Origin of the sequence: Streptomyces sp. NBC_01089 (assembly GCF_045162975.1) — a bacterium.
Classification (GTDB): Bacteria; Actinomycetota; Actinomycetes; order Streptomycetales; family Streptomycetaceae; genus Streptomyces.
Genome location: NZ_CP108660.1, coordinates 4,338,852 through 4,432,500, shown reverse-complemented (window position 1 = coordinate 4,432,500; position 93,649 = coordinate 4,338,852). Strand labels below are relative to the sequence as shown.

78 protein-coding genes, 11 tRNA genes, 1 other RNA gene, 1 pseudogene and 1 riboswitch (1 of these 92 running past the window's edge) are annotated in these 93,649 nt (G+C 70.8%); of the genes and pseudogenes, 52 read left to right on the top strand and 39 right to left on the bottom strand.

The genetic code is table 11. The annotated features are described in order from the left end of the window. Positions 1-644 precede the first annotated feature (644 nt). Positions 645-1,193, bottom strand: coding sequence for a MarR family winged helix-turn-helix transcriptional regulator (locus OG510_RS19720; RefSeq protein WP_406138403.1), 549 nt, complete (start codon positions 1,191-1,193; stop codon positions 645-647). A gap of 118 nt (positions 1,194-1,311) precedes the next feature. On the opposite strand from OG510_RS19720, the gene OG510_RS19715 reads away from it, so the two are divergent. Then, complete coding sequence (locus OG510_RS19715) at positions 1,312-2,580, top strand: MFS transporter (protein WP_406142461.1); 1,269 nt, start codon at positions 1,312-1,314, stop codon at positions 2,578-2,580. Positions 2,581-2,613: 33 nt separating this feature from the next. On the opposite strand, the gene OG510_RS19710 is transcribed toward OG510_RS19715, so the two are convergent. Further along, the gene (locus OG510_RS19710) at positions 2,614-4,293 is read right to left on the bottom strand and encodes a SpoIIE family protein phosphatase (RefSeq protein ID WP_406138402.1); all 1,680 of its coding nucleotides are present in this window, start codon (positions 4,291-4,293) and stop codon (positions 2,614-2,616) included. A gap of 154 nt (positions 4,294-4,447) precedes the next feature. Further along, complete coding sequence (locus tag OG510_RS19705) at positions 4,448-5,836, bottom strand: NAD(P)/FAD-dependent oxidoreductase (RefSeq protein ID WP_406138401.1); 1,389 nt, start codon at positions 5,834-5,836, stop codon at positions 4,448-4,450. Between the two features lie 326 nt (positions 5,837-6,162). Here OG510_RS19705 and OG510_RS19700 point away from each other — a divergent pair, with 326 nt between their 5' ends. Then, positions 6,163-6,951: a TetR/AcrR family transcriptional regulator gene (locus tag OG510_RS19700; protein ID WP_406138399.1), complete on the top strand. Its 789-nt coding sequence runs from the start codon at positions 6,163-6,165 to the stop codon at positions 6,949-6,951. Positions 6,952-7,300: 349 nt separating this feature from the next. Continuing rightward, on the top strand, positions 7,301-9,247 hold the full coding sequence (locus OG510_RS19695) for a sigma-70 family RNA polymerase sigma factor (RefSeq protein WP_406138398.1): 1,947 nt from the start codon (positions 7,301-7,303) through the stop codon (positions 9,245-9,247). A 34-nt stretch (positions 9,248-9,281) separates the two neighbouring features. Here the strand turns inward: OG510_RS19695 and OG510_RS19690 are convergent, their stop codons facing one another. After that, positions 9,282-11,360: an asparagine synthase-related protein gene (locus tag OG510_RS19690; protein ID WP_406138397.1), complete on the bottom strand. Its 2,079-nt coding sequence runs from the start codon at positions 11,358-11,360 to the stop codon at positions 9,282-9,284. 571 nt (positions 11,361-11,931) lie between these two features. Here OG510_RS19690 and OG510_RS19685 point away from each other — a divergent pair. From OG510_RS19685 to OG510_RS19670, 4 genes are all read left to right on the top strand, one after another. Beyond that, positions 11,932-13,353: an MFS transporter gene (locus OG510_RS19685; RefSeq protein ID WP_406138395.1), complete on the top strand. Its 1,422-nt coding sequence runs from the start codon at positions 11,932-11,934 to the stop codon at positions 13,351-13,353. Positions 13,354-13,424: 71 nt separating this feature from the next. Next, the gene (lhgO, locus tag OG510_RS19680) at positions 13,425-14,669 is read left to right on the top strand and encodes an L-2-hydroxyglutarate oxidase (RefSeq protein WP_406138393.1); all 1,245 of its coding nucleotides are present in this window, start codon (positions 13,425-13,427) and stop codon (positions 14,667-14,669) included. 44 nt (positions 14,670-14,713) lie between these two features. Continuing rightward, positions 14,714-15,508: a tRNA (guanosine(46)-N7)-methyltransferase TrmB gene (trmB, locus tag OG510_RS19675; RefSeq protein ID WP_406138392.1), complete on the top strand. Its 795-nt coding sequence runs from the start codon at positions 14,714-14,716 to the stop codon at positions 15,506-15,508. 128 nt (positions 15,509-15,636) lie between these two features. Beyond that, positions 15,637-17,202 (top strand): PrsW family glutamic-type intramembrane protease, encoded by a 1,566-nt coding sequence (locus tag OG510_RS19670; protein ID WP_406138390.1) that lies wholly within the window; start codon positions 15,637-15,639, stop codon positions 17,200-17,202. 75 nt (positions 17,203-17,277) lie between these two features. On the opposite strand, the gene OG510_RS19665 is transcribed toward OG510_RS19670, so the two are convergent. The 10 genes from OG510_RS19665 to OG510_RS19620 form a co-directional block, all read right to left on the bottom strand. Next, complete coding sequence (locus OG510_RS19665) at positions 17,278-18,222, bottom strand: aldo/keto reductase (protein ID WP_406138388.1); 945 nt, start codon at positions 18,220-18,222, stop codon at positions 17,278-17,280. A gap of 213 nt (positions 18,223-18,435) precedes the next feature. Then, positions 18,436-19,497: a M23 family metallopeptidase gene (locus OG510_RS19660; RefSeq protein WP_406138386.1), complete on the bottom strand. Its 1,062-nt coding sequence runs from the start codon at positions 19,495-19,497 to the stop codon at positions 18,436-18,438. An 11-nt stretch (positions 19,498-19,508) separates the two neighbouring features. After that, positions 19,509-19,649: riboswitch (cyclic di-AMP (ydaO/yuaA leader) on the bottom strand. Between the two features lie 225 nt (positions 19,650-19,874). Further along, entirely contained in the window at positions 19,875-21,023 is a 1,149-nt protein-coding gene (locus OG510_RS19655; RefSeq protein ID WP_406138385.1) for a PP2C family protein-serine/threonine phosphatase, read from the bottom strand. A gap of 276 nt (positions 21,024-21,299) precedes the next feature. Next, positions 21,300-21,680 (bottom strand): hypothetical protein, encoded by a 381-nt coding sequence (locus OG510_RS19650; protein ID WP_406138383.1) that lies wholly within the window; start codon positions 21,678-21,680, stop codon positions 21,300-21,302. 106 nt (positions 21,681-21,786) lie between these two features. Beyond that, a tRNA-Met gene (locus OG510_RS19645) sits at positions 21,787-21,860 on the bottom strand. A gap of 191 nt (positions 21,861-22,051) precedes the next feature. Then, positions 22,052-22,124, bottom strand: a tRNA-Lys gene (locus OG510_RS19640). Between the two features lie 181 nt (positions 22,125-22,305). Beyond that, the gene (locus tag OG510_RS19635; protein ID WP_406138382.1) at positions 22,306-22,680 is read right to left on the bottom strand and encodes a VOC family protein; all 375 of its coding nucleotides are present in this window, start codon (positions 22,678-22,680) and stop codon (positions 22,306-22,308) included. A gap of 198 nt (positions 22,681-22,878) precedes the next feature. After that, complete coding sequence (locus OG510_RS19630) at positions 22,879-25,182, bottom strand: DEAD/DEAH box helicase (protein WP_406138381.1); 2,304 nt, start codon at positions 25,180-25,182, stop codon at positions 22,879-22,881. A 184-nt stretch (positions 25,183-25,366) separates the two neighbouring features. Then, positions 25,367-26,005, bottom strand: coding sequence for a hypothetical protein (locus tag OG510_RS19625; RefSeq protein WP_406138380.1), 639 nt, complete (start codon positions 26,003-26,005; stop codon positions 25,367-25,369). Between the two features lie 172 nt (positions 26,006-26,177). Next, entirely contained in the window at positions 26,178-26,528 is a 351-nt protein-coding gene (locus OG510_RS19620; RefSeq protein WP_406138378.1) for a metallopeptidase family protein, read from the bottom strand. Between the two features lie 75 nt (positions 26,529-26,603). On the opposite strand from OG510_RS19620, the gene OG510_RS19615 reads away from it, so the two are divergent. From OG510_RS19615 to OG510_RS19600, 4 genes are all read left to right on the top strand, one after another. After that, a complete protein-coding gene (locus OG510_RS19615) occupies positions 26,604-28,187 on the top strand; it encodes a metallophosphoesterase (protein WP_406138376.1) in 1,584 nt (527 codons plus the stop codon). Positions 28,188-28,301: 114 nt separating this feature from the next. Continuing rightward, positions 28,302-28,374 (top strand) — tRNA-Glu (locus tag OG510_RS19610). 39 nt (positions 28,375-28,413) lie between these two features. Beyond that, positions 28,414-28,488 (top strand) — tRNA-Asp (locus OG510_RS19605). A gap of 20 nt (positions 28,489-28,508) precedes the next feature. Continuing rightward, positions 28,509-28,585: transfer RNA gene (locus tag OG510_RS19600), tRNA-Phe, on the top strand. Between the two features lie 99 nt (positions 28,586-28,684). Here the strand turns inward: OG510_RS19600 and OG510_RS19595 are convergent. Beyond that, a complete protein-coding gene (locus OG510_RS19595) occupies positions 28,685-29,752 on the bottom strand; it encodes an ABC transporter permease (protein ID WP_406138374.1) in 1,068 nt (355 codons plus the stop codon). Between the two features lie 100 nt (positions 29,753-29,852). On the opposite strand from OG510_RS19595, the gene hrpA reads away from it, so the two are divergent. From hrpA to OG510_RS19580, 3 genes are all read left to right on the top strand, one after another. After that, positions 29,853-33,788, top strand: coding sequence for an ATP-dependent RNA helicase HrpA (gene hrpA / locus OG510_RS19590; protein ID WP_406138373.1), 3,936 nt, complete (start codon positions 29,853-29,855; stop codon positions 33,786-33,788). A gap of 109 nt (positions 33,789-33,897) precedes the next feature. Then, positions 33,898-33,972 (top strand) — tRNA-Asp (locus OG510_RS19585). A 203-nt stretch (positions 33,973-34,175) separates the two neighbouring features. Continuing rightward, entirely contained in the window at positions 34,176-34,343 is a 168-nt protein-coding gene (locus tag OG510_RS19580; RefSeq protein WP_203599569.1) for a DUF6274 family protein, read from the top strand. A gap of 471 nt (positions 34,344-34,814) precedes the next feature. On the opposite strand, the gene bldC is transcribed toward OG510_RS19580, so the two are convergent. After that, on the bottom strand, positions 34,815-35,021 hold the full coding sequence (gene bldC / locus OG510_RS19575) for a developmental transcriptional regulator BldC (protein WP_003949541.1): 207 nt from the start codon (positions 35,019-35,021) through the stop codon (positions 34,815-34,817). A 568-nt stretch (positions 35,022-35,589) separates the two neighbouring features. Continuing rightward, positions 35,590-36,450, bottom strand: a complete 861-nt coding sequence (locus OG510_RS19570) for a hypothetical protein (RefSeq protein WP_406138372.1) — start codon at positions 36,448-36,450, stop codon at positions 35,590-35,592. A 155-nt stretch (positions 36,451-36,605) separates the two neighbouring features. Between OG510_RS19570 and OG510_RS19565 the strand changes: the two genes are divergently transcribed. Together OG510_RS19565 and OG510_RS19560 are read left to right on the top strand one after the other, a co-directional pair. Further along, a complete protein-coding gene (locus OG510_RS19565; RefSeq protein ID WP_406138370.1) occupies positions 36,606-37,742 on the top strand; it encodes a Leu/Phe/Val dehydrogenase in 1,137 nt (378 codons plus the stop codon). A 279-nt stretch (positions 37,743-38,021) separates the two neighbouring features. Next, positions 38,022-38,273, top strand: coding sequence for a DUF3073 domain-containing protein (locus OG510_RS19560; RefSeq protein ID WP_164263978.1), 252 nt, complete (start codon positions 38,022-38,024; stop codon positions 38,271-38,273). Positions 38,274-38,498: 225 nt separating this feature from the next. On the opposite strand, the gene purM is transcribed toward OG510_RS19560, so the two are convergent. From purM to OG510_RS19540, 4 genes are all read right to left on the bottom strand, one after another. Continuing rightward, positions 38,499-39,599 carry a phosphoribosylformylglycinamidine cyclo-ligase gene (gene purM, locus OG510_RS19555; RefSeq protein WP_406138369.1) on the bottom strand — a complete coding sequence of 367 codons (1,101 nt, stop codon included), beginning with the start codon at positions 39,597-39,599 and terminating at the stop codon, positions 38,499-38,501. Between the two features lie 32 nt (positions 39,600-39,631). Next, entirely contained in the window at positions 39,632-41,158 is a 1,527-nt protein-coding gene (purF, locus tag OG510_RS19550) for an amidophosphoribosyltransferase (RefSeq protein WP_406138368.1), read from the bottom strand. Between the two features lie 79 nt (positions 41,159-41,237). After that, positions 41,238-42,032 carry an META domain-containing protein gene (locus OG510_RS19545; RefSeq protein WP_406138367.1) on the bottom strand — a complete coding sequence of 265 codons (795 nt, stop codon included), beginning with the start codon at positions 42,030-42,032 and terminating at the stop codon, positions 41,238-41,240. A gap of 134 nt (positions 42,033-42,166) precedes the next feature. Further along, on the bottom strand, positions 42,167-42,958 hold the full coding sequence (locus OG510_RS19540; protein WP_406138366.1) for a sterol carrier family protein: 792 nt from the start codon (positions 42,956-42,958) through the stop codon (positions 42,167-42,169). A 144-nt stretch (positions 42,959-43,102) separates the two neighbouring features. On the opposite strand from OG510_RS19540, the gene OG510_RS19535 reads away from it, so the two are divergent. Next, positions 43,103-43,459, top strand: coding sequence for a DUF805 domain-containing protein (locus OG510_RS19535; protein WP_406138365.1), 357 nt, complete (start codon positions 43,103-43,105; stop codon positions 43,457-43,459). Between the two features lie 158 nt (positions 43,460-43,617). On the opposite strand, the gene purL is transcribed toward OG510_RS19535, so the two are convergent. Genes purL through purS form a run of 3 tightly spaced genes read right to left on the bottom strand, consistent with a single transcriptional unit; the run spans position 43,618 to position 46,825 of the window. Further along, a complete protein-coding gene (gene purL, locus OG510_RS19530; RefSeq protein ID WP_406138363.1) occupies positions 43,618-45,900 on the bottom strand; it encodes a phosphoribosylformylglycinamidine synthase subunit PurL in 2,283 nt (760 codons plus the stop codon). Next, positions 45,897-46,577: a phosphoribosylformylglycinamidine synthase subunit PurQ gene (gene purQ, locus OG510_RS19525; RefSeq protein ID WP_164263992.1), complete on the bottom strand. Its 681-nt coding sequence runs from the start codon at positions 46,575-46,577 to the stop codon at positions 45,897-45,899. Before purQ ends, purL begins: the two co-directional genes overlap by 4 nt. Then, the gene (gene purS, locus OG510_RS19520; protein ID WP_266855405.1) at positions 46,574-46,825 is read right to left on the bottom strand and encodes a phosphoribosylformylglycinamidine synthase subunit PurS; all 252 of its coding nucleotides are present in this window, start codon (positions 46,823-46,825) and stop codon (positions 46,574-46,576) included. The genes purQ and purS overlap by 4 nt, the downstream gene beginning before the upstream one ends. A gap of 374 nt (positions 46,826-47,199) precedes the next feature. Here purS and OG510_RS19515 point away from each other — a divergent pair, with 374 nt between their 5' ends. From OG510_RS19515 to OG510_RS19480, 8 genes are all read left to right on the top strand, one after another. After that, entirely contained in the window at positions 47,200-47,517 is a 318-nt protein-coding gene (locus tag OG510_RS19515; protein WP_164263995.1) for an Lsr2 family protein, read from the top strand. A 240-nt stretch (positions 47,518-47,757) separates the two neighbouring features. Then, a tRNA-Gly gene (locus OG510_RS19510) sits at positions 47,758-47,829 on the top strand. A gap of 86 nt (positions 47,830-47,915) precedes the next feature. Further along, positions 47,916-47,988 (top strand) — tRNA-Gly (locus OG510_RS19505). A gap of 216 nt (positions 47,989-48,204) precedes the next feature. Next, a complete protein-coding gene (locus tag OG510_RS19500; RefSeq protein WP_406138361.1) occupies positions 48,205-49,113 on the top strand; it encodes an ABC transporter ATP-binding protein in 909 nt (302 codons plus the stop codon). A gap of 206 nt (positions 49,114-49,319) precedes the next feature. Further along, the gene (locus OG510_RS19495; protein ID WP_406142460.1) at positions 49,320-50,063 is read left to right on the top strand and encodes an ABC transporter permease; all 744 of its coding nucleotides are present in this window, start codon (positions 49,320-49,322) and stop codon (positions 50,061-50,063) included. A gap of 25 nt (positions 50,064-50,088) precedes the next feature. Next, the gene (locus OG510_RS19490; RefSeq protein WP_406138359.1) at positions 50,089-51,489 is read left to right on the top strand and encodes a sensor histidine kinase; all 1,401 of its coding nucleotides are present in this window, start codon (positions 50,089-50,091) and stop codon (positions 51,487-51,489) included. 134 nt (positions 51,490-51,623) lie between these two features. After that, a complete protein-coding gene (locus tag OG510_RS19485; protein WP_406138357.1) occupies positions 51,624-52,232 on the top strand; it encodes a response regulator in 609 nt (202 codons plus the stop codon). 22 nt (positions 52,233-52,254) lie between these two features. Next, a tRNA-Gly gene (locus tag OG510_RS19480) sits at positions 52,255-52,327 on the top strand. Positions 52,328-52,499: 172 nt separating this feature from the next. Here OG510_RS19480 and OG510_RS19475 read toward each other — a convergent pair. The 6 genes from OG510_RS19475 to ffs form a co-directional block, all read right to left on the bottom strand. Then, positions 52,500-53,399 carry a phosphoribosylaminoimidazolesuccinocarboxamide synthase gene (locus OG510_RS19475; protein ID WP_406138356.1) on the bottom strand — a complete coding sequence of 300 codons (900 nt, stop codon included), beginning with the start codon at positions 53,397-53,399 and terminating at the stop codon, positions 52,500-52,502. Positions 53,400-53,534: 135 nt separating this feature from the next. Beyond that, on the bottom strand, positions 53,535-54,992 hold the full coding sequence (locus OG510_RS19470; RefSeq protein WP_406138355.1) for a N,N-dimethylformamidase beta subunit family domain-containing protein: 1,458 nt from the start codon (positions 54,990-54,992) through the stop codon (positions 53,535-53,537). A gap of 486 nt (positions 54,993-55,478) precedes the next feature. Then, positions 55,479-57,218 carry a hypothetical protein gene (locus OG510_RS19465; protein WP_406138354.1) on the bottom strand — a complete coding sequence of 580 codons (1,740 nt, stop codon included), beginning with the start codon at positions 57,216-57,218 and terminating at the stop codon, positions 55,479-55,481. 203 nt (positions 57,219-57,421) lie between these two features. Then, the gene (purD, locus tag OG510_RS19460) at positions 57,422-58,672 is read right to left on the bottom strand and encodes a phosphoribosylamine--glycine ligase (protein WP_406138353.1); all 1,251 of its coding nucleotides are present in this window, start codon (positions 58,670-58,672) and stop codon (positions 57,422-57,424) included. A 176-nt stretch (positions 58,673-58,848) separates the two neighbouring features. Continuing rightward, positions 58,849-61,230, bottom strand: coding sequence for a DNA polymerase III subunit gamma and tau (locus tag OG510_RS19455; protein ID WP_406138352.1), 2,382 nt, complete (start codon positions 61,228-61,230; stop codon positions 58,849-58,851). Between the two features lie 57 nt (positions 61,231-61,287). Continuing rightward, an RNA gene (ffs, locus tag OG510_RS19450) (signal recognition particle sRNA small type) lies at positions 61,288-61,382 on the bottom strand. A 74-nt stretch (positions 61,383-61,456) separates the two neighbouring features. On the opposite strand from ffs, the gene OG510_RS19445 reads away from it, so the two are divergent. The 7 genes from OG510_RS19445 to OG510_RS19415 all read left to right on the top strand — a co-directional run bounded on the left by OG510_RS19445 (position 61,457) and on the right by OG510_RS19415 (position 67,211). After that, positions 61,457-61,541: transfer RNA gene (locus OG510_RS19445), tRNA-Ser, on the top strand. Between the two features lie 407 nt (positions 61,542-61,948). Then, positions 61,949-62,593: a Crp/Fnr family transcriptional regulator gene (locus OG510_RS19440; RefSeq protein ID WP_406138350.1), complete on the top strand. Its 645-nt coding sequence runs from the start codon at positions 61,949-61,951 to the stop codon at positions 62,591-62,593. A 235-nt stretch (positions 62,594-62,828) separates the two neighbouring features. Next, complete coding sequence (locus tag OG510_RS19435; protein ID WP_406138348.1) at positions 62,829-63,737, top strand: hypothetical protein; 909 nt, start codon at positions 62,829-62,831, stop codon at positions 63,735-63,737. After that, a complete protein-coding gene (locus OG510_RS19430) occupies positions 63,734-65,770 on the top strand; it encodes a hypothetical protein (protein WP_406138347.1) in 2,037 nt (678 codons plus the stop codon). Before OG510_RS19435 ends, OG510_RS19430 begins: the two co-directional genes overlap by 4 nt. After that, positions 65,767-66,675, top strand: a complete 909-nt coding sequence (locus OG510_RS19425; RefSeq protein ID WP_406138346.1) for a hypothetical protein — start codon at positions 65,767-65,769, stop codon at positions 66,673-66,675. The genes OG510_RS19430 and OG510_RS19425 overlap by 4 nt, the downstream gene beginning before the upstream one ends. Positions 66,676-66,731: 56 nt before the next feature. Beyond that, positions 66,732-66,869 carry a hypothetical protein gene (locus OG510_RS19420; protein ID WP_406138345.1) on the top strand — a complete coding sequence of 46 codons (138 nt, stop codon included), beginning with the start codon at positions 66,732-66,734 and terminating at the stop codon, positions 66,867-66,869. A gap of 9 nt (positions 66,870-66,878) precedes the next feature. Further along, a complete protein-coding gene (locus OG510_RS19415; protein WP_406138343.1) occupies positions 66,879-67,211 on the top strand; it encodes a Pycsar system effector family protein in 333 nt (110 codons plus the stop codon). Positions 67,212-67,362: 151 nt separating this feature from the next. On the opposite strand, the pseudogene OG510_RS19410 reads toward OG510_RS19415, so the two are convergent. After that, positions 67,363-67,511, bottom strand: a pseudogene (locus tag OG510_RS19410) (DNA-binding protein); the annotation flags it as partial. Positions 67,512-67,597: 86 nt separating this feature from the next. Between OG510_RS19410 and OG510_RS19405 the strand changes: the two are divergent. Further along, positions 67,598-69,151 (top strand): sensor histidine kinase, encoded by a 1,554-nt coding sequence (locus OG510_RS19405; RefSeq protein ID WP_406138342.1) that lies wholly within the window; start codon positions 67,598-67,600, stop codon positions 69,149-69,151. A 64-nt stretch (positions 69,152-69,215) separates the two neighbouring features. Here the strand turns inward: OG510_RS19405 and OG510_RS19400 are convergent, their stop codons facing one another. Continuing rightward, positions 69,216-69,860 (bottom strand): response regulator, encoded by a 645-nt coding sequence (locus tag OG510_RS19400; RefSeq protein WP_406138341.1) that lies wholly within the window; start codon positions 69,858-69,860, stop codon positions 69,216-69,218. A gap of 329 nt (positions 69,861-70,189) precedes the next feature. Here OG510_RS19400 and OG510_RS19395 point away from each other — a divergent pair, with 329 nt between their 5' ends. Continuing rightward, positions 70,190-70,948: a S1 family peptidase gene (locus OG510_RS19395; protein WP_406138340.1), complete on the top strand. Its 759-nt coding sequence runs from the start codon at positions 70,190-70,192 to the stop codon at positions 70,946-70,948. 292 nt (positions 70,949-71,240) lie between these two features. Here OG510_RS19395 and OG510_RS19390 read toward each other — a convergent pair whose 3' ends face one another. Continuing rightward, complete coding sequence (locus OG510_RS19390; protein WP_406138339.1) at positions 71,241-71,837, bottom strand: snapalysin family zinc-dependent metalloprotease; 597 nt, start codon at positions 71,835-71,837, stop codon at positions 71,241-71,243. Between the two features lie 333 nt (positions 71,838-72,170). On the opposite strand from OG510_RS19390, the gene OG510_RS19385 reads away from it, so the two are divergent. Next, entirely contained in the window at positions 72,171-73,394 is a 1,224-nt protein-coding gene (locus tag OG510_RS19385) for a metallophosphoesterase (protein WP_406142459.1), read from the top strand. A 43-nt stretch (positions 73,395-73,437) separates the two neighbouring features. Here the strand turns inward: OG510_RS19385 and OG510_RS19380 are convergent, their stop codons facing one another. Together OG510_RS19380 and OG510_RS19375 are read right to left on the bottom strand one after the other, a co-directional pair. Continuing rightward, positions 73,438-74,205, bottom strand: a complete 768-nt coding sequence (locus OG510_RS19380; RefSeq protein WP_406138338.1) for a polysaccharide deacetylase family protein — start codon at positions 74,203-74,205, stop codon at positions 73,438-73,440. A gap of 218 nt (positions 74,206-74,423) precedes the next feature. Next, on the bottom strand, positions 74,424-74,795 hold the full coding sequence (locus OG510_RS19375) for a winged helix-turn-helix transcriptional regulator (protein ID WP_406138336.1): 372 nt from the start codon (positions 74,793-74,795) through the stop codon (positions 74,424-74,426). Positions 74,796-74,886: 91 nt separating this feature from the next. Here OG510_RS19375 and OG510_RS19370 point away from each other — a divergent pair, with 91 nt between their 5' ends. Continuing rightward, complete coding sequence (locus tag OG510_RS19370) at positions 74,887-75,726, top strand: SDR family oxidoreductase (protein ID WP_406138334.1); 840 nt, start codon at positions 74,887-74,889, stop codon at positions 75,724-75,726. A 34-nt stretch (positions 75,727-75,760) separates the two neighbouring features. Here OG510_RS19370 and OG510_RS19365 read toward each other — a convergent pair whose 3' ends face one another. Continuing rightward, entirely contained in the window at positions 75,761-76,960 is a 1,200-nt protein-coding gene (locus tag OG510_RS19365; protein WP_406138332.1) for a cytochrome P450, read from the bottom strand. Between the two features lie 267 nt (positions 76,961-77,227). On the opposite strand from OG510_RS19365, the gene OG510_RS19360 reads away from it, so the two are divergent. Beyond that, positions 77,228-78,592, top strand: coding sequence for an oxidoreductase (locus OG510_RS19360; protein ID WP_406138330.1), 1,365 nt, complete (start codon positions 77,228-77,230; stop codon positions 78,590-78,592). A 48-nt stretch (positions 78,593-78,640) separates the two neighbouring features. On the opposite strand, the gene OG510_RS19355 is transcribed toward OG510_RS19360, so the two are convergent. Together OG510_RS19355 and OG510_RS19350 are read right to left on the bottom strand one after the other, a co-directional pair. Continuing rightward, positions 78,641-79,258: a restriction endonuclease gene (locus tag OG510_RS19355; RefSeq protein ID WP_406142458.1), complete on the bottom strand. Its 618-nt coding sequence runs from the start codon at positions 79,256-79,258 to the stop codon at positions 78,641-78,643. Positions 79,259-79,526: 268 nt separating this feature from the next. Then, positions 79,527-80,999 carry an MFS transporter gene (locus OG510_RS19350; protein ID WP_406138329.1) on the bottom strand — a complete coding sequence of 491 codons (1,473 nt, stop codon included), beginning with the start codon at positions 80,997-80,999 and terminating at the stop codon, positions 79,527-79,529. A gap of 59 nt (positions 81,000-81,058) precedes the next feature. Here OG510_RS19350 and OG510_RS19345 point away from each other — a divergent pair, with 59 nt between their 5' ends. The 6 genes from OG510_RS19345 to OG510_RS19320 all read left to right on the top strand — a co-directional run bounded on the left by OG510_RS19345 (position 81,059) and on the right by OG510_RS19320 (position 86,704). Next, complete coding sequence (locus OG510_RS19345; protein WP_406138327.1) at positions 81,059-81,631, top strand: MarR family winged helix-turn-helix transcriptional regulator; 573 nt, start codon at positions 81,059-81,061, stop codon at positions 81,629-81,631. Between the two features lie 97 nt (positions 81,632-81,728). Further along, positions 81,729-82,544, top strand: a complete 816-nt coding sequence (locus OG510_RS19340; protein WP_406138326.1) for an isocitrate lyase/phosphoenolpyruvate mutase family protein — start codon at positions 81,729-81,731, stop codon at positions 82,542-82,544. A 435-nt stretch (positions 82,545-82,979) separates the two neighbouring features. Next, positions 82,980-83,624, top strand: a complete 645-nt coding sequence (locus OG510_RS19335) for a TetR/AcrR family transcriptional regulator (RefSeq protein ID WP_406138324.1) — start codon at positions 82,980-82,982, stop codon at positions 83,622-83,624. A gap of 277 nt (positions 83,625-83,901) precedes the next feature. Then, on the top strand, positions 83,902-85,356 hold the full coding sequence (locus tag OG510_RS19330; RefSeq protein WP_406142457.1) for a M28 family peptidase: 1,455 nt from the start codon (positions 83,902-83,904) through the stop codon (positions 85,354-85,356). 193 nt (positions 85,357-85,549) lie between these two features. Beyond that, positions 85,550-85,846, top strand: coding sequence for a type II toxin-antitoxin system VapB family antitoxin (locus OG510_RS19325; RefSeq protein ID WP_164262735.1), 297 nt, complete (start codon positions 85,550-85,552; stop codon positions 85,844-85,846). 228 nt (positions 85,847-86,074) lie between these two features. Continuing rightward, complete coding sequence (locus OG510_RS19320) at positions 86,075-86,704, top strand: LytR C-terminal domain-containing protein (RefSeq protein WP_406138323.1); 630 nt, start codon at positions 86,075-86,077, stop codon at positions 86,702-86,704. A 75-nt stretch (positions 86,705-86,779) separates the two neighbouring features. Here OG510_RS19320 and upp read toward each other — a convergent pair whose 3' ends face one another. Then, on the bottom strand, positions 86,780-87,415 hold the full coding sequence (upp, locus tag OG510_RS19315) for a uracil phosphoribosyltransferase (protein ID WP_164262731.1): 636 nt from the start codon (positions 87,413-87,415) through the stop codon (positions 86,780-86,782). A 92-nt stretch (positions 87,416-87,507) separates the two neighbouring features. Here upp and OG510_RS19310 point away from each other — a divergent pair, with 92 nt between their 5' ends. The 9 genes from OG510_RS19310 to OG510_RS19270 form a co-directional block, all read left to right on the top strand. Beyond that, positions 87,508-87,708, top strand: a complete 201-nt coding sequence (locus tag OG510_RS19310) for a hypothetical protein (protein ID WP_164262729.1) — start codon at positions 87,508-87,510, stop codon at positions 87,706-87,708. Positions 87,709-87,861: 153 nt separating this feature from the next. Beyond that, positions 87,862-88,389 carry a hypothetical protein gene (locus OG510_RS19305; protein ID WP_164262727.1) on the top strand — a complete coding sequence of 176 codons (528 nt, stop codon included), beginning with the start codon at positions 87,862-87,864 and terminating at the stop codon, positions 88,387-88,389. A 90-nt stretch (positions 88,390-88,479) separates the two neighbouring features. After that, positions 88,480-88,950: a tRNA adenosine(34) deaminase TadA gene (gene tadA / locus OG510_RS19300; protein ID WP_164262725.1), complete on the top strand. Its 471-nt coding sequence runs from the start codon at positions 88,480-88,482 to the stop codon at positions 88,948-88,950. A gap of 69 nt (positions 88,951-89,019) precedes the next feature. Beyond that, a tRNA-Ser gene (locus OG510_RS19295) sits at positions 89,020-89,104 on the top strand. Positions 89,105-89,422: 318 nt separating this feature from the next. Then, positions 89,423-90,088, top strand: a complete 666-nt coding sequence (locus tag OG510_RS19290; protein WP_406138321.1) for a DUF4232 domain-containing protein — start codon at positions 89,423-89,425, stop codon at positions 90,086-90,088. 423 nt (positions 90,089-90,511) lie between these two features. Continuing rightward, positions 90,512-90,805 (top strand): Dabb family protein, encoded by a 294-nt coding sequence (locus tag OG510_RS19285; protein ID WP_164262722.1) that lies wholly within the window; start codon positions 90,512-90,514, stop codon positions 90,803-90,805. Positions 90,806-91,030: 225 nt separating this feature from the next. Beyond that, positions 91,031-91,984 carry an RNA polymerase sigma factor SigF gene (locus OG510_RS19280; protein WP_406138320.1) on the top strand — a complete coding sequence of 318 codons (954 nt, stop codon included), beginning with the start codon at positions 91,031-91,033 and terminating at the stop codon, positions 91,982-91,984. Between the two features lie 211 nt (positions 91,985-92,195). Further along, positions 92,196-93,047, top strand: a complete 852-nt coding sequence (locus tag OG510_RS19275) for an RNA polymerase sigma factor SigF (RefSeq protein ID WP_406138318.1) — start codon at positions 92,196-92,198, stop codon at positions 93,045-93,047. A gap of 114 nt (positions 93,048-93,161) precedes the next feature. Then, positions 93,162-93,649: the 5' portion of a hypothetical protein gene (locus tag OG510_RS19270; protein WP_406138316.1), read on the top strand. The gene runs 307 nt beyond the window's last position; 488 of the gene's 795 nt are visible here — the first part of the coding sequence; it begins with the start codon at positions 93,162-93,164; the stop codon falls past the right edge of the window.

Here is a 93,649-nt window from a genome sequence, read left to right as displayed (position 1 = left end):
GACTGTCCACAGCGTCCTCGCTGTGTGTCGCCTGCCCCTGACCCGAAGGCCGGAACAGGTCTTTTTCAAAGGAACCACCAACCCACCAAAGGTGGGCCGGGGTATCAACATATCTGGCGTTGACTTTTGGCACGCTGTTGAGTTCTCAAGGAACGGACGCTTCCTTCGTACTCACCCTCTCGGGCTTTCCTCCGGGCTTTTCCCTTCGGTCTTGCGTTTCCGACTCTATCAGACTCTTTCGTGTCCGATTCCCGGCCGGCCGGGGTCGCTTTCCAGTTCCACGCTTTCGCGTTTCCCTATTCCGGCGATTCCGACTCTATCAGATCCTTTCGGCCTGACCCCCAGTCAGCGGGGTTTGTCATCCCGGCCGTTGGGCCGTTCCGACGTTTCAAACTCTAGCGGATATCCCGGGTGACTCATAATCGGGTCCCACCGGTCGTCGAGATTGAATTCCGGCATGCCGAAATTCTCCCCGACGGGAGATCGTGCTGAGTTTGGTTGCCGCATGTGCGGCGGGAGTGGCTGTCGCAGAACCGTTCCGGCCCCGTGACAACTCGAAGAACCTTACAGATCGGCCGGTGGTGCGTCAACCGGCCCCGGCGCCGCTGTCAACCCCATTGTTTCGTCACGGGGTTCGGCCCCGGTCAGTCGAGATCGGTGAGGCGGCCGCCCGCGTCCGGCTGGGCGTCCTCCACCCTGCGCAGCAGGATCGTCAGCATCTCCCCGAGTGCCCCGCGGTCCCGGTCGGTCAGGTCCTGGAGCAGGTCCTCCTCGAAGGTCGTGGCCATCCGCATCGCCTCCAGCCACTTCGCCCGCCCTTCGTCCGTGACCTCGACGATGACGCGGACCCGGTTGTTCTCGTCCCGGTCGCGGGTGACCAGGCCCTCGCCCGCCATCCGGTCGATGCGGTGCGTCATCGCGGCCGGGGTGAGGCCGAGGCGCTTCGCCAGCTCCCCCGGGCCCATCCGGTACGGGGCGCCGGCCAGGACCAGGGTCTTCAGCACCTCCCACTCCGTATTGCTGATGCCGAGGTCGGCGACCTGACGCCCGTACGCGACGTTCATCCGCCGGTTCAGCCGGCCGAGGGCCGAGACCACCTTCTCGACCTGGGGGTCGAGGTCACGGAATTCGCGCTGGTAGGCGGCGATCTGCTCGTCGAGGGTCGGCTCCTGCGGGCCGGGGGACTCAGGCATGCCGGGGAGTATCCCATGTAACCCGTTGGCGTCGAAGTCCTTCGATGTGTATTGTTGAGCTTCGAACTTTAGCATTGAAGTCTTCAACTTCGAGAGGTGGTGAGTGGTGACCAAGGCGATGGGTGCCGCGATGCGTCGGATCCAGACAGGTACCGCGCTGAGCGCGTTCGGCATCGGGTTCACCGTTCCGTATCTGTACATCTATGTGTCGCAGGTGCGGGAGCTCGGATCGAGTACGGCCGGGGCCGTGCTCGCCGTCTTCGCGGTGGCCGCCCTGGTCGTCCTGCCCTTCACCGGCCGGCTGATCGACCGCCGTGGACCGCTGCCCGTCCTGGTGGGGGCCGCGGCACTGGCCGCGGTCGGCGCGATGAGCATGGGGCTCTCCGCCGGCGTCGTGACGGTCGTCCTGTCGGCCGCCCTGCTCGGCGCGGGCACGGCCGTCATGCAGCCCGCCCTGGCCACGATGATCGTCTGGTGCTCCAGCCCGTCCACCCGGACCCGCGCCTTCACCATGCAGTTCTTTCTGCAGAACCTGACGCTCGGTATCGGCGGGCTCGTCGGCGGCCAGATCGTCGACGCGAGCCGGCCCGGCAGCTTCACGCTGCTCTTCGCCATCGAGGCCGCCATGTTCCTCGCGCTCGCGGGGATCGCGGCATCCGTCCGGCTGCCCCGCGCTCCGGGTCTGGAACTGGCCCCGCAGCCCCGGGGCGGCGGAGTGCGCGCACTGCTCAGGCACCGGGCCATGGTGCAGCTCTGCGTGCTCGGCTTTGTCGTCTTCTTCGCTTGCTACGGACAATTCGAGTCCGGGCTTGCCGCTTACGGGACCGAAGCCGCCGGAATTCAGCCCTCGACACTCGGAATCGCGCTCGCCGCCAATACGGCCGTGATTGTGGTCGCCCAGTTCGTGGTGCTGAAGGTCGTGGAGAAGCGGCGGCGCTCACGGGTGATCTCGGGAGTGGGGCTGATCTGGGCGTTCGCCTGGGTCATCGCCGGGTACGCGGGGCTCGGGCACGGCAGCCAGACCATGGCGACCGCCGCGTTCATCTCGACGTACGCGCTGTTCGGGCTCGGTGAGTCCATGCTGTCCCCGACCGTCGCGCCGCTGGTCGCCGATCTGGCGCCCGATTCCATGGTCGGTCAGTACAACTCGGCCTTCGCACTGGTCAAGCAGCTGGCGCTGGCCATCGGACCTGCCGTCGGCGGGCCGATGGGGGCCTCGGCGCATCTGCTGTACATCGCGACCTTCGTGGTGTTCTCCCTCGGGATCACCACGCTGGCGCTGCGGCTGGGGCGGCGACTCACCCCCGTACAGGACAATCCGTCCCTCGGACACGGTTCGCGGGTCGTGGCCACGCATCTGCCGGAACCGGCGGCCGCCCCGCACTGAAGGACGGCACCCGGCCCCGAGCAGCAGGGTCGCCTACGGGAGCAGGCCGGGGCGGGCTGGTGTGTTCTCCGGGAGGGCGAACTCGCACCAGACCGCTTTCCCGCCGCCCGGCGTACGGCGGGAGCCCCAGGACGAGGCGATCGTCGCGATGATCGAGATGCCGCGGCCCGCCTCGTCCGCGGGCTCGGCACGGCGGCGGCGCGGCAGATGGTCGTCGCCGTCGGTCACCTCGATGATCAGCCTGCGGTCCGTCCTGCGCAGTCGCAGCCGCATCGGCGGGGTGCCGTGCTGGAGGGAGTTGGCGACCAGTTCGCTGGCCGCCATGACGCCGAGGTCGTGAAGTTCCACGTGAAACCTCCAGGACGTCAGCACGCCGGAGGCGAAGGCCCGCGCGCGGGGAGCCGCCTCCACCCCGCCCAGCAGGTCGAGCGCCGCGTTGTGGAACAGCTCGGCAGCCGCACCCGTGCGCGCCGGGTGCTGGACGACCAGGACCGCGACGTCGTCGTCGTGCTCGGCCGTGACGCCGAGCGAGCGGAACAGCCGGTCGCAGACGACCTGCGGGGCGCCGGACGCACCCGACAGTGCGCGCTCCAGCGCGGTCAGGCCCTCGTCGATGTCCTCGCCCCTGCGCTCCACCAGACCATCGGTGTAGAGCACCGCGGCGGAGCCGGGCGGCAGCGCGATCGAGTCCGATGTGTGCTGCCAGCCGCCCGTCCCGAGCGGTGGGCCCGTGGGGTCGGCGGCCCGGCGTACCGTGCCGTCCTCGTCCCTGACCAGCACCGGCAGATGACCGGCCGACGCGTAGGCGAGGCGGCCCTCGTTGGGGTCGTGGACGGCGTAGAGGCAGGTGGCGATCTGGTTGGGGTCGATCTCGGAGACCAGACCGTCCAGGAGCTGCAGGATCTCGTGCGGGGGCAGGTCGAGCCGTGCGTACGCGCGGACGGCGGTGCGGAGCTGGCCCATGACCGCTGCGGCCCGGACCCCGTGGCCCATGACGTCGCCGATGACCAGGGCCGTACGCCCGGCTCCGAGGGTGATCACGTCATACCAGTCGCCGCCCACGGCCGCGTCCGTACCGCCCGGCTGGTAGGTGGCGGCGATACGCAGGTCGTCGGGCTGCTCCAGTTCCTGGGGCAGCAGTGAACGCTGGAGGGTGACGGCCGTTTCGCGCTGTCTGCGCTCGCTGGTGCGCAGCCGCTCGGCCGCGTCGGCGTGGTCGGAGACGTCGGCGGCGAAGACGAGAACCCCGCCGTGCTCCAGGAGGTCGGGGACCGGGGTGCAGGTCACGGTGTACGAACCGGCGCCAGGACCGGCCTGTACGCGACGGGACTTGACGGTACGAGGAGTTCCGCTGCGCAGGACCTGGTCCATCAGCGGGAAGAGGCCGAGCTCGGCCAGTTCGGGCAGCTCGTCGGCGGCGCACGCGCCGGTGGAGCGGGGCCCGAAGGCCGCGGTGTAGGCGTCGTTGACGTACGCGACACGGTGCTCGGGCCCGTACACCAGGGCGACCAGAGCGGGCAGGCTGCCGAGGATCTCCCGGACGGAGAGCTCGTCGAGCGCGGGGAGCTGGTCGAGATCAGCGGTCAACTCGGCTTCCCGGCCCGGGGGCTGGGCGGACTCACCGCGGGCTGCTGGCACGGAACTGTGGTCGGTCCGCGCGGCGGCGCGGCGCTGTGTTCCGGGGAGCCGGGAGCTCCAGCGCGTGAAGTTCACTGCTTTTCAAGCCTCGTTTGTCGTGTTTGTCGTGACGGAACGGCTGGGACCTGCTGCTCGGCCGGCGGGGGGATCCGGGTCGTACGGGGTGTTCTGGGTGGGTCTGGGTGCACCTATGGTCACACGCCCGGTGTGACCGGCGGCACTGTCGGCGTCAGTCCCGCTGCGGGCGGTCGCCGCCGGCGGCCCATTCGAATTCGGCTCGCGGGTGTTCCAGCGAACCGAGCGAGACGATCTCGCGCTTGAAGAGTCCGGCGAGCGTCCACTCGGCGAGAACCTTGGCCTTCCGGTTGAAGGTGGGTATACGGCTGAGGTGGTACGCGCGGTGCATGAACCAGGCAGGGTAGCCCTTCACCTTCCGTCCGTAGATGTGGGCGACACCCTTGTGCAGGCCGAGCGAGGCGACCGAACCGGCGTACGCGTGCTCGTAGTTGCTCAGTGGCCTGCCGTGCAGTGAGGCGATGACGTTCTCGGCGAGTACCTTCGCCTGACGCACGGCGTGCTGTGCGTTGGGCGCGGTCTCGGTGCCGGGCTCGTCCGACGTGAGGTCGGGGACCGCCGCCGCGTCACCGGCGGCCCAGGCGTGTGCGGTTCCCTCGACCGCGAGCTGTGCCGTGCAGCGCAGCCGGCCGCGGTCGTTGAGCGGGAGGTCGCTCGCCGCGAGGACCGGGTTCGGTTTGACGCCCGCGGTCCAGACGAGGGTCCGGTTGGGGAAGCGGGCGCCGTCGCTCAGCACGGCGACCCGGTGGTCGCAGCTGTCGAGCCGGGTCTCCAGGCGTACGTCGATATTGCGGTTGCGCAGCTCGCGGATCGCGTACTGGCCCATTTCGTGGCCGACTTCGGGGAGGATGCGGTCGGCGGCCTCCACCAGGATCCAGCTCATGTCGTCGCGGTCGACGTTGTGGTAGTAGCGCGACGCGTAGCGCGCCATGTCCTCCAGCTCGGCGAGCGCCTCGACCCCCGCGTAGCCGCCACCGACGAAGACGAAGGTCAGTGCGGCGTCGCGGACCGCCGGGTCACGGGTCGACGAGGCGATGTCCATCTGCTCGATGACGTGGTTGCGCAGCCCGATGGCCTCTTCGATGCTCTTGAAGCCGATGCCGTGCTCGGCGAGACCCGGGATCGGCAGCGTGCGGGACACGGAGCCGGGGGCGAGTACGAGTTCGTCGTAGGTGAGCCGCGTGGCGCCGGTGCCGTCCTCGGGGCCCGCGAGGGTGGTGACGGTCGCGGTGCGCTCGGCGTGGTTGATGGCCGTGGCCTCACCGATGACGATCCGGCACTTGTCGAGGACCCGCCTCAGCGGCACGACGACATGGCGGGGCGAGATGGAACCGGCGGCGGCCTCGGGGAGGAACGGCTGATACGTCATATAAGGGTCGGGGGCGACCACAGTGATCTCTGCTTCGCCGCCCTTCAGCTTCCGCTGGAGACGCAGCGCCGTGTACAGGCCGACATAGCCGCCGCCGACGACGAGGATGCGCGTGCCGGCCCCGGGTCCCTGGTCCGGCCCGGGGTTCGTCTCGTGGGAGAGGGGAGCAGTCACTGTCCCATGAGGCAACGGGCGATCGACTTTGTCCACAGGCCCGGCAAATTGTGTGACCGGAGAACACCGGCGCGCCGTTGCGGAGTGTTTCCCCGCGTGAAGGGAAGGGCCGCAGGTCAGCGGGTGGGACGGGGAGTGGGCACCGGGGCGGAATAGGGAGAGTCCAGGCCCATACTCCGATCGGGGGGCGCTCCGTGCGGAACTACCCTCTTCTGAATCGCCCCTTGCTCAACTATGTTCGTAGTTCGCCGGGGTGTCGGGTCTGAGCTCCGGGGGGACCAGGCGGGGAGTCTCCGGGGGGAGACATCATTACCGGGGGATCGCATATGCACATTCAGGAAGCTCATTGGCAGGCTGCTGTCCCGGCTGAGACCAGCGGACGGGCGGGCGCGGGTACGGTCCCGCGCTCGGCGCCCCTCCGCGTGGACGCACAGCGCAATCTGGAGCATGTACTGCGGGCCGCCCGCGAGGTGTTCGGCGAGCTGGGGTACGGCGCGCCGATGGAGGATGTCGCGCGCCGGGCGAGAGTCGGCGTCGGCACGGTGTACCGCCGCTTCCCGAGCAAGGACGTCCTGGTCAACCGGATAGCGGAGGAGGAGACCTCCCGCCTGACTGAGCAGGCCCGTACGGCACTTGGGCAGGAGGACGAGCCGTGGTCCGCGCTCGCCCGTTTCCTGCGGACGTCGGTGGCTTCGGGTGCGGGGCGGCTGCTGCCTCCGCAGGTGCTGCGCGTGGGAGTGGCCGAAGCGGCCGAGATCGGCGACGGCGTCCTCGGCGGTGACGCCCTGCTGGGTGAGGCGGAGACCTCCCCGGAGGAGACGCGCGTACCGCAGCAGCGGTCGGCCCCTCGGGTCGCTGAAGGGCCGCCGGTGACCGGGGCGCTGCCCGGCCTCGCCGACGACAGCACGGGGGCCGTGGAGCTGCTGGAGGTCGTGGGCCGGCTGGTGGACCGGGCGCACACAGCCGGGGAGTTGCGGGCCGATGTCACGGTGGCGGATGTGCTGCTGGTGATAGCCACGGCGGCCCCGACGCTGCCCGACGCAGCGCAGCAGGCGGCCGCGTCCTCGCGGCTGCTCGACATCCTGCTGGAGGGGCTGCGGTCGCGTCCGGCGTGAGGATCGCCGGTGGGTGGTGCTGCGCGGTGGGTGGTGCTCCGCCGGTGGACGGCTCATCGCCGCTCGTCCCGTCCGGGCGCTGGGTACTGGGCACCGCGCAAGCACTGGGCGCTGGGTACTGGGCACCGCGCAAGCACCGGGCAGTGAGCGCTGAGCACAGAGCGCTGAGCGCGGACTGGGCACCGGGCACAACTAGTTGAGCCTTCCCCTAATGGGTGACAGTTAGTGCTCCGATTCGGGAAAACGCCCCGGATGAGTGGTTGCTGAACGCGGGCTGCCGGTTGTAGCCCGCTCTGTGTCACTCTTGGCCGGTGTTCTGGTCCGAGGGTGTGTACGGGGGCTTTCCGCGATGAGCGTTGAAGGGCGGGACGAACCACTCGGCGAAGCCGGTGGGGCGCCGCTGCTGCCCGGGCAGGTTCCGGGGCAGCAGCCCGGGAGCGCCTCCGGACAAGCCGCGCAGGGCGGGCAGACCGGGCCGCCTCCGGGTGGCGAGTGGTCGGCCAGCGTGCCCCAGCAGCGCGAGGGCGGCGGCAGCGGTGTGCTTCCGCCGCCGCGTTCCCTGGACCTGCCGCCGTCCGACGCCGAGCTGATCGCGCAGATGCGGGAGGGCGGAGCCGGAGCCGACGGCACGGACAGCACCGACAGCGCCTACGAGGAGCTGTTCCGCCGGCACTCCGACGCGGTGCGCCGCTATGCCCGTACCTGCTGCCGTGACGCGCACACCGCCGATGACCTGACCGCCGAGGTGTTCGCCCGCACACTGCAGGCGGTACGGGGCGGGGCGGGGCCCGAACAGGCGGTACGGGCCTATCTGCTGACGACGGTGCGGCGGGTCGCCGCGGCCTGGACGAAGACCGCCAAGCGGGAGCAACTGGTCGAGGACTTCGCCCTCTTCGCCGACCAGGCCGCCAGGTCCTCGTCGTCGGAGGTGTCCGACCAGGACACCCTGGATCTGGGTGCCGATGTCCGGGCCATGCAGATCGCCGAGAAGTCGCTGGCGATGGAGGCGTTCCGGTCGCTGCCCGAGCGCTGGCAGGCGGTCCTCTGGCACACCACGGTGGAGGAGGAGTCCCCGAGCGATGTCGCCCCGCTGTTCGGTCTGACGGCCAATGCCACGGCGGTGCTGGCCAGCCGGGCCCGTGAGGGGCTCAAGCAGGCGTACCTCCAGGCCCATGTGAGCCAGACCCTCACGGCGGGCGGCGACTGTGCGCAGTACGCGGACCGGCTCGGTGCGTACGCCCGTGGCGGTCTGCGGATGCGGGCCGAGCGGGGGCTGCGCAAGCATCTGGAGGAGTGCGCCAAGTGCCGGCTGGCGGCCGGTGAGCTCAAGGACGTCAACGCCGGGATCCCCGCGCTCGTTCCGATCGCGGTCATCGGCTGGTTCGCCGGGGGCTCAGCCCTCAAGGCCGCCGGGCTCGTCGCGGGCGGCGCGGCCGGAGCCGCGGGGGCCGGCGCCGCCGCGTCCAGCGGGAGTTCGGCGGGCGGCGGGGCCGCCGCGTCCGAGGGGCTCGGCCTTCCCGCCAAGGCCGGCATCGCGGCCGGGGTCGTCGTCGCGGCGGCCGCCGGTCTGGCGTTCGCGCTCTCGGGCAGCGACGCCCCCAAGCCGGCGCCGCACGCCGCTCCCCCGGCCGCGCAGCCCGTCGTACCGCCCAAGCCCACACCACCGGCCCCGAAGCCGAAGCCGCCGCCGCCTCCGGCGCCCGCGCCCAGGCCCACCCCGAAGCCCACACCGTCGCCCCGGCCCCCGAAGGCCAAGCCGAAGCCTCCCCCTGCGCCGAAGCCGAAGCCGACCCCCAGGCCGACGCCCACCCCGGCCCCGACACCCACACCCTCCCCGACTCCGCCGCCTCCGCCGGTACCGGCCGTCTACCAGGTGGCCGCCCTGGCGTACTCGCTGCTCGGCGACCACACCGAGCCCGAACTCAGCCTCAAGGACAGCGGGCCGGTCTGGCAGCGCCGCCAACTGGCCATGCGGGACACCGAGTACAACCGCGGGATCAGCGTGCACGCCCCGTCCAGCGTGACCATCCAGCTCAACCGCCGGTGCTCCAGCTATGAAGCGCTGGCCGGGGTGGACGACATGTCGCTCGGGGTCGGTGCGGTGCGCTTCTCGGTGTACGGGGACGCGTCCCGGCTGTGGAGTTCGCCCGTGGTGCACGGCGACGATCCGCCCGTGCCCGTGCGGGTCGGGATCTCGGGCTACCGGACGCTCCGGCTCGTGGTCGAACGGGCCGGACCGTTCGGCTCGGTGGCGGTGGCCGACTGGGCACAGTCACAGATCAGCTGCCGCCCCTGAAGCGAGGGCCCGGCAGCCCGGCTGCCCGGCTCTCCTAAAGGCTCCGCCGCGGCACGACCCCGCCGGCCACTGCCCGCTGTTTCGGTGCCGCTGTCCCCGTCCAGCAGCTGCCCCGCCGGGACAGCAGCCTGCGCAGCCAGAGTTCGGTGGAGACCAGGTCGGCGAGACCGTCGAGCGGCAGCCGCTCCCCCTCGGCGGCCGCCCGCAGCGCCTTGCGGACCACCCGCGCCTCGACCAGGCCGGCGTCCGCGAGCAGCGGGGCGTCGAAGAGGGCGATCAGCGAGGGCAGCGAGGCCCGCAGCCCCTGGTGGTGTGCGGCCGAAGCGGTCGTGTGGGAGGGGGCGCCCCAGCCGTCGGGCAGGTCGTGGATGCCCGCGCCCGCCAGCACCGTACGGAGGATCTCGGCCCGCGCGCCGGGCTGGACCCGCAGCGATTCGGGGAGCAGCCGGGCCGCCCGTACCACCTGGTTGTCGAGGAACGGCGCGTGCAGCCGCTGGCTCCTGACCTCCGCCGCCTGTTCGAAGACCCGGTGGTCAGCCGCGTACCGGGCGAGAGCCGCGCGGGCGCGTGCCTCGCCGGGGCGCTGCACCGATGTGGGCCGCAGCGCCGACTCCTGGAGGCGTACGGAGACTTCGGCGAGCGCCTCACCGGTCAGCCAGCGTGCCGCGGGCCCCGGACGTGACCAGGTGAGGGCCGCGAGCGAGGCGTCCAGCGTGGAGCCTTCGGCGGCGTGCTGGGCATCGCGGTCGCGCAGCAGGACGGCCGCCGCTTCGATGCCCGTGCGGTACGGGGTGCGGGCGAGCCTGCGCGCGGCGCGGTAGACGGTGAAGGGGATGAGGACCGAGCCGTCCGCCCTGGCCAGCGCCGCGACCGGTTTGACCAGGTGGCGTCTGCGGCGGTCCATCAGCAGGTCGGCCAGGCGTGCCGGGTGCGCGTCGAGCACCTGGCGTGCGCCGTCGCCCACCAGATGGTCCGCGCTGCCCGAAGCGAGCCGCAGCCGGTGGCGCTCCGACGTGATCAGCGAAGGGCCCGGCTCGTCGGTGAGCGGGCCCGACTCCAGATCGGCGTACGGCAGGGCCTCTTCACCGCCGGCGACCACCACATGGTGCAGGCGCGGGTTGGCCGCGATGGCGCCGGCCCGTTCCAGTTCGGGCCCGTGGCCGCGCGCGGAGAGGTCGTTGAAGGTGACGGCGAGGAGGCGTTCCCCGGCGCCGGTGCCATGGCCGAGGATCGTGCCAGGTACCCCGGGCAGCCCGGCCGCCAGGAGCGTGAGCGTGGCGGACGCGCTGCCGCCGGAGAGGTCGGCGCCGATGCCGGGGGCGGGCGCCGCGCCGCGGGCCGCGCGCCGTTCGGCCGGGCCCATCCCCGGGACCGGCCCCGGGTCGGGCGGCAGCGTCTCGGGGGCGTGACGGGGCGCGGTGAGCCGGGCGCGTACGGCCTCGACGAGCGCGTCCCGTACGCCGTCCACGGCCCGCTCCGGGTCGACCTGCGCCGCGGCCACGGCGAGCGAGGCGACCTGTTCGTATCCGGTGATCTCCCGGGAGCCCTCGCGCAGGATGAGCGCGTGGCCGGGCGGGATGCGCCGCACCCCCGCGTAGGGCGTCGAGTCGCGCAGCGCTTCCGGCACGTCGGGGCAGGCGAGCAGCGCCGCCAAGTGCCCGATGTCCAGCTGGGCTTCGACCAGGTCGGCGAGCGGGAGGGCCGCCGTGGCATACGCGGTGCCGTTGGCCCAGGGGGTGTGGAAGACGGGCCGCGCACCGGCCAGGTCGCCGACGACGGTGACCCGGCGCCCGGACTGTACGACGACGGTGTAACTGCCCGCCCAGGCGGTGAGATGGCGCAGCGCGCCGCCGCGCGCGGCGAACAGGCCGACCCGCAGTTCCTCGTCCGTGGCGGCGCAACAGCCCAGGACCGCAAGGCGGGTGAAGGGGTCGACCGTGATGACCCGCACCTCGTCGGGCCGCCAGTCGCCGACCGCCCAGAGGGGATCGGGATCTCCCCAGAGCAGTTGGGAGCCGACGGGGTGGACCGTGCGCCCCTCGTCCGCGCTGCCCACCGAACCGGCCGTGCCGAAGCTCGCGGCAGTACTGCTCCACCCCACCAACCACCGCATCGCCGCCTCCACAGGCTGTGGACAACTGAACGCCAGGGGCGTTCAGGACCATGCTGCCATGACAACGGCGTACCGGAGGGGGTACGGAAGCGCGCACCCACATGCGAATGCGCCCCCGGCAAAGGCCATACGGACTTGCGCGACGAGGGTCGTCATCCGGCCATTCTGGCGGAGTGGCATCTGTGCGGGAAGGTGACCGAAGGGCCGCAGAGCGCTTCGGTCCGGGAGACGCGGCGCGCCTCCCGGACCGGCCGGCCGCCCGCGGGGATTGAGGCGGCCGTATCCCCCAGCCCACTGGATCCTGTGCAGTGGGCCGACCCACGCACTCCACATGGAAGACCTCACGGAACGGCCGGGCCAGAGCGCACGGCCGGGCGCACGGCCACACACCGGGAGCACGGGCCGGCGGCGGAAGCGCTCCGGGCCGGGCAACAATCCCGCCATCCGGAACATCCCCCCTTAACGGTAGGGATGCGGCGAACTACGCTGGGTTTACGAATGCCGTGCACGGCTTCTCGGACAAGAGGAGTTGCCGCGACACGGCGGCCGTCTGTGTGTCGAGGGGTGGCGCATGTCCAGGGAGCTACGCGGACCGAACGACAAACTCGGTACCGTTCTCGCCGTCGCGGGAATCAGCAACGCCGGACTGGCGCGACGGGTCAACGACCTCGGCGCCCAGCGTGGCCTGACGCTTCGGTACGACAAAACGTCCGTGGCCAGGTGGGTCTCCAAGGGCATGGTGCCCCAGGGCGCCGCGCCCCATCTGATCGCCGCGGCGATCGGCGCCAAACTGGGCCGGCCCGTGCCACTGCACGAGATAGGTCTCGCGGACGCGGATCCGGCCCCCGAGGTCGGGCTCGCCTTCCACCGCGACGTCGGCTCGGCGGTGGTGTCGGCGACCGATCTGTACCGGCTGGACCTCGCGGGGCGACGGGCCGGAAGTGGCGGGATATGGCAGTCGCTCGCCGGATCCTTCGCGGTCACGGCATATGCGACACCCGCTTCGCGATGGCTGATAACACCCGCCGACTCGTCGGTGGAGCGGGGCGCCGACGAGCTGGCGGACCCGGCCGCGCTGCGCGTCGGCCACAGCGATGTGACCAAACTCCGGGAGGCCGCCGAGGACGCCAGGCGCTGGGACTCCAAGTACGGCGGCGGCGACTGGCGTTCGTCGATGGTGCCCGAGTGCCTGCGGGTGGACGCGGCCCCGCTGCTGCTCGGCTCGTACTCCGACGAGGTGGGCCGCGGGCTCTTCGGCGCGACCGCCGAACTGACCAGGCTGGCCGGGTGGATGGCGTTCGACACCGGCCAGCAGGAGGCCGCCCAGCGCTACTACATCCAGGCGCTGCGGCTCGCGCGGGCGGCCGCCGATGTCCCGCTGGGGGGATATGTCCTGGCTTCGATGTCGCTCCAGGCGGTCTACCGCGGCTTCGGGGACGAGGGGGTGGACCTCGCGCAGGCGGCGGTCGAGCGCAACAGGGGCCTCGCGACGGCCCGCACGATGAGTTTCTTCCGGCTTGTCGAAGCACGGGCGCACGCGCGCGCCGGTGACTCGGCCGCGGCGGGCGCTGCGCTGAAGGCGGCGGAGGGCTGGCTGGAGCGCTCGCGCGAGGGCGACGCCGATCCGTCCTGGCTCGGCTTCTACTCGTACGACCGCTTCGCCGCCGACGCCGCCGAGTGCTACCACGATCTGAAGGCCCCGCGTCAGGTGCGGCGCTTCACCGAGCAGGCGCTGTCGAAGCCGACGGAGGAGTTCGTCCGCTCGCACGGGCTGCGGCTGGTGGTGAGCGCGGTGGCGGAGCTGGAGTCGGGGAACCTGGACGCGGCGTGCGCCGCCGGCACCCGGGCGGTGGAGGTCGCCGGGCGGATCTCTTCGGCGCGGACCACGGAGTACGTACGGGATCTGCTGCACCGTCTTGAGCCGTACGGCGACGAGCCGAGAGTGGTGGAGTTACGTGAGCGGGCCAGACCACTCCTGGTGGCGCCCGCGTAGAACGGTCCTCCCCCCCTGGTTTGAGGGCATTGTCAGTGGGCCAGTGCACTATCGGGGTGGGAGGAGGTGCGATGTCTTTCGGGAACGGCGGCACGCGCGGCTACGGCGGTGGCTTCGACTGCGATGTGCTGATCATCGGCGGCGGGATCGTCGGCCTGTCGACGGCGTATGCCCTGACGCGGTCCGCGCCGGGCACCCGGGTCGTGGTGCTGGAGAAGGAGCAGCGCACCGGCCGCCATCAGACGGGCCGCAACAGCGGGGTCATCCACAGCGGGATCTACTACCGTCCCGGCTCCCTGAAGGCCCGGTTCGCGGTGCGCGGTGCGGCGGAGATGACCGAGTTCTGCGCGGAGCAGGCCCTGCCGTACGAGGTGACGGGCAAGCTGATCGTCGCGACGGAGCGGGACGAGCTGCCCCGGCTGCACGCCCTGGCCCAGCGCGGCCGGGAGAACGGGATTCCGGTGCGGGAGCTGGGCCCGGCCCAGATCGCCGATGACGAGCCGGGGGTCCGCGGGCTGGCCGCGATCCGGGTCGCCACCACCGGGATCGCCGACTACGGCGCGGTGGCCGCGCGCCTCGCTGAGCTCGCCGGGGCGGCCGGGGCCGAGATCCGGTGCGGGGCCGAGGCCGTCCGGATAGTGCGGCGCCCGGAAGGCGTCGCGGTCGCCACATCGGACGGAGCGGTGATACGGGCCAGGACCCTGGTCAACTGCGCGGGGCTGCACTGCGACCGGGTCGCACGGCTCGCGGGCGACGACCCCGGGATGCGGATCGTGCCGTTCCGGGGGGAGTACTACACGCTGACCCGCCCCGGCCTTGTGCGCGGTCTGGTCTATCCGGTGCCCGATCCCGCCTTCCCCTTCCTCGGCGTCCATCTGACCCGGGGCACCGACGGCACCGTCCATGTCGGGCCGAACGCGGTGCCCGCGCTGGCCCGCGAGGGGTACGACTGGGGCACCGTGCGCCCGGCCGAGCTGGGCACCACGCTGGCCTGGCCCGGCGCATGGCGGATAGCGGGGCGCCACTGGCGGTACGGGGCGGGGGAGCTGCACCGCTCGCTGTCGAAGCGCGCCTTCACCGAGGCGGTGCGGCGGCTGCTGCCCGCCGTCGAAGAGGCGGATCTGCGCCCGGCGCCGGCCGGGGTGCGGGCCCAGGCGGTGCTGAGGGACGGCACCCTGGTCGACGACTTCCTGATCCGGGAGGGGCCGCGCACGGTCCATGTGCTGAACGCGCCCTCACCGGCGGCGACGGCAGCCCTGCCGATCGGTCGCGAGATCGCCCGCAGGGCGCTGGCCTCCGTGGGGGTCCGGGCCTGACCGAGCCTGACCCCGTACCGCGGGGACCGTAGAATCGGGGCACTGTGTCCGATCTTCTGAACCCCCCGCCAGAGCCCTCGCCGCCCCGCCGTGCCAAGGGCGAGCCCCGCTTCCCCGGCGGGCCCGCGGCCGATCCCGCGGGCTCGCACCACGAGCGCCGGATCCGCAGCTTCCAGCCGCGCCGCAGCCGCGTCACGACCGGCCAGGCCGAGGCGCTGGAGCGGCTGTGGCCCCGCTGGGGCCTGGACATCGACGGACAGCGGGTCCTCGATCTGCCCACCCTGTTCGGCGGTCTCCCCGTGGTCCTGGAGATCGGCTTCGGCATGGGCGAGGCCACCGCGCAGATGGCCGCGGCCGACCCGTCGACCGGGATCCTCGCCACCGACGTGCACACCCCGGGCCAGGGAAATCTCCTGCGTCTCGCGGAGCGGAACGGGTTGTCCAACATCCGGGTGGCCAACGGTGACGCGATCATCCTGCTCCGCGAGATGCTGGAGCCGGACTCGCTGGCCGGGCTGCGGGTGTACTTCCCCGACCCGTGGCCCAAGAGCCGCCACCACAAGAGGCGGCTGATCCAGCCCGAGTTCCTCGACCTGGCCGCGACCAGGCTCGCACCGGGGGCCGTACTGCACTGCGCGACCGACTGGGCCCCGTACGCCGAGCAGATGCTGGAGGTGCTCACCGCGCACCCCTGCTACGACAACACCACGGCGGACGGCGGCTATGCGCCGAGGCCCGGCTTCCGGCCGCTGACCCGGTTCGAGGGCCAGGGCCTCGACAAGGGCCACACGGTGCACGACCTGCTGTTCCGCCGCAACGACCACCCGAGCGGCCGGTAACGCAGCCAACGCCAATCACCGGATACGCAGGTCCGGCCGGGCACAGCCAGTGACGGCGGAGCGGGCGCCGAGCGCGGAATCGCGGTACGGCGTCGCGGTTGTCGGTACCGCTCGTTAGGCTCAATCGGGTGTACGAGTCGAGCGTGCCGCCCGGAGCGGCCCATCCGGTGGTTCCGGTGTACGAGGAGCAGCCGCGCTTCGACGCCGTTCCCCCGCGTGCACACTGGCGGTACGCACCCCGCAGGGACTTCTGGCGGAGCAGGACGCTGCGCGCCTCCGCGGTGATCATCGTCCTCGCCATCTGCGGCCTGCTGATCCTGTCGCTGGTCCGCGAACAGACCGGCACCGAGGGCTTCCTGGTCGGCATGGGCCTGGCCGTACTGCCGGTGCCGCTGCTCATGGCGGCCTTCCGCTGGCTGGACCGGGTCGATCCGGGCCCCTGGCGCAATCTGATCTTCGCCTTCGCCTGGGGCGCGTGCGCCGCCGCGCTCGTCGCGATCATCGCCAACTCCTTCGCCACGCACTGGATAGCGACCGCCACAGCGGATCCGACGAGCGCGGACACCCTCGGGGCGAGAGTGGTGGCGCCGGTCATCGAGGAGAGCGCGAAGGCCGCCGCGATCCTGCTGATCTTCCTCTTCCGCAGACGGCACTTCACCGGGATCGTCGACGGTGTGGTCTTCGCGGGCTTCACCGCGACCGGCTTCGCCTTCACCGAGAACATCCTCTATCTGGGCAGCGCCTTCGGTGAGGACAAGTCCCTGGGGTTCTCGGGCGTCCCGTCCGTGACAGCGGCGACCTTCTTCGTCCGGGTGGTCCTCTCGCCCTTCGCCCACCCGCTGTTCACGGTGCTGACCGGCATCGGCTTCGGCATCGCGGCGTCGGCGGCCGACCACCGGCGACTGCGCAGGACCGCGCCGCCGCTGCTCGGCCTCCTCTGCGCGATGGGGATGCACGCGCTGTGGAACAGCTCGTCGGCCTTCGGCACCTACGGCTTCTATCTGGTCTACGGCGCCTTCATGCTCCCGGTCCTCGGGATGATCACCTGGCTGGCGATCTGGACCCGCCAGCGGGAGCTGCGCACGATATCCGCCGAGCTGCCGGCGTACGCGGCGGCGGGCTGGCTGGCCCCCGCCGAGCCGCTGGTGCTCTCGTCGATGCGGGCGCGGGCCATGGCGCGCGCCTACGCGGCGCGTACGTTCGGCGGCGGGTTCGGCGCGACCAGCCCCCATCTGGGCCCCCACCCGGCCCCGTACGAGCCGGATCCGTACAGCCCGCTTCCGTACGGCACGGTTCCGCCCGCCCCGGGCCCGCGTCCCCCAGGCCCGGGGCGGGCGGAACCGTACAGCGCCGACCCGTACAGCCCCGGCCCGTACTCCCCAGGCCCGTACAGCCCGAGCCCGTACCACCGGCCGCCCGCGCACGCCGACGCGAAGTCCCGCGCGAGGGCCGCGTCCCGTGCGGTCTCCGAGTACGAGGCGTTCGCGACCACGCTCGCCTTTCTGCGGCACCGGGCCCACCGTGGCGCGGTGAGCCCGGACTTCGAGGCACGCGAGCAGGAGCTGCTGCACCACCTCTGGCAGCGCAAGGAGATCGCCGGACCCGCACTGCTCTACGCGGCGCAGGCGACGGGGCGAGTGCCGGTGCCGCCGCCGCATCTGCACTACGGCGGCTACAACCCGTACCAGCACTGACCATCCGCGCCCAGCCAGGTCCAGCCGCGCCCCAGCCTGCCCCGGTGGCCGATCCTCGGTGGCGGTGTCCTGCCCTCAGGCGGACACCGCCGTCAGCTCCGCCAGCTCAGCGTCGGTGAGCTCCAGCTCGGCCACCGCGGTCAGGACCGGCAACTGCTCGACCGTACGGGCCGAGGCGATCGGCGCGACGACGGTCGGCTGTGCGGCCAGCCACGCCAGGGCGACGGTCGCGACCTCCGCCCCGTGCGCCGCCGCGACCTTGTCGAGCGCGGCCAGGACCTTCGTCCCCCGCTCGGTCTCCAGGTGCTGGGCCGCACCGCCCGCCCGCACACTGTCGACGTCCGCACCGGGCCGGTACTTGCCGGTGAGGAAGCCGGAGGCCAGCGCGGGGTACGGCACGCTCGCCAGACCGTGCCGGGCCGCCACGTCCTGGAGCCCGCCCTCATAGGTGTCGCGGGAGACCAGGTTGTAGTGCGGCTGCAGAGCGACGTACCTGGCCAGCCCCTCCGCCTCGGAGAACGCCACGGAGGCATCGAGCCGCTCGGGAGACACATTGGAAGCGGCGATGGCGCGCACCTTGCCCGCCTTCACCAGATCGTCCAGAGCGGTGATGATCTCCTCGACGGGGACGGACTCGTCGTCGCGGTGCGTGTAGTAGAGGTCGATGTAGTCGGTGCGCAGCCTGCGCAGCGACTCGTCGGCGGCGGCCTTGATGTTCTTGGCCGAGAGCCCCCGGTACTGGGGGTGCATGCCGACCTTGGTCGCGATCACCACATCGGCGCGGTTGCCCCGCGCGGCCAGCCAGTTGCCGATGACGGTCTCGGACTCGCCGCCCTTGTTGCCCGGCACCCACGAGGAGTACGTGTCGGCGGTGTCGATGAAGTTGCCGCCGGCGGCGGTGTACGCGTCGAGCACCGCGAAGGACTGTTCTTCGTCGGCGCCCCACCCGAAGACGTTGCCGCCGAGGGAGAGCGGGAAGACCTGGAGGCCGGAGGAGCCGAGTGCGCGGAGAGAAGTCATAGGCTGGTCAACCCCCGTTCGGCCCGGCCCTATTCCGTCGGACTCCGGCCGTACGAACGAACCGGCAGCCCTGACGTCGGGGGGATGCCGTCAGGGCTGCCGGGGTGCGGGATGCCGTCGCCGGCCGGCGGTACGCGCCGGCGGGAGACAGAAAGGGGGCAGAGGGCCATCAGGGGCCGGCCCTCAAGGGTCAGCCCCTCGGAGTCCAGCCGCTCAGGGGTTGAGGCCCTTGCCCTGGAGCCAGGTCATGGGGTCGATCGGGTCGCCGCCGCCCGGGCGGACCTCCACGTGCACATGCGGGCCCGTGACATTGCCGGTGGCGCCGACACGGCCGATGACCTCGCCCGTGGTGACCTTCTGACCGGCGCTGACACCGAGCGACGACTGGTGGCAGAACCACAGCTCCGTACCGTCGTCGAGCGTGATCACCGTGCGGTAGCCGTATGCCCCCGCCCAGCCGGCCGACTTGACCGTGCCGCTGTGCACGGCCTTGATCGGGGTGCCGGTCGGGGCGGCGAAGTCGAGGCCGGTGTGGTGGCCCGACGACCACATCGAACCGCCGTCGTTGAAGCGCGAGGTGAGGGTGTACGAGGAGACGGGCAGCGAGTAGCTCTTCGCCAGCTTGGCGAGCCGCTCCTTCTCCGCCTTGGCCTTGGCCTCCGCCTCGGCCTTCTTCTTGGCCGCCTTCTCCTTGGCCGCGGCCTCGTCCTGCTTCTTCGCCGCCTCGGCCGATGCCTTCTCCGCGGCCGCCTTCTCGGCTGCCGCCTTGGCCTCGTCCTCGACCGCGCCCTGCTGCTGCTCGGCCTGCTGGATGATCCGCGCGCGGAGCGCCTCGCCCGCGTCCGAGCTGCCCTTGCCGGTGGCCGCCGCCGTGGTCAGCGCCGCGTTGGTCGCGTCCGCCGTGCTGCCGTGGTCCGACGAACCGCCGGCCAGATCGGCGACCAGCGACCCCACGCCGGGCAGCGACTCGGCCTCCGGCAGCTTGTCCTTGACGGACTGCGGAAGGTCGGGGAGGGAGATCGGGAGCGGCGGCTTGCTCTGGGCGCTGGCCATACCGCCCGCGCCGACGGCTGCGATCACGCCGACGCCGAGCACCGTCGAGCTGCGGGCGAGACCGCTGCGCTGCTTGGCGACCCGGTGTTTGCCGCGGACCGGACGGAGGGAATCCTCAGTGGGGTTCCACTCGTCGAACGTACCGCTGTCCTCGCCGCCGAAACCGAGAGCATCGTCGTCCGGGAAGTAAAGCGTTTCGGGGGCAGGGTTGTTGGACGCCACGGAGGCGCACTCCTTTCCTTCCTTACCGCCTACCGGGTTAGCTGACGGGTTCGGAGCAGGAAGGTCTCCTACGGGCAGCCCTTGCGGAGAAGCCCGATTCACCCCAATTGGTGGTTCCCCGGTTCCCTTGCGGGATTCGGCGCGTGCGCGCGGTGCCGCCTCTTGCGACGACTGGGACAACCGCGCTGCGTTATCGAACGTTAATAGACGCGAGGGCCGGATTCCAAGCTGTTCCGACTGATCGTTAACGGCTTTGGCCTGCACTTATCGGTGCATACAGGGGCGCATTCGGGCGACTTGATCAGCCCTCAGGAGCGGCCGGGAAACATCGAGTTTCTGATAGTGAGTCAAATGTTATGCGGAGGGGTGCTCTTCGACTACGGATCGTGTCGCTCCCGGTGAATGATCCCCACCGTCCTGCGCCGGTCCGGCTGCCCCTGCAGCGGACGGCCCACCGCGAGCAGCGCCATGTCGTCCGTGGAGTGCCCGCCGGTGTGCAGCCGTACGTCGTCGGACACCGCCGTCAGCAGTTCCTCGGGCCCGGGGAAGATCCGGCCGCGCAGCCGCTCCTGCGGTTCGTAGAAGGCCCCTTGCGCGTTCCTCGCCTCGGACAGCCCGTCGGTGTAGAGCAGCAGCGTGGCCCCCGGCGGGAACTCGGTCTCGTCCGCCCGGTCCGGCCAGGCCGCCAGATCGGAGAGCCCCAGCGGCAGCGCGGGGTCGGCCGGCGCGAGGACGTGGATGCTCCCGTCCGCGTACAGCAGCAGCGGCTCGGGGTGCCCCCGGTTGAGCAGCCGGATCAGTCCCTGGTCGCCGCGCGGGATCTCGGCGAGCGCCGCCGTGGTGAACCCCTCGAAGGCGTCGAGTCCCTCGCGGCGCACCCCCTCACGGGTCAGCGCACGCTCCAGCCGCTGGGCGACCTCCTCGATCGTGACCTCCTGCTCGGCGGCCTCCCGGAAGGCCCCGATCACCACGGCCACGGCCTCGACGGCACCGAGCCCCTTGCCCCGCACATCCCCCACCACCAGCCGCACCCCGTACGGAGTGTCCTGTACGGCGAAGAGATCACCGCCGATGAAGGTGCCGGCCTGCGCCGCCTCGTACCGCGCCGCGATATGCAGCCCGGCGATCCGCTCGGAAGGCACCGGCAGCACGGCGCGCTGCGCGGTCTCCGCCACCACCCGGGCCGACGCGAGCTCCTCGCCGCTGACCCGGATGACGCGGTTGATGATGAGGGCGACGACCGACACCGTGATGACGGTGATCAGCTCGGTGATCGCGGAGCCCCTGGCCGAGGTGTCGTCGTAGAGATGCAGCCCCGCGATGGCCAGCACCGCGATGATGCCTGTGATCAGGGTGGCCCGGTACGAGAAGAGCGGGGCGGCGATCACGGGCGCGGCGGCGAAGAACGGGGCGGCCGTGAACGCGGGCGGCGTCAGCTGGTCGAAGACCAGCCCGCCCACGATCAGCACGGCGGGCAGCGCCCGGACGAACCGACGCGCCCGGGTCGACTCCTCTCGCTGCCCCACCAGTACCCTCCTGCCCGGTCCGTAAAGCGGCGGACGGTACCGCGCCCCACCAGGCTGGCCGCACCCACGCCGGTGTGCGATTCGGCCACGGCCAAGTGGGGGAAGCGGGGCGGCGGAGATCCGGGCGGGGGCGCGGGCGGGGCGGCGGGGGCCACGTCCGTACGTCGCACGGCGCGGAGGCCACCTCCGTACGCACGGCCCGGGGCCCCGTACGCACGGCCCGAAGGCCACCTCCGTACGCGCGGCCCGGGGGCCGCCTCCGTACGGCGGCGCGGGTCAGCCGTGCAGCGCGACCGCCGACACCAGGACCACGGCGAGCGCCATCGCGAGGAACAGCAGATAGGCCCCCAGCGCCCGCCCCCGGTCTCCGGCGGCCAGCTGCCGGGCCAGCACCCACCCGAACACCACGGCCTCGGCCCCTCCCCCGGCGACCCCGGCAGCCGGCCACCGCAGCCCCAGCAGTACGGCGACGGCCGCGACCGTGTGCACCGCCCCGAGAAGCGAGACGACCCAGAGCCGCCGCCCGGCGACGACCCCCAGGCGCGTGAGCTGATCGAGCCGCTCCAGCCCCACCCGGCTCCGCGCCACGGACGCGATCGCCGACGGCACGACCTCCAGCAACAGCAGAACGCTCAGAACCACCCGCAGTACGAACACGCCAGCCCCGCCCCCGATCGGTACACCGGTCCCGGCACCTGTCCGGAAACAGGCCGGGAAACGACCGAAGGCCCAGCACATGATGTGCTGGGCCTTCGAACTTGAGTAGCGGGGACAGGATTTGAACCTGCGACCTCTGGGTTATGAGCCCAGCGAGCTACCGAGCTGCTCCACCCCGCGTCGGTAAACCCAACTCTACGGCATGCGCGGGGGTGGTTCGAACCATTACCGGGAACAGCCCGGAATCAGCTCCCACCGGAACGCTTCCGGGCCCCACAGATCCGGACCGCACAGAAACGTCCCGCCCGGCCGAAGCCGAAGCGGGACGCTTCATCGCAGGTCAGCAGGAGATCCTCCGCGACCCTCACTCGTAGACCGTGTGGGACTCGAACCCACAACCAATGGATTAAAAGTCCACTGCTCTGCCAATTGAGCTAACGGTCCGTGCTGACGCACCCCCCGAGCATAGCGGGAGCGTGCCCCGCAGCCGATCGGGTATCCCCCACCGGGCACGTCGGACTCCGGCCGGCGGCCGGTGCGGGCCGTCGGCCGGAGTGGCGTGGCTGAGCGGTGGGATCCTGCCCGGAGCGCGCCGGTTGCGCCGCTCGGGGGGTGTCAGGGGGTGTCAGGGGGTGTCAGGGCCCTGGAGTACCTGGAGGTAGTTGCCGTCCGGGTCCAGCAGGGTGGAGAAGATCCATCCGCCCCCGGTGTCCTCGACCGGCCTGACCCAGGTGACGCCGAGGGTGTTGAAGTGCCGCTCGGCCGCCCGGATGTCGCGCACCACGATGTTGACGAGGTGCCGGCCGGGCTCGGCGGCCTTGTCCGCCACATCGTCGCGGCGGTCGAAGCCGATGATCGCCTGCTGACCGATGATCAGCATGTGGCCCTCCCAGCGGGCGCCCAGCGGCTCCAGTGCGGCGCGGTACCACTCGATGAGGGGTTCGGGGTCCGTGCTGCCGAGGACGACGCCGAGTCCGGTGATGTTGCCCGGGGTTGTCATGGGGTGTGCCTCCTTCTCGTCTTCTCTTCGGACGTGCTCCTTGGCGGGCGGCTTCTGCCGCGCCCACAAGGGGGTGACCGCCCCGGACCCCGAAAGTCATCGGCCGGCGCCGGACCGGCCCCGGACACAGCAGAGCGGGCCCCTCCGTGAAGGAGGAGCCCGCTCAGTGATTCAACGGCTCACGCCGGCGGACAGGTGTCAGCCGTTGCGCTTCCAGCGCGGCTTGTCGTCGCGGCGGCCGAACGAACCGGTGCCGGTGCCCGTACCCGTCGTGCGGTGGTCGTCGCGGCGGCCGGTCGGACGGTCGCTGCTGCCGGAGCGGAAACCACCGGTGGGGCGGTCGTCGCGGCGGTCGCGGTTGAACGGACGGTCGCTGCCGCGGTGGCCGCCGGTGGGGCGGTCCTCACGGCGCTGGAAACCACCGCGGTCGTCACGGCGGTCGCCGCCACGGAAACCACCGGACGGACGGTCGTTGTCACGACGCTCGCCCCCACGGAAACCACCACCGGAACCACCCGACGGACGGTCGTCACGGCGGAAGCCGCCACCGTTGCCACCACGGTCGTCACGGCGGTCGCCGCCACGGAAACCACCGGACGGACGGTCGTTGTCACGACGCTCGCCCCCACGGAAACCACCACCGGAACCACCCGACGGACGGTCGTCGCGACGGAAGCCGCCACCGTTGCCACCACGGTCGTCACGGCGCTGGAAACCGCCGCGGTCACCACCACGGTCGTCACGGCGCTGGAAACCACCGCGGTCACCACCACGGTCGCCGCCGCGGTATCCACCACGGTCGCCGCCCCGGTCGTCACGGCGTCCGAAGTTGCCGCGGTCGTCGCGGCGCTCCTCGCGCTGCTCCGCCCTCGGCTGCTCCGGTACGGCGGCCGCGATCTCGGCCTCGGCGGCCTGCAGCACCTCGGCGACAGCGGCCTCGGGGTCGTCACCGCGCTCGCGGGCGGCACGCGCCACCAGGCGGTCGGCCTCCTCGCGCAGCTCGGTCGCCCGGCGCTGGATGCGCTCCAGCTCACGGGTGAGGTCCTTGGCCTCGCGCTCCGCCTGCTTGGCGGCGTTGTTCGCGGAGTCGGCCTGGACCTCGGTCAGCGAACGGGCACCGGTGATCTCGGCGACCTCGGGCTCGAAGGCCCCGGCCCCCTGGACGATGTGGCGCGTGGCGTCGACGCCCGCGTCCTCCATCAGCCGGAAGATCTGCCGGCGCTGGTGCGGCAGCGACAGCGAGACGACCGTGCCGGACTTGCCGGCGCGGGCGGTACGGCCCGAGCGGTGCAGGTAGTCCTTGTGGTCCCCGGCCGGGTCCACGTTCAGGACCAGGTCGATGCCGTCGACGTGGATACCGCGGGCGGCGACGTCGGTCGCGACGAGCGCGTTGACGTAACCGTCCTTGAAGTCGGCGAGCACGCGGGTCCGGGCGCCCTGGGTCATACCGCCGTGCAGGGCGTCCGCCTTGACGCCCGACTCGACGAGCTGCTCGGCGATACGGTCGGCGCCCAGCTGGGTCCGTACGAAGATGATCGTGCGGCCCTTGCGGGCGGCGATCGCGGCCGTGACGGGCGCCTTGTCCTTCGGCTTCACGACGAGGACGTGGTGCGACATGGTCGAGACGTTGCCCTGGGCGCTGTCCACCTCGTGGCTGACCGGGTTGGTCAGGTAGCGCTTGACCAGCGTGCCGATCTCGTTCTCCATGGTGGCGGAGAAGAGCATCCGCTGGCCGCCGCCGGGGATCTGGTCGAGCAGCTCGGTGACCTCGGGCAGGAAGCCCAGGTCGGACATCTGGTCGGCCTCGTCGAGGACGGCGACCTGGACGCTCGCCAGCGAGCAGGCGCCGCGGTTGATGATGTCGCGCAGCCGGCCCGGGGTGGCGACGAGGACGTCGACACCGCGCTCGAGGGCGTAGATCTGGTTGGACATCGACGTACCGCCGCAGACGACCTTCATCTTCAGGCCGAGCACGTCGCCGTACGGCTGGAGCGCGTCCGCGACCTGCATCGCGAGCTCACGGGTCGGGGTGAGGATGATGCCGCGCGGCTTCTTCTTCTCGGTGTGCCCGCCGGCCAGCGTCGCCAGCAGCGGGAGGCCGAAGGAGAGGGTCTTGCCGGAGCCGGTACGGCCGCGGCCGAGGATGTCCTTGCCAGCCAGGGCGTCCGGGATGGTCGCGGCCTGGATCGGGAAGGGCGCGGTGACGCCGTTCTGGGCGAGCTTGCGGACGATGCCGTCGGGGAGGCCGAGCGACCCGAAGGTCACGGTCGGCTCGGCGGGCTCGGCGGGCTCTTCGTCGGTGACCGGCTCGGCGGCGACGGGCTCGCGGGTGGCGGCCTCATCGGCGGCGGGCTCGGCGGTGACTGCGGTCTCAGTGGCGTTGTCACCGGCGGCAACGGCCTCGGCGACGGCCTCTTCGACCTCGACCACGACAGCCTCGGCGTCGGCGACGATCTCGTCGTTCTCGGGCATGACGGCGTGGTCAGAACTGAAATTGGACATGCGAAATGCGAAACCTTCCGGAGTCTCGGCACGCGCCCATAACTCCGTGAATCGCTATTTCGACCGCCTCAATGCGGACCAGTCACGGTAAGGGAGAGAACGCGCCTCGGGGCGCTCTTCGTCTCTTGTTGATCAAGAAACACAGTGGCGCCGGGCAATGGGATCAAACGATCTACTACCATACTCACCCTTCCCCCTCCCTGGCAAACCCGGCCTGCCGCACCGGCTCGGCCTGCGGTGATGCCAGCGGAATCAGCATCGCTTCGGACCGTTTGGCGGGTCCTGCGGACGGGGCGGTCGTCGCCCCGGGCGGCGAGCTTCCGGGGTCGGGCGTCGGGCTCGTACGCGGTGGGTCCGAGGGCTGCGTGGGCGGCGTCGGGTCACCGCCGGGCGGCTTCGGACGGCCGGACGGCCTGCCCCCGTGCCCCGGCGGGCGCCTGGGCCCCGAGTGCCCTGGGCGTGGCGTCCGCGCACCGGGCGCCGACGGGTCGGCCGAAGGCTCCGCACCATCGCCGCCCTTCCCCGCCGTCCCGGCCTTCTCGCTCGCGCCGGTGGCTTTCCTGGCGGACTTCCCGTGCGCCGACGCACCGTCACCGTCCGCGTCGCTCCCGTCGTCGGTGGCGCCGTGCACCCGGTCGCGCCCTCCGCCGTCGGGGGCGGCGGCCGCACCGTCCGGCCTGGTGTCCGTGCGCTGCGTCCCCTTCGTGTTCGTGGCGGACGGCGCCGGGCCGCCCGGGTGGTCGCTGACGCTCATACAGCCGGCGGACGCCGCCACCGTCATCACGGCGGCGATCAACCGGGCGGGGACAGGCAACTGGCGCACGAGGCGCACCTCCGGAGGGAGCGGGACGGGGCGGGCGGAACCGGCGGACCGGTGGGACCGCCCTGCCCAACTCCCCGGCCCCCGGAAGGGACACGCCCGGCAGCCCGCCCGTACACAGCCCACAGCCCACAGCCCACAGCCACAGCCACAGCCCGACGCCAAGCCGTACCCCTCAGCCGTACCCGAGTGCGTGCAGTCGCTCGTCGTCGATCCCGAAGTGGTGCGCGACCTCATGCACCACGGTGATCTCCGTCTCGGCGACCGCCTGGTCACGCGAGGCGCACATCCGCAGCGTCGGCCCCCGGTAGACGGTGATCCGGTCCGGCAGGACACCCGCGTACCACTCGCCGCGGTCCGTCAGCGGTGTCCCCTCGTAGAGGCCGAGCAGCTCCGGGTCGTCGGGGGCCGGCTCGTCGTCGACGAACACCGCGACGTTGTCCATCAGCCGGGTCAGCTCCGGCGGGATGCGGTCCAACGCCTCGGCGACCAGTTCCTCGAACTCCTCACGCGTCATCTCCAGCACCCGCCCATTGTCCCGTAGTTCCCCCGTATGCGCCGCGCCCGCATGGGACTTCCGCCCCGTGGGCATACCGCACAGATGGCCGCCGCCGACCGACTACGGCAACTCCGGGCGCTGCGTACCGTCCGGGCCCTGAGCGCGCGCCGTCCCCGCGCCGGGGGGCCACGCGCCGGGCGGCCGCGTACGGGCCGCGGCCTCCGCCCCGCGCCGCACACGCTCTCCCTCGCCCCGCCTCCGAGCCCGTGGGTCCGGGGCCCGGTGCTGCTGGCCGTCGTGCTGCTCGGCGCCTGGCTGGGCCTGCTGGTCGTGGGCAATGTCAGATCGCAGGTCGGCCCGATGGACACCACCATGACGCTGCGGCCCTCCCTCACCGGCGGCACCAAGATCAACGTCTCGCCGCTCGGCGCGCTCGCACTCGACTCGCACACCGCCCCCATCCGGCTCGACGTCGACGTGGACCGCCTCGACCCGGTCCGCTCCCAGGCCCTGGTGCAGCACCCGGAACGGATCTCCGGCCTCCAGACCGAGATCGCCCACGACGTCGAACACAGCACCCTCGACCTGGCCGTACGCTCCTGCGCCGCCGTGGTGATCGGCGCCACCACGCTCGGCCTGGTCGTCTACCGCAGACCGCGCCGCGCCCTGGCGGCCGGAGGTCTCGCCCTCGTCCTGCTCGGCGCGTCGGGCGCCACCGCGTACGCGACCTGGAACCCGAAGTCGCTCCTCGAGCCGAAGTTCTCCGGGCTGCTCTCCTCCGCCCCGCAGGTGGTCGGCAACGCACGCTCGATCGTCACCGATTTCAACGTCTACCAGGAGGAGTTGGCGCGTCTCGTCACCAACGTGACGAAGCTGTACGACGCCGCTTCGACCCTGCCCGCCTATCAGCCGGACCCCGGCACGATCCGCGTCCTGCATGTCTCCGACATCCATCTCAACCCGGCGTCGTGGCAGATCATCGGCTCGCTCGTGAAGCAGTACAAGATCGACGTGATCATCGACTCGGGCGACACGATGGACCACGGGAGCGCCGCCGAGAACACCTTCCTCGACCCGGTGCCGGACCTCGGTGCGCCGTACGTGTGGGTCCGCGGCAACCACGACTCGGCCACCACCCAGAAGTATCTGAAGCACCTCAGGAACGTGCACGTACTCGACAACGGCAGCGCCGTGAGCGTCGCCGGCCTGCGGATCGCGGGGACCGGCGACCCGCAGTTCACCCCGGACCGCTCGGTGGTGCCCGGCGGTGACGCGGCCGAGCGGCTGGCCGGAATCCGGCTGGCGTCCGCCGTCCGGGACCAGAAGGCGGCCGGCACCCCGGTCGACATCGCGGTCGCGCACGAGCCGCAGGCGGCCCGCGAGACCGACGGCACGGTCCCGCTGGTGCTCGCCGGGCATGTCCACCACCGTGAGAACCAGCTGCTCCCCCTCGGCACCCGGCTGAAGGTGGAGGGCTCGACGGGCGGCGGCGGGCTGCGCGCCGTACAGAACAAACACCCGGAGAAGGTGCTCGCCTCGGTGCTCTACCTGGACCGCCCGACCAGACGTCTGCGGGCCTGGGACGAGATCACGCTGGGCGGCCTCGGCCTGACGACAGCGGAGGTCAGCAGGCATCTGCCGGACGACAACCTGCCCGGCGCGAAGCCCTCGCCCACGTCACCCTGAGCCCGGAACGAGGCCCCCGCCCGCGTCCCGCCAAACCGTTTTGGCGAACCGCGCCGCCATCCCATATGCTTCGGACGTCCCCGACGCGCTGCAAAGCGCCCAGGCGGGCCCTTAGCCCTCATCGTCTAGTGGCCCAGGACGCCGCCCTTTCAAGGCGGTAGCACGGGTTCGAATCCCGTTGGGGGCACGCAACACTGTGTGCGAGAATATTTCTCGCACATTGCTTGGTCCTGTGGAGCAGTTTGGAGTGCTCGCCACCCTGTCAAGGTGGAGGCCGCGGGTTCAAATCCCGTCAGGACCGCTGCGGCGTACGCGCCGCGTGGCTGGGTAGCTCAGTTGGTACGAGCGATCGCCTGAAAAGCGATAGGTCGCCGGTTCGATCCCGGCCCCAGCCACCAGCACTTCGAGAGCCCCGGCCGCCCGCGCGTCGGGGCTTTTCGCATGTCAGGACCGTTTCCGTACGACCCCACGCCCTGCGCGCCACACCCCCCTGATCCCTATGCCCGCCGGCCGCCCAGCACCGTGCGCCCGCCCGGATGCCGGTGGCGCCAGGTCCAGAAGACGGCACACGACACCAGCGACCATCCCGCGAGCACCAGGAACGGGAAAGCGTGCTGGTCATGGCCGAAGTACACCGCGGTGTGCTGGGCGTTGACCGAGGCGCCGGGCGGCAGCCACTGACCGATGTGGCCCAGCGTCGAGGGAAGCAGCGGCCAGGACACCGCGCCGCCCGACGACGGGTTGCCGAGCAGCACCATCAGCCCCCAGGTGGGGAGCATCGCCCAGCGGCCGATGAGGGTGTTGAACATCGTGAAGACCATGCCGGACGTGAACATCGTGAAGGCCAGGATCAGCCAGGACTCCACGAACGGCAGATCCAGCGCGCCCAGCCACCAGTCGACGACGGCCGCGATGGCGAAGCCGCCGAGCAGCGCGTTCGCGACGATGTACGCGATGCGCTCCGCCGGGTTCAGCCCGCGGGCGTGCACCGAGAGCTGGATCGCGCCGACGAAACCGACGATCACCGCGGCCAGCGAGATGTAGAAGAGCGCCAGCCCCCGCGGATCGCCCTTCTGGAGCGGGTTGATGTCCGTCACCCGGACCGGGACACCGGTCGCCTTCGCCACCGCGGGCGCCGACTCCACGAGCACCTGCGCGACCGAGGCGCCGGAAGCCCCGGACACATCGAGCCGCACCGCCCGGCTCCGCACATGCACGATCGCGAAGACCTTCTGCTGGTCCACGGCCCGCCGCGCCTGGGCGTCCGTCCCGTACACATGGAGTTTCAGCGAGGCGTCGAGGGCTTTCTCCATCCCGCCGATGAACCGCTTCCCGACCGGCGACTCATAAGGGCCGACGACGGCGGTCGGCACCCGGTGCGGGGTCGGGTTCGCCATGAAGTACGTGTACGAGCCGGCGAAGAGCCCGGCGGCTGCGGCGAGAATCAGCAGCAGCACGGTCGCCGGAACGAAGGGCGACGTGCGGAACGTCTCCCACCGCTCGGCCCCGGTCGGATGCCTGCCGTGGGCGCTGTGGGCGCCGTGCTGTTCCGTCTCGTCGGCCATAGGAACAAGCTAAACCACACATCAGGGACATACGCCTTCGAACCGGGTCATAGAAATCCGTTCGCCCACGGGTTGCGCAGGGTGAGATCCTGGATCAGGTATGTCTACTTCCTTCGCTGATATCCAGGCCACGCTCAACGAGCTGTCGCTGCGCGACGCGCACCGGCTCGGCCGACGCCTGGAGGGCGCCCGCCGTATCCGTAAACCAGAGGCCCGGCAGGCCGCGCTGGACCAGATCGCCGCCGAAGCGGAGAAGTCCACCGCCCGGATGGCGCGCAGGTCCGCCCGGGTGCCCGCGGTCAGCTACCCCGAGCAGCTGCCGGTCAGCCGTAAGAAGGACGAGATCGCCGAGGCGATACGCGATCACCAGGTGGTGATCGTCGCCGGTGAGACCGGGTCGGGCAAGACGACCCAGATCCCGAAGATCTGTCTGGAGCTGGGACGCGGCGTCCGGGGCATGATCGGCCACACCCAGCCCCGCCGGATCGCCGCGCGCACGGTCGCCGAGCGCATCGCGGACGAGATGAACACCCCGCTGGGCGAGGCGGTCGGCTGGAAGGTCCGCTTCACCGACCAGGTCGACCAGGAAGCCACCTTCATCAAGCTGATGACGGACGGCATCCTCCTCGCCGAGATCCAGACGGACCGCGAGCTGCGCGCGTACGACACGATCATCATCGACGAGGCGCACGAGCGGTCGCTCAACATCGACTTCCTGCTGGGATATCTGGCCCAGCTGCTGCCGAAGCGCCCCGATCTGAAGGTCGTCATCACCTCGGCCACCATCGACCCGCAGCGCTTCGCCCGGCACTTCGGCGACGCCCCTGTGGTCGAGGTCAGCGGCCGTACGTACCCGGTCGAGGTGCGCTACCGCCCACTCCTGGAGGAGGAGGGCGACGAAGGCGACCGGGACCAGATCACCGCGATCTGCGAAGCGGTCGACGAACTCCAGGGCGAGGGCTCGGGCGACGTACTGGTCTTCCTCTCCGGCGAGCGCGAGATCCGGGACACCGCCGACGCGCTGAACAAACGGAACCTGCGCCGCACCGAGGTGCTGCCGCTGTACGCCCGGCTCTCGCACGCCGAGCAGCACCGGGTGTTCCAGCGGCCGTCCGGCGGCGGCAGACGGGTGGTGCTCGCCACCAACGTCGCGGAGACCTCGCTGACCGTCCCCGGCATCAAGTACGTGATCGACCCGGGCACCGCCCGTATCTCCCGCTACAGCCACCGCACCAAGGTCCAGCGGCTGCCCATCGAGCGGATCTCGCAGGCCAGCGCCAACCAGCGCAAGGGCCGCTGCGGCCGTACGTCGGACGGCATCTGCATCCGGTTGTACGCGGAGGACGACTTCCTCACCCGCCCTGAGTTCACCGACCCGGAGATCCTCCGTACCAACCTGGCGTCCGTCATCCTCCAGATGACCGCGGCCGGCCTCGGCGACATCGAGAAGTTCCCCTTCATCGACCCGCCCGACCACCGCAACATCCGCGACGGCGTCCAGCTCCTCCAGGAGCTCGGCGCGCTGGACCCCAAGGAGAAGGACCCCAAGCGGCGGCTCACCCAGGAGGGCCGCAAGCTCAGCCAGCTGCCCGTCGACCCGCGGCTGGCCCGGATGGTCCTGGAGGCCGACCGGAACGGCTGCGTCAGCGAAGTGATGGTCATCGCCGCCGCGCTCTCCATCCAGGACCCGCGCGAGCGCCCGGCGGAGAAGCAGACCCAGGCCGACCAGCAGCACTCCCGCTTCAAGGACGAGACCTCCGACTTCCTGGCCTTCCTCAACCTCTGGCGCTACATCCGCGACCAGCAGAAGGAGCGCGGCTCCTCCAGCTTCCGCCGGATGTGCAAGCAGGAGTATCTGAACTTCCTGCGGATCCGCGAGTGGCAGGACATCTACGCGCAGCTGCGCTCGGTCGCCAGGACCATGGGCATCAGGCTGAACGAGGAGGACGCGCCCGGGCAGGCCGTGCACACCTCGCTGCTCGCCGGGCTGCTCTCGCACATCGGGCTCAAGGACACCGAGAAGAACGAGTATCTGGGCGCCCGCAACGCCAAGTTCGCGATCTTCCCCGGTTCGGCGCTCTTCAAGAAGCAGCCGCGCTTCATCATGTCCGCCGAGCTGGTGGAGACCTCTCGGCTGTGGGCCAGGGTCAATGCCAAGGTCGAGCCGGAGTGGATCGAACCGCTCGCCCAGCACCTGGTGAAGCACACCTACAGCGAGCCGCACTGGGAGAAGGACCAGGCGGCGGTGATGGCGTACGAGCGGGTCACCCTGTACGGCGTCCCGATCGTGGCCCAGCGGAAGATCAATTACGGCCGGATCGACCCGGAGACCAGCCGGGAACTTTTCATTCGCAACGCCCTGGTCGAGGGCGACTGGCGCACCCACCACAAGTTCTTCGCCGCGAACCGCAAGCTCCTGGCCGAGGTCGAGGAGCTGGAGCACCGCGCACGGCGCCGCGACATCCTGGTGGACGACGAGACGCTCTTCGACTTCTACGACGGGCGGATCCCCGAACACGTCGTCTCCGGTGCCCACTTCGACTCCTGGTGGAAGCACAAGCAGCGCGACGAGCCCGAGGCCCTCGACTTCGAGCGCTCGATGCTGATCACCGAGAAGGCCGGGGCCGTCACCAAGGACGACTACCCGGACTCCTGGCGGCAGGGGAAGCTGAAGTTCCGGGTGACGTACCAGTTCGAGCCGGGCGCGGACGCGGACGGTGTCACGGTCCACATCCCGCTCCAGGTCCTCAACCAGGTCACCCCCGAGGGCTTCGACTGGCAGATCCCGGGGCTCCGCGAGGAAGTGGTCACCGAGCTGATCCGCTCGCTGCCCAAGCCGGTCCGCCGCCACTACGTGCCCGCGCCGAACTACGCGGGAGCCTTCCTCGACCGTGCGGTGCCCCTCCAGGAGCCGCTGCCGCTGACGCTCGCCAGGGAACTGCAGCGCATGGTGGGCGTCCCCGTCACGGCCGATGACTTCGACCTCTCCCGGGTACCGGACCACCTCAAGATCACCTTCCGGATCGTCGACGAGCGGCGCCGCAACGTGGCCGAGGACAAGGACCTCGAAGCGCTCAAGCTCCGGCTGCGCCCCAAGGCCCGCCAGGCGATCTCCAAGGCGGCAGCGGCGACGGCGGGCCCGGCCGGCGAGTCGGTCGAGCGGACCGGCCTCACCGACTGGACGGTCGGCACCCTCTCCCGCGTCTTCGAGACACGGCGGGCGGGCCAGCCGGTCCGCGCCTTCCCCGCGCTGGTCGACTCGGGCGCGAGCGTGTCCGTACGGCTCTTCGACACCCAGGCCGAGCAGCAGCAGGCGATGTGGCGGGGCACCCGCAGGCTGATCCTGCTCAACATCCCGGTGAACCCTGCCAAGTTCGCATCCGACCGGCTCGGCAACCAGGCGAAGCTCGCCCTGTCCCGCAACCCGCACGGCTCGGTCCAGGCGCTCTTCGACGACTGCGCCATGGCGGCGGCCGACCAGCTGATCGCCGACCACGGCGGGCCCGCCTGGGACGAGGAGTCGTACCGCAAGCTGTACGAGAAGGTGCGCGCCGACCTCGTCGAGACGACCATCAGGACCGTCGACCAGGTGCAGCAGATCCTGGCGGCCTGGCAGGCGGCCGAGCGCCGGCTGAAGTCGACCACCAGCCTGGTGCTCGTCGCCAACCTGGCCGATGTGCGCACCCAGTTGGCCGCGCTCATCAAGCCGGGCTTCGTCACCGCCACCGGGCTGCGCAGACTGCCGGACCTGATGCGCTATCTGGTCGCGGCCGACCGCAGGCTCCAGCAGATGCCGACGGCCGTCCAGCGCGACACCACGCGGATGGAGAAGGTCCACGAGATGCAGGACGAGTACGCCTGGCTGCTCGAGCAGCTGCCGCAGGGGCGCCCGGTGCCGAAGGAGGCGCTCGACATCCGCTGGATGATCGAGGAACTGCGGGTGAGCTACTTCGCGCACGCGCTCGGCACGGCACAGACGGTCTCGGACAAGCGCATCGTGAAGGCCATCGACGCGGTGGTCGCCGGGGTCCGCTGAGCGGATCACAGCCAGTTCGACCAGGGGGCCTGCCCTCCTGTACAGTCTGTCTCGCAGCCGAACAGAGGCAACACCGTGCGAGTTTCTCGCGGGGTACGGCTGCGAACCTGGTCCTGTGGAGCAGTTTGGAGTGCTCGCCACCCTGTCAAGGTGGAGGCCGCGGGTTCAAATCCCGTCAGGACCGCAGTGGGAAGTACGTGCGACAGCACAGCAGAAGGGCCCGCATCCTCGCCGGATGCGGGCCCTTCTGCTGTGCCCGGCCCGCTGCCGCCCCCGCACGCGTCTTGACGGCGCGTCCCGCCCACGAGTACTCAGACAGCAGGGGCTCGCCGGGCAGTGGAGGCCCGGAGGGCGGCGAACGCCCCGGGGGCGGCAGGAGGTCGGCGTATGGCGGCTGCGACGCGACACGAGACACGGGCGCTGCTGCGCGCCCATCTGGCGGCCGCTGTGGGCCACCGCCACCTCACCCGGCACTGCGCGGTCTGCCACCGGCTGCTGCGGCTCGCGATGGAGCAGTCCGCCCCCGATGAGGAACGTCCACCGGCGCGCCGGTGAACCATGCTGCCCGCCGGGTCTGTCCGTGACAGGCTCGGGTTTGGCAAGTGCTCTGCCGTGTGACGGGTGTCACGCAAAGAGTTTTGAAAAGGAGTGAACTTAACCCCTCCCTACAACGCCCCAATTTAATATGTGCCATTGCACTGCTGTGCGAGACGTAACCGGCGGCACACGCTGAGCCTCCGCGACCGCACTGACAACGGGACGACAGGGCTGAATCGGACGGCCGCCAACGGGCCCTGGGAGCGCGGCAGAAGACCCCGTACGAGCACACGGCGACCGGCCGGCGGCCCGGCCGCGGCGGCCCCGCACCGGCCCGAACAGGGCATGACGCAAAAAAGATCGCGCTGGACCCGGCGGAGTCCAGCGCGATCAAAAACGGAAGTCCGTTGGGGCGGACCGCCGTCAAGTGGAGCTATAACGGGCCGAACCGGGTTGGGGGACCCGAAAACGCCCGATTTATTAGGGTGTTCAGGCCTCGCTGCGCTGCTGCGGAATACCCGCGAGCAGAGCACGGACCTCTGCCTCGCGGTACCGGCGATGCCCACCCAGCGTTCGGATGGACGTGAGCTTGCCCGCCTTCGCCCAGCGGGTGACCGTCTTCGGGTCCACGCGGAACATCGTGGCAACCTCAGCCGGGGTCAGCAGCGGCTCGGCATCAGGGGTGCGAGCGGTCATGAGCGGCCTCCTCGGGAGAACCGAACCATCTCGGTTCTTTCCTCTAAATTCTGCACCTTGACCCGCGTTGCCCGAAATGGCGGACACGGGCCGAGTCGGTTATAGGACGAACGGCTTGTCTTCGGCACTACAACTACACCATCCGTCCAGCCGCGTCGGCCAAACCGATGGAATTGCCCTCTCAGGCGCTCATCAGCGGCCGAAGCCCGATGGACCATGCCATAGCGGACAGTCACGCCCCAGTGACGATCAGTCACATGGTCATCAGGAGTCATGAGACCCCCCATAGAGTGCAATGCCGAGGAATCCGCCCTTACTTGGACGGACGGAGCCCTCCCCGGACTCCTTGTCCTATTTTGACACGAGGGTGGGGGATGGGCGCAAGGCCCCGGTTAGTGCGGTCCGTCACGCTTGACTTAAAGGCCCGGATCAGGACCAAGGACCTTTCCGCAGAGCAGCACCCACAGTGTCACCCACGGCGTCACCCGCGGCCCGCGCCGCCGGTTCGGCCCGCGGGCCGACGCGAATCCGCCGTCGGCCACGCCGTCGGCCCGCCGTCAGTTCGCCGTCAGTTCGCCGTCTGCCGTGCCCGGACGGCCCGCCAGCGGTCCGCGAGGCGCTCGTACGCGGCATCCGCCGTCTCCTCGTCGCCCGCGCGCAGCGCGGCCACCGCGGCCGCCACATCGGCGGCCGAACGGTCCTCGGCCAGCTGCTCGTCGGACAGGGCGTGCACCAGACCGCCGTAGTCGAGCTCGACCAGCGACCTGGGGTGGAACTCCTCCAGCCACTTCCCGACATCGACGAGCCCCTCGGTGAGCGGGCCCTCCTCGAAGTGTTCCCTGAGCGTCTTCAGCGACCGGGCCAGCCGGCGCCTGGCCTGCACCATCGGCGTCCGGTAGCGCATCACCGGCGGCGCTCCGGCCACCTCACCGTCACCGGTCCCGGCCTTCTCGTACTCGCGCTCCTCGTCGTCGAAGAGCGTGAACCAGCGCACCGGGACATGCCAGACCGTCGTCCGGATCCACGGCCGCGCGTCCGGGTTCCGCTCGAGCCAGCGCTCGTAGTCGGCGGCCGCCTGCAGACGCACCACCGGCGGGAGCACGACATCGAGCACCGGCTCCGGATACTGCGCCGCCAGCGACTCCAGCGCCTGCCAGCCGCGCAGCCTGGTCCGCCAGGGGCAGACGCAGACCACACCGTCCAGCTCGGCCACGAACGCGTCGGCGCTCTCGTGCACCGGGACGGCCACCGGAGGCGTCGGCAGCAGATCCGCCAGCGAACGCCGGAGCTCGTCCTGTGCCGTCGGCAGCTCGCTGCGCCGCGCATAGCGGGCCCAGTGGTCGCGCTCGGCCTCCGGAAAGGCCGCCAAGGGCTCGTACACCCGCAGGTAGGACGTATAGGGGACGATCACTGAGGACACCACCGCCATAAGGTGAATCGTCCCATGTCATTGCTCCACGAGGGGGTGATCCTCGGCACTGCGCCTGATCCGCGGACGCGCAGGGCCTAATCTGCTGCCATCCGGCCCTCTCCACCCGTAAGAGGGCCGCCGCCTCGTACTTGGGAGTCACCACCGTGACCGATATGACCGGCGCTCCTGCACCTGACGTCCCCCTCGCCCCGGACGCCCCCGGCGCCCGCGCCGACGTGCTGCACACCCTGTTCCACTCGGACCAGGGCGGACACGAGCAGGTCGTCCTCTGCCAGGACCGTGCCTCCGGCCTCAAGGCCGTGATCGCCATCCACTCCACCGCCCTGGGCCCGGCCCTCGGCGGCACGCGCTTCTACCCGTACGCGAACGAGGCTGCGGCCGTCGCCGACGCGCTGAACCTCGCACGCGGAATGTCGTACAAGAACGCCATGGCCGGTCTGGACCACGGTGGCGGCAAGGCCGTGATCATCGGCGATCCCGAGCTGGTCAAGACGGAGGAACTCCTCCTGGCCTACGGCAGGTTCGTCTCCTCGCTCGGCGGGCGGTACGTGACGGCCTGCGACGTCGGCACCTATGTCGCGGACATGGACGTGGTGGCGCGCGAGTGCGCCTGGACCACCGGCCGTTCCCCGGAGAACGGCGGCGCGGGCGACTCCTCGGTGCTGACCGCCTTCGGCGTCTACCAGGGCATGCGGGCCAGCGCCCAGCACCTGTGGGGCGACCCCTCGCTGCGCGGCCGCAGGGTCGGTGTCGCGGGCGTCGGCAAGGTCGGTCACCACCTCGTCGGGCATCTGCTGGCCGAGGGCGCCGATGTGCTGGTCACGGACGTACGCGAGGACTCCGTGCGCCGCGTCACCGACAGCCACCCGGGCCGGGTCACGGCGGTCGCCGACACGGACGCGCTGATCCGCGCCGAAGGGCTCGACATCTACGCCCCGTGCGCGCTGGGCGGCGCGCTCAACGACGCGTCGGTGCCGGTGCTCACCGCGAAGGTGGTGTGCGGCGCGGCCAACAACCAGCTCGCCCACCCCGGCGTCGAGAAGGACCTCGCGGACCGGGGCATCCTCTACGCCCCGGACTATGTGGTGAACGCCGGCGGGGTCATCCAGGTCGCCGACGAACTCCACGGCTTCGACTTCGACCGCTGCAAGAAGAAGGCAGCCAGGATCTTCGACACCACGCTGGCAATATTCGCACGTGCAAATGAAGACGGCATTCCACCGGCCGCGGCGGCCGACCGGATCGCCGAGCAGCTGATGGCCGCGGGCCGTTCCGCCCGCGAACACTGACCGTGCGCACCCGCTGACCCGCTGTCGGGGAGACGTGACTCACCCCCGTCGGCGGGTCGGCCGCCGAGAAGAGGTTAAAATCGCAGTTGACCAGCGAGGACAGGGCTCCTCGCCGGTTCTGTGAAGCGGCGCTTCCCGCGGGCGGCGTACCGTATGGCCGCGGAAGCAGGTACCGTTGAAGCCCTACGGACCGGACTCTTCACGGAGAGTCCGTTCCGAATCATGAACGGGTGTCAAGACTCTGGGGCCGTCGAGCCCCGTCACCGAGGGGGTCGAGCCATGGGGCGCGGCCGGGCAAAGGCCAAGCAGACGAAGGTCGCCCGCCAGCTGAAGTACAGCAGCGGCGGGACGGACCTGTCACGTCTGGCCAATGAGCTGGGCGCATCTCCTACGAGTCAGCCACCGAACGCGGAGCCGTTCGAGGACGACGAAGAGGAAGATGACCCGTACGCACAGTACGCGGATCGTTACAACGAGGATCAGGACGAGGACGACGAGTCCGGTCCTTCGTCTCAGCGCCGCGGCGCTTGACGTACAACACCTCGCAGCATTCACCGGCGCCGTCTCCGGCTGCGCCGTCACACTGACCCGGTCCAGGGCCTGCGCCTCGGACCGGGTTCAGTGCTGTCCACCCTGTGCACCGGCCTCCCCGAGCCGCACGGGCAGCCCGTCGTGACCGCACCCACCCGGCCTGTGACCTGGTGTGCAGCACCCCGTCGGCCTGCCCTGCCCGTCCGCTGATCCGCTCCGCGCCGCCTACTTGGCGTAGTCCCCGGTCAGCTCCGCACCCGAGGCGTGATCGCCGCGTCCGGTGATCTCTCCGGCGACCCAGGCGTCCAGGCCGCGGTCCTCGAAGGTCGCCAGCGCCGAGTCCACCGACTCCGCAGGCACGACGGCCATCATGCCGACCCCCATGTTCAGGGTCTTCTCCAGCTCGAGCCGCTCGACCTGCCCGGCCCCGCCGACGACGTCGAAGACCGCTCCCGGGGTCCACGTCGAGCGGTCGACCGTGGCGTGCAGATGGTCCGGGATCACCCGGGCCAGGTTGTTGGCCAGTCCGCCGCCGGTGATGTGGCTGAAGCCGTGCACCTCGGTCGTACGGGTCAGCGCCAGACAGTCCAGCGAGTAGATCCTGGTCGGCTCCAGCAGCTCCTCGCCGAGCGTCCTGCCGAACTCCGCGATCTCCCGGTCCAGCGCCCAGCCGGCCCGGTCGAAGACGACATGGCGCACCAGCGAGTACCCGTTCGAGTGAAGTCCGGACGACGCCATCGCGATCACTGCGTCACCCTCGCGGATCCGGTCGGGGCCCAGCAGCCGGTCCGCCTCGACCACGCCCGTACCGGCGCCCGCGACGTCGAAGTCGTCCGCGCCCAGCAGCCCCGGGTGTTCGGCCGTCTCGCCGCCGACCAGGGAGCAGCCGGCCAGCACACAGCCTTCGGCGATGCCCTTCACGATCGCGGCGACCCGCTCGGGGAAGACCTTGCCGACGCAGATGTAGTCGGTCATGAAGAGCGGCTCGGCGCCGCAGACGACCAGGTCGTCCACGACCATGCCGACGAGGTCGTGGCCGATGGTGTCGTACACGCCCATCTTCCGCGCGAGGTCGACCTTCGTGCCCACCCCGTCGGTGGCGGACGCGAGCAGCGGCCGCTCGTAGCGCTTCAGGGCCGAGGCGTCGAAGAGGCCGGCGAATCCGCCGAGGCCGCCGAGGCCCGCGACCTCGGGGCGCTGCGTCTTCTTCACCCACTCCTTCATCAGCTCGACGGCGCGGTCACCGGCTTCGATGTCGACGCCGGCAGCCGCGTAGCTGGCACCTGCGGCCTGGTGCGGGGCGCGCTCGGGAGATTCAGCAGACATGGTTCTGGGACTTTCGTGTCGTCCTGCGGGGCCTACGGGCGACGGAGCGCCTCGGCGGCGGCGGTGCTCGCCGGTCCGGCCGCGAGCTCGGTCTCCAGCAGCTGTTTGCCGAGCAGCTCGGGGTCGGGCAGTTCCATCGGGTACACGCCGTCGAAGCAGGCGCGGCAGAGGTCCGGCTTGTCGATGGTGGTGGCCTCGATCATGCCGTCGATGGAGATGTACGCGAGGGAGTCGGCGCCCATCGAGGTCGCGATCTCGTCCACGGACATGCCGTTGGCGATCAGCTCGGCCCGGGTGGCGAAGTCGATGCCGAAGAAGCACGGCCACTTCACGGGCGGGGATGAGATCCGGATGTGGATCTCGGCGGCGCCCGCCTCGCGGAGCATCTTGACCAGGGCGCGCTGGGTGTTGCCGCGGACGATCGAGTCGTCGACGACCACCAGGCGCTTCCCGCGGATGACTTCCTTCAGCGGGTTGAGCTTGAGACGGATACCGAGCTGGCGGATCGTCTGGGACGGCTGGATGAAGGTCCGGCCGACGTAGGCGTTCTTGACGAGGCCCGAGCCGTACGGAATCCCGCTCGCCTCGGCGTAACCGATCGCCGCGGGCGTTCCCGACTCGGGCGTCGCTATCACCAGGTCGGCGTCCGCCGGGGCTTCGGCGGCCAGCTTCCGGCCCATCTCGACCCGCGAGAGGTAGACGTTCCGGCCCGCGATGTCCGTGTCGGGGCGCGCCAGATAGACGTACTCGAAGACACAGCCCTTGGGCTTCGCTTCTGCGAAGCGGGTGCTGCGCAGACCGTTCTCGTCGATGGCGATCAGCTCGCCGGGCTCGACCTCGCGGACGAAGGCGGCGCCGCAGATGTCGAGGGCGGCGGACTCGGAGGCCACCACCCAGCCACGCTCCAGACGGCCGAGGACCAGCGGGCGGATGCCCTGCGGGTCACGGGCCGCGTAGAGGGTGTGCTCGTCCATGAAGACCAGCGAGAAGGCGCCCTTGGCCTCGGGCAGCACCTTGGGCGCCGCGTCCTCGATCGTGAGGGGCTTGCCGTCGTCATCGGTCTGGCCCGCGAGGAGCGCGGTGATCAGATCGGTGTCGTTGGTCGCAGCCAGCTGCGTGGAGCGGCCGTGCTCCTTGGGCAGCTCGGCGACCAGCGCGGCCAGCTGGGCCGTGTTCACCAGGTTGCCGTTGTGTCCGAGGGCGATCGAGCCGTGCGCGGTGGCACGGAACGTCGGCTGCGCGTTCTCCCACACCGAGGCTCCGGTGGTGGAGTAGCGGGCATGGCCCACCGCGATATGGCCCTGGAGAGAGCTGAGAGAGGTTTCGTCGAAGACTTGTGAGACCAGACCCATGTCCTTGAAGACCAGGATCTGGGACCCATTGCTCACTGCGATGCCCGCGGACTCCTGTCCACGGTGCTGCAGGGCATACAGTCCGAAATAGGTGAGCTTGGCGACCTCTTCGCCCGGAGCCCAGACACCGAAGACGCCACAAGCGTCCTGGGGGCCTTTCTCTCCGGGGAGCAGGTCGTGGTTGAGTCGTCCATCACCACGAGGCACGCCACCGAGTGTAGGCGAGATCGACCACTGGTCCGAATTGGGGATCCGCCGCCGCACCCTTTCCGACCGGTGCGTGACGCTATGCGGTGGCGCGGATTCCGGTTCCATCGTGGGCCGTGAGCGTGAGTGTGCGGTGCTGGATTCCGTAGCGCACAGGCCCGTGCAACGCCTTGAGCAGGTGCCTCTCCAGGGTCATGGCGGGCGTCTTGCACATCATGCGGGTGGTGGTGAGCGGCCCGAAGGTGAGGGTGCTGTCCGTGACCTTTGCCATACCGCTGACCCGGTTGCAGCCCAGGTTTCCACGCACCGAACCGTCCTTCGCGAAGGTCAGCCGCGCCGTGCCGGCGGTCCCCCGCGGAAGGGTCGACACGCTCGCGCCGTCGGTCAGCGCGTCCACCTTCCATGCCGTTCCGACGAGCGGAGCGGGCCGCTCGGCAGGCTTCCTGGTGAGGGTCACGGAGTCACCTTTCGCTGTACGCAGAGTGAGCTTTCCGCCGCTGAGGTGGACGGAGAGCTTGCCGGTGAGTGTCTTGCGGAGAGCGGTCTCGTAACTCTGCAGATTCTTCGGGCAGCCGATCAGCGTGCTGGTGGCGGCGCCGACAGTGACGGTGTCGTCCTTGACCGTGACCGGCGCGCTGAAGTGGTTGCAGCCGGACGAGCCGTTCAGCCGTCCCTTCTCGAATGCGATGCCGGCACCCGCCGGGGCCTTCCGCACGGCGCCGGCGGCCGAGACGCTGTCGACGGTCCAGCCGGTCCCGGCGAGAGGCACGTCAGGCTCGGCCGGGTTGTTCGAACCCGGTGTTCCTTTTTCCGTGCCGCAGGCGGCCAGTGCGCAGAGGGCCAGGGCGGCGACGGCGGTACGTTGCGTGTACATGGCCGTTGGACGGGACGGGCGGGGTGTCCGGTTCCCCTGATTTCCGCTCCGTTCGCAAGGCCCCGCCATGGGGCCCTCCCTTTCCGCTCCGTTCGCAGCGACCCGGCCCTGAGTCCCTCCGTCCCGGCTCCCGTTCAGCTCATGACCGGCAGCAGGGCCGACAGGTCGGCGCGCTCGCCGCTCGCCGCGACGTCGGCGCGCTCCACCGCCGCCTGCCACTCCGTACGCCCGGTGGCCAGCCGGACCCAGCTGAGCGGGTCGGTCTCGACGACGTTGGGCGGGGTGCCGCGGGTGTGGCGGGGGCCCTCGACGCACTGGACCACGGCGTACGGCGGGATCCGCACCTCCGTCGACGCGCCGGGCGCCTTGACCGCGAGGGCGTCCGCGAGGAGCCGGGTGCAGGCGGCCAGGGCCTTCCGGTCGTACGGGATGTCCAGGCCGGTGGCCGCGTTCAAGTCGTCGGTGTGGGCGACCAGTTCCACACAGCGCGAGACCAGATAGTCGCCGAGCGGCATGGCACCGACACGGGTGGCGAGCAGCCGCTCGCCGTCGGCGCCGGGCAGCCGCTCGGCGATCCGGTCGGCGGTGCGGCCGAACAGCTCAGCCGGGGCGGAGGCGGCGGCTATCGCCCTGACGTCGTCGGAGATCTGGTGCGCGACGGGAGCGGTGGCGAACGGCCACTCCAGCAGGGTCAGTTCCTGGACGGCCGGCGGCTCCTGGTCGAGAGAGCGGCTGACGCTCTCGACAGCCATGGCGAGATGCGCGGCGAGCTCGCGCACGGTCCAGTCACCGAGCCGGGTGGGCAGGGCGAGCTGATCGGGCGTGAGGGCGCTCACGGCACTCCTCACGTGCTCGAACTGGGCCAGCACGGCGGCACGGGTGATGACGAAGTCGTAGCGGCGGGCGCGCTTCTGGGACGGCGGCATGGAAGTGAGTCTAGGTGGTGGGTCCGACAACAGCCCTGCCACCTTGACCCGTTCACTTCAAGCCACATAGGTTCTGCCGTCCGGCCCGTCAACCGTGACGGGCCGCTCTGCATGACTTTTCCGTATGACTTTGGGGGGACCGAAGTGAACTGGTATCTCGATGTGATCAAGAACTATGTGGGCTTCAGCGGGCGCGCACGCCGCCAGGAGTACTGGATGTTCACGCTGTTCAGCATCATCATCAGCATCGTGCTGACGATCATTTCCTCGGCGGTGCTCGACAGCAACTGGCTCAGCGGCCTCTACACCCTCGCCGTACTGCTGCCGACGCTCGCCGTGACCGTGCGCCGCCTGCACGACACCGGCAGGTCGGGCGGCTGGATCTTCATCGCGCTCGTCCCGTTCGTGGGCTGGATCATCCTGATCGTGTTCCTCGCCACCGAGGGCCAGCGACAGGCCAACTCCCACGGGCCCGACCCGAAGGCGGCCGCCGCCTACTGAGCCGGCCGCCACCGGACGGAAACGGCACCGGACGTGGACGACACCGGACGGAAACAGCACCCGACGTAGACGCCACCGGACGTGACGACATCGGCCCCCAGGACCAACCGGTCCTGGGGGCCGACCCGTCGCACAAGCCCGGGATCACCTCACCCGGCTCAGGCGAACAGCCCCGGGACCGTGGCCTCGTGAGCGCTCCTCAGCTCGCTCAGCGCGATGCTGAACTCGCCCTGGACCTCGATCTCATCGCCGTCCACCACACCGATACGGGTGACCGGCAGCCCCCGCGCCCCGCACATGTCGTTGAAGCGGAGCTCCTCGCTGCGCGGGATCGAGACGACCGCGCGCCCCGCCGACTCCGAGAACAGGAAGGTGAACGCGGAGAGACCGTCGGGGACGATCAGCCGCGCGCCCTTACCGCCGCGCAGGCAGGACTCGGTGACCGCCTGGATCAGACCGCCGTCGGACAGATCGTGCGCGGCGTCGATCATGCCGTCGCGCGACGCCGAGATCAGGATCTCCGCGAGCAGCTTCTCGCGCCCGAGGTCGACCCGGGGCGGCACCCCGCCGAGGTGGTCGTGGACCACCTGCGACCAGGCCGAACCGCCCAGCTCCTCACGGGTGTCCCCGAGGAGGTACAGCAGCTGGCCCTCCTCCGCGAACGCCATCGGCGTACGGCGGTTGACGTCGTCGATCACACCGAGCACCGCGACCACGGGCGTCGGATGGATGGCCGCGTCGCCGGTCTGGTTGTACAGCGACACATTGCCGCCGGTGACCGGGGTCCCCAGCTCCAGACAGCCGTCCGCGAGACCACGGGTGGCCTCGGCGAACTGCCACATCACCGCCGGGTCCTCGGGCGAACCGAAGTTCAGGCAGTCGGAGATCGCGAGCGGCTTCGCGCCGGTGGTGGCGACATTGCGGTACGCCTCGGCCAGCGCCAGCTGAGCGCCCGCGTACGGGTCGAGCTTCGCGAACCTGCCGTTGCCGTCGGTCGCCATGGTCACGCCCAGATTCGACTCCTCGTCGATCCGGACCATGCCCGCGTCCTCGGGCATCGCGAGCACCGTGTTGCCCTGCACGAAACGGTCGTACTGATCGGTGATCCACGCCTTCGACGCCTGGTTGGGCGACGCGACGAGCCGCAGGACCTGCTCGCGCAGCTCGGTCGAAGTGGCCGGGCGGGGCAGCTTGTTGGCGTCGTCGGCCTGGAGGGCGTCCTGCCAGTCGGGCCGGGCGTAGGGCCGGTTGTACGTGGGCCCCTCATGGGCGACCGAACGCGGCGGCACATCCACGATCTGCTCGCCGTGCCAGAAGATCTCCAGCTGCGAGCCCTCGGTCACCTCACCGATGTCGGTGGCGATGACGTCCCACTTCTCGCAGATCGCCATGAACCGCTCGACGTGCTGCGGCTCCACGATCGCGCACATACGCTCCTGCGACTCGCTCATGAGGATCTCCTCGGGCGAGAGCGAGGAGTCACGCAGCGGGACGGTGTCCAGCTCGACGCGCATCCCGCCGGAACCGGCGCTGGCCAGCTCGGACGTGGCGCAGGACAGTCCGGCGCCGCCGAGGTCCTGGATGCCCGCGACCAGCTTCTCGCGGAAGATCTCCAGGGTGCACTCGATGAGGAGCTTCTCCTGGAACGGGTCGCCGACCTGGACGGCCGGACGCTTCGCGGGACCGGTCGACTCGAAGGTCTCGGACGCCAGGACCGAGACGCCGCCGATGCCGTCACCGCCGGTACGGGCGCCGTACAGGATGACCTTGTTGCCGGTGCCCGAAGCCTTCGCGAGGTGGATGTCCTCGTGCTTCATCACACCGATGCAGCCCGCGTTGACCAGCGGATTGCCCTGGTAGCAGGCGTCGAAGACGACCTCGCCGCCGATGTTCGGCAGCCCCAGGCAGTTGCCGTAGCCGCCGATGCCCGCGACCACACCCGGCAGCACCCGCCGGGTGTCGGGGTGGTCGGCCGCACCGAACCGCAGCGGGTCGACGACCGCGACGGGGCGGGCCCCCATGGCGAGGATGTCGCGGACGATGCCGCCGACGCCGGTCGCCGCGCCCTGGTAGGGCTCGATGTACGAGGGGTGGTTGTGCGACTCGACCTTGAAGGTGACCGCGTAGCCCTGGCCGACGTCCACGACACCGGCGTTCTCCCCGATACCGACGAGCATCGCGTCGTTGACCGGGACCTTCTCGCCGAACTGCTTGAGGTGCACCTTGCTGCTCTTGTACGAGCAGTGCTCGGACCACATCACGGAGTACATGGCGAGCTCGGCGCCGGTCGGACGGCGGCCGAGGATCTCGCGGATCCGCGCGTACTCGTCCTCCTTGAGGCCGAGCTCCTTCCAGGGCTGCTCGGCCTCGGGGGTCGCCGCTGCGTGCTTGACGGTGTCGAGGCGGCCCTTGGCGGCGCTCTCGTTGCGTTCAGTCGTCATGCGTTGACCAGCTTCTTCAGGATCGAGGAGAAGAATCCGATGCCGTCGGTACGCCCCGTACCGATCAGCGGCTCCACGGCGTGCTCGGGGTGCGGCATCAGGCCGACGACATTGCCCGCGGCGTTGGTGACACCGGCGATGTCGCGGAGCGAACCGTTCGGGTTGCCGTCGAGATAACGGAAAGCGACCCGCCCCTCGGCCTCCAGCTCATCGAGCACCCGCTCGTCGGCCACGTAACGGCCGTCGATGTTCTTGAGGGGTACGGAGATCTCCTGGCCGGCGGTGTAGTCGGCGGTCCAGGCGGTCTCCGCGTTCTCCACGCGCAGCTTCTGATCGCGGCAGATGAAGTGGAGATGGTTGTTCCGGAGCATCGCGCCCGGCAGCAAATGCGACTCGGTCAGGATCTGGAAACCGTTGCAGATACCCAGGACCGGAAGACCGGCCTTCGCCTGCTCGATGATCGTCCCCATCACCGGCGAGAAGCGCGAGATGGCACCGGCCCGCAAATAATCGCCGTACGAGAAACCACCCGCCAGGACGACCGCGTCGACCTGCTGGATGCCCTTGTCGCGATGCCAGAGCGAAACGGGTTCGGCGCCCGCGATGCGTACGGCGCGCAGGGCGTCCCGGTCGTCGAGCGTGCCCGGAAAAGTGACGACCCCGATACGAGCTGTCACTTCTCTGCCTCCACCTTCACGGTGAAGTTCTCGATGACGGTGTTGGCGAGGAACGTTTCGGCGAGCTCGTTGATACGGGCGAGGGCGGCGTCATCAACCGGCCCATCGACCTCCAGCTCGAAACGCTTTCCCTGACGTACGTCGGCGATTCCATCGAAGCCGAGACGGGGCAGTGCACGCTGCACCGCCTGTCCCTGCGGGTCGAGGATCTCCGGCTTGAGCATGACGTCGACTACGACGCGTGCCACTGGCACTCCCGGTGTGTGGTGCGAAGGCGGTCCCATCACACTACCTGCCCACAGATTCTACGCGGGTAGATATCGACCGGGGCCGATCACGTTCAGATATCGGCCGCGACAAGATGCCGACAACGCACCGACAACCCACCGACAAGACACAGACAACACCGGAGGAAAATCCTCGAAAAAATCGGCCTACCGGATTGCACTCGGACACGCGCATGTAATTGGGTGGGCTTCACAATGCGACGCCTTCCGCTGTACAAAGGAATTGGCGTAACTCAAAATCAGCCGCAAGGCCGACATCACAGCACGTCAGCACAGTGACACGCCTGCGTGACACCGTGCAGGCGCGATGATGTCGAAGGAAAGGACCGAAGTCCGTGGCTCAGCGAGTAGTGGTCACGCTCTCCGACGACATCGACGGCGGGGAAGCGGCGGAAACGGTCACCTTCGGTCTCGACGGGAAGTCGTACGAGATCGACCTCAATACCGCCAATGCAAAGAAACTGCGCAAGTCGCTGGCCCCGTTCCTGGAGGCGGCTCGAAAGCAGTCGAAGTCGGGCAAGACCTACCGGCACACATCGGTGGCCCCGGATCCGGCGGCCGTCCGCGCCTGGGCCCGGTCGAACAAGATGGAAGTACCGGCCAGGGGGCGCATCCCGAAGAAGGTCTACGAGGCGTTCAACGCGGCGGGCTGACCGGGGGCGCGGCGGGCGGCGCGGCGGGCGGCGCACATCCGGCCGGCTCGCGGTCGGTTCGCGGCGGGCTCTCCGCCGGTTCACCGTCGGCTCGTGGCAGTCGGCGGTCGGCTCGCGGTCGGTCGGCAGGGGTGGCCGACTCCCCCTCGGTGTGCCCGACTTGCATTCCACCCCTGCTGGTCAGCTAGAGTCTGGAGCACGCCGAAGGGCGAGGCCGAAAGGCCCCGTTCGAAGCAGCGTGCGGGTGTAGTTCAGTAGTAGAACATCCCCCTTCCAGGGGGAAGGCGCAGTGTGCAATTCCTGTCACCCGCTCTGCATCCCTCTCCGTACCGGTCCACTCGGACCGTCGGGTAGGATGGTGCTCGCACCGCCCGGTGAAAGCCGGTCGGCTGCAATCTGCGGACGTAGCTCAGTTGGTAGAGCGCAACCTTGCCAAGGTTGAGGTCGCCAGTTCGAACCTGGTCGTCCGCTCAGCAGCAGGAACAGAGAAGCCCCGGTCGGAATCCGACCGGGGCTTCTCTGTGATTACGGCCGGCGATTCCGGCCTCCCGGGATGGCCGGCCTCCTGCAATGCGCAGAGCCACCTGGGATTCGCAGGAGGCGGGGATTCCAGCCCATGGCGTTCCTCATGGCGTCTGATGACATATGTCATCGGGCGGGGGGACGGGCCGGGGGCAGCCTGGATGCATGACAGATGTGATTGAGGTCGCAGACCTACGGCGCAGCTATGCCGGTGGGTACGAGGCGGTGGCCGGCGTCTCGTTCTCGGTGGCCGCGGGGGAGCTCTTCGCGCTGCTGGGGACGAACGGCGCGGGAAAGACCTCCACCGTGGAGCTCCTGGAGGGGCTGGCGCCACCGAGCGGCGGACAGGTGCGCGTGCTGGGACACGATCCGTACCGCGAGCGTGCCGCCATCCGGCCGAGGACGGGCGCCATGCTCCAGGAGGGTGGATTCTCCCCCGAGCTGACCGTGGCCGAGACGATCCGGATGTGGGCGGGCTGCACGAGCCGGGCGCGGCCGGTTGATGAGGCCATGGAGATGGTGGGGCTCAGCAGGCGGTCCGGCATCCGGGTGAAGCAGCTGTCCGGCGGTGAGAAGCGGCGGCTGGATCTGGCGATGGCCCTGCTGGGCCGCCCCGAGGTGCTCTTCCTCGACGAGCCGACGACCGGGCTCGACGCCGAAGGACGCAGGGAGACCTGGGAGTTGGTGCGCGAGCTGCGCGACAGCGGCACGACGGTCCTGCTGACGACCCATTATCTGGAGGAGGCCGAAGTCCTGGCCGACCGGCTGGCGATCCTGCACGAGGGCCGAATAGCGGCCGAGGGCCGGGTGGACGAGGTGGTGGCCGCACAGCCCTCACAGATCTCCTTCTCCCTGCCCGAGGGGACAGCGGTCGGCGATCTGCCGCCGCTGGGAACGTACGTCCGCACGGGCGGGGACATCCAGCTGCGGACCGATGAGCTTCAGCGGTCCGCCACCGAACTCCTGCTGTGGGCCAGGGATCACGACATCGAGCTGCGGGGGCTCGATGTCCGGTCGGCCTCGCTGGAAGAGGCATTTCTCGGTATCGCACAGAAGCAGGAGGCCACACGGTGAGCACGACGGGGGAACGCACGGAGGGCCGCAAGGAGGACCGCACGAAGGGCGGCCGTGGGGCGGGCGACCGTGCGGCGGGCCGCGCGGCGGATGACCGGACCGCCGGAGGGCGGATGGTGGGCGCGGGGGAAGGACGGGCGACGGGCGCGGCGGCCGGGCCCGGTGCTGGGGGCGGAGCGCGGGTACGGGCGCTCGACACGGGCCGGATGCTCGCTCTGGCCCGCGCCGAGCTGACGCTGCTCGGCCGCAGCAAGGCTTCGCTGTTCACCATGCTGGTGCTGCCCATCACGATGACCTTCGTGATCTCTTCAGCGACCGACCAGGACACCCTGGACAAGGCCGGGCTGACGGCCGGCGCGGTGCTGCTGCCCGGGGGAATCGCGTTCGGCCTGCTCTTCGCTCTGTACAACGGCGTGGTGGGCGTCCTGGTGGTCCGCCGTGAGCAACTGGTGCTCAAGCGGCTGCGCACGGGCGAGGCACGGGACACGGAGATACTGGCCGGGGCCGCGCTGCCCTCGGTGGTCATCGCGCTGGTGCAGTGCGCGGTCCTGTCGGCAGGTTGTGCGGTGGTCTTCGACATGGGCCTGCCGCCCGCGCCGCAGCTGCTGATCGTGGGTGTCGCCCTCGGGGTCGTGATGCTGACCGCGCTGGGCGCGGCGACGGCGGGGATCACCAAGTCCGCCGAGGCCGCCCAGCTGACGGTCATCCCGCTGATGCTGGTGTCGATGGCGGGGTCCGGCGTGCTCGTCCCGCTGGAGATATTCCCCGACCGGCTGGCGTCGGTGTGCGAGCTGCTGCCGCTGACTCCGGTGGTCGAGCTGGTACGGGGCGCCTGGACCGGGTCGTTGTCCGCGTACGACGCCCTGGGGCACGTTCTGACGGCGGTGGCCTGGACGGTCCTCTCGGTGTTTGCTGTACGCCGGTGGTTCCGCTGGGAGCCACGGCGCTGACCATGGCCGGAGGGGGCGGGGGCACATGATGCGGTGGCTGAGGAGATGGCGGAAGCGAGATGGCTTCGCGCAGGCCGACCTCTACGCACGGGCGACGATCTACCTCCTGCTGTGGCTCGCCGTCGTCCTGCAGGTGCTGTACAGCGTGACGCGCCCGGTCCGTCATTCCGGGGCCCCCACGGCTCTGATCGCCGCGTCCTGCCTGCTCGCAGTCGCTCAGGGGGTGTACTGCGTCTCGCTGGCCTCCGGTGGTCTGGCCGAGTATCTGGGTCAGACCACGCTCTCCCGACGGATGGTGGCCTTCGGCGCCGTTCTGATGGCCATGGATCTGGCGGCCGCCCTGCTGCTCGCCTCGCAGGCGGGGCTGCGGAACGTCCCGGGGCTGTCGATGCTGCTGTGCGCCGCTGTGATGCCGTTCTCGATGGCGCACAGCCTGATCGTCCGGAAGCGGGTGCTGGCCCTGGCGCAGTTGGCCGCCATGGGCGTGGTGTGCGGGGCGGTCCTTCTGCTCGGTGGCGACCGGCCGCTCGTCGCTGCCTGCATGGCCTGCACGGTGGGCGGGCCCGTGTGGTACGCCGTCACCACCCGCTGCTCCGCCTGGCATCTGGGCGTGATGTGGAAACTGAACGAGGCCAAGGACGTGGAGGCCCGGCTGGCGGTCGCGGAGGAGCGCCTGCGGTTCGGCCGGGATCTGCACGATGTGATGGGGCGCAATCTCGCGGTGATCGCGCTGAAGAGCGAGCTGGCGGTGCAGCTGGCCCGGCGGGGGCTGCCGGAGGCCGTGGAGCAGATGACCGAGGTGCAGCGCATGGCCCATGAGGCACAGCGCGAGGTACGTGCAGTGGTACGGGGATACCGGGGAGCGGACCTCGCGGCGGAACTGGGCGGGGCCCAGGGCGTGTTGGAGGCGGCCGGTATCGAGTGCACCGTCACGGGACCGACGGACGGGCTCCCGGCGGATGTGCAGTCGGCGCTCGGCTGGGTCGTCCGGGAAGCGGCCACCAATGTGCTGCGTCACGGGGATGCCCGGCGCTGCACCATCGCGGTGGCGAGATCGGCATCGGACGCGACCTTGACCGTAGAGAACGACGGAGCCGCCGGTGGCGGTGGAAACGGCAGCAGTTCCACTCCGGGCACCGGACTGGCCGGGCTGCGGGAGCGGCTGACCGCTGTGGCCGGGACACTGACGGCCGGCCCGGCGCCCGGCGGGAGATTCCGGCTGACTGCGGAGGTACCACTGGCCGCCGGCCCGGCCGGCCCGGACACCGACCCGGATGCCGGCCCCAGCCTTGCCGACGCCCACACCACCGCTCACCCGCCCACACCGACGCCCACCCCCAACCTCACCTCCGCAGCGGCCCCCACCGCACCCGCACCAGCCCCCTCCGCCTTCCCCTCCACTTCCGCCGAAGGGGCCAGCACATGACCCACCCGTCACACCACACGTCTCACGCATCACCGGGGCAGGGACAGGGGCCGGGGCCGGCGCCCACACCCGCAGACGAAGCCGCACCCTCAACGGCAGACGAAGCGGCAGACGGAGCCGCACCCGCCGCCTCCGTGCCCATACGTGTGCTGCTCGCTGACGACGAGCACCTCATCCGGGGAGCGCTCGCCGCGCTGCTCGGTCTTGAGGACGATCTGGTGGTCGTGGCCGAAGCCGCGTCCGGTCCCGAAGCGCTCGCCATGGCGCGGGCACACCGGCCCGATGTGGCGGTGCTCGATCTCCAGATGCCGGGGGCCGACGGTGTGAGCGTGGCCACATCCCTGCGGACCTTGCTACCCGAGTGCCGCTGCATGATCGTGACGAGTCACGGGCGGCCCGGCCACCTCAAACGGGCGCTGTCGGCCGGGGTGAAGGGGTTCGTTCCGAAGACCGTTTCCGCGCAGCACCTGGCGGAGATCATCCGGACGGTGCGGGCCGGAGGGCGTTATGTGGACCCGGAGTTGGCCGCCGACGCGATCTCCGCCGGAGACTCGCCCCTCACCACCCGGGAAGTGGAAGTCCTGGAGCTGGCGGCGGACGGCGCACCGATCGCGGAGATCGCCGAGCGGGCCTCGCTGTCGCAGGGGACGGTGCGCAACTATCTGTCGTCGGCCGCGTCGAAGCTGGGGGCGGAGAACCGGCATACGGCGGTGCGTCTCGCGCGCGAGCGAGGTTGGGTATAGTGGTGCCCGCGCCACGGCGCATGCGGACGTAGCTCAGTTGGTAGAGCGCAACCTTGCCAAGGTTGAGGTCGCCAGTTCGAACCTGGTCGTCCGCTCAGCAGCAGGAACAGAGAAGCCCCCGACCGGATTCCGGTCGGGGGCTTCTCCGCGTTCGGGGGCTTCGTCGCGTGCGGGAAAGCGGAGCCGCGGCGGCGAAGGGCCCGTAGGCCCCCCGGCAATGCACCGGAAGGCGGTCCCTTCGCACCGACGGCACTTCGACGACAGGCCCTAGGACCAGGGGGTCCCGGTCAGCAGCTCGTACGCCTCCACATACTTCGCCCGGGTCGCGTCCACGATCTCCTGCGGGAGTGCGGGCGGCGGCAGTTCGCTCTTGCGGTCCCAGCCGGATGCCTCCGACGTCAGCCAGTCGCGCACGTACTGCTTGTCGTACGAGGGCTGGGGGTGGCCCGGCTCCCAGTCGGCCATGGGCCAGAAGCGGGACGAGTCGGGGGTCAGTACCTCGTCGGCGATGACGAGTTGGTCGCCGTCGTAGCCGAACTCGAACTTCGTGTCGGCGAGGATGATGCCCCGCTCCCTTGCGATGCCCTGGGCCCGTTCGTACACGTCGAGGGTGGTGCGCCGCAGATCGAAGGCGGTCTCCGCGCCGGTCCGGCGGGCGACCTCCTCGTAACTCACGTTCTCGTCATGGTCCCCGACGGCCGCCTTGGTGGCCGGCGTGAAGATCGGTGCGGGGAGTTCGGAGCCGTCGGTCAGCCCCTCCGGCAGCGCGAGACCGCAGACCGTGCGGTGTGCCTCGTACTCCAGCAGGCCGGATCCGGTGAGGTAGCCACGGGCCACGCACTCCACCGGGACCATCCGGAGCGACTTGCAGACCAGGGTGCGGCCCGCCCAGTCGGCGGGGGCGCCGGCGGGCAGGTCGGTGGAGATGACGTGGTGCGGCACAAGATCGGCGAGCTTGTCGAACCACCAGAGCGACAGCTGGGTGAGCACCCGGCCCTTGTCGGGGATCTCGGTGGGCAGCACCCAGTCGTACGCGGACAGGCGGTCGCTGGCGACCATCACGAGGTCGCCCGCCTCGTTCTGGTACAGATCGCGCACCTTGCCGGTGTGCAGGTGTACCAGGCCCGGCACCTGAAGCGGCTCGGGCTTTTCTACGAATCCGGACACGGTTCCTCCCCGTGGTTCTGTCCAAGCGGTGGGGTCGGAGTCGATTCTCCCGTATGCGCTCTGTGCAGGCCCCTCCAGGGTCGGCCCGCGGCCCGGCGGCTTCCCGCCGAGTCCGGCGGCGGGCCGCTCGCCCGGTCAGTCGCGCTTGCAGATGCGGTCGAGGAGGTTGGCTGTCGCGCGCTGGATACGCGAATCGACATGGCCGGGCCGGTCCAGCGCGGGCGACCAGGCGAAGGTGCCCGAGGCGAAGACCAGCGAGCCGGACGGGGCCCGGTACAGCGAGGTCTCCTGGTGCCGCACGACCCCCTCGCTGTCCTCGTACGGCGAGTGGGCGAGCAGGATCCGGCTCTCGTGCTCCGGGAGCGATGTGCGCGGGAAGTAGCGGTCGGCCTCGCCGGCGACCAGACCGGCGAGTTCGTCGCCCTCGCCCGCACCGGTCGCGTCCCAGAGCCAGTGGTCGGCGTTCCGTACGACGAGCGGGCTCGGGTCGGGGACCCGCCCGGCGTACTGGATGCCGAGGAGCTGCTGTTCGGGGCGGTCGATCTCGCGCCACAGCGTGGGCTTCCCCGGGCCGCGGCGTTTGCGGCAGGTGAGGAGCCGGTCCGGGACGCCGGACGGGGAAGGGGCGAGGTCGACCTGCCAGTACATGGTGTTGGCGGAGAGGAAGACGAGGGAGGTGCCGTGTTCGCGGGCGGCCTCCGTCGTACGCCGCATGGGCACCGACCAGTACTCGTCGTGGCCGGGGAAGACCAGGCCGCGGTAGCGGGTGGGGTCGATGCGGCCGGCGTGCAGATCGCGGGCGTCGGCGTAGGCGAGGTCGTATCCGTACCGCTCGGCCCAGCGGATGAAGTCGTAGGCGTGCCCGACGTGCAGGGGCAGCCCGGCGCCCGCGTACGGCCGGTCGAAGGAGACCGTGGTGGCGGCGTCCTCCTCGCCGAGAAGCCGGCCCACGCCGTCCCAGGCGTGGTAGAGGCTGGCGCCGGTGTGCCCGTCCTCCGGGTAGAGGTTGTACGCCTGCCAGGTCACGTCGGGCAGCAGGAGGAGCAGATCCGCCGGGTGGCTGTCCCGGACGGTGAAGGGGATGTGGGAGCGGTAGCCGTCGACGGTGGTCAGCACCGCGACATAGGCCCCGATCGACCAGTACGAAGGAATCTGCAGCCGCCAGGACAGCCACCAGTGGTGGCAGGAGACCGTGCGGTCGGCGGTGAGCGGGGGCGGCTGGACGATCCCGGAGATCCGCGGGCTAGTGGTGATCTTCGCCGCGCCGTCGCCGCCGTAGTGACCGATCCGGTAGATGTCGACGGAGAACTGCTGGGGCGGGTCGACCGTGACATGGAAGTCGATGGCCTCGCCCGGGGCGGCCGCCCCGTTGGACGCGAACCCCTTGATCTGCTTCTTCACGTCGTCGGCTGTGCGCGGGCCGCCGGAGCGGTGGTGCGGGGCGTCCGGGGCGTACCAGGGGACGACATGGCCGGTGTCGTCGAAGTAGTGCTCGCTCCCGCGAAGCCAGGGCAGCGGGCCCTGCCCGAACGGATCCGAGACGGCGTGCGCGAGGGCCCCCGATTCCCAGCGCCGGATCTGCTCCGCCCCCATGCGGCTCCCCTTCCCTCGGCCACTCAGGCACAACAGTGATGCACCGACAGTCAGCGACCGGCCCCAGCACATCACATAAGGCACGCACTCCGTCACTGTTCGTCGCGAATTGACGAGGACAGTACCGAATTCGTGGAATGATCCAGGCCGCCCGAGGGAGGGTCCGGGGAAGCCGGGAGGCTCCGGGGCAGATCCCGGGAGACGGCTCCGCGCACGACCGGGCGTCCGCGGGCGCCTTGGGGCGTCAGCCGTGAGGTGTCAACGGGCGCCGTGAGCCGTCCCGGTACGGGCGTCAACGGGCGCCATGGAGCCGTCCGTCATGGGCGTCAACGGGCGCGCCATGGGGCCCGTCCACCCGTCCGCCATGAGGTGTCAGCGCATGAGGCGTCAACGCATGAGGCGTCTACGCATGAGGCGTCAACGCATGAGGTGTCAGCGCATGAGGCGTCTACGCATGAAGTGCCAGCGCATGAGGTGCACCGGGCGTCACACCAGCCGTACCGGCTTCTCCGCGCGTACGCCCACCGCCGTCAGCCATCCTCGCAACGGCTCGCCGTCGCCGTCCTCCACCAGGCTCATCACATGTCCGCCCAGGTCAGCCCTGCGTTCGCCGCCCACCAGCAGCGCGGGGCCGTCCAGCCAGTCGAGGCCGGGGGCCGCCCCGGCCGTGTCCACCGCAGCGCAGCAGACCATGGCGGTGACATGGTCTGCGAGCAGATCGCGCCCGGTACGGGGCGGCTGGAGCGGGAAGAGCGGGATCGCCCCGGTGTCCCAGAGCTCCTCGCCCTCCAGGGCGCCGCCCGGCACGCGGGGCGGCGCCGCGGCCTCCTCGCGGGCGACCTCAGCGGTGACGGCGGCCGCCAGCGCCTCCGTGTCGTCGGCCGCGAGATGGTCCAGGACCCGGGCCAGCGTCGGATCGCCGGGCTCACCGGGCTCACCCGGAGCGCCCGCATCGCCGGTCGCATCGGGGCCCGCCCCCGCCCCGGCTGTGCGGCGCACGCCCAGCTGGTCGAGGACGCGGTGCAGCCTGGCCGCTTCCGTACGCCATTTACGGTCGACGACCTCTTCCGGATACTGCTGCCAGTCCACCGGGGACCAGTCGGGGCCGGTCTCGGCCGGGCCTCCGTGGAAGAGCCTGGCCGCGAGGAGGGATGTGGCCGCGTCGACCGCGCCCGGCTCCTCCAGCAGGTCACAGGCGGGACGCTCGCCCAGCCGGGAGGTGAATCCCTCGGCGAGACGGTCCCTGCGCGACAGTTCGGTGAGCGCGGAGACCACCCCGGCGTCGAGCCGGGAGGGCCAGCGGCCCATCCGCCAGGCGGGCAGCGCGACCCGGGTCAGCAGCCGGTCCCAGCCCGCGTAGGCCAGGCCCACCTGCTCCTGGGCGACGATCCGCAGCCCGTAATCCACAGCCTGTGCACGGTCCGACGCCGCGGCCGCGACCCCGCGCTCCATCTCGGCCGCGTGCCCGCGGCAGCTGCGCAGCAGCAGCCGGGCGACCCAGCCGATGAAGCCGTACGCCACTCGTCGCAGCGGGCCGATTCCGGCCCTGGACGAGACGGCGACCGCCGCGTCCAGACCCCGTACAAACCGGCGCGAGGCCGCGATGTCGGGGTGCGCGGAGGGTCCCGTACCGGCGATGACGGGAGCGAGGAGGGCCCGCAGCTCGGCCACCCGCATCCACCACAGGAAGGGCGAGCCGATGACCAGCACGGGGGCGTCCGCCTCCCGGCGGGACCGTATCGACCGGCCGCGCCCGGTGCCCGGCCGTCCCCCGGATATGGACTGGGCGGTGGGGTGCGAGCGGTCCTCGAGCCAGCTGTCGCAGTCGGGCGTCAGCGCTATCGCCGACGGCACAGGCACTTCGAGCCGGTCCGCGAGGTCCCGCACCATCCGGTGCAGGTCGGGCGCGGACTTCTCGGTCAGTGCCACCGTCGGGCTGACGGCAGGCCCGGCCCTGGCGATCACGGTCCCGACGACGGCGGCCGTCCCCAGCACCACCAGCGCGAACCCCGTCACCACCCACCGCGCGACATCCCAACTTCCGCCGCTGAGGCGGCCCATGGCACCGCCGGCCAGCAGCACGACCGCTGCCGCCGCCGGCAGCAGCGCGACGGCCAGGGCTCTGCCCCGGACCGCCAGAACGGCCAGCGCATGAGCGCGTGCGCCCTGCGCACCCCGCTTGGCACGCGGATTCACCCGCGCGTCATTCGTACGGTTCTCGGACACGGCTGGACGTCACCCCCCTCTGCCCTTGCGACGGCTTTGCTCACTCCCCCACTGTGGCACCCGCCACTGACATCGCAATGCCGGTGGGCCAAGTGCCGGAACGCCTGCGCCGCAGACTAGTTGGGGACCCGGCAAGCGTCATCCGGATGGGGCAGTCGTCACTCGATGGAATGGCTTTGGGTAAAGGTGCTGACGGAAGGCCGTCAGATGGCTGCGGCTTTCGCGGCGATGTCCGTACGGTGCTGCGCGCCGTCGAGCCGCACCCTGCTCAGCGCGGTGTACGCCCGCTCACGGGCTTCGCCCAGATCGGCGCCGGTCGCGGTCACCGAGAGGACCCGGCCGCCCGCGCTCACCACCGCGTCGCCGTCCTGCCTGGTCCCGGCGTGCAGCACATACGCATGGGGCGCATCCTGGGCGGCCACCTCGTCGAGACCGCCGATGGGGTCACCGGTGCGCGGGGTGTCCGGGTAGTTGTGCGAGGCGATGACGACGGTGACCGCGGCCTCGTCGCGCCAGTTCAGCGGCGGGACCGTGTCGAGGGTGCCGTTGGCCGCGTTCAGCAGGACTCCGGCCAGCGGGGTCTTCAGCCTGGCCAGCACGACCTGGGTCTCGGGGTCGCCGAAGCGGGCGTTGAACTCGATGACCCGCACCCCGCGTGAGGTGATCGCGAGCCCCGCGTACAGCAGTCCCGCGAAGGGCGTGCCGCGGCGGCGCAGCTCGTCGACGGTCGGCTGGAGCACCGTCTGCATGACCTCGTCGACCAGCTTGGGGTCGGCCCAGGGGAGCGGCGAGTACGCGCCCATGCCGCCGGTGTTGGGCCCTTCGTCGCCGTCGAGCGCGCGCTTGAAGTCCTGCGCGGGCTGGAGCGGAAGGACAGTCACCCCGTCCGAGATCGCGAAGAGCGAGACCTCCGGGCCGTCCAGGAACTCCTCGATGACCACCCGGCCGCAGGCCAGCGCGTGGGCGCGGGCGGCTGCGACGTCCTCGGTGACGACGACGCCCTTGCCCGCGGCGAGGCCGTCGTCCTTCACCACGTACGGGGCGCCGAAGGCGTCGAGCGCCGCGTCGATCTGCGCGGGGGTGGTGCAGACGTAGGCGCGGGCGGTGGGGACGTTCGCCCCCGCCATCACGTCCTTGGCGAATGCCTTGGAACCCTCCAGCTGCGCGGCTTCCCGGCTCGGCCCGAAGCACGGGATGCCCGCCTCCCGTACCGCGTCGGCGACACCCGCGACCAGGGGCGCCTCGGGGCCCACGACGACGAGCCCGGCGCCGAGCCGGACCGCGAGCCGGGCGACGTCCGCGCCGTCCAGCGCGTCCACCGCGTGCAGCTCGGCCACTTCCGCGATGCCGGCGTTACCCGGGGCGCAGTGCAGAGAGGTGACCTCGGGGTCGAGGGAAAGAGAGCGGCACAGGGCGTGTTCGCGGGCACCGCCGCCGATGACAAGGACCTTCACGGTGCGAAGCCTAGCCCGCGCACCGGGACCCGCCGGGCGCGGGCCTTGTGCGGGCCGCCGGACGGGGCGGCCGGGCGCACTCGTAGATTCCTCCACGTCCGCGGACTTGTGCGTGTGCGGCGGGCTGCTGCGCCACGGACTTGTACGCGGCGGACTTCCGCACCGGGTCGGGCCGGCTACTCGTTCGTGTACTCCTCGACCACGGTCGCCCCCAGCTCGCGCACGATCAGGTCGTGGCCGGAGAGCGCCGAGTCGACCAGGTCGGGATCGTCGTCCTCGGGGGTGTCGTCCTCCAGCGAGACCGGGGGCGGACCGTCCGGCTCCGGCGGCGGCTCGGGCTCCCGGAACGCCTGCGGTCGCCGGTGCTGCGGGGGCTCCGGGGCGGGCGGCTGCTGTACGGGACCGGGCGCGGCCGCACCGCCGCCGCCCTGGGGCGCTCCGGCCTGAGGCGGTGCCCCCTGAGGCGCTCCTCCCTGGGGCGCCGGACGCTGTGGCGCCGGGGAGGGACCGCCGGGCCCCGGGTGATTGCTGCCGCCGGGGGGCTGCGTACCGCCGGAGGGGTCGACGATCGCGTCGACCCGCCACTGGACGTGGAACTGGTCGGCGAGGACCTGCTTCAGTACGTCCTCGCTGCCGCTGGACGCGAAGTTGTCCCTGGCACCCGAATTGGGGAAGCCGAGCTGGAGGGTGGTCCCGTCGAAACCGGCGACCTGGGCGTTCTGACTGAGCAGGATCCAGGTGAAGCGGCGACGGTTCTTGACGGCCTCGAGGATGTCGGGCCACATGTTCCGCACCTGGGCCGCGCCCTGGGCCATACCGGGCGCGGGCGCGGCGGGGGGCGCGGAGGACGGGGCTCCGGTCGCGGCCGGAGGAGCTGACTGCGCGGGCTGCCCCTGCCCCTGCCCCGGCGCGGCAGCCGACGGCCAGCTGCCGGCGGGGCGCTGTGGCTGGGACGGGGACGAGGCCGGGGCCGCGGGAGCAGCGGCACCGGGCCAGGCGCCGGGCTGCCGTGCCGCGGGGGCGGGGGCCTGGGCCTGGGCCTGAGGGGAAGGCTGCGGCTGTGCGGGAGCGGCGGGCGGCGGCGCGGAGGCGGAAGGCGCAGCCGCGGCGGGAGGCGCAGCCGGAGCAGGACCACTGGCGGGTCCACCGGGTCCCCCGGGCCCACCCGGTCCGGCACCGGCCGCACCAGTGCCCGCACCTGCACCCGGACCCGCGTCCCCCCGGGCAGCGGCACGCGCGGCGGCGGGCCCCATGCCGGGCGCAACCGTCATCCCGGGCCCGGAAGCCCCAGCAGAATCAACAGGCCCAGCAGCCGGTGCGGGGGGAGCCGCCATCGTGGGATGGGCCTCGGCGCCCGGTACGTACCCCATGGCGGGCCCCTGCCCACCGGGTACGAAGGTGCCGCCGCGCTCCAGACGGTCCAGCCGGGCCTGCAGGGAACGCTCGTCGTCGAAGGCGGCCGGGAGCAGCACCCGCGCACAGATCAGTTCGAGCTGGAGGCGCGGCGATGTCGCACCGCGCATCTCGGTGAGCCCGGTGTTGACCAGATCCGCCGCCCGGCTCAGCTCGGCGGCGCCGAAGACGGAAGCCTGCGCCTGCATGCGGGCGACGACATCGGCCGGGGCGTCGATCAGCCCCTTCTCCCCCGCGTCCGGCACGGCGGCGAGGATCACCAGGTCGCGCAGCCGCTCCAGCAGGTCGGCGACGAACCGGCGCGGGTCGTTGCCCCGCTCGATGACCTGGTCGACCAGTTCGAAGGCGGCGGCCCCGTCCGATGAGGCGAAGGCGTCGATGACGGCGTCGAGGAGCGTCCCGTCCGTATAGCCGAGGAGGGCGGTCGCCATGGCGTACGTCACACCTTCCTCGCCCGCGCCCGCCAGCAGCTGGTCCATGACGGACATGGAGTCCCGCACGGACCCCGCACCGGCACGCACGACGAGGGGCAGCACGCCCTCCGCGACCTGGGCGCCCTCCTGCCCGCACACCTCGCCGAGGTAGTCGCGCAGGGTGCTGGGCGGCACCAGCCGGAAGGGGTAGTGGTGCGTACGCGACCGGATGGTGCCGATGACCTTCTCGGGCTCCGTGGTCGCGAAGATGAACTTGAGATGCTCCGGGGGCTCCTCGACGACCTTCAGTAGGGCGTTGAACCCCGCCGAGGTGACCATGTGCGCCTCGTCGATGATGTAGATCTTGTAACGACTGCTGGCCGGCCCGAAGAACGCCTTCTCGCGCAGATCACGGGCGTCGTCCACGCCACCGTGCGAAGCGGCGTCGATCTCGATGACATCGATCGACCCCGGCCCGTTGCGCGCGAGGTCCCGGCAGGACTGGCACTCACCGCACGGCGTGGGCGTGGGGCCCTGCTCGCAGTTCAGACAGCGGGCCAGGATCCGCGCGCTGGTGGTCTTGCCACAGCCGCGCGGCCCACTGAACAGATACGCGTGGTTGACCCGGTTGTTCCGCAGGGCCTGCTGCAACGGGGCAGTGACGTGCTCCTGCCCGATGACCTCGGCGAACGATTCGGGACGGTAACGGCGGTACAGCGCAAGGGACGACACATCTACGAGGTTATCGGGGCCCACCGACAACCCACGCCCCAGAACGCCCCCGGAACGCAAAGGGCCCCCCACGCACCCGCCAGAGCCAACCTACCCTTGCTGCCTTCCGGCCCTGGGGGAGTTCAGTCAGATAGCGCCACGTGAGGGGCTGACCCACACCCTAGCTGATCCACCGGGGTGGAATCGAGTTCGCTAGCACTCCTCAACGTCTTGTATTGTTTGCCGCGGAGGATTCGCCTAGTGGCCTAGGGCGCACGCTTGGAAAGCGTGTTGGGGGCAACCCCTCACGAGTTCGAATCTCGTATCCTCCGCACTGGCCCAGCAGGGCAGACGAAGGTCCCGACCGTTCAGCGGTCGGGGCCTTCGGCGTTGCGCGGTTGCCGTTTTAGCTGCACTCGCACACAGATTTTGCCGTGCGGACGCGTCCGGCCGGCACTCGTCGCCCTCGGGCCGACTCCCCACTCGAGCATGCATGAGATCGCCGCCACGGACAGCCGGTGGCGACGTTGGTGGGCCAGCCAGAGTCTGCGGCCACATGCGGGCTGTACGTACGCGCCGCAGATCCAGGCAGGACAGTCATTCTCGGACAAGGTCGCCGGACCGAGCGGCGGAAGCGGTCGGGCCCGCGTAGAACTCATGGGGGTGTGGGACAGGCGCGAAAAGTCCGTATGCGGTTGGGACGATGCCGCGTTCACGGCGGGCGGGGGAAGGGCAACGAGTGCTGTCGGACGAGACATGGCGCGAGCTACGGGATCAGGGCACGACCCGCACCTACCGCGAACGCAGCGTGATGCTGAGACAGGGTTCTGCGGGAACACACCTGCTCGCCCTCACCGACGGGCTCGCCAAGGTCGTGTGCCGGGAACCAGGCGGAGTCGTGACGTGGCTGGCGTTCCGGGGGCCGGGTGACCTGCTGGGCGAGGTGTCTGTGTTCAACGGCACCTCACGCACTGCGGAAGTGGTTGCGCTCACCCCTTGCACGACTGTCGTACTGGAGGCAGAACGGTTCCGGCGGTTCGTCGAACAGCGTGGCCTCGTCATGGACTTGATGCGCCAGGCCCTCTCCCGGCTACGGGAGTCCGATGCCCAGCGCACCGCATTGCTGACCCTGCCGCTGGTCGTCCGACTGGCGCGAGTGCTCCTGAGGCTGGCCGAACTCACGTCGCCGGGAGAGGAATCGGATGTCATCCGGCTGACCGGCCTGAGCCAGGAGGAGATCGCCCAGGCGACCGGAGTGACCCGGAACGCGGTTATCACCGGGCTGCAACGGCTGCGCGGGTCCGGCGCGGTGGAGACGGCCCGCAGAGTGATCATCATCAAGGACATGCGGGTGCTGCGGGACTGGGCGACCACCCACTCGTAGGCCACGGTCGGCTCACCTTCCTGCCGCCAGGATGAATGAGAATTCCCCTGGGCGCCCCGCGCATGAGTACGTCCGCGATGGATGGGAGTCGTCGCCCGATCCCACCCGCGTTGTGACGTGAGCCACCTGCGCAGTGCCCTGCGCTGTGCAGTTGGACGGACGGAACCGACGGAACCTCGAAACAGCCGGTCAACCGGCTTCGTCACCGTTCCCTTCGTTCACGAGGAGATCAGGCATGTCCACACCCGTTCCCACCCCGTATGCCGAGAGCCGGCCGCTCCCTCCCTATCGCGCCCTGTTCGCCGTTGACGCAAAGGACTTCACTGGCCTTCCCGCCGTGCAGCACGGTCCGGTGAGTCAGTTGATCCCGGAACTCGTCGACCAGGCACTGGAACGAGCCGGCCTCCACGAGCTGCGCGACTCCAAGCGGTTTCCGGCCAATACCGGGGACGGCGTGGTGTTCGGCTTCGATCCAGCGTTGCTGCCCTTTGTCCTTTGGCCGTTTCTGGGTCTGCTCGACGACATCCTCGGCACGTACAACAGGCAGTGTGTAGGCCCTCGCATCCGGCTCCGGGCCAGTGTCCACGTCGGACCGCTGCCGGACGCGGACAGCCCTGGCGACGGCAATGGCACCGCCCGTAACGACACGCACCGGTTGCTGGACTCCCGTCCGGTCAAGGCCATCCTGGCTGCGGCCAGCGAGGAGGTCACCCACCTGGTGGCGGTCATCTCCCAGCGGGTCTACGAGGACGCCGTGCTCGGCGCGTACACCGGACTTCACCCCGACCGCTGTGTGGAGGTCCCCGCCACCGTGGAGGGGAAGAACTTCTCGCAACGGGCATGGCTGTACGTCCCGTCGCCGTCCGGAAACCTGGTTCAGGCCGGTATGCAACCGCGCGAGGAGTCCGCAGCACAGGCCGACTCATCTGCTGATCAGCGACAGGACCCGGGGAAGGGTCCCAGCACGCACTACAGCGGCAATACGCAGCGCGTGGGCGAGGGCGCCGCAGTGATGGGGAACGTCGGACGGGACATCACGTATACCGGCGGTGCGACCTCGTACCGCGGCACCAATCAGCATTGGGGCGGCGGCGACAATGTAGCGGGCGACAAGCGGGTCGGCGGAGCCGGAGACGACCAGTGAGCACCGACCCGGGCACCGCATCCACCCCGGACGCAGCAGACCGGCCGGAGCCGGAAAACTCGTACCGCGACAATCAGCAGCGGCTGGACCGGGGGATGGCGGTCATGGGCGGAATCGGTGGTGACGTCACTGTCCTGATCGGCACGCCGCCCGACGAGAACGTGACGGACCGCATCGTCCAACCGCGACTGCGAGAGGGCCCGTACCCCGCGGACGATGTGCAAGCCCGTTTGCGCGGATTCGTCGAACCGCCGGCCTACGCGCGGTACCGGAAGGTGCTGGACAGCCACATCCTGGTGCTGCGAGCCAGCAACGGCACCGGCGCGAGCACCACCGCTTTCGCCCTGCTGACCGAGCGGCACGGGGCCGCCGGCATCACCGGCCTGGACTCACCGGACGACCTCGCGCGCTGGCGCCCCAAGGAAAGGCGTGGCTATCTGCTCCAAGGGCTGTCCCCCGCGTCCGCCGCCTCGCTCAGTGAAGTCGTACTCACCGCGCTGGCCGCCCTGCTGCGCAGGTCGGGCGCCCATCTGGTGATCACGGTACGGGCGGATACGGCGCTTCCCGGCGGCACAGGGACCTGGCAGGTCTCCCACCGCCCGCCACTGCCGGCCGAGGTGGCCGCGAAACGGCTGGCTGCCCTTGCCAAGGAGGGTGAACTCACCGGCGATCAGTACGCCGACGCGTTGAGGCACCTCGCCTCAGCGGCCTTCACCAGCTACCTGCACGCCCACCCGCTGCCCCGCGACGGTGTCGAGGCGGCGGACGGGCTGCGTGATCTCGTCGTGTCGGGGAAGCCCGCCGGATCCGTACTCGCCGATCTGCAGACCGGCAGCCCCACGGCAGCTCGGCATGCTCTGGCGGAAGCTTCCCACCGAGCCGACAGTCTCGCGCTGATGGCGGCGATCTCGCTTCTGGCCGAGCAGGACCGTACGGTCATCGAGGAATTCAGCACGAGCCTGCGTCCCCGCATAGACGAACGCGTTGGTCCGATACCGGTGGCAGCGGGGTCACCGGCACGTCGCGATGTACTCGGGCCGGCCTTCGAGGACCGGCTGGATGCTGTCGGCGCACGCCTGTTACCCACTCGCTTCAGCGCGGCACAGCGCTACCCGGTCCAGCCGGTCGTCTTCTCCGGCGTGCACCGATCGGATGCCCTGCTCCGGTGCTTGTGGCTGGACTACGAGGGCATGGCGGACCTGCTGTGGAAGACCTTGGCCGAGGTCCCCCACCGCCCCGGTATCGAACTGGCGGCAGGCCAGGCGATCGGCAGGGTACTGGTCTGTGCGACCGGCCCGGACGCTCTGCGTCAGCTGTTCCCCTTCGCCGCGTCGGACAAGCGCTGGCACCGCCGCCTGGTGGCCTACGCGCTCGGGGAGACGGCCCAGGACCCCTCCCTCACCGGAGCCGTACGGAATCAGCTACGGCAGTGGAGCGGGGCCGCCCTCGTCCCCCTCCACTGCACCGTGGCCGAGACCTGTGCGGGCAGCTACGGGCTGGCCCGGCCCGTTGTCGCCCTGAAACTCCTGAACGCAGTACTCGACGGGCGGCCGGGCAGAGACCTGGAGGGCAGATTGCGTACCGCGGTGTCCTTCGCTCTCAGCACTCTGCTTTCCGAGGATGCCAACCACACCCTTGTCCTCGACCGCCTGCAGGAGTGGCAGGGGGCCGATTCAGGCACCCAGCACCACGCCATGGCTGTGCACGTCATCGAATCGATGAGTCTGACGGCCTTCCCGCTGCCGGGCGCACCGGGCGGAGGTCGCCTCCGTCTCTCCGGCCTGATCGCAGACCGCCCCGAACGAGCCTTGGACCTGGTGGTCAGAGCCCTGGACGACCCGGCCACCCACGAAGCGACGGCGACGGGCCTGTCCCTGATCGAGAGCGACCCGGGTCTACGGCAGCGGACCGCTTTCCCGTACTTCCTAGCCGCACTCGGCGGCACGGCCCGGAATCACCGGGGCGTCCTGCGATTCATCCTGCGCCGCCATCGCATCCGCACAGCCTCCCCGACAGAGAGGTTCGCGTCATGAACGGCCCACTCATCTCACCCCTGGAATCCTCGCCCGCCTGGCAGCTGCTCCGCCGCCGTTTTGGCTTCCGGGAGGACCGGGCGCTGGTGTTCCTGGCACACGACGGGGCCGACGCGATGGTGCCGCCCCGCAGCGGCGACTACTGGGGCTACCCGCGGCCGACGGCGCGCGGGGTGCGTCAGGGGGACTTTCCCGACATCGCGTGGGTCTCGCTCACGGAACAGCGGATCTCTGTGGACATTCCGCGTCGGCCGCCGAAACCCCCGGCCCGTTACAGCGTCGCTTGGAAGATCAGCAACCCGGTCGTCGCCGCGAGGAACCAGATCACCGAGGAAACGGCCCGGCGTCTGGTGGTGGGACACATCAGCGAGCACGCCACGCTGCCTGGCATCGCCGAACCGTTGCGGAAGCCGCCGCCCCACTTCGGAACGACCGAGGTCGAGCCGCCCGGCCGGCTTCAGGTGATCGACGGATCCGGCCTCACCTACTGGTTCCTGGACCCGCCCGCCGCACTCCTGCCCACGCCCGGCACCGGCGCGGAACCCAACCTTCCGGCAGGCTTCGGCGAGGCCCACCGCGAGGCGTACCGCTTCTACCGGGACGTTGTCGCGGGCGGTCCCGTCGGTCTGGCGGCCCTCTGGCTGCTGCATCAGCCGGAACAGGCGAAGGACGTACTCGACTGGACGGTGGCCCACCGCAACCTCCTCTCCGACCGGGACGGCTGGGAACGCACCCTCGCCGCGACGCTTCAGTCACTGACACCGGAGGACCGGGGCTTCGTCGGCACCAACCTGGCCCGCGTTCTCAGTGACGTGGGGGTACCGCAGGGGGACGAGATTCTGCGCCGGATCAGCGGCACCGGCGGTGCGGAGGACGGCAACGGCCCGTACGAGGCCGCCCGGTGACTCCCCGCCCTCGTTTCCCCCACCGTCGGTCGACCGGGGTCGGCACGGAGGACGTGGTGGCACTGTCACGCGAGCTGATCGCCCACAACCACATCGAGATAGGCCGGGCTGACGGTAAGGCCGCTGTCCTGCTCGCCACCGGCGGATCGCTGCTCGGGCTCCTCCTGATCCGTCGGCCGCCCGGTGCCCTGTGACTCCGACCATTGTGGTGGGCAGCGGCGGTTACCACGACCGTGGCCCTGCTGCTCCTCCTGGTCGCGCTGCTGCCCCGCCACAGACCGAGAATCAGGGAAGGCTCCCACGTCCTCGCCTACTACGAGGACGTGGTCCGGGCGGAGAAACGTGCGGAACTGTCGTCCGGGCTCCTCCTGAGCGGCTCCGACCCGTACCCTCGCCTGTTCCGCGCCCTGACCGGGACCAGCCGTATCGCCCGCACCAAGAACAGGTGTGTACATGGAGCCGTCCTCATGCTGCTGTCGGCCATCACCACTGTGAGCGCGTCGCTGCTCCCCGGCGCCTGGACGCCGCTGGAGTGACTGGCCGCCAGCTCCCTGCCCTGCGAACGGCCGGAGAGGCGCGGAGTCCGTTCGCAGCCAAGGAATGGCCTCAAGAGGCCCTCGGGACAAGGGCGTAAGGCTGACTCATGTCCCCGTTGTGTTCAGGTCGCCGGCATCGGCTGCGCGGCGACTAGATGGCGACCAGACGTACCGTGTCGCCGCAGAGCTGCGTCATGTCATCGATGTCCGAGGTGAGCATGACGACTGGACGGTGCTCTGCCTCAGTGCCATCTCGGCCACGGCCGCGTCGATGGCGTCTTTGTGACCGTGCAGTCCCGCCGCTCCGGCGCCGGGCGGGCGGCTCGCTGCCGGGCCCGCGGCCTCCGCCCGGTCTCTGTCCGGCGAACGCCTTCTATCCTCGCCAGGTGAGAACCACCAGTCACACCCACCGGCTCAACAGCACGCTGCGTACCTGGGTTCTTCTGCCCTCCGGCGGCGGGGGCGCGGCGCAGGGCCTCGCGGCTCGGCCCGTGCCGCGTTCGCCGCTCCTGCCCGCGCGCGCCATGGATCTGGTGCTGACGGGCATCGCGTTGCTGCTCGCGGTGTGGATCAGCGTCCAGAACCCCTCCATGGGGCCGGCCGCTCCCTGGGTGAATCCGCTCATCGCCGCGGCGAGCGCGCTGCCGCTGCTCGTGCGGCGCCGGGCGCCCGAACTGGTACTCGGCGTCGGGCTGTTGGCCAAAGTTCTCCAGGTCTCGGCCTTCGCGGCGCCGCTCGCCTTCTACGCGGAGGGCGCCTATCGCGGCCCGCACAGCCGCCGGACCGCCTGGGCCTCGGCCGGTGTGGGGCTGGTGGCCCTCGCACCCTGGCATGCGGCGGCATGGTCCAGCGTCCACACGGTGGTGACCTGGTTCGCGGTGAACTTCGTCTTCTCCTGTCTGGTGCCGCTGCTGCTGGGGCTCTACGTGGGCCAACGGCGTGCCGTCGTCGCCGGTCTCGTCGAACGGGCGGAGCGCGCCGAACGGGAACAGCGGCTCGTCGCCGAGGCCGCGCGGGAGCAGGAGCGCCGGCGCATCGCTGGTGAGATGCACGACGTGGTCTCCCACCAGGTGAGCCTGATCGTCGTGCACGCCAACGCGCTCAGCGTCGTCGCCCACGACCCGGAGGTTACGGGCGAGACCGCGCAGATCATTCAGACGGCCGGCCGGCGCGCGCTCACCGAACTCCGCGAGATGCTGGGGCTGCTCAGAAACGGCCCGGACGACAGCCCGGACGGCGGGGCGGGGGAGCCGGAGTCGGCGGGCGCGGCCCACGATCCTGCCGGGTCGGCCGAGTGGCGGCCCACCCCCGGCGCGGCGGCCGTTTCCGGTGCGGACGTTCCCGGCACGGCGGCCGTTTCCGGCGGCTCCTTTCCCGGCGCGGCGGCCGCCCCCGGTGCGGACGTTCCCGGTACGGCGGACGTCCCCGGCGCAGCAGCCGTCCCCGGAGCGGCCGTTCCCGGTACGGCAGCCGTCCCCGGCGCAGCAGCCGCTCCCGGCTCAGTCGTCCCCCGCGCCGCCGTCGACAGGATCGCCGAGCTGGCCGACGGCTCCCGGACCGCTGGGCTGCCCGTCACCGTGCTCGTCGAGGGTGCGCCGCAGCCGCTGGCGGAGCCGGTCGAGCGTGCCGCGCACCGGGTCGTGCAGGAGGCCCTGACCAACGTGCACAAGCACGCCCCTGGGGCCACGACGCAGATTCACCTCGCGTACGGCCCGCGAACCGTGCGGGTACAGGTCGTCAACGGGCCGCCCCAGAAGCCCGCCGAGCCGGCTGCCGACGGTGAGCCTCTGCTGCCCAGCGGGGGACACGGGCTGATCGGTCTGACGGAGCGGGTCCGCCTGGCCGGAGGCACCATGGGGTCCGGCCCGACCGGTGACGGCGGCTTCCGGATCGATGCCGCGCTGCCCACCGCGGCGGCGGCCGGAGCGTCCACGACCTGAGCCTGACTCCGCCGGAGACCGGATCGTGGTGTTCCGCCGAGCACGCCGCCGCCACGTCGGGCGTTCAGATCAGTCCGGCGTCGTGGGTGATGAGCGCGACCTGGGTACGGTTGGCGGCTTCGAGCTTGGTCATGATCCGGCTGAGATGGACCTTGACGGTGGACTGGCTCACGAACAGGTCCCCGGCGATACGGGAGTTGCTGTGCCCCTGGGCGACCGCCACGGCGACCTCACGCTCGCGGGCGGTCAGTTCCGCCATCCGCGATCGTGCTTGCGGGGCGCCCGCACCCGTGGCGAACACCGCCAGCAGCTTGGTGGTGATGCGCGGTGAGAGCATCGCCTCGCCGCGCGCGAGGACCCGTACGGCGTCGGTCAGTTCACGCGGCGAGGTGTCCTTGAGCAGGAACCCCGCCGCGCCGTGCTGGAGCGCGGCGTAGACGTACTCGTCGACGTCGAAGGTGGTGAGCACCCCGACCGCCGGAGGACCGGGCAGCGCGGCGAGCCGGCGGGCGACCTCCAGGCCGCCGACATGGGGCATCTGGATGTCGGTGAGCACCACGTCCGGGCGGTGCTCGGCCACCAGGTCCACCGCCACCGAGCCGTCATCGCCCTCGGCGACCACCTCGATGTCCGGCTCGGCGTGCAGGATCATCCGGATGCCCTTGCGCACCAGCACCTCGTCGTCGAGGAGGACTACCTTGACGGTCACTCACGCCACCACTCGTCCGTGTCAGGGGCAACATCGCCCGCCCACGGTATCCGTCGTCGCCGGTACGCCACGGCCCCGGTCGTCCCGGGGCATGACCCGGCGGCCGTGGCGTACGACTTTCGGGCAAGTCCACCCGGGCGGGAAAGGTGACGCGCCGGGGATGCCCGCCGGGACAGCCTGGACGGGCGCCGGACCGGGCCGGGTCCGACGTGCGTGTTCGGATCCGGAAGTACGGGAGCCCACACGGCACGGCACCGGTCACCAGGGTGCCGGCCGCTCTTGAGCTTCACGGATGACCGAATCCTCAACGGACAGACACAGGAGGACAGATGAACAAGCGAGGCAAGGCGGTACTGGGTGCGATGGCGGGGGCGGTCACGCTCACCGTGGCGATGGCATCGCCGGCGTCGGCGATCATCGGAGGACACGACGCGACCTCGCCGTACCCGTTCATGGTGAGCATTCAGAAGGACGGCCATCACTACTGCGGAGCCTCCCTGATCAAACGGGACTGGATCGTGACCGCCGGACACTGCACGGTGAACGTCAAGCCCCAGCAGCTCACCGTGCGGGTCGGCAACCACGATCGGACGAAGGGCGCCGAAGCGAAGGTCGTCAAGGTCATCGCACACCCGGGCTTCTCCTACGAGCCGTTCCGCAACGACGTGGCCGTCATGAAGCTGGACCACCCCGTGGACGCGAAGCCCGTCGAACTGGCCACGAAAACCGCGCCGGCCGGTACGGACACCCGGATTCTCGGCTGGGGAATGACCTGCGAGGACGGCAGCGAGTGCCCGAACCCTCCGATCCGTCTGCAGGAACTGGACACCAAGATCGTCCCCGACGGCCGGTGCAGCGAGAACTTCAACCCGGCCAACGAGCTGTGCACCGACAGCCCCACCAAGAACGCGCAGGCGTGCGTCCTCGACTCCGGCGGGCCGCAGATCGAGGGCCGTCCCGGGCGGTGGGAACTGATCGGGGCAACCAGCCGCGACGGCGACGCCGATCCGGAGTGCGCCACCGGTCCCGGCATCTACACCGACCTGACGGCCCACCGCGCATGGATCGAGCGCGTCACCGCGAAGTGAGCGGCGAGCGCTCCGCCCGGATCTGCGACCGTCCTGTCCGGATCGGCGAGTGCGCGACCCGGATCGGCCCCGGCTCCGTCCGCCTGGACCACGGTTACGTTTCCCCGTTTGCCCGTTTGCCCGTTTGCCCGTGTGCCCGTGTGCCCGGACGCACCGGAAGCCGAAGTCTCCGTACCTGTCGGAGGCTTCGGCTTCCCGGCGGCAGGTGCGTGCCTGCCCTTGCGCCGTCTCCGGCCGGCCGTCCGGCGTTCTGCCGTCCTGCCGTTCTGCCCGTGTCCGGTTCCCCTGTGCGTCAGTGTGCGTCGGCGAGGGCCGGTGCGCGCCAGACGTCGATCACGGTCCTGTGCTGCTTCGGGCTCAGTGCCGCCGCGCCGTCCGCGTAGTTCCGGTCGACCTGTGCGGCCTCTGCCGTGCTCGGCTGGGCGTTGGTGCACGACGTACCCGGGCCGTGGCCGGACATCAGCTCCGAGCACGGGCCGCTGTAGTCGTCCGGCAGCCCGAGGATGTGCCCGGTTTCGTGTGCGGCGATCCGGGTCATGTCGTAGCCCTCATCGACCGCTTGCCGGCCCAGTTCGACCTCGCCTCTGCTGCCGCCGGGGACGATCGGCCCGAGTGTCGTCTGGGGCCAGCCGCTGGTCGCCACGTAGACGAAGTTGGCCGAGCCGGGCGAGGTCGCCGGCTGCAGGTGCACGTTGTGGTCCGCCGCGTTCCAGTTCTGCACGCCCTGCGTGATCGCGTCCGCCCACTGCCCTGCCTGGCTCGCGTCGTAGGTCAGAGTGACCACCGCCGCTGTCGCCCTCGGCGGCGCCGGGTGCGCCGAAGCGGCACCGGATGTCACTCCCAGCATGGCCGGGATCAGTGCCGCCACGGCTGCTATTCGCTTGATCATGAGACTCGTCCTGTCCCTGACGTCGGTTGCCCGTGAGCCACAAGGGCACCACGTGACCGGTGAGCACCACAAGTACGCGATGAGACAGGGGAGTTGGCTGTGGACGCCTCGATCGTGATCATTTCGGCTGGAGCGTCGGCGGCACGGCGGCCTCCCGAGTACGTCGCAGCAGGGTGCGGCCGTTCCGTGGGGCGCCGTGTGACGGGCGGCCGGGTGACGGACCATGGGTACTGACGGCGGGGGCGGGCGGACGTGAGGGGCAGCGCAGTGGCAGACAGCGAATCCATCCGGGCGGAGTCGGCGCCGGAAGCGGAAGCGGAAGCAGAGGCGGAGGTGCAGGCGGAAGCGGGGTCGCCGTCGGAGGACGGCCTCCGGTCGTCCGGCAGCCCGCGTCCTCCGCGGTCCCTGCGCCGGCGGCTGGGCGGGGGCGTGGTCCTGATCGTCCTCCTGCTGCTGTTCTTCCTGCCCTGGTGGACCCTGTTCGCCTCCGGCACCGGCTGGCCGTTCCCGGTCCTCCTCGTCGGCACGGTCGTCTTCGCCGCCTGGCTGGCCTCCTTCCCCTTCCTCATGGCCGCCGGGCACGGACGGCGGGGATCCGACCGCGCGGCCCGGGTCGCGGACAGCACCCTCGGGGTGGTCTGGGTGCTGTTCACCTGGTCGGTGCTGGGCGGCCTGGTCCACCTCGTACTGATCGGGCTCGGCGTCGGCGGCGCCGGGCGGGCCAGGAGCATTGCCGTGGCCGTCGCCGTGATCTCCGCCGTGCTGCTGGCGTGGGGGCACCACGAGGCCATGCGTGTGCCCCGGGTGCGGCGGCTGGACGTGCACGTCCCGCGGCTCGGCGGCGGTCTGGACGGAACCCGTGTCGTGGTGCTGGCCGACACCCACTTCGGGCCGATCGACCGGGCCGGCTGGTCGGCGCGGGTCGCCGAGGCTGTCAACGCGCTCGACGCGGACATCGTGATCCACGCGGGCGACATCGCCGACGGCACCCCCGCCCGGCGCCGGGAGCAGTCCGCGCCCCTCGGAACGATCCGGTCACGGCTGGCGAAGGTCTATGTCACGGGAAACCACGAGTACTTCGGGGAGGCGCAGGGCTGGCTGGACCGGATGGCGGAACTGGGGTGGGAGCCGCTGCACAACCGGCACGTCATGGTGGAGCGCGGCGGTGACGCCCTCGTCCTGGCCGGTGTGGACGACGTGACCGCGGAGTCCTCCGGGCTGGCCGGGCACCGTGCGAACCTGGTCGACGCGCTGGCGGGGGCGGACCCGGAGCGGCCGGTCCTGCTCGTCGCCCACCAGCCCAAGTACGTCGCACAGGCCGCTGCGGGCGGCATCGATCTGCAGGTCTCCGGGCACACGCACGGTGGCCAGATCTGGCCGTTCAACTTCCTCGTACGGATCGATCAGCCGGTGGTGCGGGGCCTGAGCCGGCACGGCGAGCGCACCCAGCTCTACACCAGCCGGGGCACCGGATTCTGGGGGCCGCCCTTCCGGGTCTTCGCACCGAGCGAGATCACGCTGCTCACCCTGCGGGCGGGCGACGGGCCGACCACGTAGAAGCGCACGCGGAACCGGCGCTCAGCACACGGGGAACCAGCTCTCAACGCACCGGGAAGCCGAAGGAGTACCCCTGCTCCTTGAGCCGGGGGAGGAGGCGGCGCAGGGCCTCGACGGTCTGGGTGCGGTCGCCGCCACCGTCGTGGAAGAGGATCGTCGGCCCGTTGGGCAGTTCGTTCTCGACGGTGGCGACGACGGTGTCCGTACCGGGACGCTCGAAGTCCTTGCTGTCCACGTTCCAGCCCAGCGGGCGCATGCCCCGGGAAGCGGCGAGCTTGCGGCTGTACGGGGTGAAGGCCCCGCCGGGCGCCCGGTAGTACATCGGCCGTACGCCGCCCGACGCCTTGGTGATCATGCGTTCGGCGTCGAGTATCTGCTGCGACTGGTAGGTCTCGGACGCCTTGTCCATGGCGGTGTTGTGCGACACCGTGTGGTCGCACAGCCGGTGCCCGGCCGCGACCACCTTCTTCACGAGGTCCGGGTGGGCCTGGGCCTGCGGTCCTATCATGCAGAACGTGGCCTTCACCCCGTACTCCCGCAGTAGATCGAGTACGTGAGGGGTCCACACCGGGTCGGGGCCGTCGTCGATGGTGATGTTGACGGCGTGCGTTCCCGCCTCCGACGCGTGCGCGATGGTCACCGCGACCGGCTTGACGCCGCCCGGCGTGGCCGACGCGGTCGCCTTCGGGGGTGACGTGACCGCGGAACCGGCCTGCGCGGTCCACACCGAGGCGCCGGCCGCGAGCATCGTCACCCCGAGCCCCGCCCCGAGCACCTTGCCGTACCAGCCCCGCCCGCCGTGCCGTGCCATGTCCGCCCCTTGTCTCGCCAGTCCCGCGCCGGTCCCGGTCACCTTGCGACCACTGGGAAGGACGAGGCATGGAGGCCGAGGGATGCGTCCGTTACCGATCACGCACAATTCCGGGGGAGTTCGCGGACAACTCCCCCGCGAGCGGACGCCGGGAGCGGCCGGCTCCGGCCGGGCCGGTCGGCGCTCCGGTCAGCGCTCCTGCACTTCGACGACAGGCCCTAGCTCGCGATCGGCTCCGACAACTGCCGGGTGACCCGGTCGAACAGCTCCGTCAGCGGCTCGCCGATGTCCCGGCCGAACCCGGTCAGCCCGTAGGTGACCTGGGGCGGCGTCGTCGGCTCGACCTTCCGCCAGGCCAGCCCGTCCTGGACGAGCGCGCGCAGGGTCTGGGCGAGCATCTTCTCGCTGATGCCCTGGATGCTCTCGCGCAGTTCATAGAAGCGGAGATCGTTGCTCCGCAAGGAGATCAGCACCCAGATGCCCCACCTGCTGGTCACATGGTCGACCACATTGCGCGCGGGGCAGTCGGTGTGAAACACGTCATACCGCTCGCCCGACTCGGTCCGTGTGAACTGCACGCCTTCCGTCATGTCAGGAGCTTACCTTCAGGTATGTCCTTATCAAAAGTAAGTCTGGCTCCTAGCGTGAACGCCACAGAGAACATCGAACAAGGAGCTGACCATGATCGTAGTGACCGGAGCTACCGGGAATGTGGGCCGTCCGTTGACGCGGGCGCTGGCCGAGGCGGGCCACCAGGTGACCGCGGTGTCGCGGCACACGGCCGAAGTGCCGGACGGAGTAAGCCACTTGGTGGGCGACCTGAGCGAGCCGGCCGGCCTCGATCCCGTACTGACCGGGGCGAAGGCGCTGTTCGTGCTGCTCTCCGGCGACCTGCACGCAGCCGAGGCCAGGCCGGCCGACATCATCGGCAGAGCGGCGGCCGCCGGGGTCCGCCGGGTCGTCCTGCTCTCCTCGCAGGGCGTGGCGACCAGGACGTCCGGCCGGACCCGGATCACGATGCGAGGGGTGGAGGACGCCCTGCGGGAGTCCGGCCTGGAGTGGGCCGTCCTGCGGCCGGGGGGCTTCGCCTCCAACGCCCTGTGGTGGGCCGATTCCGTCCGTACACGAGGGGTGGTCGCCGCGCCCTTCGGCGATGTCGGGGTGCCGGTCGTCGACCCGGCGGACATCGCCGATGTCGCGATGGCCTGCCTGCTGGACGACCGGCACACCGACGGGGTGTACGAGCTGACGGGCCCTGAGGTGATCACACCGCGCCAACAGGCGGAGGCCATCGCCGCCGCGCTGGGCTCACCGGTGCGGTTCGACGAACTCACCCGCGACGAGGCCAAGGCCGCCATGACCCTGACCCTGCCGGCCGAACTCGCCGATGACACCCTGGACATCCTCGGCTCCCCGAGCCCGGCCGAACTGCGCGTCAGCCCTGACGTACAGCGGGTCACCGGCCGCGCCCCGCGTTCGTTCGCCGACTGGGCCGCCCGCAACGTCGCGGCGTTCCGCTGAGCGGGGAAGCAGCCCGGGTGAGAAACGGAACCGCTCAGGTCCGGGCGGCGGCGAACGGCAGCGACGCGTACCGCCGTACGTAGTTGCCGTCCGCGAAGGTGCCCGCCGCCGCGTCCACATCGAAGTCCGGGAAGCGGGCGAGGAGTTCCTCCAGGGCCGTACGGGAGACCAGACGGGCCGCTGAGGCCCCCAGGCAGTGGTGCGGGCCGTGGGTGAAGGCGAGGTGCTGGGGGCCTTCGCGGGTGAGGTCCGGGTGGTGGGCGGTGGGGCCGAAGGCGCGCGGGTCGCGGTTGGCGGCGCCGTAGAGCAGGAGAACTTTGCGGCCCGCGGGGACGGTCCGGCCGTGCAGCGTGGTGTCTTCGGTGACGGTGCGGGCCAGGCACTGGACGGGGGAGGTCAGCCGGAGGAATTCCTCGATGGCGGAGGGAAGCAGGGCGGGGGTGTCCAGGAGGGCACGGCGCCGGCCGGGGTGCGCGGTGAGGAGTTCGGCGGCGCCGCCGAGCAGGCCGGTGGTGGTGTCGTTGCCGCCGGCGACCATCGTGAAGGCGAAGCCGAGGATACGCAGCAGGGTGCCGGGGTCGTCGGACGGCATCAGGCCGACCAGGTCGGAGACGGTGTCGTCGGCGGGTTCACGGCGGCGGCGTTCGATCAGCTCGGTGAAGTAGCCGAAGAGGCTGGTGACGGCTTCGGCGGCGGTGAGCGGGTCGCCCAGCGCGTTGGCCTCGACGATGGCGTGGGTCCAGCCGTCGAAGCGGGCGCGGTCGTGTTCGGGGACGCCGAGATAGCGTCCGACGACATAGCTGGGCAGCGGTTTGAAGAGTTCGGCGACGATGTCGCAGCTGCCGCCGAGATCGGCGACGCGGTCCAGGCGGTCCCGGACGAAGGCACGGACGTCCGGCTCGATGGCGGCGACCCGGCGCGGGGTGTAGCCGCGGCTGATCAGGCGGCGGAAGCCGGTGTGTTCGGGCGGGTCCAGCATCACCATCGGGGCGGCGTCGGTGATACCGAGGCGCGCACGCTCGCCGTAGGTGATGGTCAGGCCGTCGGCGGAGGAGTAGCGCCCGGTGTCGCGGGCGGCGGCGAGCACGTCCGCGTAACGGGAGAGGACCCAGTAGTCGCCGTCGGTGACGTGGTGCAGGGGGTGCGCGTCGCGCAGTGTCGCGTACATCTCCCACGGAGAGCGCCAGCTCTCACCGGCGCACGGGGCGAACGGGGCCTGCTGAGATGCGGTCATGCGGGGAGGGTGGGGGCGGCGCCCGCAAGAGTCAATGGCGGCCCGGGGGGTGAGTGCCGGGGGCGCCGGACGGATCTGCCGGGTGGGTCCGTCGGGCGGATCCGCCGGGCCGGGCCGGTCTCCCGCCACGTAGTGTGCTCGGGTGCTGAGTCACAAGGAACTGACCTCCCCGGAACGGCAGTTGTGGGACGCGTTTCCCGAAGGGCGGCAGGTCGACCTGCGGTCGGGCGGCCCCGACGGCGAGGACGACGTGGAACGCAGCAGCGAATGGGCCCCCGAACGTACCGTCCGGGCAGAGGTGTTGACGGCGCTGCTGCTGGGACGGAACAGCGGGCAGTCGGGGGCGGTGTCGCAGCCCTGCGGCTCGTCGTCGCTCGGATCACCGGCGCACTCGCGTGGGAAGGGGCCGAGCTACGCCACCTGCTCCGCCTCGACCGCTGCCGGCTGGAGCAGAAGGTGCGTCTCGACAGCGCGTCGACGCTCGCGATCGCCCTGGTCCACAGCCGGATACCCGGTTTCTCGGCGCCGTCGGCCCGTATCGGGGGACGTCTCGACCTGCGTGGCTCCGTGATCGAGACCCGGGGCCACAACGGTCTCCAGCTCATCCATGCCCATGTGGCGGGCGGACTGCGGCTGGACGGGGCTGTGGTGTCGGCGCCGGACGGTATCGCTGTGTCGGCGGGCGGCATCGTGATGGACGGCGCGGTCGTCTGCGAGGACGGCTTCCGGGCCCGCGGCGCGGTGATGTTCCCCGGGGCACAGCTGTCCGGCGGGCTGTTCATGCGCGGGGCACACCTGGAGGCCCCCGGCGGCATCGCCCTCGGCGCGGACAACGCGACGGTCTCGGCCGTCCGCTGTTCCCACGGGTTCACGGCCGACGGCAGCGTGCACATGCGCGGGGCACAGATATCGGACCTGCTCTCCTTCGAGCAGGCCGTCCTCACCGGCTCCCCCGAGTCCCTGGTCGCGACCGGGCTCCGCGCCCAGGATCTCGACCTGCGCTGTGCGGCCCCGCCCGCCGGCACCCTCGATCTGCGTGGCGTACACGCCGCCTGGGTGCACGACGACGCCCGCAGCTGGGCAGGTGAAATGCGGCTTGAGGGCTTCACCTACGACTCGATCCGGTCCGAGCCGGACACGGTGGACGGAAGGCTGGAGTGGATTCACCGCAACCCCGGGTACTCACCACAACCGTACGAGCAACTGGCGAGTCACTACCGCCGGATCGGCCACGACGACGAGGCACGCCGGACGCTCCTGGCCAAACAGCGCAACCGCCGCCGCTTGCTGAGTCCCTGGAGCCGCGTCGGGGGCTATCTGCTCGACGGCACCGTCGGGTACGGCTACCGCCCCTGGCTGGCCGGGGCCTGGCTCGCCGTCCTGACCCTGGTGGGTTCACTGGTCTTCGGCACGCACACCCCGAGTCCGAACAAACCGGGTGAGGGACCGCCGTTCAACGCCGTTGTCTACACGCTCGATCTGCTGGTCCCCATCGGGGGATTCAGCCAGCGCGAGGCATGGCACTGGTCAGGCGGCGCCCTGCAGGCGATGGCCTACGCGCTGATCGCGATCGGCTGGGTGCTGACGACCGCCGTGGTCGCCGGGGTGACCCGCACTCTGAGCAAGAACTGAACAGGCAGCGGCCTGACCTACGTTCAGGGGCATCAGTCGGCCCCGCGTTCACGACGAGCGGTAGGTGTCCCGCCGGCACTGCCGGTGCGCCCGGTCACCCTGGCCGGTGCCGTTGAGCGAGAGGAGCGCCGGGAGCGGAGTGCCGGTGTTCCACTGGCCCAGCAGGTCGCGGTGAAGGGCCAGGATTCCGTGCTGGACCGCGAGGGCGAGCGCGGGCTTGCTGAACGGACACGTGGCCACGAACACCGCGACGTCGGCCTTGTGGTGCAGCCAGGCAGTGCCGACGAACTTCTGCATGTCGCCGCTGGGAACGTACCGGTGCGGGGCGTAGTGCTTGCACTGGACGACCAGTCGGCGGCCGTCGGCGAGCGTCGCGACCACGTCCGCGCCCAGGTCCCCCGACTTGCCGCTGACCTCGACGTCCGTACAGCCGTCACGCCGGCACAACTGCGCCACGTACCGCTCGAAGTCCTGCCAGCTCATCGCGTCCACCGCCGCCAGTGACCGGTGGCCCGTGCGGATCGCGTCCTCCTCGCGCCACTGCCGCTTCCTGCCACGCACCAGCCGGTCCGTACGCCGGAGCCATCCGGCCGCGGCGCCCGCACCGCCGAGGACGACGGCCCCGGCCAGATAGGGCCAGACGGTGCTCCAGAACGCGGCCAGCAGGACCAGCACCACGGCGGCCCCGCCCCACGCGGTGTCCCTCCTCGCCTCGTACCGCCTCCGCGCGGCCGAACGGCGCTTGGGCTTTTTCACCACACGTCTCTTCGCCCCGCGGTTCTTCGCCACGCGTCTCTTCGCCACGCGTCCCCCCTCGCTCCCCGCCCCACCGAGGTGAGTGTGGCCGACCGGGACACGGCGGGAAAGAGCGGCTGTTCGGCCAACGCTTCGGCCGGTCCGCACCCGCACACGTACCCGTACGCTGCGCCCGCCCTTACGCCCCCGCGCTCTCCTGCACGCCGTCGGCCGGCGCCGCGAACTCCTCGGGCCTGCCCTTCTTCGGCAGCAGGACCGTGATTGCCAGGAAGGCGACCAGCAGGCAGCCCTGGACCAGGAGGGCGTGGTGGAAGCCGGCGATGAAGTCACCCGACGTGGCGTCGGCGAAGAACACCGAGCCGAACACCGCCACACCGATCGAGCCACCGATCGACTGCACCGCCGACAGCACCCCGGACGCCGAACCGATCTCGTCGTCGTCCACCGCGGCGAGGATGAAGCTGAACAGCGCGGCGATGACCAGACCGGCACCGATGCCGCACACGACCACCCCGGGCGCGACGTCCCAGATGGAGAACGTGCCGCCGATGTGGCCGAGTTCGTACCAGAGCAGCGCCGCGCCGCCCAACTGCACGAGCGGGCCGATCTGCAGGACCGCGCGGCCGATCCGGTCGGCGAGTACGGCTCCGCTGACCGCACCGCCGATCGCGGTCCCCAGCGCCAGCGGCAGGTTGCCGAGACCGGCCTCCCCGGCCGAGAAGCGCTGGCCGATCTGGAGGAAGAGGGTCAGGACCAGCTGCACCCCGATCAGCCCGCCGAAGAACAGCGCGATGCCGCCGAGGCCGACCGTGAAGGCGGGCTTGCGCAGCAGAGCAGGGGTGACGAGCGGCTCGCGTCCCTGCGCGGCCGTACGTCGCTGCTGTACGGCGAAGAGCGCGAACCCGGCCACCGAAGCGGCCATGCAGAGCCAGGTCCACAGGGGCCAGCCCGCGTCCTGGCCCTGGTTCAGGGGCAGGACGAGCAGGGCGCAGGAGAGCGCGACCAGAGCCGCTCCCGTGCCGTCCACGACCACGGCCCGGTCGCCCGCTCTCCGGGGAACGAACTTCGCGGCGACGGCCAGGGCCGCGAGGCCGATCGGCACGTTCACCAGGAACACCAGCCGCCAGCCGAGACCGAAGAAGTCACCCTGGATGAGGCCGCCGCCCAGCACCGGGCCGACGATGCCGCCGAGTCCCAGCACGGGGCCGAAGATCCCGAACACCTTGGTGAGTTCCGCACCGGTGAAGTTCTCGCGGAGCAGGCCGAGCCCCTGGGGCAGCAGCATCGCTCCGGCCGCTCCCTGGACCAGCCGGACGGTGATCAGGGTGCCGATGCCGGGCGCGGTCGCGCAGAGCAGTGAGGCAGCGGTGAACGCTCCCAGGCCGATCAGGAACATCCGGCGCCGCCCGTACCGGTCGCCGAGCCGGCCGCCCAGCACAAGACCGGCCCCCAGCGTGAGGGCGTACCCGCCGATCACCCACTGGAGGCCCACGGACGTCGCACCGAGCGACCTCTCCAGGGCGGGCCCGGCCACGTTGACGATCGACGCGTCCAGCAGGTCCATGATCTCCGCGACGAGCATCACCACGAGGATCAGCCAGCGCCACCGGTAGGGGGTCTGCGAGGAGGGTGGGACCTGGACGGCACTCATTTTACCTCAGATGGTTGATTATCAATTTTATTAGCAATATCGAGAGTATCCTGCTCCTCATGGACGTCAAATCAGCCGAGGCCGAGGCCGGAGCCGGGCCAGGGACCGAAGCCGGGACCGAGGCCGGGACCGGAGCCGGGCCAGGGGGCGAAGCCGGGCCAGGAGCCGGAGCCGGAGCCGGAGCCGGGAGTGAACCGGCCGGACCCGGCGGTGTCATCCGTGAGCAGCTGCGGCTCCTGACGCTGAACCAGCAGCGCTTCGAGCGGCATCTGAGCCGCAGGCTCCAGGTGGACCCGGCCGGGCTCGCGGTGATGGACCATCTCGTCCATGCGGGGCCGACCACCCCCACCGACCTCGCCCGCCGCCTGGACGCGTCGACCGCGGCGACGACGCTCGTGATCGACCGGCTCGCGGCCGGGGGGCATGTCACCAGGCAGCCCCACCCCACCGACCGCCGGAAGGTGATCATCACCCCGGCCCCGCACTGGGAGACGACGGCCTACGAACACGTCGCTCCGCTCATCCAGGGCGTGACCGCGGCCGCCGCGGCGCTGGCGCCCGATGAACAGGCCACCGTGGCGGCCTTCCTGCGGCGGATCGTCGGGGTCTACGACGAAGCGATCAAGCCCTGACCCGGTCCCGCCGATGCACCACCCGTACCCGCACGACCCCGCACCCCTCGCCCGCACCCGCACCCCTCGCCCCGCACCCGGCGGAAGGAAGCGTCCGATGACCACGACCCCCTTCGAAGAGTTCCGCGCCCTGCATCTGCCCACCGCCGGAGAGCCGCTCGTCCTGCCCAACGCCTGGGACCACGCATCGGCGGCCGCACTCGCGGAGGCCGGGTTCCGGGCCATCGGGACGACCAGCCTCGGAGTCGCGGCCGCTGCGGGAAAGCCGGACGCGACCGGTGACACCCGCGCGGAGACCGTGCGGCTCGCGCTGGGGCTCGCCCGGATGGACGCCCTGATCAGCGTGGACATCGAAGGCGGCTTCAGCACCGAACCGGGCGAAGTGGCACGGCTCGCGGCCGAGTTGGCGGACGCGGGCGTCGTCGGCGTCAACATCGAGGACGGGCGGACCGACGGCACGCTCGCCGACCAGGACCGGCAGTGCGAGATCATCCGGGCCGTCAAGGACGCGGCGCCCCAGCTCTTCGTGAACGCCCGCACGGACACCCACTGGCTCCCCGGGCACACGGAACAGACCGCGCGCCGGGCGGATGCCTACCAACGCGCGGGCGCCGACGGCCTGTTCGTCCCCGGCCTCCAGGACGGCCACGCCATCGCCGGTCTGATCCAGGACCTCGATGTCCCGCTCAACATCCTGGTGTCACCGGGCGGCCCCTCCGTCGAGGGACTCGCCGCCCTGGGGGTACGCCGGATCAGCACCGGCTCCCTGCTGTTCCGGGCGGCCCTGCACGCGGCGGTCGCCACGGCCAGGGCGGTGGCGGACAGCACGGCACTCCCCGCCGGGACCTCCGGCATCCCTTCGTACGCGAAGGCACAGGCGCTCGCCGACCGGTTCGGCAGCGCCGGCAGTTGACCGGGCGGCAGCCCGGTCAGCAGCCCGCGTCAACGGCCCGCGCCACCGGCCGTACGGACGGGAACTCCGTCCCGCGAACTCCATCCCGTCTGTTATGCACCCCAATTGCGCTCAATAAATGCGCGCCAATCAGCATGATCAACAACCGCTCAACTCTCGGCCGGCATCCGACGATTCACGATCACCCGGCACCCCGCACCGGAGCGGATAGAGACACGAAATACCCGCATACATCCACCGGCGGAAGAGCGTTAGCGACCGCCCCGATTTCATTCTTCGCACCCCCTCCCACCAGGTCTTACGCACTCGAAATCCATGAAGCGCGCCATTCGTTCCGGCCGCCGCGGCGCCAGGAGAACCGAACGCAATAACAGACCGGCGTTGCGCTATTAAGGGAAGGCGACCGCTTTCCCGCTCTCGTATGCTGACCGAGTCATGCCATCAGATGGATTTCTCCGGGCACGCAGACCGGAGCAGAAGCAACAGCGGCGCGAGTCCATTCTCGCGGCCGCCCGCAGCCTTGCACTGGAACACGGAGTACGACGGGTCACGCTGGGCAGCGTCGCCGACGCCGTGGGGCTCGCGAAGTCCAATGTCATCCGGTACTTCGGCACCCGCGAAGAGATCTTCCTGGTGCTCGCGGCAGAGGACTGGGAGGAATGGCGGCGCGAGGTGGCCGCGCGGCTGGACGCCGGTGACGAGGCCATCGGCGCGCTCGCCGAAAGCCTCGCCGAGCGCCCGCTCTTCTGCGATCTGCTCAGCCAGGCCGCGACGATCCTGGAGCACAACATCTCGCTGGACGCGGCCCGCACCTACAAGCTCGCCGTGCTCACCGCCATCTCCTCGCTCAGCGCACAGGTCGCGCGGGCCCGCCCCGGACTGACCGAGGGCGAGTGCACCGACCTGGTCTCGACCGCAGGGGCGCTCGCGGGCATGCTCTACCCGATGGCCACGCCACCACCCGTACTGGCCGAGCTGTACGCCCAGGAACCACGGCTCGCCGCGGTCCGGCCTCCGCTGCTGCCGACGCTGCGCCACACGCTGTCCGCACTGGCCGCCGGGCTGCCCGCCGTACGCTGACAGCCGTCACGTCACCGGCACCCGAACGCCACACCGGCGTTCGTTGTGCGCGGTCGCGCGGGAGTGATCCCGGGTGACCACGACACGCAGCAGCACCACGCACCACGGCACCACCGCCGCCGGCCCCCGGACAGGCGCCGCCACCGCCGTCCTGCGCGGCGTGGCCCGGGCCCTCACCGCTCCGGCCCTCGCCATCCCGCCGCTCGCCACCCCGGCCCTCGCCTTTCCGGCCCTCGCCTTTCCGGCCACCGCCGCCGTCGCTGCCGCCGCGCTGTTCCTGGCCTCGGCAGCCGCGCCCACCGCGGCGGCCCCGCGCCCCGTACCCCCCGGCCCCAGTGCCTCGCAGCGGGCGGCGGCCCAGCTGTCCGGGGAACTGGTGCGGGCCTCGACCGCGCGGGGCGCCTACCGGCAGTTGCGGAAGCTCCAGTCCCTCGCCGACGCCTACCACTCCACCCGGGCCGCCGGGACGCCCGGCCACGAGGCGTCGGCCCGGTACGTCCACGACACCCTGCGGAAAGCGGGGTACCGGGTCTCGTACCAGCCCTTCCCCATCACCTACATCGAGACCAGGGCCGAGAAGCTGGCCGTCGTCGCACCCGCCCCGCGCCACCTCACCGTCTCGGCGCTCTCGTACACCAAGTCCACCCCGGTGGGCGGGATCACGGCCGCACTCGCCGCCGTGCCGGTGGACGCGACCACGGGGTGCGAGCCGGCCGACTACACCCCGGGCGCGTACACCGGGAGGATCGCGCTGATCCGCCGCGGCGGCTGCACGTTCGCCCAGAAACAGCGGGCGGCGGCCGGTGCCGGCGCCGTGGCCGCGCTCATCTCCAACAACACCGCCGGCGCGCTGTCGGGCACCCTCGACTCCCCGACGGGCGTACGGATCCCCACCGGCGCGGTCTCGCGGGCCGACGGTGCGGCGCTGGCCGGGGAAGCGGCCCGGACCACGGCACGGCCGCGGAGCAGGACCGTGACCGTCTCGCTGGAGATCCGCCAGCTCCAGGAGCGGCGCATCACCCGCAATGTCATCGCCGAGACCAGGGGCGGCGACCCGGCGCACACCGTGATGCTCGGCGCCCATCTGGACTCCGTCACGGCGGGCCCGGGCATCAACGACGACGGCTCCGGCTCGGCCGGGCTCATCGAGGTCGCCCAGCAGCTCGCCCGGCTCCGCCCGGCGCACGTACACCGCCAACAGCCCGCCAACAAGGTGCGGTTCGCCTGGTGGTCGGCGGAGGAGCTGGGGCTGCGCGGCTCCCAGGCGTACGTCAGGAGCCTCACCGCCGCCCGACGCGAGCAGCTCGCCCTCTATCTGAACTTCGACATGATCGCCTCACCGAACTACGCCCAGCTCGTCTACGACGGCGACGACTCGGACCACAAGGGCGCGGGCCCCGGCCCGGCGGGCTCCGGCCACCTGGAGAAGGGCATCACCGCCTTCCTGGACCGCAGACATGTGCCGCACGAGGGCACGGACTTCGACGGCCGCTCCGACTACGGCCCGTTCATCGCCGCCGGCATCCCGTCGGGCGGCACCTTCACCGGCGCGGAGGAGATCAAGACCCCGGCGCAGGCGGCGAAGTTCGGCGGAAGAGCGGGGGCACCGCTCGACGCCTGCTACCACCTGGCGTGCGACACCCTGAAGAACATCAACATGACGGCGTTCGGCGTCAACATCGCCGTCATGGCCGACGCCGTGGGGACGTACGCATCCGACGTACGCCCGTGACGAGGAGGCAGCTGACAGGGAACCGACAGGGAAACGTCCGCAATCTTGGCCACAGGGTCACCGGAGGGAGTGGTTCCGATCTCGGTTCACTCCGGGTTCACTCCCGATTTGTCACAGCATGGGACCTTTGCGGGGCTGTAGTGCCCCACCACCGTGGCTGCACCCGGTGGCGCTTCCCCGGTAGGCTTTCCGTGTGATCTTCAAGCGCATCGGAAGCGGACGCCCGTACCCCGACCACGGCAGGGAATCCACCCGCCAGTGGGCGGATGTCGCGCCGCGCCCGGTCCGGCTGGACCAGCTCGTGACCACCAAGGGCCAGCTGGATCTGGAGACGCTGCTCGCGGAGGACTCCACGTTCTACGGGGATCTCTTCGCGCACGTCGTGAAGTGGCAGGGCGACCTCTATCTGGAGGACGGACTGCACCGGGCCGTGCGGGCCGCACTCCAGCAGCGGCAGGTCCTGCACGCCCGCGTGCTCGACATGGGCTGACACCGCCCCGCGAGGAGCCCCCGCGAAGCCCCCGCCGCGCGCCTCCCCACGCCCCCCACCGGGGCGCGGCTCACGGCTGACGTCCGCAGCGGGCCGACGCGGTGAGTCCACGGAATCCACCCTGGCCAGAGCCGCTTACTGGTCCTTTTGGGGCCATTTTCGCTCATCCGGCGGTCATCAGATGATCGTTAAGTTCGCATCACTGCCCTGCCGCACTACGCTGCGCTCATGAGCATGCTCACACCCCCCGGCATGGGCGGAAAGTACCGCATCACGGGCGACAAGTACCCGAGGATGCACCGCCCCCGACGGCGTGGCCGACTGGTCTTCGGGATCGTGGCCGCAGTCGTCGCCCTCGGCCTGGTCGGCTGGGGATCCCTGCAGCTCATCCATCTCTTCACCGGCGACTCCCACAAGGTGTCCGCCGCCGGGCAGCAACACGACTGCAAAGCCGGCGCCTCGCCGTCCACCGCGCCGGCGAAGGCGCTGCCCGCGCCCGCGAAGATCAAGGTCAACGTCTACAACGCGACCCCGCGCGGCGGTCTCGCCAAGTCCACCGCCGACGAGCTGAAGAAACGTGGCTTCACCATCGGGAAGGTGGGCAACGCCCCGGCGGCCTTCGACAAGAAGATCCCCGGCACCGCGCTGCTGCTGGGCTCGGCCAGGACCCCTGGCACGTCGTTCTCCGTACTCGGTACGCAGGTCAAGGGCGCCACGCAGAAGACGGACACCCGGAAGACCGGCGATGTCGACCTGATCATCGGCACCGGCTTCAAGGCCCTGGACACGAAGCAGGACGCCGCCAAGGCGCTGGCCACACTGGCCCACCCTCAGCAGACGCCCGCCGGGAAGTGCTGACGCGGGAACCAGGACGGCACGGCCCGGGCCCCCCGCCCGGGACCCCCGCCCGGAACGCCGCGGTCGCCCCGCCGGCTACTCCGCCGACCCGTACATCCGGTCACCCGCGTCGCCGAGGCCCGGCACGATGTAGCCCTGCTCGTTGAGCCGCTCGTCGACCGATGCGGTGACCACCGTGACCGGTGTGCCCGCCAGCTCGCGCTCCATGACCTCGACGCCCTCGGGCGCGGCGAGGAGCACCACGGCCGTGACGTCGTCGGCGCCCCGCGCGATCAGCTCACGGATCGCCGCGACCAGCGTCCCGCCGGTGGCCAGCATCGGGTCCAGGACGTACACCTGACGCCCCGAGAGGTCGTCGGGCATCCGTGACGCGTAGGTGGACGCCTTCAGCGTCTCCTCGTCGCGGACCATGCCGAGGAAGCCCACTTCGGCGGTCGGCAGCAGCCGCACCATGCCTTCGAGCATGCCGAGCCCCGCCCGCAGGATCGGCACGACCAGCGGGCGCGGGTACGACAGCTTCACGCCGGTCGTCGCCGTCACCGGGGTGTCGATGTCGACCTGTTCGGTACGGACATCGCGGGTGGCCTCGTACGCGAGCAGGGTGACCAGCTCGTCGGCGAGGCGCCGGAAGGTGGCGGAGTCGGTGCGCTTGTCGCGCAGCGTGGTGAGTTTGTGCGCCACCAGCGGGTGGTCGACGACGTGGATACGCATACGACAACGGTAACCGGGCCCAGGACCGGCCAACGCTGGCATCAACCCGCCGGAAGCGGGGAAGGCGGGCCGGTACGAAGGTGGTGTGGTCCATGCCCGAGTCCGAGCCCGCGAACGCGGCCCGCAGCGAGGCCGGCGACAAGCCGGAGAGCGCCGCCGAACGGCGGCGGCGCCGGGCGCAGTTTCTCCATGAGCTGAACGAGGCCAGGGAACTCCGCGACCGTGTGCAGCCCAGGCGCGCCAAGGTCGCCAGGCTGCGACAGGCCATGCGTATGCGGACGTTCCGCTGGTAGCGGCGTACCAAGGTTTTACCGGCCGGGGGAAGCAACACGCAGACCTGAGCCCGAAGACCTCTCGCGAACGCCATGTTTCTGCCACGATTCCCACTGGGCGGCGCACAGCGCGCCCTTTCGATAGACACCCCTAAGACCAGTGGGAGAGTCACGGTGTACTTCGCCGCACTGCTCGCGCGCACCGAAGACGGGTGGGAAGCGAGCGACACGGAGCTCGACGATGTGGAAACCCTCAGTGATCTGACCGATCTCGCCCGGGATGCCTCCGGGGACGAGGACACCGTCCTCGTCTTCATCGAACAGGAGGGCGCCTGGTTCGGTGTCGTCCGGGTCGATGGCGAGGATGATCCACGGATCTACGTCTCGGACGCCGCAGCCGCAAGTCGTTCCTCGTACGGAGAGATCCTCCTCACCGACGAGCTGATGGGCCGGGACCCGCAGGACCCGGACGCCCTGGAAGAACTTGTCGATCTCGACGGTACGGAGGACGGTGAGCTGGAGGAGGACGGGGACGACCCGGCCGACGAGAGCGAAGCCGTACCGCCGGGACCGCTCGGGGACATCGCGATCCTCGCCGACCTCGGCGTGACGGAGAAGGAGCTCCTGACACTCGGCACCGACGCACTGGCGGACATCGCCGACGCACTGGGCGCCGCCGAAGTCCTGGAAACCGTCCGCTGACCTACCTCAGGTGCCCGACGGCCGGACCCACGGCTGCCTGCAGACCGCTGCCGGCGCCCCCGGTGGGCACACCATCGAACAGACGAGCAGATGACCGATCCCGATCCCCTACGTGATCCCTGGGCCGCGCCGATGCGACGGGCCCTGGCCGAGGCCGCGCGGGCGGCGAAGGCCGGCGATGTGCCGGTCGGCGCCGTCGTGCTGGCCCCGGACGGCACGCCGCTCGCGGCGGGCCACAACGAACGCGAGGCGACGGGCGACCCGACGGCACACGCCGAGATCCTGGCGGTCCGCCGGGCCGCGGCGTCGCTGGGCGAGTGGCGGCTGACCGGCTGCACGCTCGTCGTCACGCTGGAACCGTGCACGATGTGCGCGGGCGCGATCGTCCAGTCGCGGGTCGACCGGGTCGTCTTCGGCGCGCTCGACGAGAAGGCCGGAGCGGCGGGCTCGCTGTGGGACGTCGTACGGGACCGGCGGCTCAACCATCGCCCCGAAGTGGTGGCCGGGGTGCTCGCGGACGCGTGCGCGGAGCAGCTGACGGCCTTCTTCCGGGACCGCTGACGGCCCCTCCGGGCCCCTCCGCCGAAGCCGATTTCTGACCACGGCCGACCTTGGGCTAAGCTCTCTCTCGGTAGCGTGTCCGAGCGGCCGAAGGAGCTCGCCTCGAAAGCGAGTGTGGGGAAACTCACCGTGGGTTCAAATCCCACCGCTACCGCTCTCACACCCTCCTGATCTGCGGAAACGCAGTCAGGGGGGTGTTTTGCGTGCGGCCTGCGCGAGCCCGTGGGGTCCGTACGCATCCGTACGCGTCCGTACGCCCCGCTCCCCGTCGCTCCTTCGTCTCCGTCATCTCGTCATCTCCGTGCACAACGGGTCTTTCCCGCCCGGATCTCCGCCCTGTGTCACGGCCGGTCCACTCCCGTGTCACAGGAGTGTCTTGGTGACACCGCCCGGTGAACTCCGCCGGTGGCGACCGCATCGGACCTGAGAGAACGGCCTGCCTGGCAGGGAAATCCGACCCTACGGAGAAGCAATGCGCATGCAGAAGATCTCGGTCCTCACCCTCGTCGCCGTCGCCGCCGGCCTCTCCCTCACGGCCTGCGACAACGGCAGCGACAGCTCCAGCGCTCCCGCGAGCTCGTCCGCCGCAGGATCGGACAGCCAGGGCCAGGCCGGTTCGGACCAGGCGGGCTCGGCCGGTTCGGCCAAGACCGACTCGACCTCGGCGAACGGGGCGGGCACCCGCATCTCCAACAACTCCGGCACCGCCGCCAACTCGGGCTCCAGGGCGGGCTCGGGGCACGCGTCGGGCAGCGCCTGCCGGACCGCGAACCTGGGCTTCACCACCTCGGGCGCCATGGCCGAGGGCGAGCTGATCATCAACCTCAAGAACAACGGCGCCGGCACCTGCACCCTGCACGGCTTCCCGGGTGTGGACCTCAAGGGCCGCGACGGCACCGTCAGCGCCACCCGCAACAAGGTCGCCGCCCCCGACGTCAGCGTCGCGCCCGGCGACGAGACCCGCTTCACCCTGCACTACCCGCCGAACAACTCCGGCGGCTCCGGCGTCACGTTCACCACCCTGGTCGTCACCCCGCCCAACGAGACCCACTCGCACACCATCGCCCAGAACATCAACATCCCCGCGACCCAGTCGGGTCCGGCCATCTCGGTCGACCCGGTCGGCTCGGGAAAATAACCGCGGCCGCCCGGCGGGCCGTCTGCCGCGGGCGGTTCCAGCCCCCGTGCCGGCCGTGGGTACGGCTCGTGTGTCACCGCCGGGTGCGGCCCGCCTGCCGCGACCGGATCCGGCCGTGACACCCGCCCAGGCCCGCACCCACCGGCCCTTGATCCCCCGGCGCCCCGTCCGGTTAGACTCTCGCGACTGCTCAGGGACCCCAGGGGAAGCAGGGCCGAACGGTGCCAGTGAAGAAGATCATTCTGTACATAGCAGTCGTTTTTGTGCTGTACACGATCATCACGTCACCGGCCAGGTCGGCCGACCTCGTCCAGGTAGGGTTCGAAGGAATCTCCAACGCCGCGAAGAGTGTCGGTCAGTTCATGACCGAACTGGTGAGCTGAGCCCGTACGTCCGTTCCGTTCTGTTCCGCAAGGAGTCCCCTTGATCCGCCACCTGGTCCTCTTCAAGCTCAACGAGGGCGTCTCACGTGACGAGCCCCGGGTCGTGGCCGGCGCCAAGGCGTTCGAGGAACTCGGCGGACTGATCCCGGAGACGGAGTTCTGGGAGTGCGCCTGGAACATCACCGACCGGCCCATCGCGTACGACTTCGCCATCAACTCGGCCGTCCAGGACACCGACGCCCTGAAGCGGTACCTGGAGCACCCGGCCCACCAGGCGGCCGTCGGGCAGTGGAGCGAATTCGCCACCTGGGTGATCGCCGACTACCCCTTCTGAGCCAATCCCCGATTCACCCCTGAGCACCGTTTGAGCCCTTCTGGGGTACGGCCCTCCATCGTTTCGATGGGGGGCTTTTCTGCGGTTCGGGTGGGTTTGGCCACCTTTTTACCGTCAACACGGAGCCAAGCGGTGCTTGCACACAGTGCACATGTCTTGTGATGCTATGACCGCTTTTGACCGATGAGTTGACCAAAAAGTCGACCAAAAAGGGGTGGCGTGACCGTGCCGGCCAGTACTGCGCCTGAAGTACCGCCCCAGACCGCCCTGCCCCAGAACAGCCAGACACCGGCCTCCCGGACGCAGAACAGCCAGACACCGAACGGTCAGACACCGGACAGCCAGACACCGAACGGCCAGATTTCGACCCCCGACAGCCAGGCCACGGTCGAGGAGACCCCCGCGCCGGCCAAGACCCGGGGGGCCGACACCAGGGCGCTGACCCAGGTGCTGTTCGCGCAGCTCAAAGGGGTCGAGCCGGGCAGCGCCGAGCACACCAGGGTGCGTTCGGCACTCATCGAGGCCAATCTGCCGCTGGTCCGGTACGCCGCCGCCCGGTTCCGCAGCCGCAACGAGCCGATGGAGGACGTCGTCCAGGTCGGCACCATCGGCCTGATCAATGCCATCGACCGGTTCGATCCGGAACGCGGCGTGCAGTTCCCGACCTTCGCGATGCCGACCGTCGTCGGCGAGATCAAGCGGTACTTCCGCGACAACGTACGGACCGTCCACGTCCCCCGGCGGCTGCACGAGCTCTGGGTCCAGGTCACCGGTGCCACCGAGGACCTCACGACGATGCACGGCCGGTCCCCCACGACGGCGGAGATCGCCGAACGGCTGCGCATCAGCGAGGAGGACGTGCTGTCCTGCATCGAGGCGGGCCGCTCGTACCACGCGCAGTCCCTGGAGGCCGCCCAGGAGGGCGACGGGCTGCCCGGGCTGCTCGACCGGCTCGGTTACGAGGACCCTGCGCTGGCCGGGGTCGAGCACCGCGACCTGGTCCGGCATCTGCTCGTCCAGCTGCCCGAGCGCGAGCAGCGGATCCTGATGCTGCGCTACTACAGCAATCTGACGCAGTCGCAGATCAGCCAGGAACTGGGCGTCTCCCAGATGCACGTATCAAGACTGCTGGCCCGGAGCTTCGCCCGGCTGCGATCCGCAAACCGGATCGAGGCGTAACCGGTACGGGTGACCCGGACCTAAAGCAGAAATGCCCCACACCCCCTCTTTCCAGCGCACATTTGTCGACTTGGCGCTACAGCGCGTTGCCGACATGTGACATTCTGCTGGAACCGCGTTTGCCGCAGTCCACCCTCCGGTATTCAGGTGGAGGCTGCGTTCCTCCGACGGGAGCGTCCGCCGCGACCGTCCGCGACCTCAAGGGGGTGGCATGTCCGCAGAACAGGGCAGCTCGAAGGTGCTCACGAAAGACGCACCGGAGACACTCAGCTCCGAATTGCCGAGCTCTGGCGCCATCGACACCCGCACTCTGTCCCGCTCCCTCTTCCTGCGGCTCGCCGTCCTGGCCTCCCAGGAACCGGACAGCCCGGAGCGCACCTACGTGCGGGACACACTGATCGAGCTGAACCTGCCGCTGGTGCGTTACGCGGCGGCCAGGTTCCGCAGCAGGAACGAACCGATGGAGGACATCGTCCAGGTCGGCACCATCGGCCTGATCAAGGCGATCGACCGGTTCGACTGCGAACGGGGCGTCGAATTCCCGACGTTCGCCATGCCGACCATCGTCGGCGAGATCAAGCGCTTCTTCCGCGACACCTCGTGGTCGGTGCGGGTCCCGCGCCGCCTCCAGGAGCTGCGGCTCGCGCTGACCAAGGCCAGTGACGATCTGGCCCAGAAGCTCGACCGCTCACCGACTGTCCCCGAACTCGCCCTGGCGCTGGGCGTTTCGGAGGAGGACGTGGTCGACGGGCTCGCGGTGGGCAACGCGTACACCGCGTCCTCGCTCGACTCGCCCTCGCCCGAGGACGACGGCGGTGAGGGGTCCCTGGCGGACCGTCTCGGCTACGACGACACCGCGCTGGAGGGCGTCGAGTACCGGGAGTCCCTCAAGCCGCTGCTGGCCAAACTGCCCCCGCGGGAACGGCAGATCATCATGCTGCGGTTCTTCGCGAACATGACGCAGTCGCAGATCGGCGAGGAGGTCGGTATCTCCCAGATGCATGTGTCACGGCTGCTGACGCGGACGCTGGCGCAGCTGCGGGAGGGGCTGATCGGGGAGTAGCCGGGACGCGTTCCCGCCGCCTCCGCGCGGAGGGGTTCGGTCACCGCCGGGCTCCTCCGGTTCTTCTGTGCCCGCCGGGTTCCTAATTGACGACCCGTCAGACACACTGGCGCGATGCGACGCCAGCACGCGGCCATCGCCGCCACCGCAACGGCCCTCTGCCTGGGCGGCCTGGTGGCCGCTTGCGCGGGCGGCACCGCACACCACGGCTATGCCGCCGTCGGCGCCGCGGGTGCCGGCCGGGCGCTCACCACACCCGTACCGCCGTCCGGGAAGGTCACCCTGACGCCCCTGGACGGGCCGGGAGCGGCCGCCGGGCACGGCGGTGGGCCGACGGCACCCGGAGCCGGTGATTCCGCCTCCGGAGAGGGCACACAGGGCTCCTCGGCGCCCGGTGGGGCGAACTCCGGTCACCAGCAGCCGAGTACGGGCGGCGCGGGAAGCCCGGGCACCTCGCGTACACCGGGCGGACCGGCCGGGACGGCGGCCCCGGGCGGCAGCAGCGGCAGCGGCACATCAGCCCCGCCCAAGTCCGGCGCCGGGGGGAGCACTTCACCCTCGCCCGGCGGATCCGGCGGCACCTCGCCCTCCCCTTCGGCAGG

Coding starts and splice junctions, on each gene's coding strand:
- upp (WP_164262731.1), bottom strand. CDS start 87,415: ATGCGTATCCACGTCGTCGACCACCCGCTGGTGGCGCACAAACTCACC.
- OG510_RS19635 (WP_406138382.1), bottom strand. CDS start 22,680: ATGACAACCCCGGGCAACATCACCGGACTCGGCGTCGTCCTCGGCAGC.
- OG510_RS19350 (WP_406138329.1), bottom strand. CDS start 80,999: ATGAGTGCCGTCCAGGTCCCACCCTCCTCGCAGACCCCCTACCGGTGG.
- OG510_RS19425 (WP_406138346.1), top strand. CDS start 65,767: ATGAACGGCCCACTCATCTCACCCCTGGAATCCTCGCCCGCCTGGCAG.
- OG510_RS19435 (WP_406138348.1), top strand. CDS start 62,829: ATGTCCACACCCGTTCCCACCCCGTATGCCGAGAGCCGGCCGCTCCCT.
- lhgO (WP_406138393.1), top strand. CDS start 13,425: ATGTCTTTCGGGAACGGCGGCACGCGCGGCTACGGCGGTGGCTTCGAC.
- OG510_RS19700 (WP_406138399.1), top strand. CDS start 6,163: ATGCACATTCAGGAAGCTCATTGGCAGGCTGCTGTCCCGGCTGAGACC.
- OG510_RS19720 (WP_406138403.1), bottom strand. CDS start 1,193: ATGCCTGAGTCCCCCGGCCCGCAGGAGCCGACCCTCGACGAGCAGATC.
- OG510_RS19395 (WP_406138340.1), top strand. CDS start 70,190: ATGAACAAGCGAGGCAAGGCGGTACTGGGTGCGATGGCGGGGGCGGTC.
- OG510_RS19495 (WP_406142460.1), top strand. CDS start 49,320: ATGCTCGCTCTGGCCCGCGCCGAGCTGACGCTGCTCGGCCGCAGCAAG.
- OG510_RS19310 (WP_164262729.1), top strand. CDS start 87,508: ATGCCCGAGTCCGAGCCCGCGAACGCGGCCCGCAGCGAGGCCGGCGAC.
- bldC (WP_003949541.1), bottom strand. CDS start 35,021: ATGACCGCTCGCACCCCTGATGCCGAGCCGCTGCTGACCCCGGCTGAG.
- OG510_RS19630 (WP_406138381.1), bottom strand. CDS start 25,182: ATGTCCAATTTCAGTTCTGACCACGCCGTCATGCCCGAGAACGACGAG.
- OG510_RS19580 (WP_203599569.1), top strand. CDS start 34,176: ATGGCGGCTGCGACGCGACACGAGACACGGGCGCTGCTGCGCGCCCAT.
- OG510_RS19275 (WP_406138318.1), top strand. CDS start 92,196: ATGTCCGCAGAACAGGGCAGCTCGAAGGTGCTCACGAAAGACGCACCG.
- OG510_RS19375 (WP_406138336.1), bottom strand. CDS start 74,795: ATGACGGAAGGCGTGCAGTTCACACGGACCGAGTCGGGCGAGCGGTAT.
- OG510_RS19695 (WP_406138398.1), top strand. CDS start 7,301: ATGAGCGTTGAAGGGCGGGACGAACCACTCGGCGAAGCCGGTGGGGCG.
- OG510_RS19340 (WP_406138326.1), top strand. CDS start 81,729: ATGACCACGACCCCCTTCGAAGAGTTCCGCGCCCTGCATCTGCCCACC.
- OG510_RS19370 (WP_406138334.1), top strand. CDS start 74,887: ATGATCGTAGTGACCGGAGCTACCGGGAATGTGGGCCGTCCGTTGACG.
- OG510_RS19390 (WP_406138339.1), bottom strand. CDS start 71,837: ATGATCAAGCGAATAGCAGCCGTGGCGGCACTGATCCCGGCCATGCTG.
- OG510_RS19615 (WP_406138376.1), top strand. CDS start 26,604: ATGGCCGCCGCCGACCGACTACGGCAACTCCGGGCGCTGCGTACCGTC.
- OG510_RS19665 (WP_406138388.1), bottom strand. CDS start 18,222: ATGACTTCTCTCCGCGCACTCGGCTCCTCCGGCCTCCAGGTCTTCCCG.
- OG510_RS19365 (WP_406138332.1), bottom strand. CDS start 76,960: ATGACCGCATCTCAGCAGGCCCCGTTCGCCCCGTGCGCCGGTGAGAGC.
- OG510_RS19320 (WP_406138323.1), top strand. CDS start 86,075: ATGAGCATGCTCACACCCCCCGGCATGGGCGGAAAGTACCGCATCACG.
- OG510_RS19380 (WP_406138338.1), bottom strand. CDS start 74,205: ATGGCACGGCACGGCGGGCGGGGCTGGTACGGCAAGGTGCTCGGGGCG.
- OG510_RS19690 (WP_406138397.1), bottom strand. CDS start 11,360: ATGCGGTGGTTGGTGGGGTGGAGCAGTACTGCCGCGAGCTTCGGCACG.
- OG510_RS19335 (WP_406138324.1), top strand. CDS start 82,980: ATGCCATCAGATGGATTTCTCCGGGCACGCAGACCGGAGCAGAAGCAA.
- OG510_RS19570 (WP_406138372.1), bottom strand. CDS start 36,450: ATGGCGGTGGTGTCCTCAGTGATCGTCCCCTATACGTCCTACCTGCGG.
- OG510_RS19715 (WP_406142461.1), top strand. CDS start 1,312: ATGGGTGCCGCGATGCGTCGGATCCAGACAGGTACCGCGCTGAGCGCG.
- OG510_RS19500 (WP_406138361.1), top strand. CDS start 48,205: ATGACAGATGTGATTGAGGTCGCAGACCTACGGCGCAGCTATGCCGGT.
- OG510_RS19345 (WP_406138327.1), top strand. CDS start 81,059: ATGGACGTCAAATCAGCCGAGGCCGAGGCCGGAGCCGGGCCAGGGACC.
- OG510_RS19540 (WP_406138366.1), bottom strand. CDS start 42,958: ATGCCGCCGTCCCAGAAGCGCGCCCGCCGCTACGACTTCGTCATCACC.
- hrpA (WP_406138373.1), top strand. CDS start 29,853: ATGTCTACTTCCTTCGCTGATATCCAGGCCACGCTCAACGAGCTGTCG.
- purL (WP_406138363.1), bottom strand. CDS start 45,900: ATGACGACTGAACGCAACGAGAGCGCCGCCAAGGGCCGCCTCGACACC.
- tadA (WP_164262725.1), top strand. CDS start 88,480: ATGACCGATCCCGATCCCCTACGTGATCCCTGGGCCGCGCCGATGCGA.
- OG510_RS19360 (WP_406138330.1), top strand. CDS start 77,228: ATGGGCCCCCGAACGTACCGTCCGGGCAGAGGTGTTGACGGCGCTGCT.
- OG510_RS19490 (WP_406138359.1), top strand. CDS start 50,089: ATGATGCGGTGGCTGAGGAGATGGCGGAAGCGAGATGGCTTCGCGCAG.
- OG510_RS19470 (WP_406138355.1), bottom strand. CDS start 54,992: ATGGGGGCGGAGCAGATCCGGCGCTGGGAATCGGGGGCCCTCGCGCAC.
- OG510_RS19685 (WP_406138395.1), top strand. CDS start 11,932: ATGTCCAGGGAGCTACGCGGACCGAACGACAAACTCGGTACCGTTCTC.
- OG510_RS19290 (WP_406138321.1), top strand. CDS start 89,423: ATGCGCATGCAGAAGATCTCGGTCCTCACCCTCGTCGCCGTCGCCGCC.
- purM (WP_406138369.1), bottom strand. CDS start 39,599: ATGTCTGCTGAATCTCCCGAGCGCGCCCCGCACCAGGCCGCAGGTGCC.
- OG510_RS19595 (WP_406138374.1), bottom strand. CDS start 29,752: ATGGCCGACGAGACGGAACAGCACGGCGCCCACAGCGCCCACGGCAGG.
- OG510_RS19545 (WP_406138367.1), bottom strand. CDS start 42,032: ATGTACACGCAACGTACCGCCGTCGCCGCCCTGGCCCTCTGCGCACTG.
- OG510_RS19565 (WP_406138370.1), top strand. CDS start 36,606: ATGACCGGCGCTCCTGCACCTGACGTCCCCCTCGCCCCGGACGCCCCC.
- OG510_RS19560 (WP_164263978.1), top strand. CDS start 38,022: ATGGGGCGCGGCCGGGCAAAGGCCAAGCAGACGAAGGTCGCCCGCCAG.